Here is a 115,343-nt window from a genome sequence, read left to right as displayed (position 1 = left end):
TTCGATCAACGTGTTAACGCGCGCATCGTCAGCTTTCAGTTCATTCGTGTTGATCACTTCGCCCAATAGCAGGCCGACAACCACACGACGTTTAGCTTGTTCTTCGAACAGTTCACGAGGCAATTCCAGCGCTTGCTTTTCATTACCGCCAAAACGCTGTGCAGCCTGACGACGCAGTACATCGATTTCACCATCGATCAATGCAGCAGGCACGTCGATTTCATTCGCATTAACCAACCCATCCAGAACCTGAGTCTTAATGCGGTTACGAACAGCGCCTTTCAGTTCACGTTCCATATTTTTGCGAACTTCAGCACGCAAACCTTCCTGAGAACCATCCGCTACGCCAAAACGTTTAATAAACTCTTCAGTCAGTTCTGGTAATTCACGTTCTTCAACTTTCTTCAGAACAATTGCGAACGCTGCCGCCTTACCCTTCAGATTTTCAGCGTGGTAATCTTCGGGGAAGTTGACGTTAATCGTAAATTCTTCACCCGCTTTATGACCTACAACACCCTCTTCAAAACCAGGGATCATGCGGCTTTGCCCCATCGCCAGTATAAAGTCAGAAGCCTTACCGCCTTCGAACGCTTCACCATCAATAGAACCGGTAAAATCCAACGTTACGCGGTCTTCAGCAGCAACGGCACGATCCACTTCTTTCCAGGTCGCCTGTTGCTTACGCAGCGTTTCCAGCATGGTGTCAACATCAGCATCAGTCACTTCTACAATCGGTTTTTCAACTTCGATCGCATCCAGACCTTTCAATTCAACTTCAGGGTACACTTCAAACTCAACCGAGTAAGTGAAGTCTCCACCCACGGTATATTCGCCCGGAACATAGTTCGGTGCGCCAACCGGATTAATTTTTTCTTTGATGATGGCATCGACAAAATTACGCTGCATCAAATCACCCAGCACATCCTGACGCACAGAGGCACCATAACGCTGAGCAACAACATTCATCGGCACTTTACCTTTACGGAAGCCGTCGATACGTACTTTTTTGGCCACGTTGACCAGTTCGCTTTTAACTGCGCTCTCAATGCTGTCAGCAGCAACGGTAATCGTTACACGGCGCCCAAGGCCTTGAGTGGTTTCAACAGAAACTTGCATCTTGTTACCTCAAAAAATCACAGTGCTCGGTCAACCCCAAAACTATTCTCACAACAGCAAGCTTATCTCAATCACGATCGCATGATTGAAAAAATCCCACAGAACCGGGACGGTTATGCATGACCAGACCCCGTTCCCTGTAGTCAGAAGCGTCCCGAATACATTCCGGAAAAATAGACGCGGCATTATAGCGATATAGATAGGATGAGTCGAGGACGGCAGAAAGACTATTGCAACGAGCGATTCACACTTTTATGAATGACCCGCATCAAAAAGATTCAAAACGAGCCATATTTAACACTCAGGACAGTATGCCTGCCCCACCACATGGGGGAGATAAAGGTACAGCATTTTGCAAACTGTCCCATTCTTTTATCGTATAAGTATGCAACGCTAGCGCATGCACCGTACTCGCCAATTCCGTCGCCAACACGGCATAAATAGCGCGATGACGAGCCAACACTCGTTCCCCCACAAAGCGCTCGCTAACGATAACAACTTTGAAATGGCTCTCTGAACCTGCCGGAACGTTGTGACGATAACTTTCATCACTCACATCCAAGTGGACGGGACCAAACCCCACACGCAATTTTTCTTCTATCGTTTCACGCATCATACGGCAGCCCTTTCAAGTTTTAAAAAGTTTGGTACCAGCTCAACATTCCTGTCACTGTAAATCCTCGAATCACTTCAATCTTAGCCGTTTTTCAAGCTGTTATGATCAATAATAGAGAGGCTGGCAGTGAATAAATGTCATCGGCTGGCATATCATCAATGTCGTTGATGTGATAAAAACGATTTCCACTGGGTTATAGACATAAAAAAGAGGCATTTCAGGATAATTTACCTCAATTCAGCTCTTTTCCCCGTCGGCGGCGATGATATGATACCAAGAATTCTTATCAGCTAACCACCTTAATCATTTTTGAGAAAATACGAATGTTAAAAAAACTATTTTTCCCTCTTCTGGCTGCGCTGATGCTCGCAGGATGCGCTGCAAGCACAAACACACTGAACGTTACGCCGAAAATTACGCTGCCATCACAGGATCCAACCTTGATGGGCGTCACCATCAGCATTAACGGCGCAGACCAACGAGCTGATCAAGCGTTGGCGAAAGTGAATCGCGAGGGCCAATTAGTCACCCTGACACCTTCACGCGATTTACGTTTCCTGTTGCAAGAAGCACTGGAAAAACAAATGACAGCCCGCGGATACATGATGGGAACCGGTGGCCCGGTAGCTTTACAGATCGTCGTCAATCATCTGTACGCTGACGTATCCGAAGGTAACCTGCGTTACAACATTACGACTAAAGCTGATATTTCTATCCTGTCTCAGGCGGCAAACGGCAATAAACAAGTGAAAAATTACCGCTCCACTTATAACGTCCAGGGCGCTTTCACTGCCACCAATGAAAAAATCACCAACGCCGTCAATACGGTGCTAAGTGATGTTATTAATGACATGGCACAAGACACCAGCGTCAGCGAGTTTATCAAGACAAACGCGCGTTAATCATTTCAATCCGCTTCCGTTGCGCACGGACTCACACCGTGATGCAACGGAAAGGGCCATCCATGTTTAGTCGTATTATTACTCTCTTTAGCCAACGTAATTCGCGTTTTTTGTTGCTGCTTGGATTCGCATCAGGGCTACCGCTGGCGTTAACCTCCGGCACGTTACAAGCCTGGATGACCGTTGAAAATGTTGATTTGAAAACGATCGGCTTTTTCTCCCTTGTCGGGCAAGCCTATGTCTTCAAATTCCTTTGGTCACCACTGATGGACCGCTACACCCCACCTTTTCTGGGGCGTAGACGCGGTTGGTTACTGCTAAGCCAGCTATCCCTCATCGCCGCCATTATCTGCATGGGGTTCATGAATCCGGCCAGCGATCTTTGGTGGCTTGCCGCACTCGCTGTTCTTGTTGCCTTTTTCTCAGCATCACAAGACATCGTTTTCGACGCTTATAAAACCGATCTGCTCCCCCCTGAAGAACGTGGAACGGGTGCAGCAACCTCAGTACTAGGTTACCGACTGGCGATGCTGGTTTCAGGCGGATTAGCATTATGGATAGCCGACCGATTTTTAGGTTGGCAAGCAACATACTGGCTTATGGCCGGACTCATGCTGATCGGCGTCATCTCTACATGGCTGGCACCGGAACCACATAATACTCAGCCAGTACCGCGATCGATGGAACAAGCGATCGTTGCGCCATTACGAGACTTTTTTTCTCGTAATAATGCCTGGCTTATTTTGCTACTTATCGTTCTGTATAAATTAGGTGACGCGTTTGCTATCAGCCTGACAACAACGTTTCTCATCCGAGGGGTCGGTTTTAACGCGGGCGATGTCGGTTTGGTAAACAAAACATTAGGGCTGCTTGCTACGATCATCGGTGCCATTTATGGTGGTTTACTGATGCAGCGTTTAACGCTGTTTCGGGCTTTAATGATCTTCGGCATTCTTCAAGCCGTATCCAATGCCGGGTACTGGCTTTTATCTATCACCGATAAACACCTCTTCTCAATGGCCAGCGCAGTATTCCTTGAAAACCTGTGCGGAGGGATGGGAACAGCGGCATTCGTGGCACTATTAATGACGTTGTGCAACAAGTCATTTTCAGCCACCCAGTTTGCCTTGTTATCAGCCCTTTCGGCCGTGGGGCGTGTTTATGTCGGTCCGATTGCAGGCTGGTTTGTCGAACTCTACGGATGGGCGTGGTTTTACCTCTTTTCCATTATTGCAGCACTACCGGGACTTTTTCTCTTACTGGTATGTCGCAGTACTCTGGAGTTCACGCAAAAAACCGATGATTTTCAATTGCGCACCCGTTTCCCTACCTATTATAAGAACGCGCTGCGCATGCTCACCGTCGGCGCAAGTTTAATGGGATTGTGGCTAATATTGTTAATCATCGATGCTCTAGGATGGAACATTCCAGCCTTTATCGCTGAATACTTGCTGCTGGCTGGCAGCGGATTGGCGCTTTTAGGGGTTTTATTAGGTAGCCTGCTGGACTACCTCGCATTAAGGTCGCCTCACGCAAGAGCACAGTAAACGGAACGTTGTGGGTATGATGCGACTTATCCTGCGCATTTATCCCCTTATTAAATTATTTTTCTCTTTATAATCGTATGAGGAAAACATTTATTTCATCGCGCTTAATATTTTTTCACGCTAATTTCGTTTTATGATCTTTTTCCCCGGATAAAAAATGACACCTCGCTAGAAAATAAGATTCGCACTCAGTTGTAATTTTTTATTATCCATCCATACTTCCATCTGTATGACGTTTTAATTTGCTGTTTTTTAAATTATTTTTTATTTTTGCGTTATCTTTGTGACAATCAAGGCAAAAAACAGCAACAATAGGCTGACATACCATCAATCATGTTTACAGTACAGTAACCTTCCCGTAAAATGCCCGCTCGCGTGAAATGACAATAGAGCCCTTTTTATTGAGGTCGCTAGATGAGACTCAGGAAATACAATAAAATTTTTGGGATGTTGTCTTTATTTGCAGCCACGGCGCTACTTAGCGGCTGCGATATGGCATTGATGAATCCCAAAGGACAGGTCGGGTTAGAGCAACGGTCGTTAATACTGACAGCAATCGGGCTGATGTTGATCGTTGTCGTTCCCGTTATCATTATGACGATTGCCTTTGCCTGGAAGTTCCGTGCTTCCAACGAAAAGGCGAAATACACCCCGAATTGGTCACATTCCAACAAAATTGAAGCCGTTGTTTGGACAGTACCAATTATCATTATCGTTATTCTTGCTACGATTACCTGGAAAACGACTCACTCGCTTGATCCGTACAAACCGCTGGAATCCGACGTGAAGCCAATTAATGTCGAAGTGATTTCACTCGACTGGAAATGGCTCTTCATTTATCCGGATCTGGGTATCGCCAGCGTCAATGAACTGGCTTTCCCGGCAAATACCCCTGTTGCGTTTAAAGTCACCTCCGATTCAGTGATGAACTCCATCTTCATCCCTCGTCTTGGCGGGCAAATTTATGCTATGGCCGGTATGCAGACCAAGCTGCACCTGATCGCCAACGAACCTGGCAAATATGATGGTATTTCCGGTGGTTACAGCGGGAAAGGCTTCTCCGGCATGAAATTCACTGCCATTGCTACACCAAGCCAGCAAGAATTCGACCAGTGGGTTGCCAATGTCCGTGCGTCATCCAAGACGCTTAATAACATGGATGAATTCAACAAACTGGCCCAGCCTAGTGAATTCCATCCTGTAGAACACTACTCCAGCGTTCAACCGGATTTGTTCAATAATATTATTCGCAAATTCACAGGCGACAACATGAACATGCACCCTCATGGTGAAAGCATGAAGCACGACGAAAACATGCAACACAATGAGAGTATGAACATGGGCGGGCATGGCTCGCACCAAGGAGCCGAGGGATAATACGATGTTCGGAAAACTTACACTCGATGCGGTTCCGTATCATGAACCCATTATTATGGTCACCGTGGCGGCAATCATTGTCGGTGGCCTCGCACTGCTGGCAGCACTCACCTATTTCGGTAAGTGGAAATGGCTATGGGCTGAATGGTTCACCTCCGTAGACCATAAGAAAATCGGTATCATGTACATCATCGTCGGTCTCGTGATGATGATCCGTGGCTTTGCCGATGCCATCATGATGCGTGGTCAGCAGGCCCTCGCCTCTGCCGGGTATGAAGGCTTTCTCAACGCTCACCACTACGATCAAATCTTTACCGCCCACGGCGTGATCATGATTTTCTTCGTCGCTACGCCGTTTGTAGTGGGATTGATGAACCTCGTCGTGCCGCTACAAATTGGCGCACGTGATGTTGCCTTCCCCTTCTTGAACTCACTGAGTTTCTGGCTGTTCGTGGTAGGGGTTATCCTGATCAACATCTCTTTGGGCGTCGGTGAATTCGCTCAAACCGGATGGGTCGCTTATCCACCGCTCTCCGGTAAGGAGTACAGTCCCGGCGTCGGGGTAGATTACTGGATATGGAGTTTACAGATATCCGGTGTAGGGACCACGTTAACTGGTGTTAACTTCTTTGCGACTATCTTGAAAATGCGCGCACCGGGTATGACATTGATGAAAATGCCGGTATTTACCTGGACGGCATTGTGCACCAACGTCCTGATTATCGCTGCATTCCCGATTTTGACAGTAACCATTGCGCTATTGACGCTTGACCGTTACCTCGGCACCCATTTCTTTACCAATGACATGGGTGGCAACATGATGATGTACATCAACCTGATTTGGGCCTGGGGACATCCTGAGGTTTATATTCTGGTGTTGCCAGTGTTCGGTATCTACTCAGAAGTGGTCGCCACATTCTGTAAAAAGCGTCTGTTTGGCTATACCTCACTGGTATGGGCAACCATAGCGATTACCGTATTGTCATTTATCGTCTGGTTACACCACTTCTTCACCATGGGGTCCGGCGCGAACGTTAATGCCTTCTTTGGTATTGCCACCATGATCATTTCAATCCCTACCGGGGTTAAAATTTTCAACTGGCTGTTTACCATGTACCAGGGACGCATTCAGCCTCACTCCTCCATGCTATGGACGACCGGCTTTATTATCACCTTCTCCATCGGTGGGATGACCGGTGTTTTGCTAGCCGTTCCTGGTGCAAACTTCGTTCTGCATAACAGTCTGTTCCTCATTGCGCACTTCCATAACGTGATCATTGGCGGCGTAGTATTCGGATGTTTTGCCGGTATCACTTATTGGTTCCCGAAAGCCTTTGGTTTCACCCTGAATGAAACCTGGGGTAAACGTGCGTTCTGGTTCTGGATCATCGGCTTCTTCGTTGCCTTTATGCCGCTCTATATTTTGGGCTTTATGGGAATGACGCGTCGCCTGAGTCAGCAAATTAACCCTGAATTCCATTCATTGTTGATGGTTGCCTCTTTCGGTGCGCTGCTGATTGGTCTTGGCGTGCTGTGTCAGGTTATCCAGTTCTACGTCAGTATCCGTGATCGCAATCAGAACCGCGATCTGACTGGGGATCCATGGGATGGACGGACACTGGAATGGGCAACTTCATCGCCTGCTCCATTCTACAACTTTGCTACCGTACCTCACGTCCATGAACGTGACGCGTTCTGGGATGCCAAAGAGAAAGGTGAAGCCTATAAAAAACCTGCTGGTTATGAAGAGATCCACATGCCGAAAAATACCGGTGCAGGTGTAATGATCTCTGCATTCAGTCTGGTATTGGGTTTTGCCATGATCTGGCATATTTGGTGGATGGCAATTGTCGGTTTCGCCGGAATCATTGTGACCTGGATTGTGCACAGCTTTAATCAAGATGTGGATTACTACGTTCCGGTTAAGGAAATTGAGCAAATTGAGAATCAGAACTTTGATCAACTCAGCAAAGCAGGCCTGAAACATGTCAACTGAAACTCTGACTAACCATAACGCCGCCCATGCCGAGCATGGGCATCATGATACAGGTGCCACCAAGGTATTCGGCTTCTGGGTCTACCTGATGAGTGACCTGATTATTTTCGGGTCACTGTTTGCGACCTATGCTGTGCTGGTTAATGGCACAGCGGGTGGTCCAAGCGGAAAGGACATTTTCAATCTGTCCTTTGTTCTGGTAGAAACTTTCGCCCTGCTATTCAGTAGTATCACCTATGGCATGGCGATGATCGCAATGAACAAGGGGAATAAGTCTCAGGTCAATGTCTGGCTGGGGCTGACTTTCCTGTTCGGTTTAGCGTTTATCGCGATGGAAATCTACGAGTTCCATCATCTGATCGCGGAAGGGTATGGCCCAGATCGCAGTGCATTCCTGTCCGCTTTCTTTGCTCTGGTCGGTACGCATGGGATCCACGTTACCGGCGGCCTTATCTGGCTCGCCCTTATGATGGTTCAAGTCTCTAAGCGTGGCCTGACTGCGACTAACAAAACGCGCTTGATGTGCCTGAGTTTGTTCTGGCACTTCCTTGATGTCGTTTGGATTTGTGTCTTCACTGTTGTTTACCTGTTGGGGGCAATGTCATGAGTCATTCAACAACCGATCATGCCGGCGCCAGTCACGGTAGCGTGAAATCCTATCTGATAGGTTTTGTTCTGTCGGTAATTTTGACAGTCATTCCTTTCGGTATGGTGATGGCCGGTTCAGCGTCACATAACATCATTCTTCTGTCCGTACTGGGATGTGCAGTGATTCAGATCGTGGTGCACCTGGTGTACTTCCTGCATTTGAATACGTCGTCAGAACAACGGTGGAATGTGGTGGCCCTTGTGTTTACCGTCCTGATTATCGCGATTGTCGTCGTGGGCTCCATCTGGATTATGATGAGCGCGCACCACAACATGATGATCCAGTAACAGAGCCGTAAAAGATGATTAAGCAATACCTGCAAGTCACTAAACCAGGAATTATTTTTGGTAATCTAATTTCTGTTATCGGCGGATTTCTCCTTGCTGCTCAAGGCAGCATTGATTATCCACTGTTTCTCGCCACCCTCGTTGGGGTATCGCTGGTCGTTGCGTCTGGTTGTGTGTTTAACAACGTGATTGACCGCGATATCGATAAAAAAATGGAGAGAACCAAGAATCGCGTCCTGGTAAAGGGGCTGATTTCACTGAAGGTAACGCTGGTTTACGCTTCATTGCTGGGTATTGCAGGCTTCGCACTGCTCTATATCGCAGCCAACCCGCTGGCCATGTGGCTAGCGGTGATGGGGTTTGTGGTTTATGTCGGTGTTTATAGCCTGTATATGAAGCGCCATTCGGTTTATGGCACATTGATTGGTAGCCTGTCTGGCGCTGCGCCACCGGTTATCGGCTATTGTGCAGTCAGTAACCAGTTTGATGCAGGTGCGCTGATTCTACTGCTGATTTTCAGCCTGTGGCAGATGCCTCATTCCTATGCGATTGCCATTTTCCGTTTCAAAGATTATCAGGCTGCCAATATTCCTGTGTTGCCTGTTGTTAAAGGTATTTCCGTCGCGAAAAATCATATTACGCTTTATATTCTTGCGTTTATGATTGCCACGTTAATGCTGTCTTTAGGTGGCTACGCTGGCTATAAATACCTGGTCGTTGCCGCAGCGGTAAGCGTATGGTGGCTGGGAATGGCGTTATCAGGTTATAAAAACGCCAATGATGATCGCGTATGGGCCAGAAAACTGTTTGTGTTTTCCATCGTCGCCATCACCTCGCTGAGTGTGATGATGTCTGTTGACTCCATGGCACCAGCGCATGAAGCATTGCTAACCTACCTGCGTTAATTTGCATGTTTTCATGCCAGATATAGCTCAGCATCACATCTCTATGTAAAACAAGCGGATCTCCGCTTGTTTTTCTTTTATTCCCCCCTTCCCTACCGCTAAATAACGTAGCCAAACCCTCGTTTACTCTTGGGTAGATTTACGGGTATGGGGTAACACACTAGAATGGCGCAACAGCTTTCAGAGGTATGAATGAACGATAATAAAATGACACCCGGTGAGTTGCGCGCCACATGGGGATTAGGGGCAGTTTTCTCGCTACGCATGCTCGGCATGTTTATGGTATTGCCAGTACTGACCACTTACGGCATGGCACTGCAAGGAGCCAGTGAAACACTGATTGGTATTGCGATCGGTATTTATGGCCTGATGCAGGCCATTTTTCAGATTCCATTTGGGCTGCTATCAGATCGTGTTGGCAGGAAACCATTAATCGTTGGCGGATTACTGATTTTTGCGTTGGGGAGTGCAATTGCCGCCCTCAGTGATTCAATTTGGGGAATCATTCTTGGCCGAGCCTTACAGGGATCCGGTGCAATATCCGCAGCCGTCATGGCATTGCTTTCAGACCTGACACGCGAACAGAATCGCACCAAAGCGATGGCATTTATCGGCGTCAGTTTTGGCGTCACCTTTGCTATCGCCATGGTCGTTGGCCCGATCGTTACACACGCATTTGGTTTACAGGCGTTGTTTTGGGGGATCACTCTTTTATCCCTGATAGGCATATTTATCACTATTACCCTGATCCCGAATGCCCCAGCGCATATCCTTAATCGAGAATCCGCTATCGTTCAGGGTAGTTTCCATAAAGTTCTGACGAACAGCAGATTGTTAAAGCTGAATTTCGGCATCATGTGTTTACACATCCTGCTCATGTCCAGTTTCGTCGCGCTACCACGCGTGCTGGAAAGTGCAGGTGTATTACCGCAGGATCATTGGAAAGTGTATCTGGTAACCATGCTGATATCTTTCGCTGGCGTTGTTCCTTTTATCATTTATGCCGAGTTAAAACGACGAATGAAACAGGTATTCGTCGGCTGTATCGCTGTGCTTATCGCCGCAGAATGGGTGCTATGGCAGGCAGAAAACCATCTCTGGCAGATTATTCTCGGCATACAATTATTCTTCCTGGCATTTAACGTGATGGAAGCACTGCTGCCGTCGCTTATCAGCAAAGAATCACCTACCGGGTATAAAGGTACGGCAATGGGCATTTATTCAACAACACAATTTCTCGGTGTCGCGATAGGTGGCAGTCTGGGTGGCGGTTTGTTCGAACTGTACGGCGCATCTGTCGTGTTTATCGCCGGCACCAGCATTGCCGCTATCTGGTTGTTGGTCGGTTTTACCATGCAGGAACCGCCGTACCTAAGCAGCCTGAGAATTACACTTTCCGATTTGGCTTTGAACGATAGCGAGTTTGAGAAAAAAATACGCACACAGCCAGGCGTGGCTGACGTCGTTATCGTACCCGATGAATACAGTGCATACGTTAAAATCGACAATAAAAAGACCAGTAGAAAGCAATTAGAAGAATGGGTCAGCGCACTCTAAACATGAATTTTACTGGGCTCAGACTGGTGACAACATAGCGACTTGCAATAACGTAGTTATTTTCGACGATGCAGTTATTTGCAGCCTCGACGGAAAACTCATCATTCCTGCGCAGACAGAAACCTTTCTGGTATCAACGCATCATCTGAAAGAAAAATCCCCATCTGCGCAGGGATGGGGATGAAGAAGGAGGGTCGAGGTTTGTCTGCAACCTCTAATCCGTTTTTACGCGCCTGTAATCGTATTAATCGCGGAAATTATTGAACTGGAATGGCTGGCCTAAATCGGCACCGCGTACCAGCGCCATCGCACCTTGCAAATCATCACGCGATTTTCCGGTCACGCGAATCTGTTCACCCTGAATTTGTGCCTGTACTTTCAGTTTGCTGTCTTTAATCAGTTTCACGATTTTTTTCGCCAGCGAACTTTCGATACCTTGCTTCAATTTAGCTTCAACGCTATAGGTTTTACCGCTATGTTCCATTTCCTCAGGGATCTCCAGCGAGCCGCCTTCGATACCACGTTTTACCAGTTTTTCACGCAGGATATCGATCAATTGTTGAACCTGAAAATCTGATTCACTGATCGCCTTAATGCTTTGTGACTTTTCATTCAGTTCAAAGCTAGCTGGAACATTACGAAAATCCCAACGAGTACTCAGTTCTCGCGTCGCATTTTCCACCGCATTCCGGACTTCCTGCATATCAATTTCCGAAACAATATCGAAAGATGGCATAATTTGTTCTCCTGACAAGTTTGACCTGGCCAGCATGATAACCACTACGTTGTTATAAATAAAATGCGAGTCGCTATCAGACTTATTGCGTTCAGACTTTACTCTACTGACAACCTGGAAGATAACAAGTATCAATGGATATTGATGCAAATGATGGTCGCTAACGACCGATACCAGCACGACGAGGCTGGTATCACTCACAAAGGGAGAGTCAAATGAAAATTACCGTTCTTGGTTGCGGCGCGCTCGGCCAGTTGTGGCTCGCAGCCTTGCATCAACAAGGACATGACGTTCAAGGATGGCTACGCATCCCACAACCGTTCTGCCCTGTCAATGTCACAATGCTGAATGGGCAACACTGTAACCTGAACCTGACGGCGAACGATCCCGATCATTTGGCGCAAAGCGAATTATTACTGGTGACATTAAAAGCCTGGCAGGTTTCTGATGCCGTCACGGCGTTATTGCCACAGCTCAGCCCGCGTTGCACCCTTTTACTGTTACATAATGGCATGGGCACGACTGAAGAGCTGCCACCACACAAGCAACCCTTAATTATTGGCATTACCACTCATGCCGCACGCCGTGATGCAACCACGGTCGTGCATGTGGCATCCGGCACTACCCATATTGGTTCCATTAGTGATAGCGATCAGCAGAGCCATTTTGCAGAGGTTCTACATCAAGCGCTCCCAGATGTCGCCTGGCATAATAATATTGCCGCAACCTGCTGGCTAAAACTGGCCGCAAACTGTGTTATCAATCCGTTGACGGCGATCCATCGCTGTACAAATGGTGAGTTGCTGGCGTACCCAGAAAAAATCTCAACGCTTTGCCAGGAAGTTGCCGACGTCATGGTTCGTGAGGGGTTCCATACATCACATGACACACTACAGCACTATGTTGAACAAGTGATCCAGAATACAGCAGCCAATACCTCATCAATGTTGCAGGATATCATGGCGCAGCGCCATACCGAGATCGACTACATTACGGGCTATTTGTTACGTCGAGCCAGAACCCACGGTTTGGCATTACCCGAAAACAGTCAGCTTTTTGAATTAATAAAGCGCAAGGAAAATGAATATGAACGCATCGGTGCTGGTGTGTCTGGCTCCTGGTAGTGAAGAAACCGAAGCGGTGACAACCATCGATTTGCTGGTACGAGCAGGAATCGAGGTCACACTTGCCAGCGTCGCTAGTGACGGAAATCTGGAGATCGTTTGCTCTCGTGGCGTTCGCTTAATCGCAGATGCGCCCTTGACGGAAGTTGCAGACTCTCATTTCGACGCGCTGGTATTACCCGGTGGATTGAAAGGAGCCGAGTATTTTCGAAATAGCCCCGTATTAGTTGAATGCATTCGCCAGGCTAATCAGGACGGTAAAATCGTGGCCGCTATGTGTGCGACGCCAGCCATCGTGCTTGAATACCACCAGCTTTTTCCCGTAGGGAATATGACCGGATATCCTGATCTAAAAAATAACATTTCTCCCGAAAAGTGGATGGATAAACGCGTCGTTTACGATCCACGCGTCAACCTGCTCACAACGCAGGGGCCGGGAACCAGTATGGATTTCGCCCTTAAAATCATTGACCTGTTACTGGGTAAAGAAAAAGCAGCGGAAGTGGCTGCACAATTAATATTACCGCCAGGTATTTACAACTATCGGGATGAGTCTCGCGGATAAATAGCGAAGGGCTGCACGTCTGCAAATGCTTAATTTCTGGCAGCAAAAGGCGCTTTCGCGCCTTTTGCACAGGGTTATGGACGGTAAACTTTTACGTTAGTAAACCCTTGCTCACGCAGATAAAGCGCTTGTAAACGACTCATGACGCCTCGTTCACAATAAAGCAGGTAGGTCTTGCTCTGATCCAAATCACCGAACTGCGTACTGAGTTTATAGAACGGTAGCGCCTTAACGGAAATATCAGTCAGAGACAGTGGTTTATCTTCCTGTTCATCCGGCGCACGAATATCCAGTAATACATCCGTTGGCGAAAATGCCACTACTGTTTCAACTTCAACAACGTCCTGCCGGGTTTGTTCGGCAATATCACGAATATCAATATTGCGGGCTTCACTGACAACGCGATCTAAAATCGAGAAATCAAAGTGGCTTTCTTCCGCCTCAATTTTTGATTTCACCGCTTTTACCGTTGGGCTTTTTGAGATTACACCGCAATATTCCGGCATCGTTTTCGCAAAATCTTCCGTACCCAGCACACGCGCCTGCTTGATAATGTGTTCTTTATCATGCGAAATCAGCGGGCGTAAAATGAGCGTATCAGAGGCATTGTCAATCAAACGCAAGTTAGTCAACGTCTGGCTGGAAACCTGACCAAGCGCTTCCCCCGTAACCAGTGCCTGAACACCATAGCGTTCGGCCATCTGAGACGCTGCGCGAACCATCATTCTTTTCAGGACCACACCCATCTGACCATCATCGACTTTTTCCAGAATCTCACCGACGACCGGTTCGAAATCAATCGCGATAAAACGCACCCGATGTGAGCTACCATAACGCTGCCATAAATAATGAGCGACCTGCTTAACACCAATTTCATGCGCAGCACCGCCCAAGTTAAAAAAGCAGTAATGGACGCGACAACCTCGACGCATCAGCATATAGCTGGATACGCTGGAATCGAACCCGCCCGATATCAGCGATAACACGTCCTCTTGTGTACCGATTGGAAAGCCACCGATACCTTCATAACGGGCGTTAATCAGCAGCAAACGATCCTGATCGATTTCCAGATGAACAGTAACTTGTGGCGAAGTCAGATTCACACGTGCCGTCTCAATATGTTGATTCAGTCCGCCGCCGACATAACGTTCAACATCCTGAGAACTAAAATCGTGTTTACCCCGGCGTTTTACTCGTACACAAAACGATTTTCCGTCAAGTTGTTCACGATACAGCGCCAGCGTCTGTTCAAAAATATCGTGAACATCGGTATAGCTTCGGTCTTCAACATCGAGAATATGATGAATACCGGGAATACGTGTCAACGCATCGCGAATAACATCGCGCTGACTTTCTTCTTTTGCTCGAACCTCGATATGATCCCAGTGACGGACAACCGCCAACGTTTCATCATAGTGCTTTAATACGTTGCGGATGTTACCGGTTAATATTTTGATAAAGCGCAACCGCACAGATTGGCTCTTGATAGTGATTTCCGGGAACAATTTAATGATAAACTTCATGGTGGCTGTCGTTACTTGGTCAGAAAGATGTAAATAAATTTACCCTGAGCGCTAAAATCACGTTATTGGTAACCTCGGCATCTATAGACGATGTTACCAATAGCATCCAGGCGGCGGAGTATACCATCATGTATACCCAAAGTAATTGACGATGCGGTGTGACAGGGCGTGAAAAATCATCATGCGCCTGATTCGGTATTTGCGCCATTCTTGTAGCGTCAAACAAGAAGGATATGAAGATTTACGATACGCTTTGACCGTATACTTGTGTGCTCATCCGTGGATGACGAAACGCAACAGCGTACAACTCAGGATTTAATACCTATTCAGGATTTAATACCTATGCCTAAGAAAACAGAGCTGCCCATCAGCTTTGAAAATTCACTAAACGAATTGGAAAAAATCGTTACCCGACTGGAATCGGGCGAGCTGCCGTTAGAAGAAGCGCTGAATGCGTTCGAACACGGGATACAGTTGGCACGGCAGGGGCAACAGACGCTACAGCAGGCAGAGCAGCGGGTCCAAATTTTACTCAACGACGATCCTGACGCGACGTTGTCGCCATTTACCCCGGATAGTGAATAAATTATGGCCTATTTTTCAGAGCACTTGAGCGCCCACTATCAGCGCACAAACCGTACATTGAGCCACTATATTAGCGCCCTTCCCTTTCAGAGTAGTCCACTGGTGAATGCCATGGAGTATGGTTCATTGTTAGGAGGAAAGCGGTTACGGCCATTTTTGGTCTATACCACAGGTGAACTATTTGGCGTTTCTCTGGAAAACCTGGATGCCCCCGCGGCAGCGGTGGAATGTATTCACGCCTATTCATTAATTCATGATGACCTGCCAGCGATGGACGATGACGATCTCCGACGTGGTCAGCCAACCTGCCATATCAAGTTTGGCGAAGCCAGCGCTATTCTGGCCGGAGACGCACTGCAAACGCTGGCATTTTCTATTTTGGCTGATGCGCCAATGCCGCAGGTTTCCGATCGCGATCGACTATCGATGCTGTCTGAACTGGCAACGGCCAGCGGTGTTGCAGGCATGTGTGGCGGTCAGGCACTGGATTTAGAAGCCGAAGGTCATCAGGTCGATCTGGCGGCACTGGAACAAATACACCGTCATAAGACCGGCGCGCTAATCCGAGCATCGGTAAGACTGGGAGCACTGGCGGCCGGAGAGAAGGGGCGCATGGCATTGCCCTACCTTGACCGTTATGCCAACGCGATTGGTCTGGCCTTTCAGGTACAGGACGATATTTTAGATGTGATAGGCGATACCGCCACATTGGGTAAACATCAAGGCGCCGATCAACAGTTGGGAAAAAGCACCTATCCAGGTTTACTGGGGCTGGCATGTGCGCGTGAAAAAGCATGGGATCTTTATCAGGAATCTCTGGCGTCTTTAGACGATTTAGTCGCATCCAGCGCAACACCATTGGATATTGCGCCATTACGTGCGCTGGCAAGCTTCATCGTTGAGCGCAATAAATAGTCATAAATATTAACCTATATCCAATAAATTTCGACAGACGGCAGACGAACAGACTATTCTGAGCAGATAAATTATTGTCTTCAGATTAAAAATCGTAAACCGTGTCTAACTGAAAACAATGGGTATAAAACCTCTGAATGAGTCTCTAATGCGTTTTGATACAGCGAAATACCCCACACTGGCGATAGTGGAAACACCCGATGAACTTCGCCTGTTGCCAAAAGAAAGCCTGCCGAAGCTGTGTGACGAACTTCGTCAATACCTGCTGAACAGCGTTAGCCGTTCAAGCGGCCATTTTGCCTCAGGATTAGGTACCGTTGAGCTCACCGTTGCCCTGCATTACGTCTACAATACTCCCTTTGATCATCTGGTATGGGACGTGGGGCATCAGGCTTATCCGCATAAGATTCTGACCGGACGCCGCGATCGTATTTCAACCATTCGCCAAAAAGGCGGTCTGCACCCTTTCCCATGGCGGGATGAAAGTGAATACGACGTACTCAGCGTTGGTCACTCATCGACCTCCATCAGCGCTGGTCTAGGGCTTGCTGTTGCCGCTGAGCGTGAAGGAAAAGGTCGACGCACCGTATGTGTCATTGGCGACGGTGCGATCACGGCAGGTATGGCGTTCGAAGCGATGAATCACGCAGGCGATATTCGTTCCGATCTGTTAGTCGTACTCAACGACAACGAGATGTCGATTTCAGAAAATGTCGGTGCACTAAATAACCATCTGGCTCAATTGCTCTCTGGAAAACTCTACGCCAGCCTGCGAGAAGGTGGAAAAAAAGTCTTATCCGGTCTGCCTCCCATCAAAGAACTGGTGAAACGCACCGAAGAACACCTGAAAGGCATGGTCGTACCCGGTACGCTATTCGAGGAACTGGGGTTTAATTATATTGGCCCAGTGGATGGTCATGATGTACAAGCGCTGGCCCATACGCTGAAGAATATGCGTAGTCTGAAAGGCCCGCAATTACTGCATATCATGACGAAGAAGGGCAAAGGCTACGCGCCTGCTGAACAGGATCCTATCAGTTGGCATGCCGTACCAAAATTCGATCCCGCCAGCGGAACATTGCCGAAAAGTAAAGATGGCGCATTGCCCGGCTACCCGAAAATTTTCGGTCAGTGGCTACTGGAAACCGCAGCAAAAGACAGTAAATTGATGGCCATTACCCCCGCGATGCGTGAGGGAGCGGGTATGGTGCAATTCTCCAAAGACTACCCGCAACAGTATTTTGATGTTGCTATCGCTGAACAACACGCGGTGACGTTTGCCGCTGGCCTTGCTATCGGGGGCTATAACCCGGTTGTCGCAATATATTCCACCTTCTTACAACGTGCTTACGATCAGCTTATTCACGATGTCGCGATTCAGAACTTACCAGTCCTGTTTGCCATCGATCGCAGTGGCATCGTCGGTGCAGATGGGCAAACCCATCAGGGTGCATTCGATCTCTCGTTCTTACGCTGCATCCCAAATATGGTCATCATGACACCAAGCGATGAAAACGAGTGCCGTCAGATGCTTCATACCGGCTACCACTACAAAAAAGGTCCGACAGCGGTACGCTATCCTCGAGGAAACGGTACGGGCGCGACACTTACGCCGCTGACTGAACTGCCCATCGGTAAAGGTATCACCCGCCGACAGGGGGAAAATATCGCTATCCTTAACTTTGGCGTGCTACTGCCTGAAGCACAACAAGCGGCGGATAATCTCAATGCTACTCTCGTGGATATGCGCTTCGTCAAACCACTGGATGAAGAGCTGATTTTGGAACTGTCTGCCACGCACCATTCGTTTGTCACATTGGAGGAAAACGCCATCATGGGCGGTGCAGGCAGTGGCGTGAACGAATTTCTGATGGCGAAACGTCTTGCTATTCCAGTGCTTAACCTCGGTCTACCCGATCAGTTCATTTCTCAGGGAAGTCAGGAAGAAGTGCGGGCCGATCTTGGCTTAGATGCAGAAGGCATTGAGCACAGCATCACCCAATGGCTGGAATAGAGAAGAAACAACAACCGGGGCTTATGCCCCGGTGATCCAATAAACGCAGAATAACAAACAGGTCAGAACAGCGGCCAGTGGTGTCCAACCCAATAAATAATGCCTGCGGAAACAATCCCTGCGACGATGTCATCAATCATGATCCCCATACCACCGTGTACATTGCGATCAAACCAGCGGATAGGCCAGGGTTTCCAGATATCAAAGCAGCGAAATACCACAAACCCCGCAGCAACCCATTGCCACTCATTCACAGGTATCGCCATCAGCGTTATCCACATGCCGACAAATTCATCCCAGACAATACTGCCATGGTCATGAACGCCCATATCCTTAGCCGTCTGATGACACAAATAGACGCCGATACAGATACTCAACATAACCAGTAACGAATAAAGATCTGGCGGCAGAAAAGACAAGGGATACCACAACGGTATCGCCGCAAGCGAACCAACGGTACCTGGCATCCAGGGTGACAAACCACTACCGAATCCGGTCGCCAGCAAATGCCACGGATTACTCAGACGTATCCGGCTTTTGGCTATATCAGCCCCTTTAGTCTTGCCCGCTAAAATGGTCATAGCCCTTCCAGTTCAATTCAGATTCCTTCTCATTCAGAAAGAATCGTAATCCTTCGGAAGCAGGTCCGATCTGCCCGATGCACGTGTAATCAGCCCCTAAATGACCGAGGGCAATATCCAATGCGCCGCGATTTATCTCTGGTACGGTAAAGCATAATTCATAATCTTCACCACCGGTTAGCGCCCAACGCAACGCCTGCTCTTCATCGATTTGCTTCTCATTCACACAGTCACGTAACCATGTTGAATGAGGGATCGCATCCAGATTAATGCGAGCACCACATTCGCTGGCTTGCAAAATATGCTGGATATCCGAGATCAATCCATCAGAAATATCAATCGCAGAACTCGCCAGATCGCGTAGTGCCTGACCTTGCAGTATCCGTGGTTGTGGTCGCAGATGCCGTTGCAACAATGCCTGTCGCGTTTCGCCATGAGCGAGTTTCAGTCGATCTTGTAAAATCGCCAACCCTGCCGCACTGTCCCCCAACGATCCGGTAACATAAATCCAGTCACCAATCCGGGCACCTCGTCGTGTCAATGCCCGACCAGCAGGCACCAGACCGTGGATAGTCAGTGTCAGGCTTAATGGGCCACGAGTCGTATCCCCGCCGATAAGTTGCATACCGTAGTAATCGAGTAGCTCAAACAAACTATCGCTATAGGCCGCTAGCCAGTCACTTTTATTTTCGGGCAGAGTAATCGCCAAAGACAGCCAGGCAGGATCCGCGCCCATCGCGGCTAAATCGCTAAGGTTTACCGCCAACGATTTGTAACCCAAATCGGCAGGATGAATCTCGGGGAGAAAATGGATTCCAGACACCAGCGTATCGGTACTGACTGCCAGCCATTGCTTTTCCGCCACTGTCAGTAACGCACAATCGTCACCGATGCCCAATTCTACATCACGACGTGAACTTCCGACCCGATTGAAATAGCGGGCAATAAGGTCAAACTCACCTTCAACCATAACCTTTCCAGCCAGCATTTATCCAGACGAATTCAGGGCCGACATGTCGGCCCTGAATCATTTATTTTTTGTTTCTTCTCACTGTTGGTGCCGCTTTATCAAGAACGCCATTCACAAACTTATGGCTGTCCTCAGCACCAAAAATCTTAGCCAGTTCAATGGCCTCGTTAATCGCCACCTTATAAGGAACATCTTCACGTTTGCTGAGTTCAAACATCGCCAAACGCAAAATAGCTCTTTCCACCTGCCCCAATTCATCAAGCTGGCGTGACAGGAAAGGCACCATCAATTGATCAAGCTTCTCAGCCTGAGTTGCGACGCCTGCCAAAAGCTCACGAAAATAGGTGATGTCAACATCTTTGACATCCTGCTCGCTCAGGAATTGGTGTTCAATATCGGCAATATCGTTCTGAGATAACTGCCAGGAATAAAGCGCTTGAATCGCACATTCACGGGCGCGGCGACGAGCAGCAGGTTTCACGGAATTCCCCTTACTTAATAGCTTTCAATACATTAATCATTTCTAACGCGGTCAAAGCAGCTTCCGCACCTTTGTTACCCGCTTTCGTGCCAGCACGCTCAATAGCCTGCTCAATGCTTTCCGTCGTCAGCACCCCAAACGCAACGGGGACTTCACTATTCATCGCAACATGAGACAAACCAGAGCTACATTCACCGGCAACAAATTCAAAATGCGCAGTCCCACCACGGATAACCGTTCCTAGCGCAACAACCGCATCGTAGCCTTTAGTACTCTTGGTCAATGCGCGAACGGCTAACGGCAGTTCATAAGCACCAGGCACCCACACGACGGTAATATTCTCATCTTTGACCTGACCGATACGTTTTAACGCATCGATCGCGCCTTCTAACAGGCTGTCATTAATGAAATGATTAAAACGAGCAATCGCAATTGCCACGCGAGCGTCAGGAGTAGCGACAACACCTTCAATAACGTTCATAGCTTTCCTTTATCTGGTCTTTATACCCCGCAGGGGGGCGGATTCTATCATATTCTTCCGGTTACGTATCCGGTTTTGTCTGGCGTACCATTCAGGCCGTTAGTGTTTCGGCTTCAACCGCAGACGCAGGTCAGGCCCAACCTGGCGCACATCTATTATCGCAAACTCGGGGGCTAGCGACAGTTCATTCAGCCCCGGCAGGACACACAATGCGCGTGCTTGTTCTCCCAAGAGTTTCGGTGCAAGGTACACAATCAGCTCATCGACTACTCCTGCCCTCAATAATGCGCCAGCCAGGCTTGCTCCGGCCTCAACCCAAACGGTATTAATTTGCCGTTTACCCAACATCATCATCAACGCAACCAGATCCACCCCACCATGATGCGATGGCAATCTCAATTGCTCTACCCCATCGGGCCAAATTTGATCGTCTGGTTGAACACGGGCAAGCCAGGTCTGACCGGGTTGTGAGATAAGGCGATGTTGTGGCGTCACCCGTTGTTGGCTATCAACAATCACACGAACGGGCTGGCGGACCGTCTCTTCCGGGTAAGCCCGTTGGGTATCCGAATCCAGTTCCGACCATCGCACAGTGAGTGACGGATCGTCTGCTAATACGGTCGCACTGCTGCTCAGAATAGCGGAACTTTCTGCCCGAAAACGCTGCACGTCGCGTCTCGCCTGAACTGACGTGATCCATTGACTTTCACCCGAAGCCATCGCCGTTCTGCCATCCAGCGATGCCGCCATTTTCAGTCGCACATAGGGAAACCCTGTACGCATACGTTTCAAAAAGCCAAGGTTCACGTTCTCGGCTTCAGACATCATTAAACCATGGCTAACATCAATACCCGCCTGCTGAAGACGATACAAACCGCGCCCGGCGACTTCCGGGTTAGGATCCTGCATCGCGGCGACAACACGGGAAACGCCAGCGGCAATAAGCGCATCAGCACAAGGAGGCGTGCGGCCATGGTGACTACAAGGCTCCAGTGTCACATAAGCGATCGCACCTCGGGCTTTCTCTCCGGCCATACGAAGCGCGTGAACTTCTGCGTGAGGCTCCCCCGCGCGTAAGTGATAACCTTCGCCAACGATTTCACCTTCACGGACAATCACACAGCCAACGTTTGGATTAGGAGAAGTAGTAAAGCGCCCACGCCTCGCCAGCTCAAGCGCTCGAGCCATATACCGCTCATCATTAGACATCATCACTTCATTCTGTGGTGTCGTCATTCCCTGAACCTCTTATTGCTAGCGATAGATTTAATCCTGTAGACGGGCGATTTCCTCACCGAACTCACGAATATCCTCAAAACTGCGATAGACCGACGCAAATCGGATATAGGCAACCTTATCCAGTTTTTTCAGGGCATCCATGACCAGATTCCCCACCATCTTTGCCGGAACTTCTCGCTCGCCCGTCGCCCGCAAATGTGATTTGATGTGATTGATCGCCATCTCAACATCATCGGAACTCACAGGCCGTTTCTCCAGCGCTTTGAGCATACCGCTGCGTAACTTATCTTCATTGAAAGGTTCACGCACATCGTTACTTTTTACGATTCGTGGCATGACCAGTTCCGCAATTTCAAACGTGGTGAAACGTTCATTACACACCAGACACTGACGACGTCGGCGTACTTGTGAGCCTTCACCAACCAGGCGAGAATCAATGACTTTGGTATCAACAGCGGAACAAAATGGACAATGCATGATGTTTCCTGACCAGGAATCCTTAACGTGAAGACAGTTTACCCCGAATTAACAGACTAACCAAAACTCCTCTCACAATCACAGCTACACTGATTGTGACAAGAACCGAATATCGGAATGAATAAAACATCAAAGGAGAACAACAGAGATGAGAACCCGTTACCACCCGTTCGTTATTTTACTCGCGTTGCTCATTCTGTCTGGATGTGCACAACAACACGAAGCACCAAAGCTGCAAAATCAGTTAAATAAACTGAGCCAACAGTTGCAAACACTGACCGATCAAGCCACTGCGCTGGAACAGCAAAATACGCTGAACGCGCAGTCAACATCAGGCGTCTATCTCCTTCCCGCCGCGCAAAGTCATGCTGTTTTACAGAGCAACATTGGCAAACTTAGCGTGTCGCTCAGCCATATTGAAACTGAAGCCAATGGAACACGCGCATTGCTGCATATTCGTATCATCGACACCGCAAACAGACTTCCAGCATTCAGCGCACATCTGGATTGGGGGCAGCTCGATCCCGTTAGTGGTAAACCACTCACTAGCGACCAACAAACTCAGTCATTTATTATCACACCAACGCTTTTGCCAAAAACTGAAGCCGTTATTGAACTCCGCCTTAGCGGCCTATCACCGGAACAATTAGGATTTATTCGATTACATCAGTTGGAGAGCATTCAGACACCGCCTCCCGTTGCCGCGACGGAAGCGCCTTAATATGAGTCGATTGCGCTCTCCCCGGTAAAGGGGAGAGCAAAGGAGGGTTAATACTTAGAATCTAACGAGCTAGCCAGTTGATGATTAAGGAAGAATAGAAGGCTGATCCGCCCCTTCTTTCTCAACTTTCTGTACCAGCAAATGCTCACGCTTCATACCCAGTTTCAACGCTAATGCAGAAGCAACGTAGATAGAAGAAACCGTCCCAATTGACACCCCGATCAACATCGCCAGCGAGAAGCCTTCCAACATCGCGCCACCAAAAATATACAGCATCAAAACAACAACCAACGTGGTGGCCGACGTCATGATAGTACGACTCAGGGTCTGGGTCAGAGAGATATTCATGATTTCATAAGGCGTCCCACGACGGATCTTACGGAAATTTTCACGAATACGGTCCGATACCACAATACTATCGTTTAGCGAGTAACCAATAACTGACATCAGCGACGCGACAATGGTCAGATCAATCTCCATCTGGAACAGCGATAGAACACCTAACGTAATCACAACATCATGCGCCAACGCGATGACCGCCCCCAATGCCAAACGCCATTCGAAACGAAACGCAACGTAGATCAGGATACAGATCAACGCACTCAGCAACGCCATACCACCCGCCTGAGCCAAATCGCTCCCCACACTGGGGCCGACAAACTCAATGCGTTTCACCGTAGCATGCTGCTCCGTTCCTTCGTTAATCACGCTCAGAACTCGGCTACCCAATTCCTGGCCGGATGTACCTACGCTCGGCGGCATACGTACCATCACGTCACGGCTGCTACCGAAGTTCTGGATCAACGGATCGTGAAATCCGGCTTTTTCCAAAGAATCACGGATCAAATCCAGATCGGCAGGTTTTTCAAGATTGATCTCAATCACCGTACCACCGGTGAAATCCAATCCCCAGTTAAAACCACGAACTCCCATGACAATCAGCGAAAGAATCAATAACGAACCTGAAATCAGGAATGCGATATTATCCCAACGCATGAAGTCATAAACTCGGCGTCCGTAGTTTAGTTGTTCAACAGTATAATCCTGTGCCACAACGCACTCCTCAGATAGACAGCTTATTAATGCGTTTGCCGCCGTAAAGCAGGTTAACGATGGCACGAGTACCGACGATCGCCGTAAACATTGACGTCGCCACCCCAATAGCCGTGGTTATGGCAAAGCCTTTGATCGAACCAGTACCAACAGCATAAAGGATCACGGCAGTAATCAAGGTTGTCAGGTTAGCATCGATGATACTGGAGAATGCCCCCTTGTAGCCTTCATGAATCGCCTGTTGGACAGACCGTCCATTTTTCAGCTCTTCTTTGATACGCTCGTTTATCAGTACGTTCGCATCGACCGCAACCGCCAACGTCAATACGATACCGGCAATACCCGGCATGGTTAACGTCGCCCCTGGCAGCAGAGACATAACACCGACAATCATCACCAGGTTCGCCACCAGCGCCGTTGTCGCAATGACACCAAACTTGCGGTAGTAAACCACCATGAAGACGATAGAGGCGATCAACCCCCACAGACAGGCTTCCAACCCCTGAGTAATGTTCTGCATACCCAGCGTCGGCCCAATAGTACGTTCTTCCACAATCTGGATCGGCGCGATGAGTGCGCCTGCACGTAGCAACAGAGAGAGCTGGCGAGCTTCATTAGGGTTATCGATCCCCGTAATACGGAAGCTATTCCCCAAACGTGACTGAATAGTCGCAACGTTGATCACTTCTTCCTGTTTCACCAGGACCGCACGACCATTCGCGTCTTTCTTACCGCTATCCTTGTATTCCACGAATAACGTGGCCATCAGCTTGCCGATGCTGTCTTTGGTGAAGTTGGACATGGTGTTGCCACCCGCGCTGTCCAACGAAATATTCACCTGCGGCTGATTATATTCATCCGTACTCGACGTTGAATCCGTAATATGGTCGCCCGTCAGAATGACACGCTTGAATAGCACAACCGGCGCGCCATCACGCATATTTTTCACTTCGGAATCGCCGGGCACACGACCATTGGCCGCCGCAGTGGCATCCGCATCGCTATTCACCAGACGGAATTCCAGCGTCGCCGTCGCACCCAAAATTTCTTTTGCACGTGCGGTATCCTGAATCCCAGGTAATTCGACAACAATGCGGTCAGCACCTTGGCGCTGCACCAATGGTTCCGCGACACCCAGTTGGTTTACACGGTTACGCAGGATATTGATGTTCTGCTGAACGGCATACTCACGCGACTCACGCAGACGTTCATCTGTCATCACGGCCCGTAGCAGGTTGCTACCGCTGCCGCTGATCACCAAATCGCGGTGACGGGACGTTAAGTAGCTGATGCCCGAATCCCGCGCTTGACCATCACGAAAACGAATTTCGACACCATAATTGTCGGTTTTGCGTACGGCAGCATAAGGGATATTTTTCTCACGCAGATCGCTACGCAAAGAATCCATCGTCTGCTCTTGGAGTTTACCCAATGCCGTATCCATATCCACCTCCATCAGGAAGTGAACACCACCGCGCAGATCAAGCCCCAATTTCATAGGCTCAGCCCCCAGCACACGTAGCCAGGTTGGCGTAGCCGGTGCCAGATTAAGCGCGACGACGAATTTTTCGCCTAAATCATTAACCAGCGCTTCGCGTGCGCGAAGCTGTATATCCGGGTTAGAGAAGCGAGCCAGAATCGCACCATTTTCCAATGCAATCGACTTACTGGTGATATTTTGTTCTTTTAAGACATTTTGGACTTGGATCAGCGTCGTTTCGCTGGCGGCGGTTCCCCGCGCGCCAGTAACTTGTACCGCCGGATCCTCACCATATAGGTTAGGAAGCGCATAAAGCAGACCGATAATTAAAGCCACGATCAGCATCAGGTACTTCCACAAAGGATAACGGTTTAACACGGCAGTTCCCTTCGGGAAAATCAAAAATTACAGAGCCTTGATAGTGCCCTTCGGCAGTACCGCGGCGACGAAATCACGTTTGATAACCACTTCATTGGTTTCGTTCAACGCAATCGCGATATAGCCAGTCTCAGATACTTTGGTCACTCGGCCAACTAGCCCGCCGGTCGTTAATACTTCATCACCTTTGCTGATGGAATCCATCAACGCTTTGTGGTCCTTGGCGCGTTTTTGCTGAGGACGCAGGATCATGAAGTAAAAAATCAAACCAAAAACAGCCAGCATAATAACCAGAGTATACGGGCTTCCCTGAGCCGGAGCACCAGTTGCTGCTACAGCATCGGAGATAAAAAGACTCATTTAAGTTTCCTCTTTTTTGTCAAAAGATAAGTTAGCAAGACTACAAAAGTGAACAATATTAACACTGACATGAAAACTGGCCGTCAGTTAGTATGCGCAACGATACATATATACAAACACTACTGATGTACCACGTCTTTTTCAGCAAGCGGAGGAACAGGTTTCCCCATCCGCTGGTAAAAATCAGCCACAAAGTCTGCTAATTTACCTTCTTCAATGGCATGACGTAAACCCGCCATCAAACGCTGATAATACCGCAAATTATGAATGGTATTGAGTCGTGCACCGAGTATTTCGTTGCAACGGTCAAGATGATGCAAGTAAGCACGGCTATAATTGCGACACGTGTAACAATCACAGTGATCATCCAGTGGGCTGATATCATCCTTATGCTTTGCATTACGAATTTTCACCACACCGTCAGTCACAAATAAATGACCGTTACGCGCATTACGTGTTGGCATGACACAGTCAAACATGTCGATGCCGCGACGCACGCCTTCCACCAAGTCTTCTGGTTTACCGACGCCCATCAAATAACGCGGCTTGTCTTCCGGTATTTGCGGACAAACATGTTCCAGAATACGATGCATATCCTCTTTTGGCTCACCAACAGCCAAACCGCCCACAGCGTACCCATCAAACCCAATGTCTACCAGTCCTTTTACGGATACGTCACGTAAATCTTCGTAAACACTTCCCTGAATAATTCCGAACAGTGCGTTCTTATTATTCAGTTCATCAAAACGCTGACGACTACGCTTCGCCCAGCGTAATGACATTTCCATGGAGCGCTTCGCATAATCCCAATCCGCTGGATAAGGCGTACACTCATCAAAAATCATGACAATATCAGAACCGAGATCGTACTGGATCTCCATTGATTTTTCCGGGCTAAGGAAAATAGGATCGCCGTTGATCGGATTGCGGAAATGGACGCCTTCTTCCGTGATCTTACGGATATCCCCCAGGCTAAACACCTGAAAGCCACCAGAATCGGTAAGGATCGGGCCATGCCACTGCATGAAATCATGCAGATCGCCATGCAGCTTCATGATTTCCTGACCGGGACGCAGCCACAGGTGAAATGTATTGCCGAGCAAAATTTGAGCACCGGTCTCTTTGACTTCTTCCGGCGTCATACCTTTCACCGTGCCGTATGTGCCCACTGGCATAAACGCTGGCGTTTCCACTACGCCACGTTCAAAAATCAATCTGCCACGACGGGCACGACCATCTGTCTTTTGTAATTCGTACTTCACTTAACCTCCAGCACCAGAAAAACAGTCTGATGTTGCGATGAATAAAAAACCAACCGCCTGACAGAACCTGGTCTGCGACGGATAGGGTTAACGATAGCTACAGGCGAGCCCTATTGCTCAGCCAGATAGCGGAAATTATTCGACTTTCTCTTTTTCAGCCAAGGGATTATGCGTAATGAACATCGCGTCACCATAGCTGAAAAAACGATATTGCTCTTCGACCGCCTGCCGGTAGGCGGCCATCGTATGTTGGTATCCGGCAAAAGCAGACACCAACATAATTAAGGTGGATTCCGGCAAATGGAAATTCGTTACCAGCGCATCAATCACCTGATAATGATAACCAGGATAGATGAAGATACGGGTATCGCCGAAAAACGGTGCAATCAGCGCCGAAGCACTGGGCTGAGCGGCGCTTTCCAGTGAACGGACGGACGTGGTTCCTACGGCAATCACGCGGTTTCCTCGCGCCTTGCAGGCCAACACCGCGTCAACCACATCTTGTGGCACTTCAGCATACTCGGCATGCATGATGTGATCTTCAATGGTTTCAACACGCACAGGCTGGAACGTCCCCGCACCAACGTGCAGCGTAACGAATGCCATTTCCACGCCTTTTTCCCGTAACGCTGCCAGCATAGGTTCATCGAAATGCAACCCAGCCGTTGGCGCCGCCACCGCACCGGGGCGCTGACTATAAACGGTCTGATAAAGCTCCCGGTCCGCCGCATCATCGGGCCGATCAATATAAGGCGGCAACGGAATGTGTCCGATATCATTCAAAATGGTCAGCACATCACGAGCATCATCAAAATGCAGCTCAAATAGCGCATCGTGGCGAGCCACCATCGTCGCACTGACATTCTCATCATCACCCAGCAACAGTTCGGCACCAGGCTTGGGCGCTTTCGATGCACGGACATGTGCTAAAACACGATGTTCATCCAATACACGCTCAACCAACACCTCAAGCTTACCGCCACTGGCCTTGCGACCGAACAGTCGTGCCGGAATCACCCGCGTATTGTTAAAGACCAGTAAATCGCCAGCATCCAACTTATTCAACAGATCGGTAAAGATGCCGTGCGTCAGATTTCCTGTCGGCCCATCCAATGACAGCAAACGGCAACCGCTACGCTGAGCCTGTGGATAATGAGCGATGAGTGACTCGGGAAGTTCAAATGAAAAATCGGCAACGCGCATGGCAATTCACTTAGCTGTTTCATACATTAAAAATGGGCGGCCTAGTCTAGAGCCGCAAACGTCAGGCTGCAAGAAATAAGCACCTGAGCCACAGAATGCATTATACTCGTGCGATGAATTTTCTCGCACACCTCCATTTGGCCACGCTGGCTAACAGTTCGCTGTTAGGTAATTTGCTGGCGGATTTTGTTCGCGGCAATCCTCAGGATAGCTATGCTGACGATATTGTCGCGGGCATTCGCTTGCATCGTCGGGTTGATGTTCTGACGGATAGCCTGCCGGAAGTCAGGGCTGCTCGTCAGTATTTCAGTGATGATTACCGCCGTGTCTCCCCCATCACACTTGATGTGCTGTGGGATCATTTTCTGGCCCGACACTGGGAAAAGATTGAAACTGACGTTTCTCTGCCGGTTTTCATCGGTCAGGCAGAACAGCAAATTACCCCGTATCTGCCGCAGATGCCCGATCGTTTTCAGAATTTGAATCGGTATCTCTGGCCCGAGCGCTGGATGGAACGTTACGCGGAACTGCCATTTCTCGCCGATGTGTTGCACAAAATGTCGATCAGACGTCCTAAACTGGCAGCATTGTCTGGCTCTTTTCGCGATATTGAACAACACTATCACCAGTTTGAAACATTGTTCTGGCAGTTTTACCCGCAGATGATGACCCTGGCAAAAACACAGAAACTTTGATTTCTTAGCATGCGCAGTTGAGTGACAGGGAAGAGAGCATTGCGATTTGCCCTTTTTAAAAAAAGGGGTAATTTAAGGTATCAGGCCGAGGTAGTCTTTTCTTCAATAGACAAAAACTATCTCATTGATTGGTCTCTTTGGCTGTATTCAGCCTGACTGAATCCCTATACTGGTCTTCGTTTTCTACATCAATCCATCATTAACAACTATTTACAGGAGTAATTATGGTCCTGGTAACGCGTCAAGCCCCCGACTTTACCGCCGCAGCTGTTTTAGGTAGTGGCGAAATCGTTGAAAACTTCAACCTGAAAAAACACATCAACGGTAAACCAGCTGTGATCTTCTTCTGGCCGATGGATTTCACTTTCGTTTGTCCGTCAGAACTGATTGCCTTTGACCACCGTTATGCTGAATTCCAGAAACGTGGCGTTGAAGTGGTTGGTGTCTCTTTTGACTCTGAATTCGTTCACAACGCCTGGCGTAAAACCCCGGTAGACAAAGGCGGCATCGGCGAAGTGAAATATGCCATGGTCGCAGACGTTAAACGTGAAATCCAGAAAGCTTACGGTATCGAACACCCAGAAGCAGGCGTTGCCCTGCGTGGTTCTTTCCTGGTTGATAAAGACGGTATTGTTCGCCATCAGGTCGTTAACGATCTGCCGCTGGGCCGTAATATCGACGAAATGCTGCGTACCGTTGATGCGCTACAATTCCACGAAGAACACGGCGAAGTTTGCCCGGCGCAGTGGGAAAAAGGGAAATCAGGTATGGGCGCATCACCAGATGGCGTAGCAAAATATCTGTCTGAAAACGCAGACAAACTGTAATCCCCCACACTATCCTTGGTGTAACGAAAAAGCCGATTGGTTAAACCAATCGGCTTTTCTATTTATATTTTAACCATTGACTGAGTGAGACAACCCCTTAACCTAAAGACAGAACGCACTTTGCACGGGAAAAACTGACTGAAATAAAGGAGAACACAACACATGCAACAAAACCTTGCGCGGTGGCTAGGAAACGAAGGAATACAACACGCAGGCATAATTGCACTATTGGTTGTTTTGGGGCTGATACTCCTGATTTCAGCCGTCATTCATCTGGTTCTTCATCAGGTGGTATTAAAACGGATCGTATTACGCTCATTACAGAATACGAACAATGCCGACACCCCTGGCTGGAAACAAGCATTAACACAGCATAATCTGTTTAATCGTTTAGCGTTTCTGCTTCAGGGGATCATTCTCAATATTCAGGTTGTCCTGTGGCTACCTGCCCAAAGTGAAACCAGACAAGCGCTGGCAACCTGCACTCAAGTCTGGATAATGGTTTTCGCTCTGTTGGTGCTCTTTTCGCTTCTCGACATTCTGCGTACCGTTTCTTCACGTTCAAAAGTGGCAACCCAACTTCCTCTACGGGGAATTTTCCAGAGCCTGAAGCTGGCAGCAACGATTATCGTAGGCATCATGGTGGTATCGCTGTTAATTGGTCAATCACCATTGATTCTGATCAGCGGCTTAGGTGCAATGGCTGCCGTATTAATGTTGGTGTTTAAAGATCCGATCATGGGGTTGGTCGCAGGTATTCAGCTATCAGCCAATGATATGCTGGTGCTGGGAGATTGGCTGGAGATGCCAAAATACGGCGCGGACGGCGCAGTCATTGATATCGGTCTCACCACCGTTAAGGTCAAAAACTGGGATAACACTATCACGACGATCCCAACCTACGCGTTAATATCCGATTCGTTCAAAAACTGGCGTTCAATGTCAGAGTCAGGCGGAAGGCGGATCAAACGTAGCGTCAATATCGATACCACCAGCGTACACTTCATGACAGAAGAAGAACGCAATCGTCTGTTACGAGGCAAGCTCCTTTCCCCTTATATTGAAACCAAGCTTAGCGAGCTAAAACAGCACAACACCCAGCCAGACATAGATTTATCTTCCCCACTGAATGGCCGTCGCCTGACGAATCTGGGCACATTTCGCGCCTACCTGCATGCTTATCTGCGAGCGCATCCCGGCATACATAAAGGCATGACGCTAATGGTCCGGCAACTCGCCCCCACGCCAGAAGGTTTACCGCTGGAAATTTATGCGTTCAGCAATACGACGGTTTGGGTGGAATATGAAAGTATACAGGCAGATATCTTTGATCATATCTTCGCCGTTATGCCTGAATTTGATCTGCGTGTGCATCAGACACCGACAGGGCATGACATGCAAGCGATGACTCGTCAGCTCACATCACAACCCAAACGCTCAGACAGCGAAGTCTAAAGCGTAAAAATCTGAAACGTGAAAACAAGGCGGGGATGACATTCTCACCATCATCCCCGCGCAAACGACCATATTTATCGCGCCTGATATTACAACGTCTGGCGCTTCTTCTTAATCACATAGCCAACCAGCAATAACAAAATCCAGATCACGCCAACATACAGTGAAATACGCGTATCTGGGAAATAGCCGATCAAACCAATAATAAAGACGAGGAAAACAATACCGAAAGCCGACGTAATCACACCACCGCGCAACGGAAACTCCAGAGCCTTGACTTCATCACGGTTCAACCCACGGCGAAACGCAATCTGGGAGAACAGGATCATTATCCAGACCCACACCGTTGCAAATGTCGCCAGCGATGCAATCACCAGGAAGACCTTGCCTGGCATGATGTAGTTCAGATATACCGCAACCAGCAATGCCAGCATCATCACGATGACGGTCACCCAGGGAATACCACGCTTAGAAACGCGGGTAAAGATTTGCGGTGCATGCCCCTGCTCCGCCATACCATGCAACATTCGGCCTACCCCGAACACATCGCTGTTAATCGCCGATAATGATGCCGTGATAACAACGAAATTCAGAATGCCCGCTGCGGCGGTGATCCCCATGTTTTGGAACGTCAGCACAAAAGGACTACCGCCGGTACCGACCTGATTCCATGGGTAAATCGACATAATGACAAACAGCGTACCGACATAGAAAACCAGAATACGCCACGGTACCGAGTTAATGGCCCGTGGAATGGATTTCTTCGGATCCTGCGCTTCCCCTGCCGTTATACCGATAATTTCCACGCCGCCGTAAGCGAACATCACCAGTTGCAGGGACAGAATCATGCCCATCACACCGTTACTGAAAAAGCCCCCGTTCGTCCAGAGATTATGGATCCCGGTCGGCTCACCACCGTTACCAATCCCCCAGATAATAATGCCAATACCGGCGACGATCATGATGATAATGGTGGCGACTTTAAAGAAAGAGAGCCAAAACTCCAGTTCTCCAAACGCTTTGACATTCATCAGGTTAATCGCGCCAATGATTAACACCACACTCAGCACCCAAACCCAATGCGGCACTGCCGGGAACCAAACGCCCATGTAAATGCCAAATGCCGTCACATCCGCGATAGCGACGATCAACATTTCGAAGCAGTAAGTCCAGCCGGTGATGTAACCAGCCAACGGGCCAAGATAATCTTGCGCATAACGAGAAAACGAACTGGACTGCGGGTTATTAACCGACATTTCTCCAAGCGCGCGCATGATGATATAAGCGACGACCCCACCAATCAGGTAGGCTAGCAATACGCTAGGGCCCGCCATCTGGATAGCGCTGGCGGAGCCATAAAAAAGCCCGGTACCAATTGCCGAACCCAACGCGATAAAACGGATATGCCGCGTACTTAACCCACGCTTGAGCTTAGTGGATTGTTGTTCCATAGATAAGCAACCCTGTCTACAAAAGAAAAACCACAGGCGCAAGCCTGTGGTACATAAATCAAAAACGAACCGTAATCAAAAACGAACCGTGTTATTGATGTACCGTAACTTCCTGACGGCCAGAGAGGCGGTCATATACCACTGTCACCAAAAACACCAACGCAGACGGTGGTAACCATGCCAAGCCCTGTTCACTTAAGGGCAGCGACAGGCTCCATTCTGGCAGCAGCGTATTGAAAGCGGAAGATTTTATACCATCAATGATGCCAAATAACAGGCTGATTAACATGACCGGTGCCACAATACGTGAGCTGCTATTCCAAAAACGCAGAGTAAAACTGAGCAAAACCAAAATGATACAGGGAGGATAGATCGCCGTCAGTACAGGAATAGAAAGTTGAATCAGATGGCTTAAGCCCAAATTAGAGACCAACATGGAAAAGCCACCCAGCACAAACACCAGCGTACGGTATGAGAAAGGTAAATACTGAGCAAAAAACTCCGCACAGGCGCAAGTCAGCCCAACGGCCGTAACCAGGCAAGCAATAAAGATGAGCAACGCCAGGAAACTGCTTCCCATATTACCAAACGTGTGTTGTACATAGGCATGCAGAATTTCTGCGCCATTTTGCGCCTCTGGCACCAATACGCCGCTACCGGAGCCCAATTGGAACAGGCTGAGGTACACCAATGTCAATCCCAGCCCCGCAATCAACCCTGCCCAAATGGTATAACGTGTTAATAATGCAGGGCTATTCACACCGCGAGAACGCGCCGCATTAACAATAACGATCCCGAAGACCATGGCTCCCAGCGTATCCATCGTCAAGTAACCATTGACGAAACCACTGGAAAAAGGAATATGCTCATAGGACTCAATTGCCGGAATAGGAAGACCGACCGGCAGCATAACAGCAGCAATCCCCAGCACAGCCAGAGCAGCAATTTTCAGCGGAGCAAGGACATGCCCCACGGTATCCAGCAGTTTACCGGGATACAGCGAGATAAGAATGACGATAGCGAAATAGAACAGACTGTAAATCAATAACGGTGAAGCGCCGTTACCAACCAGCGGTGCAAGACCAATCTCAAATGACACGGTAGCGGTGCGAGGGGTAGCAAATAGCGGCCCGACCGCCAGATAACACACGGTCGCCAGCAGAACACCCGCCTTCTTGCCGATCGGCGAACTGAGCGCATCAACACCACCTCCGACACGCGCCAGAGCTATCACCGTTAATACCGGTAATCCGACCGCGGTGATCAGAAACCCGATAGCAGCAATCCAGACATGTTCTCCGGATTGTAGCCCAACCATCGGTGGGAAAATAATATTCCCCGCGCCGACAAACAAAGCAAAGGTCATAAATCCCAATGCCACGATATCTTTGGACGTTAAACGATGACTCATAGTGATGTTGTGTTGCCTGTATTAATCGATAAAAAGGAATACCAGTGCTGATGGCCGCGGCCCTTCCACATCCATCAGGGTAGTGAGTCGCACGGTCTGTGTGCAGATTTAGGCGTTCATTGCGCTTTGGCTTATAGCCGTATTGTGGGCTAAGTAAAACGTTTATAGCGAAAAAAGGCAATACTCAATCAACAAACCAGAACCTTAGACCAATTTAAAAACAAAAAACAGCATATAATTTCATTATTTCTTATTTGCCTAACACATGATTTGTGCATGAACACGCGCAGTGACGCAATAAAACTGGCATAAACAAAACAATAATGCATGATTAGATCATAAATAAAACTTATTGAACAAAAAAAAGCCATCTTTATGGCTAACCAAAGCAAAATATTTGCGTCGCAGGGGAGTATTTCGTGTAAAAAATAACCCCGGAACGGGGACATTCCGTTCCGGGGTTAGCAGAAATGGGTGCGCTATTCGACGGGTTAGCCGTGAATGACGATCACCATACGCGGTTGGCAATATTAACGACCAGCTTCAGTTTGTCCCACTGCTGCGCTTCCGTCAGAGCGTTCCCTTCTTCAGTTGAAGCAAACCCACACTGAGGACTGAGGCAAATCTGCTTGATATCAACAAATTTTGCGGCTTCAGCAATACGCGCTTCGACAGCTTCGATGCTTTCCAACTCACCCGTTTTACTGGTAATAAGCCCCAGCACAACCTGCTGATGCCCTGGCTTGATGAAACGCAGCGGTTCAAAACCACCCGCACGTTCCGTATCGTATTCCAGGAAGAAAGCATCGACATTCACTTCGCCAAACAGTATTTCTGCCACGGGTTCATAACCGCCTTCAGAAATCCAGGTAGAGCGGAAATTCCCGCGACACACGTGCAATCCAATCACTAGATCGCTGGGTTTGTCGGCCAGTGCTTTATTCAATACATCGGCATACGTACGGGCAAGCTGCTCCGGATCTTCCCCACGCTCACGGATCTGACGTTTTTGATCGTCGGAACACAAATAGGCCCAAACGGTATCGTCCAATTGCAGATAGCGGCAGCCAGCCTCATAGAACGCATGAATAGCATCGCGCCAAGTTTGAGACAGATCGTCGAAATAAGCGGCCAGATCGGGGTAAACCTGACTATCAATGGCTTTACGCCCACCGCGGAAATGCATCACGCTCGGGCTAGGGATCGTCATTTTAGCTACGGCATCACCGGCAATACTGTTCAGATAACGGAAATGATCCAGCATAGGATGTTGGCGATTAAAACTGACTTTATCAGTCACGCGGATCCCATGAGATTTGGTCTGAATACCGTTGAACTGAATGCCGTGTTCAGCTTCATAACGTTCCACACCATTTAATTCGGCAAAAAAATCAAAATGCCACCAGGCGCGGCGAAGTTCACCATCTGTGACCACCTGAAGACCGGCGTTACGCTGCTGTTCGACAACACGTAAGATCTCCCGATCTTCAACGGTACGCAGTTGTGACGCATCAATTTCACCCGCTTGATATTGGATACGTGCCTGTTTGATCGCTTCCGGGCGCAATAAACTACCGACGACATCGGCACGGAAAGGGGGAAGTGTTTTAGCCATATTACGTCACGCTCCTGACAATCCATCCATACACGATCGACGATAACAGATAGATAGTTTTATTATGAAATATTCACATAAGTAAATAATTACGCCAGAGACATTATAGCCATCTGGACGTCCAAGATTTGAAATGAATCCTGTCATGTCAGAAGCAATGGGGCAATAGAATATTTTTCACGTAACATGAAATAGATTCATGTTTAGGTTATCCACCCTTTATCGTGCTGTACTATCCGATCGTTGCGCCTCATCCAAGCCAAGCTGTAATCGCGTTAGCTGGCGAATATTTTCAGGAAGCGGCAAATAACCATCCTGACTCACCAATGATTGACCTGTTTTAGACAAAACACGATCAAGAAACGCGGCGGTCAGCGCTTCCAACGGCTGATCCGGAACCTTATTGATGTAAAGATAAAGATAACGCGTATAGGGATAACGCCCGCTGCGAATATTTTCGGTGGAAGGGAAAACATAGTCCGTCCCTTGTGCTGCTAACGGCACCATCCTTACGCCACTGGTGCGAAAACCGACGCTGGCGTACCCAATGGCATCCGTCGATGCAGCAACAGCTTGTACGACCGATGCCGACCCGGGAAGCTCATTCACCTGAGGAAGAAAATCACCGCTGCACAATGCACGTTGTTTAAAAAAACCGTATGTCCCTGACGCCGAATTCCGCCCGTAACGCAGTATGGTTCGAGTCTCCCAATCACCGTGCAATCCCAAATCCCGCCAACTTTTTATCGGCCGTTGGCTACCACAGCGCTGGGTCATCGAAAAAATTGCATCCAACTGCGATAAATTCAATCCGGGCAACGGATTATCCTGATTCACCAACACAACTAATGCATCCATCGCGACCGGAACCGCCAATGGCGGATAGCCATAGTGCTGAACAAAAGCATCAATTTCACTGGCTTTCATCGCCCGACTCATGGGACCCAATTGAGCCGCACCGGATGCCAGTGACGTTGGGGCAGAAGAAGAACCGGCGGCCTGAATCTGCAAGTTCACGCCGGGATAATGTTGACTAAAATCAGCGGCCCAGAAAGACATCAAATTCGCCAATGTATCTGAGCCTGCGCTGGAAAGGTTCCCGGCCAGCATTTGACGCGGCTGAGCAATGCTGAAAAAGCTCATCAGCAATAGCATCAGGGCAACGGGATAATTAAGCCATCTCATGAAACCACACTATTCAGGCATAAAAAAGCGGATGAAATACCTGTCGGAACACAACGACACGCGGTAAATCCTGCGGTTTCAGCGAGTGAACGTTTAGCATAAAAAATCATGAATAGCACTTTCCGTCAGACGGGAGGTTTCGCCGTATTTTCAGCTAAAGAAACGGGAACAATCAACCGATTCGGCAAAGTAAACACGAAACGGGACCCTAATCCCTCTTCACTCATGATTTCCAACCTGGAATCATGATGGCTAAGCGCATGCTTCACTATCGCCAGCCCCAACCCACTTCCCCCGGTTTGTCGCGAACGTGCCTTATCCACACGGTAGAAGCGTTCAGTCAAACGCGGCAGGTGCTCCGACGCAATGCCAGGCCCGTTATCGCTGACCTGGAACTGTGCACCCTGTGGCGTTTTCTGCCAGCAGACCTCAATGCGCGTCCCGGCTGGCGTATGGTTGATCGCGTTATATACCAGGTTTGACACCGCGCTACGCAACTGCTCTTCATTCCCGAACACCTGAAGATGCTCATTCACCCGAAAGACGATCTCATGGCGATCCTGGCTCAGGGTTTGCGCTTCACGCTGCAATACGCGCAACATTAACGGTATATCAACTTTCTCATTCAGGTCGATCGTCGCAGCCGCTTCAATCCGTGAAAGCGTCAGCAGTTGCTTCACCAAGCCATCCATACGACGCGTCTGCTCCTGCATCGTATTCAGTGCTTTGCTGCGTAACGAGCTATCCAGTGACTCATCCTGCATCATCTCCAGATAACCTTGTAATACCGTCAGCGGTGTACGCAACTCATGGCTGACATTGGCGAAAAAATTACGCCTTGCGCCTTCAAGTTGATGCATTTGGGTGATATCACGCACAACCATCAACAATTGACCTTCAGAGTAAGGCATCACGCGAAATTCGACATGATGGCCATTGTTCAATTGCTGCGTTAAAGGCTTGCTGAAATCCTGCTCTTTTAAATAATGAGTAAATTCGGGGTAACGCAGCAGGTTGAGGATATTCTGACCATTATCTTCCGGCCAACGAAAATTCAGTAAGTGCTGTGCCAGATGATTACACCAAAAGATCGTGCCCTCTTCAGTAGTGATGACAACCGCATCCGGCAGCGATTCTGCGCCACTACGAAACCGTTTGATCAAGAGCGCCAATTCGCGTCGACGTCGACGATTACGCAACTGCATCTGGTATAAACCGTAAAACAAAGGTTCCCAACTCCACCGGCCAGGTGGCGGCGTCATACTCCGGTCAACCCAAAGCCAATAGGAGAGCTTGAGCTGATTGTAAAAATTCCAGCCCAACACGGCCAAAACAGCCGTTAATAAAAACCAGGATAAATAACCGAAAATCAGCCCCAGTAAAAAAGCGGGCAGGCAAAAAAAAACCAGCTCCAATGCCAGCCTTTTCCATGATAGACGTTCTAGCACGTTAATGTTTCTCCGTTACGGCTACCTTTAGTAACGCGTTGAAAAACGGTATCCCGTTCCCCGAACGGTCTGTACCATTTTCTCATGACCACTAGTCTCTAGCGCTTTGCGCAACCGACGGATATGAACATCAACGGTACGATCTTCTACATAAACGTTAGTGCCCCAAACGTGATTCAGCAACTGTTCCCGGCTATAAACCCGCTCCGGATGTGTCATAAAGAAGTGCAACAACTTAAACTCGGTTGGCCCCATATCCAATGCGTGATCTTCCGTCGTTACGCGATGAGAAGTAGGATCAAGGCTCAACCCTCTCATTTCAATCACTTCCTCCACCGCCATCGGCGAAATACGGCGCATCACGGCTTTGATCCGAGCCACTAGCTCTTTAGGAGAAAAAGGCTTGGTAATGTAATCATCGGCCCCAACTTCAAGCCCTCGCACCCGGTCTTCCTCTTCACCGCGCGCGGTCAGCATCATCACGGGAATATCACGAGTCAGCGCTTCGCGCTTCATATGCTTGATAAATTGCAATCCGGAACCACCGGGCAACATCCAGTCCAGTAATACCAATTCAGGAAAAGGCTCTGAGAGCAACCTGATCGCACAGTCATAATCTTCAGCTTCAACTGGCTGATAGCCGTTCTGTTCCAAAACAAAGCAGACCATCTCACGAATCGGCGCTTCATCTTCTACGACCAAAATGCGTCTTGCCATGGTTAATCCTGTCGTTAGTCATCGTCGCTATTAGCATACGCCGAGCATTATGCGTCAGTTTTATGACACTTTTATGAAAAAATCGCCGGGAGCGATTTTCAGTGTTACGGAGTAACAACCCGCAGGACGAGCCCCATGGACGGAGCGATTTTCAATGTTACGGAGTAACAACCCGCAGGGCGAGCCCCACGGACGGGGCTATTTTCATCGTTACGGAGTAACAACAGGACTGAAATAGAATTCAAATTTCGAGCCGCTTTCCAAAAAAAAGTTTTCGCAACGACAGCCGTGACGATGACTGTTTATAATCGCCAATATGGCAATAGCAACCGTTCAGAGCGTTTCATGCGTATTATTCATACCGCCGACTGGCATTTAGGGCAGCATTTTTATACAAAAAGCCGTGCGGCCGAGCATCAGGCTTTCCTGAACTGGCTTATGACACAAGTCGAGCAGCATCAGGTGGATGCAGTAATAGTAGCAGGAGATATCTTTGATAACGGCACTCCCTCCAGCTATGCCAGAGAAATGTATTACCACTTTGTGGTTCAACTACAGCAAACAGACTGTCAGCTCGTTATTTTGGGGGGCAATCACGATTCGGTCGCGACCTTGAATGAATCGCGGGGTTTGTTAGCCTGTCTGAATACCCACGTGATCGCCAGTACAGACGGCGATCTCAATAAACAGCTTATTGTGCTCAAAAACCGTCAGCACCAACCCGGTGCCATACTCTGTGCGATTCCTTTTCTGCGCCCACGAGACCTGATGACCAGTCAGGCTGGGCAATCCGGCGAGGAAAAACAGCAAACATTACTTCACGCCATCGCCGATCATTACGAACAATGTTATCAACTGGCCTGCCAAAAACGTGACGAATTACAGTTATCACTTCCTATTATCGCCAGTGGTCACCTGACAACGGTGGGGGTCACCGCATCCGACGCTGTACGCGATATTTACATCGGTACGCTGGATGCCTTTCCAGCAAGCGCATTTCCACCCGCCGATTACATCGCTCTCGGTCACATTCACCGACCACAACGCGTGACGCAACGTGCCCATATTCGCTATAGCGGTTCTCCTATTCCGTTGAGCTTCGATGAATTAAGCAGCGAAAAATCCGTGTATCTGGTGTCATTCGATGAGCAAAACTCACCACAGGTTGAAACGCTGCCGGTGCCAGTCAGCCAACCGATGCAGTTGATCAAAGGCAGTCTGGACGACATTGAACAACAGCTCACCGCGTTCAGGCATTATCAGGGAGAAAAACCCGTCTGGCTGGATATCGAAATCACCACACAGTCTTACCTCAGCGATGTCCAGAAACACATTCAGGCGCTGACTGACGATTTACCCGTTGAAGTCCTGCTATTACGTCGCCATCGTGAGCAATATCAACAAGCTATCGCTCGGCAGGAAAAAGAAACATTAGAGGAACTGACTGTACATGACGTTTTCGAACGCCGTCTGGCAACGGCCACCGATTTGGAAATGTCCCGTCAACAACGGGTACGTTCGCTATTCGGGCAGGTCATTCACGAATTGGAACAGGACGAACAAGCCAGATGAAAATCCTCAGCCTACGCTTAAAAAATCTCAATGCGCTGAAAGGTGAATGGAAAATTGACTTCACTCAGGCCCCTTTCTCTCATAACGGACTATTCGCGATCACCGGTCCGACAGGCGCAGGGAAAACCACGCTACTGGATGCCATTTGTCTGGCGCTTTATCACGAAACGCCAAGGCTCAAGAATATTTCCGCCAGCCAAAATGAACTGATGACACGCGGTACGGCGGAATGTCTGGCAGAAGTTGAATTTGAAGTCAAAGGTATTGGCTACCGTGCATTCTGGAGTCAACGACGTGCCAGAAACGCAGCTGAAGGCAACCTGCAAACGCCAAAGGCCGAGTTAGCACTGATAGACAATGGCAAAATTCTGTGTGAGAAACTGACAGAGAAATTGGCAATGACGGCCGAAATCACCGGTTTGGATTTCGGCCGTTTTACCCGTTCCATGATGCTGTCACAGGGGCAATTTGCCGCATTCCTTAATGCTCACCCAAACGAGCGCGCAGAACTCCTGGAAGAGTTGACCGGCACCGATATCTACGGGCTGATTTCAGAGCGCGTCTTTGAAAAACATAAACAGGCCAGAATCGCGCTGGATACGCTACAGGCCAAAGCCTCAGGTATTGAACTTCTAAGTGAAGAACAGCGGCAACAATGGGAAACTGAACTTACCCAGCTATGCCAGCAAGAACTGACGATTAACGTGGAACGTGAGCAAGCACTGACTCACCAACGCTGGTTTGAGCAACTGACACAGCGTCAATCCGCACTTGTGACGGCAAAAACACAGCACATCGCAGCAGAAACCGCCATCAACAACGCCCAACCTGCATTCGAACGGCTGGCACAGAGCGAACCCGCAGAGAAACTACGCCCGCTGCAACAACAAAGAGATCGCGACCAAAAAGAGTCCATCACGCTTTCCCAACGCCTGTCCGGTTTGAACGAGCAGCAGCAAATTCAAGCCGCATCACTTACGGCGCTGCGTGAACAAGAAGAACGGGCTAATCAGGCGCTACGCCAGCATGCCGACTATCGCCAACAGCAAGAAAACCTAATCAATAATCAGGTGATACCGCTCGATCACCATATTCAAACGCTGCAACAACAGATAGAGAAGCAGAAAAAAGAAGATGAACTAACAGAAGAGCGTCAAAAATCAACGCGGCTAAAGCTGACTCAAACTATCGAGCAAAAACAAGCGACCCAGCAACAAATTGCACAGATCCTGCTTTACCAACAACAAAACACGCAACATCAACATTGGGGTGAACATCTCCCACTGTGGCGTACTCAATTCCAACGGCAGCAGCAGTGGCAAGATGAGATCTCAAACCTGCATCAAAAACAATCTCAATTTGCCACACAGGCAGAACAACTCCGTTCGCATGCTACCGCGTTGACCTCACGTCAGACGATGCTGCAAACCGAGACCGATAAGGCACAGTCGCTGTTCGCAGAACGCAATAACGTGTTGGAGGCGTTGGAGGCCGAACAACCTTTAGCGGCGTTACATCATCAACTGAGCCAGTCGATGACACACCATTCAGACCGTAACACACTCTCAACGTTGCTGGCGCTCTTTCACACCCTAAGCCTTCGTCAGCGTCAAACTGAGCAACAGCAAAAACAGTTACGGGAAGCGATCCAACAGCAGAACAGCGAGCAAAAGCAGCAAAAACAACGCTGGGAACAACAAAATGACCATCTAGTCGATTTGGAACAGCGATATCAGTTGGAAGTGCGCATTGTGAATCTGGAAGAGGAGCGGAATCGCTTACAACCAGAAGAGGCTTGCCCGTTATGCGGTTCGCTTCATCATCCCGCGATTGCTCGCTATCAAACGATCAAGCCATCGGAAACCGAAAGTCGGCTACGTCAACTGCGTCACGAAACCAGTCAGTTGGAAAGTGCCGTAGTGCAGCGTGATGAACGCCTGACGTTATTAAACCAACAGCTTCAGCAACAATTAGACGACGCTTCACGGCTTAATGATGAATATCAAACGCTGTTACAGCAGTGGCTGAATGTTGGTAAGCACTTACAAGTAGAGTTTACGCCAGAACAATCTATCGATGTGCAGAGTTGGCTGGATAACAGTGAAGCGGCCGAGCAACAGCTACGGCAGCAAATATCCATACGCGAGCAGACCCAAAGACAATGGCAAGAAAGTAAGGATTCACTGACTAACGCGACCATTGCACAACAAAACGTACGACAAGAACTCGTGCTCAATCATCAGCAACAGCAAACGCTAAAAAATGCGCAAACAGAGGTACAACAATCATTACAGCAAACGCAACAGCAACAATTACAGCACTTACAAGCATGGGTGAAAACGTTAGAAAACGTTAATCTCTCCCTGCCAGCTCAGGCAGACCAAGCGGCCTGGCTGACGCAGCGAGAGGAAGAATGGCAACGCTGGCGGAACAATGAACAGCAGTTGCAACAACATTCAAATCGCCTTATCACACTAGAAGCAGAAGAAAAGCATCTTAATGATTTATTTGAAGAAATAACAAAGCAACTCACGAATGCAACCCAGCAACAGGCCTTATTATCCAAAGAGCTAAAAACACATCAACAACAGCGACAACAGCTTTTTGGTCACCGACAAGTCGCAGAAGCCAATGAGCAGCTTCGTCAAATCAGTCAACAACATGAACAAACGACTCAACAAATACAACATCAGCGCCAGCAGGCAGAATCCTCACTGAGTCGATTAGCTGGAGAGTTGAGTAGCGTTCAGCAACAGCGGGAGCATGTTGCTCAAATGGCCAAAAACGCCGAATTGGCTTTTACTCAGGCATTAGAAAACAGCTGTTTTCCTGATGAAAAGGCCTTCATTCATGCACTGATTGATGAACAGGAACGCCATGAGTTGCAACAACAGAAAGAACAACTCTCTCAGACACGACAGCAGGCTGTCGCCCTGTACCAGCAAGCAGAACAGCAATTATCTGCCCACCACCAACAGCGGCCAGCGACGCTTGCCGAAGATATGACCCCGCAGTCAATTGAACAGGCACTATTCGAATTTCATGAAAAACTAAAAGTGAATCATCAACAACAGGGAGAGATCCGTCAGCGACTCAACGACGATCGCCGTCACCGTCAAAATCAACAGGCGTTACTCACTGAAATTGCGCAAAGCCAGCAGCAGCATGATGACTGGAGCTGCCTCAATGAATTGATTGGTTCCCAAAAAGGAGACAAATTCAGGCGTTTTGCACAGGGCCTAACGTTGGATCATTTAGTCTATTTAGCAAATCGACAACTGTCCCGATTACATGGTCGTTACCTGCTCCAGCGAAAAGCCAGCGAAGAACTGGAACTTCAGGTCGTGGATACCTGGCAGGCGGATGCTATCAGGGATACCCGCACCCTGTCTGGCGGCGAAAGCTTTTTGGTCAGCCTCTCATTGGCGCTGGCACTATCCGATCTGGTGAGCAACAAAACTAGTATCGACTCACTCTTTCTTGACGAGGGCTTTGGCACGCTGGACGCCGAAACCCTCGATACCGCATTGGATGCGTTAGATAATCTTAATGCATCAGGTAAAACCATTGGTGTTATCAGCCATGTGGACGCAATGAAAGAACGTATCCCGATACAAATCAACGTTGAGAAGGTTAACGGGTTGGGACTCAGCCGCTTAGCGTCTCAATTTGCCATGTAACCGACTGGGTACACATCATGGGTTAAGCGGCCAAAGCCAGGCGGCGCCACGCACGCCGCTGGAATCGCCATGTATTGCCTGACGCACTGGCGTGACACATTCACCGCCAAACGCCCACTTTTTCAGCAGCACGGGAACGGTTTGATACCAACGGGGGATATTGCTCATGCCGCCCCCTAAGACCACCACATCAGGGTCAAACAGATTAATGACGTGCGCCAGTGATTTCGCCAGACGATGCTCATAGCGCTGCAAAGCCTGCTCTGCCAATCTGTCGCCTTGTTCCGCTAACGCAACGATCGCTTCCCCTTGATAGGCATGACCGCTAAGCCGCTGATAATCCATCGAAAAACCAGTACCGGAAATAAACGTTTCAATGCAACCCGCTTTACCACAGTAACAGGGGACTTCTCGCTGATAGCGTAATTCATCATCATCCATCCACGGCAAAGGGTTATGCCCCCATTCACCGGCAATCCCATTGCCGCCAGCATGTACCTTGCCATCAATCGCGATCCCTGCTCCACAACCCGTTCCGATAATCACGGCAAAAACCGTTTTCTCACCCGCCGCCGCGCCGTCTGTTGCTTCTGATACCGCCAGACAGTTAGCATCATTAGCCACTCGGACCGGACGTCCCAGCAAGTTTGCCACATCACGATCCAACGGTTGACCGTTTAACCAGACAGAATTTGCATTTTTTACTTTGCCAGTAAACGGCGAGATCGTCCCAGGGATCCCCACACCCACCGAGCCTTCTCGCCCAGTGGCTTGTTCAGCACTTTTCACCAGCGACACAATGGTGTTGATTGTCGCCGCATAATCATTTTTCGGCGTAGCCACACGTTGACGGAAACACACCTGCCCCTCATCGTCCAACGCGATAACCTCCGTTTTTGTCCCACCTAAATCAATCCCAATTCGCACCCTTTCCCCCTTAACGTCCGATCCCAACCTGCACTGAATCATGTCATTTTATTCTACATTAGCTCGCCGAATTCGTTATCATGCGCGCTGCATCAATAAACCCGCGTGCAGACCTGCGCGCCCAGTCAGGGACAACACCATGCTGTGGTTTAAAAATTTAATGATTTATCGTTTAAGCCCGGATTCCGTTTTATCCAAAGACAACGCCTTATCTACGGATGAACTGGAGAAACAGCTAAACAGCTTTGCTTTTACGCCTTGCGGCAGTCAGGACATGATGAAAACCGGTTGGGTCTCACCCATGGGTTCTCACAGTGACGCATTAACGCACGTCGTTAATGGGCAGATTGTTATCTGCACCCGAAAAGAGGAGAAAATTCTGCCTTCTCCGGTCATCAAACAGACGCTACAGGCCAAAATTGAACGTCTGGAAGCAGAGCAGCATCGTAAACTGAAAAAAACTGAGAAAGACTCGCTGAAAGATGAAGTGCTGCACAGCCTGCTGCCACGCGCGTTCAGCCGATTCAGTCAGGTATGGCTGTGGATAGATACCGTCAACGGGCTGATTATGGTCGATGCGGCCAGCGCCAAAAAAGCAGAAGATACGCTGGCACTGTTGCGTAAAACGCTGGGTTCACTCCCTGTCGTCCCTTTAACGCTGGAAAACCCGATAGAACTAACGTTAACCGAATGGGTGCGTTCCGGCGAACCCGCCGCTGGCTTTGCGTTACAGGATGAGGCTGAACTAAAAGCCATTCTGGAAGAAGGTGGCGTTATTCGCTGTAAAAAACAGGATCTGGTCAGTGACGAAATCGCCGTACACATTGAAGCAGGTAAACTGGTCACCAAACTGGCGCTGGACTGGCAAGAACGTATTCAACTGGTTCTGTCAGACGATGGTTCACTGAAACGACTGAAGTTTTCAGATGAACTACGGGATCAGAATGATGACATCGATCGGGATGATTTCGCACAACGCTTTGATGCTGATTTTATTCTGATGACCAGCGAACTGGCAGCACTGATCGGTAATTTAATTGAAGCGCTTGGCGGTGAAGCCAAACGCTAACGTTCTCGTTTATCACACGACGGGCATAAACACGCCCCACCGACTCTCCGGTGGGGACGCTCTGTTCATTTGCAAAGAAAAGTTCAAACTACACTCGGAAGTGCCCTACAACAGCATTCAACTCTTCTGCCTGAGATTGTAAGGCGGCGGAAGCGGCAGCCGATTCCTGAACTAACGCGGCATTCTGCTGCACCATGGAATCCAGTTGTGCGACAGCTTTGTTAATCTCATTGATGCCACGCATTTGTTCGTCAGCGGCATGCGTGATCTCAGACATCACCGTCGTCACCGTCGAGACCCCACCCACGATTTCATTCATCGTATCGCTGGCCTGACGCACCTGTACAGAACCTGACGTCACGCTACCCACGGTCGATTCAATCAGCACTTTGATTTCTTTCGCCGCCTGCGCACTACGCTGGGCCAGACTGCGCACCTCAGAGGCCACAACCGCGAACCCGCGACCTTGTTCACCGGCACGAGCGGCTTCGACAGCAGCATTGAGTGCCAAAATGTTAGTCTGGAATGCGATGCCGTCAATCACGCCAATAATATCGCCAATTTTACCCGATGCCGCCACGATGTCCTCCATGGTCACAATCACATCGGATACCACCTTACCCCCATCGCACGCATCTTTCGCCAGCGTCAACGCCTTAGCATTCACCTGCTGTGCCGAGCCGGCAGATTGTGTCACTGCCGCAGAAATCTCTTCCAGCGAAGCCGCCGTCTGCTGAATACTGGATGCCGCAGATTCGGTTCGTGACGACAGATCGTTATTCCCCGCCGAGATCTCATCGGCAGCAACCTGCAACGACGCGCTAATATCACGGATCTGGATCATTACCAGGCTAAGTTTATCAATGAAAGTGTTAAACGACCGGGCTATCTGCGCCACCTCATCATGGCCTTCATCAGGCAAACGCTGTGTCAGATCGTTATTGCCATTACTGATGTCATCCATGGCATCACGAATCAAAAGCAAACGCTTCAGCGTCGCGTTGATGATAAAACCAATAACCAGCGCACCCAGCAGGGAGATAACCAGCAACGTACCCAAAGAAGAGAACAATAAAGCCCGCATCCCCTCCGTTGCTTCATGCTTATCCAACGCAACCAGCATAGACCAGTTCGTCCCACGGATCGGCTGAGCCAATATCAGTTTCGCCGCCCCGCTGACCATCACTTCCATCGGCGTCTTTGATGCCAGCAACTCGGACAGGCGGATATTAGGCGCAATTTCAATGATATTTTTCAGCGCTAATGCTTCATCAGGGTGCGCGATAATCAAACCGTTATTGTCAATCAGCACGCCAAAGCTGGAAGGTGTCGGATGAATGGATTTCACATTTTCGATCACGCTTTGCATCGTCACGTCGCTCCCCACCACACCTTTCACCGTGCCATCACTCAGAACCGGTGCAACAAAGGACACCACCAACTTTTTGGTTCCCGCGTCCACGTAAGGGGCCGTTATCAGCGCTTTTCCTTCATTCACCGCCTGCTGATACCACGGACGGATCGTCGGATCGTAATCGGCAGGGATACCATCTGGCGTAGAAAATTTCGCAGTTTTATCCGCATACCCCATGTAAACATTGGAAAACCCGCCGGAAGCGGCAATCTGCTTGAACAAAGGAATGGGATCGTCATGCAGTCGAGGATTATCATGCAACGCGGCAATTATCTGCGTTTTATAAAGTACCCAATCACCGATCGCCAGCCCATGACTGATTGTCACGGCGTTCAACGTATTTTTGATGGATTCTTCGTTAGAATTATTCGCAATGGTGTAGTTTAAAAACGTATTTATGGCTAAAGAGAGTACAACAATACAAGTACAAGCCGCCATAATACGGGATCGTGTTGTTTTAAGCATGGAGAGACTCTTAGCATAGAATAGTTATATAACTCATAACGGCACCATAAAATAAAACTTGATTCAGTTCACAATTAAACAGCCTTAATGACCAAGAAAAAAAGCCGCATAAATAGCGATATTCATCTACCTTTTATTTAAAAAAAAGCGGTTAACATTAACACCATAGAAAATCACCACGTAAAGGTGCAAAAAATATAAAACAAGCAGCATATAAAGCCATAATTAACCTATAAGAAAAGCATATATATCTGTCAGAAAATAAAAACGCCGCTATACATAATAATGAATAACGGCGCAGACAAATCGAATGTAAATATTACAAGTACTTACACAAATAAGACGACGGTTCGACAACCTTTAAATTGAATTCACTTTGTGCAGGAACAAAGAAGGAGTCACCCGGCATAAAAACCTGCCAATCTGGTGCCCCAGGCAATAATACTTTTAATGCGCCGGTAATGACCGTCATTTCTTCAGCGCTCCCGGTCCCAAACGTATACTCACCAATGTCCATCACGCCCACACTGGCACGGCCGATACTGCCGCTATCAAAACCAATAGATTTCACTTTCCCTGCAAAATACTCATTCACATTCAGCATAGCGCGGCACCTATAGTCGAAAAAACCAAGAAAATTCATCTTAAAAGGAGAACTGCGCCGCTGTCACTCTCTATTCCATGAAAGTGCGCCATCGGTAACACCAACTGATGATTATTTTACCAGTCGCGCTTTTTCCGGTTTATGCCACCGACAGGCGTAATGCACGCATGACTTCTGCCACAATGATCGTCGGCCCTTGTCCCGCATCAATAATATGGTGCGCCACACTGCGATAAAGCGTTTCACGCGCGGCCAGCACATCCGCCATTTCCTCGGCAATAGGCCGCCCCGTCAACGTCGGTCGTTGCTGGTCTTGGGGATTAACCTCAAGCCGCTGAGCCAGCAGGTCAGCACTCGCATGCAGATAAATAACCACGCCGCGATCGCGCATAAAACGTCGATTCGCCTCGGCAAGCACCATGCCGCCTCCCGTCGCAATCACGCTACGATTAGACGTGACCTGATGCAACGCCAGACTTTCCCGTTGCCGAAAACCGTGCCACCCCTCTTGAGCGACAACATCGGCAACCGTCATTTTACTGGTTTGTTCCATAAAAACGTCAGTATCGACAAAGTCGTATCCTAACGCACGTGATAGTTGCTCCCCGACCGTCGTTTTTCCACAGCCTCTGGCACCAACCATAAAGATGGGTTGTGTCATTTAATGACGTATCCTTATTTTCACCAAACCCGTTTCAGGCATCATCATATTACAGTTAGATCCGCGATACCCAATAGATTTCAAGTTGCCGGGTAATCGTTGACGTTTTAAACAAAACGTCACCAACACCGCTGCAAAGCGAAAGAGGACAAGTATACGCAGGTTGAAATTCTATCTGGCACAAAAAAGCCCTGTCATCAATAACAGGGCTTTACGTCGATCTCAAACCTTTTCTTCTTCAAGATACAATAATATCAGCGGCTTTTCTCATCCTGAAAACAGCATTAATAGGTATGGAAATACTCCTGAATCACCGCCGGATTCGTGGTTTTTGTCAACGCCAACATCAACAGAATACGTGATTTTGCAGGGTTCAGTGAATCAGATACCAGACCCGGTTGCCCAGCGTCCGGTGGAACGATACCACTACCAGTACGGCTGGAACGGACAACAATGACGCCCTTGCGTTCAGCGTTGCGAATACCGGCATCACTACGCTTAGAGACGCTACCTGCACCCATGCCAGCATAGACAATTCCTTTTACACCATGCGCAATAGCGGCATCGTACATATATTCAGGATCGTCCTGATAGCCATAAATGATGTCGACCGCCGGCAGTTTTTCCAACTGAGTGATATCAAATACGGAACGCGTGGTGTGAATCTTGTCCAGACGGTTCTGGTAATAGATTTTGTCACCAATAATCACGCCAAGGTACCCTTCTTCGGGCGCTTTGAACGTATCCAGCGTAGAGGCATTGGTTTTACTGATAAAACGCGCGGACCCGATACGATCGTTCAGTACCACCATGACACCGCGACCGCGTGCATTTTTATCCGCAGCCACTTTCACTGCGCCATAGAGGTTCATCGGACCATCTGCGCTAATTGACGTTGCAGGACGCATCGACGCGGCGAAGACAACGGGCTTATCACTTTTTACCGTCAGATTGAGGAAGTACGGTGATTCATCCAGCGTATCAGTACCGTGCGTAATCACGATGCCATCGACATCGTCACGCGCCAGCAGTTCATTGACCTTTTTACTTAGCTTCAGTAACACATCGCTGGTCATATTTTCACTGCCGATATTGGAAACCTGCTCGCCTTTAATATTCGCCAGCGTTTTCAACTCAGGCACTGCATTGATCAGCGTATCGACACCTAGCGCACCGGCTTTGTATCCTGTGGTTTGCGTATTCGCCGCAGCCGAACCGGCAATAGTGCCCCCCGTTGCCAGAATCATAATGTTAGGCAGTTTCTCCGCCGCACTGGATAACGCGGAAAAACAGACCAACACGACCACAAATAACGACTTAAACATCCGTTTCATACCTGTACCAACCTAATATGCGTGGACGTCATCATGAACCACAGAGGCGATTCAGAATAACGGTCCGTTAGTTGATGATTGATCCCTCTGCCAGCAGAGGGCTGGCATTGGTCAGCATGATGCCCCAGTGGTTTCTGGCTGTATAGCTTCCTCTATGAAATCAGCAATATAGAAATTAAAAAAATTTTGTGATCTCCCTCACCGACTGATCTGCGCAACCGCATCCTGACTGGCCTGTTCGCGAGCCTCACCGGTGAGTTCAGACAGTTGCCCCTGATGCATTTCGAGCAAACGGTCGGCATGTTCAAAGTAATGATCGTCATGGCTGATCGCGATAATGGTTTTACCCAAGGCCCGTAATTGCGGTAACAACTCAAGATAGAATACGCGACGAAATTGAGGGTCCTGATCGGCAGCCCACTCATCCAATAAGAGAATATCTCGCTGTTCGGCGACAGCCAGCAGAAGCGCAACACGCTTGCGCTGCCCCTGAGAAAGCTGCAAATTGGTCACATTGTGATTGTCAAACTCCAACTTATGACGCATGTTCAAGCGATCAAGCCAGGCGTCTACCAATGCTTCATCAGGTTCTCCTCCCTGCGGCCCAATCATTTGCCCAAAAAGATGGAAATCCGTGAAAACAGCGGAAAATAGCTTCTGGTAGTCGCTCAACGTCTTTGCCGTAACGGGAACACCATCCAACAGCAGCGAACCTGAAATTGGCGTATAGAGCCCGGTCAGCAGCATCGCCAGCGTCGATTTGCCGCTACCGTTACCGCCAATCAGAAAAACCAACTCCCCGCGCTGGACGGTGATATTGATGGGCCCCACTTCAAACGCTGTATTTTCATAGCGAAAAACAACATCACGTAATTGCAGTGTCTGCCAATTTGCCGGAGCGGTGGCTGAAGGGAATTCAGCCTGATACTCAGCCAGCTTGAGCGTTTTTAATTTATTAAACGCCACCTGCGCACTCAGCAATGTCGGCAGTGCGCCCACGGCCTGAAGCAATGGCGTTCGCAGGAATAACAGCGTGAGTGAATACGTTGCGGCCACATTGGTATCAGACCACCCCAGATTATTAGCCATAAAAAATACGGCACCAATCGCCCCCAGCATCATGATGTTGGACCAGTTCACCGCACTCAGATGAAAAGTATCAGCTTTAATCACATTTTGGCGATAATCCTGAGCATTAATCTGATAAACCTCATCATAGAGCTTCTGTGCCCGTTCACGGTTAAGCGCTAATTCCTTACGACCCTCAATCACCATCTGATAATCTTTTTGAAGTCGATCTTCCGCCTCACGAACGGTGCTTAGATGACGATATACGCGGGAAACTAAGACAAATCCCCCCCAGATGGTGACAGCGACCCAAATTGAAGTCACCGTCAACATTTTTGGAGACAGCCAGGCCAGATAAGCGGCGGAACCGATCGTTAAAATGATGCCCTGAACCAATTCAGGCAGGCGTACAAATGCGATCGTAATGTTGCGAATATCACTGGAAAGGCTGGCAAGCAATTGCGCATTCCCAATCTGCTCAATACGCGCAATATTGGTATCCAAAATTCGTTTAATGAACTGTCCGCGTAGGCGATAGACAAAATGGTGCCCCAGCGTCGTCAGAGCCAATTGAGAAGCCAGCGTCACCAGCATTAACAACGCTAACAGCCCCAAGAACTGGGGTAACACGGCCAAAGACTGACTTGCCGCTTCAATCAATTGCAGGTTGATAAAAGCAATTAACCCGATGCCCAGCGCCGCACTGATAAGGCTTAACGCGATAACAGCCAGGAAAGGCCAGCGATATTGTTGGAAAACGATGCGAAGCAGCTCCATAACTTTTTGTTCTCTGTAATAATAGAAATCGCACGCAGTGTAATATGGTCGGTATCGATATCAAGAACAATTCTCATATGCATTGCGTTAACGAAGATTCAGGGTTAACAAAAAGCGGTTCGCCATTGACTTAGCTAAACACGGATTGAGAGGGGGAAAGGGCGATGTTCAGCCATATGATTAGTGCGAAATCGATGGCGAGTACGAAACCGAGCGTTATTCACCAGAAAATGAAGCCCAACCGATAACAAGCAACTACTCGCGGCATGACGGGGAATGATCGTCTCCAGCCAATCCGAATAAAACAAACACAACCAATTGATATTAAAAATAAAATATCAAAATATCGATATTCAGTTCTGGAGGTTAAGCAGAAAATATAGTTAAATGGCGCTTTCCTTATTTCATCGGGCGATACAGAGAGAAAAATGACAGGTCTTCATAATCCTACGGAGCGGGTGTTACTTATCTTAGAATCTCTGGCGCGCGAGGAAAAAATGACCTTGTCCGGTTTGGCCCAAAAAACGGGAATACTGAAGGGAACGATTTTTCCAATCTTAAAATCGTTACACCATAGAAAATATGTTACTTATGACCCCACAGAATGCGTCTATTCTCTGGGTGTATCATGCATGGCCTTATCCAGCACCACGTTTGAAAAAGAATTTTGGCTTCAGGCTGTACGTGCAGAAATGAGAAATATCGTTTCAGAATGCAATGAAATTTGCCAAATGGGTATCCTTGAAGGTGCATCGGTATTGTATATCGATAAAATTCAGGGTGAACAGACGGTACAATTAAATTCAAAAATTGGAACCCGCTTGCCAGCCATTTATTCCGCCCTGGGAAAAGCGTTGCTCTATCGTCATCAGGATGCTCAGATCATGGCACTATATCCTGAAAAATTAGCGCCGCTTACTTCTCACAGTATTCAAAATTTTACTGAATTACGTAAACAGTTGGACGACGTCAATCGACTCGGTTTCGCGATGGATGACAGGGAAATTAACGAAGAAACCATTTGCTTCGCTGTACCTTTACAGCAGAAAGAAAATATCGTTGCCGCGGTAAGCGTCTCGCTTCCCTACTTCAGGGCAACAGAAGAAAAAAAGAGTAATGTTATCAATTCATTACTTCGTGCTAAAGAAAGAATTGAATTAACATTAGATAAACTACCTGACATTCATAATTAGCGATTCATTCGTTTCATACACTAAATTTATTGCTAAGTTAGTTTGCGTTTTTTTCAATTCCTCCATAAAAACCGGAGGAAGATCTTATTTATCCTTAACAACAAGATCATCTGCGAAAGTCGTGAACGCCGTGCCAACTGAAGTAAAGCCGTTCCCCATCGATTCCCCTTCACCAGATCGTTTTCGGTAAACAGTAATCGCCATCAGCATAACGCGATTACCCGCTTGGTCTATTACTGATAACGATTCTTATTTATACAACCACATGCGTATAAAAACGTCCCAACCGCTTGCACTATTCTCAACGCGCTATGTGATCACAAGCGCATTTCTCATATAAATATACACTAACCATAGGCTCAAAACAAAATAATCTATTGATAAAAAAAGAAAATATAGAAATTGAAATATTTGACTTGCCATTTCCGCCGAGTAAAATGCTTAACGTTCATAAATAAAAACATTGTTTGTATATACAAACGGAGGGCAAATGAAAAGCAGCTACATCACCCCTGTCGTCACCCTGTTTGACGAAAATGGCAATTTGGATGCAGATGAAAATCTTCGAGTCTACGATTTTATTAAGGATAAAGTGACGGGGTTTGTCGTAATGGGCAGCACCGGAGAATTCTTTTCACTTGATATGAAAACCTCAAAAGCGCTGATAAAACTTGCTTCTGACTTCAATCGTGGAGAAATGAAAGTGTATGCCGGAGCAAGCCGTATGGATATTAATGAATCCATAGAACTTGCAAATTATGCTTATGATTGTGGGCTAGACGGTGTCATGATCATCAGCCCCTACTATTTCCGTCTTACTGATGAAGCAATTTATTATTTTTACAGTAAAATAGCCTCACAGACTAATGCAAAAATATTTATCTACAACTTCCCTGATAGAACCGGCTATTCAGTTTCTCCCGAATTATGTCTCCGTCTGGCAAGAGAATATCCCAATATCGTCGGTATCAAAGATACAATCCCGGATACCAATCACACTACCGATATCATTAATACGGTTAAAATTGAAATTCCAGACTTTGAAGTCTATGCCGGATACGATAATAATTTCGCACATAATATTCTTTCTGGTGGAAACGGGTGTATTGGCGGTTTGTCCAATATCGTTCCCGAGTTTTTTAAATCATGGGTAAATGCCTTTACGCTTAATGATTTGGAAATGATTGCGAACCATCAAAATCAAGTTGATCAACTGATGGACATCTACAAAATTAATGATCCATTCATCGCAACCTTTAAAAAAGCATTAGAAATTAGAGGCATCATTCATTCAACTCGTTGCAAAGAACCTTTTGGAGAGCTAAATAACCTTCAAATACAAAAAATAAAATCCGTATTGTCGCACCATAACATAATGGTCGATTAATTGCTCGTTCAGCATTGATTAGCGACATTTAATCGCTTCAATGCTGAGACAACGACTTAATAAAAAGAATGAACATCATTAGGTAAATAAATCTCTTCAACCGTCAACCTTACTAAATACTAAAAAGAGAATAAAACCATGCCACTCATTATTGTTATTCTAGGGATAGCACTCCTATTAGTTTTGATTATGAAATTAAAACTAAACACATTTGTATCGTTAATCATTGTTTCATTTTTTGTCGCGCTAGCACTGGGAATGCCTCTTAGTAAAATAATTAAATCAATTGAGGCCGGTCTTGGCGGCACTCTAGGTCACATTGCTTTAATATTTGGTTTAGGTGCCATGCTTGGGAAGGTAATTTCCGATTCCGGTGGCGCACAAAAAATCGCGATAACGCTGATTGGGGTATTCGGAAAAGATAAAATTCAGTGGGCAGTCGTCATTGCAGCGTTTGTGGTAGGTATCGCTTTATTCTATGAAGTAGGTCTGGTTCTACTGATCCCTATCGTATTCACGATGGCACGGCAGATGAATATCTCTATTCTTTATTTAGGTGTTCCCATGTGCGCCGCACTGTCTACAGCACATGCTTTTTTACCGCCCCACCCTGGCCCAACGGTTATTGCAGGAGAATACGGCGCAGATATCGGTACCGTTCTGGTTTACGGTATACTCATCTCCATTCCGACCATTATCATCTTTGGGCCGATTTATAATAATTTTGCTAAACGCGTTGCACCTTCATTATATATGCGGACGGGTAATATTGAATCGCTTGGTGAACAGCGCCAATTTGAAGATCATGAAATGCCAGGATTTAAAATCAGCGTACTGACAGCAATGCTACCCGTGCTCATTATGTTTATGGCAACAATAATTTTAATGCTTCAGACAAGATTTTCCCTTTCAGACAGTGCATTCTTCAGGGTGATTAAACTATTAGGCGATGCTTCCGTCGCCATGGTAATTTCACTCCTGTTTGCATTATTCACGATGGGACTATACAGAAAAAAAACCATGACAGAATTGATGAAATCATGCTCTATATCAATTTCTAATATTGGCATGATGTTATTAATTATCGGTGGTGGGGGCGCGTTTAAACAAGTATTAATTGACGGTGGCGTAGGTCAATATATTTCCAGTCTATTTTCCGGCGTTGATGCCTCACCACTGATATTTGCATGGGGCGTCGCCGCCCTTTTGCGACTTTCCCTTGGCTCTTCAACCGTTGCCGCCATTTCAACTGCCGGGCTGGTTATTCCTATGCTTCAACAAAATCCGGATACCAATCTGGCCCTGGTTACATTAGCAACGGGTGCAGGCAGTCTATTTGCTTCTCATGTCAACGATGCCGGATTCTGGATGTTTAAAGAGTATTTTGGCTTAAGTATTAAAGAAAACTTTGGAATATGGACAACGTTATGTTGTGGGATATCAATCAGTGGATTAATTGGCGTACTGATTCTAAATACAATTATTTAACTTCATTATTAACGACACCTTAAATAACTCAAATTTCAGGACAAATACGTCGGGAACCCTATTTGTCAACACACAGATAACTTGAAGTATGACGGGTATAAAAATAATTTATGAGGAAATAACAATGAGTGACTTTCAACGCTGTAAACCAGAACGTAATGCCTAGGCTCAGATCGATGCTTTAAGAATGGGAATGCATTGGGATGAGGAAGATACCGATAAACCTCAAATATTGGTTGATGATGTTCAGGGCGACAGCCACCCCGGAAGTTATCATTTGGATACGTTAAGTAATGATGCGTGCAAAGGCATCATTGAATCCGGCGGCGTTGGCGCACAGTTCCATGCCACGGACATCTGCGATGGCTGGTCTGCTGGTACGGTTGGGATGAGGTATTGTTTACCCTCCAGAGAAATCATTGCCGATCTCGTCGAAATCCATGCGTCCGTACTACCGTGGGATGGAATGGTCTTATTATCCAGTTGTGATAAATCAGTTCCTGCGCATTTAAAAATCGCCGCACGCATGGATATTCCAACCATTTTAGTACCAGGCGGAACCATGCGGCCCGGCCCGGATTTAAGCACCGCAGGTAAAGCGGGCGTTGTCTCGGCAAGAATTAAAAAAGGGATCGATTCACCGGGAGAAGGACGCTCTTATAAACTGACTGGGTGTCCATCCTGTGGGGCCTGCCAATTTATGGGAACCGCCAGCACCATGCAGTGCATGGCTGAATCACTGGGACTCACATTGCCAGGTGCCGCGTTAATGCCAGCAACGATGAATGAAATTCGTCGTATGGCTCGCTCATGTGGCAAACAGATTATCAAGTTGGCCAAACTCAATATCACGCCATCGAAAATTCTGACAGAGTCCGCCTTTATCAATGCCATCAAAGTGCATGCGGCAATATCAGGTAGCACAAACGCCTTGATCCACCTCCCAGCTATCGCACATGAACTGGGCAAAACATTAGACCCAGAGTTATTTGACCGCATTGGTTCTCAGGTGAAACTGCTGGCAAATGTTTACCCTAGCGGAAGATATCCGGCTGAGCTCTTCTGGTTGGCTGGCGGGGTTCCTATGATCCAGTGGCTGCTTCGCGAACAGCTCGATCTTGATGTTCTCACCGTGAGCGGGCGAAGTCTTGGAGACAATCTGGAAACATTGCATTCGGAAGGATTTTTCAACCGGTGTCATGCGCATTTAAAAAGCTATAACGTCAATCCTGAACTCGTTATCAGAAAACCGGCAGATGTGCATGCATATGGCTCAATTGCTGTACTTAAAGGCAATATTGCTCCATTAGGGGCTGTCATTAAATATTCTGCCGTACCGGAAAAAATGAGAACACTCACAGGGCCAGCCGTCGTGTTCAATAGTGAACAGACGGCACTTAATGCCGTCACCGCAGGCGAAGTGGCACCAGGATCCATTATCGTTATTCGTTACGAAGGCCCGAAAGGTACGGGGATGCCTGAGATGCACGTCACTTCGGAAGCGATAATTGAGAACGAAGAATTAAATGGTTCCGTCGCCATTATTACAGACGGACGGTTCTCTGGCGCAACTCGTGGACCATGCGTCGGTCACATTTCGCCAGAAGCCGCTGACGGGGGGCCAATCGCGCTCATTCAAACCGGCGACACGATTATGATCGATATTCCCAACAGAAAACTTGATGTCACAGGCGTGCACAATATCCCCCACGCCGATGCGGCACAAATTGAAAGCGAATACGTACGACGTCGTCTGGAATGGAAATCTGAAGCTCAGGAGTTGAAAGGCGTACTTAAACGCTATGCCAGCCGCGCCGTTTCTGCAATGCAAGGGGCATATACGGAATAAACCAGATTAAGTACAACAACCTTATTTCTATTATGATGAGGCCATGCAAAAGCATGGCCTGTTATTTGCGCATCATCCCTGTTTCAATTCAGGAAACAACGTGCGTTTCAGCGCCAATTCGACACCGCGAATTTCTGCCAACCCTTTCAGACGACCGATAGCCGAATAACCTGGATTGGTTTTTTTCTTCAAATCATCCAACATCTGATGACCGTGATCAGGACGTACCGGAATAGGGCGTAAATCCCCCGCGTGCTGGCGACGCAACTCTTCAGTCAGAATCGCTTTGATCACCGCAACCATATCCACATCCCCTTGCAGATGCGCACCCTCATGGAAAGTTTTCGGATTTTGTTCCCGACAGGTCGCACGCAAGTGGGTGAAATGAATACGATCGCCAAACGTTTCAATCATCCGAACCAGATCATTATCTGCTCGCACGCCATACGATCCCGTACACATGGTAAAACCATTATTGATGCTATCTACTGTCTGCTTAAGCCAGTGCATATCATCAATGGTAGACACCACACGCGGCAGGCCAAGGATCGGACGCGGTGGATCGTCTGGGTGGATCGCCAATCGAATGCCGACTTCTTCGGCAACCGGAACGATTTGCTGTAGAAAATATCCCAAATGCTCACGCAATTTTGCATGATCAATACCATCATATTCCGCCAGACGCTCATGGAATTGTTCCAGCGTATAACCCTCTTCCGAACCTGGCAGACCGGCAATAATGTTCGCCGTCAGGCGGGCAATATCATCAGCGCTCATGGCGTTGAAATAGGCAGCCGCCTGCGTTTGCTCTTCTGCCGTATAATCCCGATCGGCACCAACGCGTTTCAGGATATGCAACTCAAAAGCAGCAAAGGCAATCTGATCGAAGCGCAACGCTTTGGAACCATCCGGCAGCACATACTCCAGATCGGTTCTCGTCCAGTCCAGCACAGGCATAAAGTTATAACAGACGGTATCAATACCACACTGAGCCAGATTACGTAGCGACTGCTGGTAATGGGCGATATGGGTCTTATAGTCGCCCGTCTGCGTCTTGATCTCTTCGTGTACCGGTACACTTTCCACAACTGACCACACCAGTCCCTTGGCTTTTAATTCCGCTTTTCGTTTTTCAATTTCTTCAATGGACCACACAACACCATTAGGAATATGGTGGAGCGCCGTCACCACTCCAGTCGCCCCAGCCTGCCGAATATCATCAAGTGACACCGGATCTTTTGGGCCGTACCAACGCCAGGTTTGTTCCATACCAAGTACCTTCTCACTCGCTTAGTCTTAAAAAGATAAACCAAGCCTACATCATCAGTTAATCGTGTCAAACGAAATGCAAAATTGGTTGATCAATTTCACAAAAACAATGAATTTTGGACAAACAAATTTTATTTTTTCCGTATAAGCCTTACATTAAATCCCATTATCTGTCCTGAACCAGACCTTATCTGTCTGTTTTTTGTCAAAAGCACACCTTTGGTCTGATAACTTAACCTTGACATTTCCAGATTGAACAACGCTTGTTCGAGCAGGGAAAGATACTCAGAGGATCCGTATGAAAACCGCTATTACCGAAAAGATGCCACTTTCCACTCTACGCAGCGCTGAAGCCCAGTCAAACGAGGCGCCTAATATTGCCAACCATGCATTACCAGCCACCATACCGCAGCCGCATTATGACCGGAAAGTGTTGAAAAGCCGCATCGTGCATATCGGTTTTGGTGCCTTCCATCGCGCACATCAGGCTCTGTTTACCGATCGCGTACTCAATCAACAAGGTGGCGACTGGGGCATCTGTGAATTGAGCTTGTTCGGTAATGAAAATCTGTTTAGCAGCCTGCGCCAACAGGCACACCGCTATACCGTGCTGGAAAAGGGAGCAAATAACCATCAGGCAATCATTATTGGGTCGATCAATGAATCTCTGCATGCTCGACTGGAAGGTATTACCGCTGTCATAGAAAAATTGGCCGAGCCACAGGTGGCAATCGTCTCGCTGACCGTGACGGAAAAAGGTTACTGCATCGACCGCAGCACCGGAAAACTGGATCGGGAAAATCCACTGATCAAAATGGATCTGGAAATGCCGGAAGCACCATCATCCGCACCGGGTGTGCTGGTAGAAGCATTACGAGTTCGTCGCGAACGCGGCCTGCCGCCGTTCACACTGCTTTCCTGCGATAATATGCCGGAAAATGGGCACGTACTGAAAAATGCCGTACTTGAACTGGCTCAATGGCGTTCACCCGATCTGGCTGATTGGATTGCGACACAGGCAACATTCCCGAATACCATGGTCGACCGCATTGTGCCTGCCGCAACATCTGAAACATTGCAGGAAATATCCAACGCGCTCGGCGTGAATGATCCTTGCGGCATTGCCTGCGAACCCTTTATTCAATGGGTCGTAGAAGACAATTTCGTCGCAGGTCGCCCAGACTGGGAACACGTTGGGGCACAACTCGTTAGCGATGTTCTTCCTTTTGAAGAAATGAAACTGCGTATGCTGAACGGTAGTCATTCTTTCCTTGCCTACCTCGGCTATCTGGCGGGCTATCAGCATATTAACGATTGTATGACAGACGATAATTACCGCCGGGCCGCGCATCAGTTGATGTTAAAAGAGCAGGCACCAACGCTACGCGTGACCGGTGTTGATCTGGCCGACTATGCCAACCAGTTGATTACCCGTTATGAAAACCCATCGCTGAAACATCGTACCTGGCAAATTGCCATGGATGGCACGCAGAAATTGCCACAGCGTATGTTGGATTCCATTCGTTGGCATATCGCCAACGGCAGTCATTACCCGCATTTGTTGTTAGGGGTTGCGGGGTGGATGCGCTATATCGGCGGCACGGATGACGCCGGTCAACCGATTGACGTGCGTGACCCAATGGTGGAACAACTTCAGGCGATTGTCAGTGCGACGGAAGATGGCGAGCCCCGCGTCCGTGGGCTATTGGCGCTAACCGCCGTATTCGGGGAAGATTTGCCACACAATGATGCGTTTGTGGCGCAATTAATCAAGGCTTACCAAACGCTTCAAACACGTGGTGCCAAAGCTGCGGTAGCAGAACTGTTTTAACGCTAGTTTTTCTCTGCGAGATCTCCCCATTATCAGGTACTTAATGCCCGATAATGGGGACGACGAATGGATTACGTAGGATTCAGAGCCACTCATGACTCCATACGCGGTATCGACTCAAATAAATAACCATCGAATGCAGGATCATCCACGTTTGAGATTTCCAGCAGCTTATCCTTCACGTTTTCCAGATGCTGCCACATCGCCTGACGCGCCATCTTAGCGTCGCGTCGCGAAACCGCCCGCAGGATCATTTCATGATCGTCAAGCCACTGGCGTTGATAGCTAAAATCATGGGTATGTGAGTGAATCCCCTGCCACATCGGACTGAGTTTACGCGCCTGCCACACCTCATACACCATATTGGCCAGTACGCTATTTTGTGTGGATTGCGCCAACAGACAATGAAACTGTTCGTCCGCGCTTTCATCTACACTGCCGTTTTCCAGAGAAATTTTTTCTTGTTCAATGGCCTGACGCATTTTGATGATATCGCCTTTTGTCGCCTGCATGGCGGCAAAAGCGGCAACCTCACTTTCCAGCAATTGGCGGGCCTGCATCAATTCGAACGGACCGTATCCACTATCTGCGGCACTGCTTTTTTCTGCGGCTTCAGGGATCTGCATGACATAAACGCCGGAGCCTTTACGCACTTCCACCAGTTTTTCCAGTTCCAGCATAATTAATGCTTCACGAACCACGCTACGACTGACATTGAAGGCCTCGGCAATATCCCGCTCAGGAGGCAGACGATCGCCAATCTGATATTTCTTTTCCAGTATTTCGGCCCGGATATTGCCGCCAATTTGCTGATATAACCGCATACCATCCTGTCCTTATCATCAGGCCGTTATCACAATGTAAAATTGGCCTGACCAAAAAGCCAATTAGTCTCCAAATTGGTATTGAGTATAACACGAAGCCAGGAACCATCGTCCATGGAAAGCATTCAGTGAATAGCAAATTCCGCTACTGGCAACACATTCAGATAACGGACTGTACAGAAAGCATGAATGGTTTTTATACTGCAAATCGCCCAATCCCGTTAGCTTTAGCGAAAAGGATAACAACGACGGATGTTACAACGTTCATCAATGGCAGCATCGTTTTTTCCACCGACGATCCCAAGCAAGGTAGCCAACCTTATTCTCCATCTCATCGTCGCGCTTTGTCTGCTATTGATCGCCGCGTGCAGTGGGAAAGAACGGAATATCACCCCGCTCGGACAATCCTCATTTGCGAGTTACCAGCAGGAAACCACCCGCTGGGTCACACAGCATCGAACCTTCCAGACAAATGATAAAAAGATGGAATTAGTCTGGAATACACCACAGGAAATGCGTCCAACCGGCTCGCCAACCAAAGGGATCTTGTTGGTTCATGGGCTGGGGGATTCTCCTGGTTCCTTCTCCGATATTATGCCCAGACTGGCCGCCCAAGGTTTTCTGGTCAGAACGGTCCTGTTGCCTGGTCACGGCACTCGACCGGCTGACATGTTGCACATCACCGTTGATGATTGGCGTAGTGTCGTCGCGGAGCAGTCTGCGATTCTCAGTAAAGAAGTGAATGATGTTTATCTGGGAGGGTTCTCAACCGGTGGTAATCTGGTGCTGGAGTACGCATTGCGGCATCCAGAAATCAAAGGACTGGTGCTCTTTTCCCCCGCATTCAAATCCAACGAAAAATACGATTTTCTGACGCCGCTGCTGTCAGTTTTCACCGATTGGCTATTAAAACCTCGCCCCGGCTACCCCGAACAATTAGCCACGCGCTATATGGTGGTTCCGACCAATGGGTTCGCACAGTTCTATTATTCCAGCCGTGCGGTTCGGACACAGTTAGCGGATAAAACCTACGATAAACCGGTATTGATGGTGTTAACCGAACATGACTCAGTGCTGGACAGCGCTTATCTCTTCGAACTATTCGACAAAAAATTCACGCACTCACGCAGTCGGCTCATTTGGTATGGCAATCCGCCGATCCCGGCTTACTCCTCACGCGTCCTCGTTCGCCGCGATCGCCTGCCCGAATGGCGTATCAGTCAGTTTTCGCACATGTCGATCCTGTTTTCGCCGGAAAATAAAGCCTATGGACCAGCCGGTGCAGTGGTCATTTGCGCCAATGGGCAGGCCAATGCCACCCCACAGCAGTGTCAGGACAGGAATGCGCTGTGGTATTCAGATTGGGGCTATCAGGAGAAAGATAAAACCCACATACGCCTGACGTTCAACCCCTATTTCGACTGGCAAACCCAGGTCATGAACAATGTGTTAGCCGATAACTAACCCATTACTGCATGCCGTGTCATCATTCGGTCATTAACATCGTCTATGTTATCGCCAGAATAATCTGCCATTCAAGAGACCCACGACAGTCATGGCTGCTTCATGCGTTCAACCAAGCATCTGGGCTCGGCCCACGGCGCAGGATCTTTGTGTTTCGACACCAGACGTATCGCCAGATACCGATAATGCCACCGTATTACAACTTTTCGGCAAAAACAAAGAATTAGTCAGCCTGCCCGTTGTAGAAAATGGTCGCCCTTTCGGACTGATTAATCGTCACATTTTCATGTCGCAAATGTCTCGTCCCTTTTATCGTGAACTCTACGATAAAAAAAGCTGCATCGCGTTTATGGATAAAAATCCATTGATCATTGATGCCGCTGCATCGCTGAACAACGTGGCAGACCAAACGGTCATGACTGGAGATAAGTCACTGACGGATGGCTTTATCATCACTCAGAATGGCCGCTATATCGGCATCGGTTTAGGGATTGATCTAATCAAAGCGGTGTCTGCCATGCATGAGCAGCAACACCAGCAAATTATGCAAAGCATTGAATATGCCCGCGTCATCCAGGAAGCGATGCTGACGACCTCACGACAGGCAATGTCTCAATCGCTCGCAGACTGGTGTCTGACATGGGAACCTCGCGATTGTGTTGGCGGCGATTGTTACTATTTCAAAACCTATCAGCATGGCTGGCTCGCGGTTATCGCGGACTGTACCGGGCACGGCGTTCCCGGTGCCTTTATGACGTTGATTTTATCCTCTGCGTTAGAACAGGCATTAACCCAGCACGGCCCTGAAACCCCGGCACGACTCCTACAGGCAATCAATCAGCACATCAAAGATACGCTGGGACAGCGGGATGAAGCCCATCTGACCTCGTCATCCAACGATGGGTGCGATGCGATCGTGCTATTTTGCGATGTCACCCAAAATACGCTCACCTGGGCCAATGCTCATATGGTGGCTTTTGTCATCGCACCGCATACCGGGCAACTTAGCGTACTCGATACAGACCGGATGGGAGTCGGCTATACCGATACGCCATACCAGTATGAGTGGCAAAATCACCAGATCAAACTCAACGATGGAGATCTCGTCTTTACCGCTACCGACGGGCTGACGGATCAAATCGGCGGTGAACGACGCATCATGTTCGGTAAGCGCCGTTTACAGGAATGCATACAGCGCCATCGCTCGCTCCCCATGCAAACACTTGCCAATCAGTTGTTACAAGAACATCAGAGATACCAAGGCCATCAGGTAAGAAGAGACGATCTGACCTTTTGGGGGTTCCGCTATTCGTCGACATTCGCATAATCAGGTAAAGCGAAATCATGCAAGAGACTAAATACGCCGAGTTATTCGACGCGACATGTCGACAAGATATAACCCTATATTATGTAGGGTATTTTTCACAAAGCATTATCAGCTCATTAGCGGAGACAGTGCGATTACAGCTTGAGAGAAAGCAGGTTCCCGCAGGTATTCGTCGGAAACTCTTCTCAGCCTTTATTGAAATGGGGCAGAACATTACCCGCTATTCTGCTACTAATTTAACCGTTGTTGATCAAGCGACCGTTATTGGTCAAGCAAATGAAGTACGCCACGGTTCTGTCTGTATCGGTTACGAGAATGGAAAATATTTCTTACTCTCCGCTAATCAGGTCCACCCTGACGATATTGAAAAACTACGTGTACGGCTCGAACCCCTGCGTTGTATGACAATTGATGAGATCAGGCTCGCCTATAAAGCTTCCCTACGCGACGAAACGCCGTCCTGGAGCAAAGGCGCCGATATCGGGTTATTGACTGTCGCACGCGATGCCAGTGAGCCACTTCAGTTCACCTTTCGAGCGGATTCATCAACGGGACTGTCTACGTTTTATCTGAAGGCGATTATTTGAAATGACAAATATAACCACCATGGATAATCTCCATATCGCAGGCACCCCCTGCACCCCGGTCGTAGATTTCAACTTTGATATCCACTGCCTTTCTTTATCGGGGGAATCTTATCCCGAAAATGCGGCTGCATTTTATCGTCCCCTGATTGCACACACCGAAACTTATCTCAGTCTGTTGCTCACAGAAAAACACACCGCTAACCATTCTCATCCGATAAACATTGAGATACATGTCTCGTTGGTTTATTTCAATAGCTCCAGCACCAAAATGTTATTCAGCCTGTTCAACGTCTTGAATCAAGCGGCTGAGCAGGGACTTTCCGTAACCCTGTATTGGTATTACGACATGGATGACGATATCGCCGCAGAATTCGGTGAAGAACTACACATTGACTTTCCGGCACTCACCTTCCACAACCAAATTCTGGAGTAAAAACCATGAGCACCTTTGAGCTATTTACACCGGAATATGACATCTTGCTTGCCGCACGCAACGTGGCTAATCAACAGAATATGCCCGCAGACGTTTATCGGGATTCGCTGTTGGCGCTCACCGAACATTACCAACGGCTCGTCAGAGAATCCCACCGCTTAATTTCCCGCAGCGACCGCGCCGAAAAAGAATTAAATCAGCTGAATAACCAATTACACAAACTGGCTACCGAGTTGGAATACAAAGCGACACACGACCCGCTGACCAACGTCTATAATCGCGGTGCCATTATCGAACGCATCAATCAGACATTGGCACATCGTCAGGCAGCATTAATCGTGCTGGATATTGATAATTTCAAACGCATTAATGACGCCTATGGTCATCCTAAGGGTGACCGCGTCATCTGCGAACTGATGTTGCGGGTACAAAACGTGTTAAAAGATACGGGTAGCATCGGCAGAGTCGGTGGGGAAGAATTTACTATCCTGCTGGATGACGTCACGTTGCAGCAGGCGGTGATCACCGCCAACAACATTCATCGTGATCTCAATAAAACACCGCTGGCCGTTTTATCTCAACAACAGGTTACCGCAAGCTTTGGTGTGAGTTGGGCTCCGGCGAATACCGACTTCGATACACTCTACGGCGCAGCGGATATCGCGTTATATCGAGCAAAGAGCCAAGGTCGAAACCGGGTTGAATATCATTAGCGCTCATGCCATAACGTGATCCATCATAATAGGATTCACCACACGACGGCGAGCTCACGACCATGCGATTTGATCCCACCGATCTGCGTTTATTTTTAAATGTCCAGAAAGCTGGCAGTATCACAGGCGGTGCCTCTGCCTCCCACCTGACACTGCAATCGGCCAGTGAGCGTATCCGTGGCATGGAAGACGAACTCGGCGTCCCGTTATTATTGCGTGCAAAAAACGGCGTAACGCTAACGGAAGCCGGATTTTCGTTGGCTCATCATGCCCATGTGATCCTGCATCAAATCGAGCTGATGCGTAGCGAATTACATCAATATGGCAAAGGACTACGCGGCCACATTCCACTACTCTGTAACGCGTCTGCCCTGAGTGAATACCTGCCAGCACTAGTAGGAACATACCTGAACGCACACCCGATGATATCGATCGACGTTAATGAAAAACCCAGCCGCGATATTGTTACCGCCATTAAAAACCAAATGGCCGATATAGGTATCGTCGCGGATTCTATCGCGTTAAACGGTCTGGAAACCAGACCGTTTCGTCAGGATGAGTTAGTGGTCGTCGTGCCACTCGGAAGCCACTGGGGAAATCATGACATCGTGGCGTTTGAAACGCTCACTGAGGCTGAATTTATTGGATTGAATAGCCATTCAGCATTACAGGAACACATTGATGAACACGCCAGACAGTTGGGAAAACGCCTGAACTACCGTGTTCGATTAGCCAGTTTCGATGCAATGATTCAAGTCATCCACAGCGGGATCGGGATAGGTATCTTGCCAAAACATGCCGCCTTACGCCTGATGACGTCGCTCAACGTCCGTTGCCTCAGCCTGTCCGACACATGGGCTAAAAGAAATCTGGTTATTTGTGCTCGTGAATTTTCGACCCTTCCCGGCTATTGTCAGGCATTCGTCGAGTTTATTACCTCGTCATCCGAGCCCGGTGATTAAACGCTCGCCCCGATAAACATATATCCGCCCAGTGCAATCAAGCCGATAAAAAATCCACGCCGAAAAGCCATCTCGCTAATGAGATGCCGTACACGTTGACCAATCACCATCCCCAGAATGGCAGGAATCAATGCGAAAAAGGATAACCCAAGATCGATACCCGCCAGCCCGATACCTTGCGCCAGCTGTACGGCCAGCCCAACCGTAGAAACGGTAAACGCCAATCCCAACGACTGCACTAAATCATTTTTACTTAACCCCAGACATTGCAGATAAGGGACCGCAGGGATGACAAACACACCGGTCGCCGCAGTAATCGCACCGGTTATGTAGCCAACGAGTGGCGATAGCCACATTTCATGCCCACCTGGCTGGGGTAATCGTTTTGCCAAAAGCCCCCAGATGCCATAAATCGCTAAAATCAATCCCAATGCCATACCTGTCCAGGACGACGAAGACGTCAGCGACGGCAGTCCTCCCCAGAGCGTGCCAACAATAATGCCCACAAATAGCGTCCAGAAACGCTTCACCAGCATAAAAAAGGCAGGGCCGCAGATAAGTTGCCAAATGTTGGTAATTAACGAAGGAATGATTAAGACGCTGGCCGCCGCTGAGGCAGGCATGGTTAGCGTCAATAAGCCCATCGCAATGGTCGGTAGCCCAAGACCAATGATTCCTTTAACCATACCCGCCAGCAAAAAAACAATAATGATGGTCGTCACGTCGTTATCCTGAATGTCATGCATAACAATATGATGATATTCAAGTTATTATCATGGCGTGTCGATCTGGATTTCCCTGAGTCAGGCTAAGGCAGAGCCGTTGTGTTCACCGGAGAGAAAGACTGCCGCTGGACGCGGCAGTCTGGTAGCAAGAGGTTTTCTATTCCTGTTATCTTGAACAGAAACGCATTTCTTTCATCAATACCCTATCGGGCTCGTCCCACCGCTTCCCCCAACTGCCACACGGCCATCGCATAGTGTGTACTGTGGTTATAGCGAGTGATGACATAAAAGTTAGGCAATCCATACCAGTATTGGTATCCGCTGCCTACATCAAGGCGTAACAAACTGGCTTCTTCATACCCACCTAGCGTACTTTGGGGAGTTAACCCCGCAGCCTGTAACGTGGAAATGGAATAGCGTGTTTTGAAACCGTTCTCCAGCCCAGGCGCTTGCCCACTGGCAGGAACCGCGACCAATCCCCCTTTGGTCCAGCCGTGCATCTTGAAATAATGCGCAACGCTGCCAATAGCATCAACCGGATCCCACAGGTTTACATGACCATTTCCGTCAAAATCCACGGCGTAGTCTTTGAACGAAGACGGCATGAACTGACCGTACCCCATCGCCCCCGCATACGAACCGCGTAGGCTCAGCGGATCGTTACCTTCGGCGCGAGCCATCAACAAAAAGGTTTCCAATTCACCCGTAAAATATTCAGCACGGCGCGGATAGCTAAAAGATAACGTCGCCAGCGCATCAATGATGCGGGTTTTCCCCATCACTCTGCCCCAGCGGGTTTCTACACCAATGATGCCGACAATAATTTCGGGAGGTACACCATAGGTTTCCCAGGCTCGTTGCAACGCATCCTGGTATTGGTTCCAGAAAACCACACCATTTTGGACATTATCAGGGGTAATAAATTGATTACGGTAGCGCGTCCAGGCGCCATTAGGCAGGGATGGCGGACGAGGCAACGTTGTCGCTGGCGCAGGAGCTTGTTTATCCATCAAGCGAATAACCCAGTCAAGACGCTTGGCCTGAGCCAGCACATCATGTAATTGCTGACGGTCAAAACCGTGCGTTTTCACCATTTTATCAACAAAGCGTGCCGTCTCTGGATTAAAAGCAAAATCGCCCTCTTGCAAGTGGCCCGCATGTGCGGGTTCAAGCAAAAAACCACCGCTAGTGACAGCAGGATTCTGTGATACTTCAGGCGGGGGCGTCGGCTTACTGCCACAAGCGGAAAGCAAGACAAGCAGTGGAAAAAAAGTCGCCAAATGACGCATCAGATATCCGTATAACCAAGTAAGAAAAGAATAACGGCAATGGTAAAACATTGCCTAACGTGAAAAAACCGGAATATGCGTTTATTGATGCGCCATGTTCAAATTGACGTCAGAAACGCCTTTATCAGCTTTTCTTCACAAATTCAGATTTCAGCTTCATCGCGCCAAAACCATCAATTTTGCAGTCAATGTTATGGTCGCCTTCAACCAAACGAATACCTTTCACTCGGGTTCCTATTTTCAGTGAGGAGGAACTGCCCTTTACTTTCAGATCCTTAATCACCGTAACGGTATCGCCATCAGCCAACAAATTACCGTTAGCATCTTTGACTATCAGCCCTTCTTCCTGAGCCGTTTCATCGCCGCCGATAGCCCATTCGTGACCACATTCAGGGCAGTTAAGCAATTCGCCTTCCTGCCAGGTGTATTCGGAACTGCATTTGGGACAATTCGGTAATGCCTGCATCAGTAAACTCCTGAAAAAATCATGATAAAAACAATAAAAATCATAATGTAATAACCATATAGTCACTATTTTACCTTTTTATCATCCTTTTTAATAGTGATGTGGGTTTTATGACATTTTTAATCCGGTTCACCGGTAGCCAAACACCTATACCCAAGCCGGAGAAAATCACTGTTACCATTAAAATTTGTAGTGCTCTTTACTCAGGCCATACTTCTTCATTCTGAGGTAGAGTTTTTTACGCGGGATTTGCAAGTACTCGGCCACTTCATTGATACGCCCTTGATGGATATTGAGCGCTTCCGTAATAATTTGCCGTTCCACCTCGTCTACCCGCTGATCGAGCGGGGTTGATTCACCGACATACATCTGCGGATTCGCCGTTTCCGCTAGCGGCAACACACCAACGGCAAAAAGCTCCGCCGCATTCGCCAGTTCACGGACATTATTCGGCCACACCCGACGCATTATCCCCTTCAGCACATCATTCTTAACTTCCGGAACCGGATGGTTCAACCGCTGACAGGCTTTATGCAAATAGTGATGGAACAGCGGCTCGATATCATCAGGCCGCTGAGACAAAGGCTGACAGGCGATTTGGGTCATGGCGAAGCAGTAATAAAGCTCTGCCACTATCTGATTGGTGGCTGCCAATTCCACTAGCGAAGCGTTGCCAATGCCAATTAAACGAAATGGGCGTCGATCCAGACTCTGCAACTGAACCAGGTGATGGTGCTGTTCGCGGGTTAGCTTTTCGAGATGGCTTAATACTAACGTCCCGCCCTGCGCCAGGGTGATAAATTCATTCAGTTTTTGAGCGTTATCGAGCGTCAGCTCGCGGTAAATAAAAGGACCGTCCGCGTTACGCCCGAACTGGTGCAAATAACGCGCGCCCATCATGCGCCCGGTGCCGGGTTCACCATAAAACCAGACGGCGATATCCGTTTCAGCCAGTTGCTGTAGGCGCTGACGATACTGATGAGTCCATTCGCTGTGCCCGATCAGTTCAATCTGCAATGTCTGCTGGCAATATTGGCGACGCGCAATCACCGATTGTCTCTGGCGCAGCGCCATCTCAACCAGAGAGAGTAATTTTCCAGGGTCTACGGGCTTTTGTAAGAAATCCCAGGCACCTTTCTTCACTGCCTCCACCGCCATTGGCACGTCGCCATGTCCGGTAATGAGTAAAATCGGCAGTTGGTCGTCATCCTGATGAAACAGCGTCATCAGATCGATACCGGAACAACCCGGCATGCAAACATCGCTCAGCACGATACCGGGCCAGTCCTTCTTTACCCACTCTCTGGCATCAAAGGGGTTATTGCACACACAGACGCGGTATCCCGCTTGCTCAAGCAACTGTGTATAGGCATCAAGCACATCTGCATCGTCATCAATCAGCAGAATCGAACATTCATTACTCAACATCTTTCACATCCACTAAATTGAATTGCAGCACCACGCAAGCATTTCGCGTCAACGTTGATGCCAGGCGTAATTCCCCGCCAATTTGCGTCATCAGCGAAACGCAAATTGAAAGACCAATGCCAAGTCCGACATCTTTACTGGTCGTAAATGGCTTCAACAGTGATGGGAGCAAAGCCACCGGCCATCCGGGGCCGTTGTCAGCGATCAATACGCACAATATGCCGCCCTGAATTTGCCAGCTCACCCCTATTTTTGCCGCATGAGGTTTGGCATCAAGTGCGTTCGCCAGCACGTTAACCAGCACCTGCTGGATCCGCACTTCATCACCGCTGACCCAAATGGTTTCGTCAGGCAGCAATAGTGTGCTCTGCTGGGGTTTATGGCGCATAGCCAGCAACTCCCACGCAGCCATCAATGTCTGGCGCAAATCAACCGGATGCAGCGGCGTTTCCAATTCGGCACGACGAGTAAACTGACGCAGCGAGCGGATAATGGCATCAATACGGTTAATCAGCCCTTCCGCTTTGGTTAAGGTCGTTCTCGCCTGTTCAGGCTGGCCCTGTTTGATGGCTCGTCCTGCGGTAAACAGATACATCGACAGCGCATTCAGCGGCTGATTGATCTCATGTGCCAGCGTCGTCATCGTCTGCCCCACTACCGCCAGCTTTGCCGTCTGAATCAACTCATCCTGCATGGCCCGCAGATCGGCCTCAACCGCTTTACGTTCGGCGATCTCCTGTTCAAGCTGTTGCTTTTGCTCATTAATCTGCTCCAAAGTATGGCGAAGCAGATCGGCTATCCGCCCCAGTTCATCCTGTCCATAAACCGGGATATTGGCATCCATTCGGCCTAAACCAATCTGTACCACGGCCTGATTCAGCACGGTAAAGCGCTTCACCAACCGTGAGCGGATAAAATAATGGTTTAACCCCCACGCCAGCAACAAAGCCAACAACGTCGCCACCAGAATTAACCCACCGCTGACGCGAACAATCTGTTCCATACGCTGATTAAACATCTGCATTTGTTGGTGGCTGCTGCCAAGTTGCGCCTCAAGCAACGTTCTGAACCGCCCCAGCGTCACTTCCTTGGTGCGGTTGGCATCCACTAATGCTTGTTGCGCGGCGACATAATCACGCATGGTGTCCGGCATCTTATTGTTCATCATCCCCATATCCAACAGCTCATCAATGGTTTGTCGCAGGGTGATCGTGCTCGGCCAGTTATCCAGCTCACGGATATTTTCATCCGCCGTTTTCTTCAGATTTTCAAGGTAACGGATATGCGTCTCAAGCAACATGCCGTCATCATTACCAGACTTCAATTCATTCAGTCTGTCGCGAAAATCGTCAACGATTTGATTCTCAATGCGAGCGAGCGTGTAAACCTGCTGCTGCTCGCTCTGTACTTCACGGGAACGTTTCAGATATTGCGCCGTATCACCTTGCCGGGATTCAATCTGATCCAACAGTGCCCCTTGCTGCCAGGTAAAATCCTGTACCAGAGAATTGAGCTCGGTAGTGAAATCATCATGCAGCCAGTCAATACGAGCCGACAACTCACTCACATTTTCGCGCACCAGAAAGAGGTTATAGAGCACACGATCCAGTTCCGACAACAGCGCACGACTGTCCTGGAGAATCACCATCGATTGCTGGCGTTCTAATGGCGATAATCCCTGACTGAGACGTTCGATCTTATCCAGATGCTGGATAATTTGCTTGCGAAGCTGTAGCCGCACTGTCGTGTTTGGTGCCAGCGAAAACTCATTCAGTTGATCCACCACCAGATTGAGATTCCCTTCAATCAAAAAAGCAGAATGGATGCGGGGGAAATATTCATCCAGCGAATAGCGTATCTGTGAGCTTTGTTCATACCACGAGTAGAGACTCACGCTGCTGACAATCAGCGTCAGCAGCGCTCCCATTAAAAAGGCCCCTCGCAGACTGCTGCTAATGCTAATTTGCCGCAGACGCTGCAACATTGACCCGCCCTTCATTTCAACTCTTCCAGTTTATTGATCGCCTGACGTTGATTGTTGAGGAACCAGAGTTGCCACTCCATCATCTGCTGTTCCGCAAAGCTTTTATTATCAAACTGCGCCAGCCAGGCTTCATCTTCACTGCTTGCCGGAGCAACCGGTACGCGAGTTAAGAGCGCGCGAATCTCGGGTAAAGGACGTTTCAGTCGAGCCTCTGCGCTATGCAACGCACGCCAGGCATCCTTCAACTGGGCAAGACGAAAGCTGATCGCGGTATCGAACATCCGCTGCACCAGACGTTGCCTCTTCAGGATCAGACGATAATTTAACGGCGATTGATTCATCAGAACCGCCTGTTGTGCCGCTCGCGGATGATCGACCGCCAGCGGCGTCACTGGATATTTCCCCGTATTGGCGTCGGCGAGGATCCGTTGCCCCTCCTGACTCAGCAGATAACGAATAAAACGACGCGCCTCGCTGGCACGCGGGCTGTTTTTCAGTATCGCCACATAGGTGGGTGATACAGCTGACTGTGGGAAATAGGTAAAGACCAGATGAGGATCGTTCAGTAACAAATTGGCATAGTTATCAATCACCGGACCTGCCACGCCCAGTCCGCTTTTAATCTTATCCGCCACGCCAAAACTGCGTGATGAAATTGTCACGAGGTTTCCCGCACTCGCCAATAGCGTTTCCCATCCTTGCTTCCAGCCTTTTTGCTGTAGCAGCGACTCCACCATTAAATGGTTGGTATCTGAGCGTGATGGGCTGCTCATCAATAGCGCCCCCTGATATCTGGGCTGAGTCAGATCATCCCAATCCGTTGGTTGTGGAAGATGTCTTGCTGCCAGCGCAGAGCGGTTGATCAGCAAGCCAAAACCGGATATCGCCACGGCGACAGAGGTTGAACGGATGGATTCTGGCACCAGACGTTGGCTCACCGACGGCGCGCCGTCAAAAGGCGCCAGTTTCTGATGTTCCTGAAGATGTTGAAGTAACATCGGGGACGAAGTGAGTATCAGATCGACGTTTTCCGCATTCGCCGTCTCAAGCAACTGTTCCAGTGAGGCGCTGGTACGGTTGAGCGTACGAATCATCACCGACCCTGGCTCTGTCTGCCAGCGCTGGATAATCCATGCCGTGGCACTGGGTGAAAACGTCGTGGCCATCACTAGTTCATTGCTTTGTGCTGCACAAGGCCGGAACGATGCAGCCAACAGCAGTAAAGAGAACGTTTTACTAAGAATTCCGCCCCGGCGAAGAAACATGTTTGTGATCCTACTCATAAATATTCATTTGTCGCAAAAATAGCGTTGAGACAAAACTTACCCATTTATCCCCGTCACACTTCAAATTGCTTGTGCGTTGGCAATACTCAGTTCATGTCTGCGCCTCGCCCTAAAGGGACACCCCAGAGCGTTGGTCAAAACGCTCACGGTTTGTCACGCTACTCGAATGATTTTAATTAACTGACAGAAAGAGACTGTTACAGAAATATCTGCCCGCACATCCGAAAATAGCAATAAAGATTACCAAATAATGAAGATAGAATTTGTTAATATCCGCACAAGCCAAGGATAAAATCAGGAAAAATTAATTACCTCACGCATCACTCATTCAAAATGGGTCAAAAACATCAATCCAATTCATTATATTGTGTCAAAAGTAACACATTTCAGCCGTTTGATTTTCAACTCGGCTTATTTCACTCTTCGTGCCGAATACTTCTGATGTTCATACCAATATAAAATACAGGTGATGGCATGTTATCAATATTAAAAACAGGGAAATCGGTAAATAAAGTTCCTGCACAACAAATTCAGGCAACTTATGGTCGATATCGCATACAGGCGCTGCTTAGTGTCTTTCTCGGTTATCTGGCGTACTACATCGTGCGTAATAACTTCACATTATCCACCCCTTATCTGAAAGAGCAGTTAGATCTCAGCGCTACGCAGATCGGGTTGCTCAGTAGCTGTATGCTCATTGCCTACGGGATCAGTAAAGGCGTCATGAGCAGTCTGGCGGATAAAGCCAGTCCTAAAGTCTTTATGGCCTGTGGTCTGGTGCTGTGTGCCATCGTCAACATTGGGCTGGGGTTCAGCACCGCATTCTGGATTTTTGTCACGCTGGTCATCCTCAATGGTCTATTTCAGGGGATGGGTGTAGGTCCGTCTTTTATTACTATCGCCAATTGGTTCCCTCGCCGGGAGCGCGGACGTGTCGGCGCGTTCTGGAATATTTCCCATAACGTTGGCGGTGGTGTTGTTGCCCCGATAGTAGGGGCCGCGTTTGCTATCCTCGGTAGCGAGCACTGGCAAAGCGCCAGCTACATTGTCCCGGCCTGCGTGGCGGTGATTTTTGCATTAATCGTGCTGGCGCTCGGTAAAGGTTCTCCACGAGAAGAAGGCCTACCGTCACTCGACGAGATGATGCCGGAAGAAAAAGTGGTATTGAAAGCCAAACACGCCGCTGAAGCGCCGGAAAATATGAGCGCGTTTCAGATCTTCTGTACCTATGTGCTACGTAACAAAAATGCCTGGTATGTTTCACTGGTCGATGTGTTCGTCTATATGGTGCGCTTCGGTATGATTAGCTGGTTGCCTATCTATCTGTTAACCGTTAAGCACTTTTCCAAGGAACAGATGAGCGTCGCTTTCCTCTTTTTCGAATGGGCGGCAATCCCCTCCACCCTGCTAGCGGGCTGGCTTTCTGACAAACTGTTCAAAGGACGCCGGATGCCACTCGCCATGATTTGCATGGCGCTGGTCTTTGTCTGCCTGATCGGTTACTGGAAAAGCGAATCCCTGCTGATGGTCACCATTTTCGCGGCAATCGTTGGTTGCCTGATTTATGTTCCGCAGTTTCTGGCTTCCGTACAAACGATGGAAATTGTGCCCAGTTTCGCCGTAGGTTCAGCCGTTGGTTTACGCGGCTTTATGAGTTACATCTTTGGCGCGTCGCTGGGCACGAGTCTGTTTGGCGTGATGGTGGATAAGATGGGCTGGCATGGCGGTTTTTATCTGCTGATGGGTGGGATTGTCTGCTGCATTCTGTTCTGCTATCTCTCTCATCGCGGAGCGCTAGAACTGGAACAGCAGCGTAAGAAAAGCCAGCAAGAAGAAAACGCTCTGACACTGGCAGACGCACAATAATAATTCAGCATCAACACGTTAGAAAAAGGAAATGCCAGCATGCTGGCATTTTCAATATCTGGCTCGGTAAAATAATAGAAACACTTTTAAATGATATTTAATCTTTAGTTATATATTATCGATAATAACCACCGAAACTATATCTTTTAAAAAAATAAACCTTCCCTAAACAAGATTACACCCTTTATCGATTTGAATAAACATTACCTAAACAACATAACAACAGTAATTTTCAATTTCATTCCCATCAATATAATTCCAATCTCAATATAAAAAGAAACAGATTGGAGGTAATGAAAATGATAAATAGAAAAGTGTTATCACTTTACTGTGAGCTATTAACCGGTAATTTTTTATCCCAAAAAATTTGGGTAAAATATAAAATAAGAGCAAAATTTCTTTTTCGATCATTATTTTCGCCGATGACGACCCTGAACTATATTCGTATGCTGTTAGACATTCCGTCCCTACGAAAATCGGTCAAACATCAGCCCGTCTTGCCAACCAAAATTCATCGGCCTTACCTGTTCGCTTCTTTACACACCGCTGAACGTGCCGCCGCTATCTGTGCGCATTATCGTTTTGTTGATGGACTCAATAAACCGCTTTTACAACAAGCTCTTCTCCGTCAGGAACATGGCGAGTTGGCGCAATGGTTCGGAAAAAGCGATGAGCATATTTCATTGGTTAGCGGGATATCACGTTATGACAAGGAAGGCGAGACAACATTGTTTTTTTACTATAATGGCACCGCACTCGCTACGCTCACTTTTTCCATCATTCATTATGAAGGATCGCCAACTATCGTTATTGGCGGTTTACAGGGCAAAGGTAACGATAAGACACGAGAAATGATCAAACATGCATCCAAAGCCTGTTTTGGGTTATTTCCCAAACGCCTCTTATTGGAGTGTCTACTGACGCTGGCCGACCTGATGAAGATCGATAACATTCTCGCAGTCGGCGATGAAAGTCATGTCTATCAGCATGTGCGTTATAGAAAGCGAAAATGTAAAGTGCGATTCTCCAGCTATAGCGAATTTTGGCTGTCACTCAACGCGACTCCACATGGGCCGGGCCTGTACAAGATTCCCGCAGTAATTTTACGCAAAGATCTGGAAGATTTACCCAGCCGTAAACGTGCGCAGTACCAACGCCGTAATCAATTGCTCGATAATCTGTCTTATCAAATAAAGCATACTCTGGAAACGGTAAAAACCCCTGTCGTGGTCATCGCTGAAAATGAGGCTAGTTTTGACATGCCTCAGACTGACCTGGCCCCAAGATTACATACCACACTCGGTTAGTAGCGTCAGATTTGTCATTGTTTCTTTCACCGCGTCTCCAAGTGGTTGCCCCCAGCGTACAGGGATGATACGCCCTTTTGTATCGAACACAGCCGTCATATCAATAGATAACTTATTGATTATAAAAGACTGATTGAGTGTCATTTTCATCGATGCAGTCCTACTGTATATCAGCCAGACAGGGTGTATACCGCATCTGATCTGGTATACAGATTTATGTATTTAGGTGGGGTTTATTAAATACATCATAGTGACACCAAGGGTAACTGTGCAGATAAAAAACTAAACTAATTTATCCACTCGGCAAGAATCCCCTCAAGCTTCGCTAGCGCCTGAATATGCTTATCTTCTGGTATGCACCCAATATTTTGCAACTTCCACCTAACCGCTGGTAGATGCTGAATCTGATCTTCAGGAGCGAGACTCCAGTCTGGTTCACCACGCTTGAAAGACATCAGAAAATCATAATCCTGCTGTGTGAATTGTGCTTTGAGAGCAGAAATCATTAATTCAGGCACAGCATTAAGTTCTTCCAGAGAGACCGCATTGAATGTCATCCCGTTAAATTCATTTTCGTATGGTTGAGAAATATCTTTCCAGCGGGGATTGAGTACCTTTGATAATGGGCGCGGGTGTCCCAGCAGATAGGTGATGAAACCATTAAAAATGTGGCGATCAATGCCTTGCGTTTCGAGTAACATTTTGACGTCATAAAAATCACGGGGATGTTGCCTATCCAATGCAGCGCAAAGCTTTCCGCCATAGAGATCGGCAAGCGATACAACCTGAATAGTAGCAAAGCCGAACTCGTCCTCTACCGCTTCAACAACATCACGTTCTTCTGGGGGATAAAGCGTCCCTCGAGCAACAGGCGAAACTTCTATCTTTATCTGCGCCCCCTGAGAAGAAACAACAATGCGCATTTCATCAGGATTATTCGTTTGTAGTACCGCCGAAATACCAGCCCGTTGTTGCAGTATTTCAGCAATACGCGTCAAAGCAGCCCGAACATTTGGCAACGCCACATCTCTGCTCTCCAGCGGAACGTAAGCCAAATCGATATCTACCGATAAACGCGGAAAATCACGAACAAACAAGTTTATGGCCGTTCCACCTTTTATACCCTAAATAATTCAAGTTTCAGGAAGGCGGCAAGCGAAGGAATCCCGATGAGCTTACTTGAGTAAGTGATTCGGGTGACTGAACGTAGCCAACGCACAGGCAACTTGAAGTATGACGGGTATAGTGCAAAGCATCGCTCTGATGCCACGACAGGTAATGCGCTGAGCAGCATCGCAACCTGCCGATAATAAGGTGATTGCTTATCCATGTGAGATCCCTTTGCTAACAAAACGATCTGGAACAGTGATCTGATATTTTTGATCCAGCTTGCCACCAGATACGATCTGCCGTTTTCCAGCCCCTAACTCAACGTTAGCGTTATCTATTCGCTTGAGCCATGCATGTTCATAGTAATCGGCCAGAAACAAATAAAGGCGGTTAGTTTGCACTGCTCGACTGGATTGCAATAACACGTCAACTTTACGCGGACTCAGGCTTACCAGTCCCTGAAACAACTCAGCAGCGTGCTCAAATGAAAGCGATCTTGGGACAACATCAGCAATCTCGTAAGCCGCTAGTTCCGGCACACTCGCTTTCAACCGCTCCCCTTTAATTTCGATCTCTGTCAGATACTTTTCGTCATTCATATTGAGCTTCTGATTAGAAAGTAAAAGCCACTCGACATTGGGAAATTCTTTGAACCACTTTGGCAGGGAAGCTTTATCTTCTACACAGAGCCAAATTATCTGGTGCTTTAAGTGAAGATAATGAGATCGCCCCTGATAAGTCAGGCTAGTAAGCCCTGCCAGATGAACAGAAATCCCAAGCTGATTTTGCAAGCATAGGACGGCATCACTCCACTGAGCTTCACGCCCACTCCGCACGTAGACCCCAGCACGTAGCTTTTGCAACCAGTCACTGTGCATATACTTGTTGGCTAAAGAAGGGCTAATACCATTTTTTGTCAGCCAAGACTGTAATACCAAGGAGCCCGGTGCAGTGTTCTGCAAAAGCCAGTTTAGTTTTGATGACATATATTCACCCTTGGTTTAACAAAAAAATAAATAATAAACTATCGAGTGAGTGATATGTCAATAGTGAGCGAAATCAGTCCAACTACAGTACAGGATATGACTTGACCATATATGGTGGGTAGGATCAAAGTTGCGAGCCGTTTCGCGTGCCTGATCGATATTGGCAAAATCAGATACATTTCCCATCGTGGCTCTGATAACGTCCAGTGGTGCTTTCCCGCTCGTTGTCCAAAATCCACTTGTCGTTGGATGATGCCGTTTTTTCGCAGCGCTGGTTTTTACACCGAAGCCTACGGGTGAATCACGGTGGTTATCGATGATAAGATAACGTTTTTCGACCTGAGCCAGGAACAGGGATGATACGCCCTTTTGCATCGAGTACCGCCGTCATATCAATAGATAGTTGATTGATTTAAAAAGGATAATTGAGTGTCCTGTTCATCGATGCAGTCCTACTGTATATCCGCCAGACAGGGTGTATACCGCATCTGTTCTGGTATACAAATTTATGGGTTTAGGTGGGGTTTTGACGGTTTTATCAGCGGCCACCTGAACTAACAGATAGAGTAAAAACCGAGTAAAATCAATATGAATGAGTCTATCGACAAGGACCTTTCCAGCCATACTCCCATGATGCAGCAGTATTTCAAACTGAAGTCACAGCATCCTGAAATTCTACTGTTTTACCGTATGGGGGACTTCTACGAATTATTTTATGATGATGCGAAGCGAGCTTCCCAACTGCTGGATATCTCGCTGACCAAACGCGGGGCCTCTGCCGGTGAGCCCATTCCTATGGCTGGAGTACCGCATCATGCCGTCGAGAACTATCTGGCCAAACTGGTGCAACTCGGCGAATCCGTCGCAATTTGCGAACAAATCGGCGATCCGGCAACCAGCAAAGGTCCCGTAGAACGTAAAGTCGTCCGCATCGTGACACCCGGCACGATTAGTGATGAAGCATTGTTGCAAGAAAAACAGGACAATTTACTCGCCGCGATTTGGCAAGATGGGCGCGGATTTGGTTATGCCACGTTAGATATCAGCTCGGGCCGTTTTCGGGTGACAGAACCCACTGACCAGGAAACCATGGTTGCTGAACTACAACGCACTAATCCAGCCGAACTCCTCTACCCCGAAACGTTTGAATCCATGACGCTGATCGAACATCGTCATGGTCTGCGCCGCCGACCACTGTGGGAATTTGAACTGGACACGGCTCGCCAGCAACTCAACCTGCAATTTGGTACTCGCGATCTCACGGGGTTTGGCGTTGAGCAGGCTAAGCTTGCCCTGCGTGCGGCAGGTTGTCTGCTGCAATATGCCAAAGATACGCAACGCACCTCTCTGCCACATATCCGTGGTATTACGATGGAACGTCAGCAGGATGGCATCATTATGGATGCCGCCACGCGGCGTAATCTGGAACTGACGCAGAATTTGTCTGGAGGTGCGGAAAACACACTGGCAGCGGTACTCGACTGTACGGTAACCCCGATGGGTAGCCGGATGTTGAAACGTTGGATCCATATGCCCAGCCGGGACATTGCCGCGCTCACTCAGCGTCAGTTGGCTATCACCGCACTACAGCCTATCGCTCCCGACTTGCAGCCAACCTTACGTCAGGTCGGCGATCTGGAACGTATTCTGGCACGTCTGGCGCTGCGTACCGCTCGCCCCCGCGATCTGGCGCGTATGCGCCATGCTTTCCAGCAGTTCCCCGATATTCGCGCCCAGCTAGCACCACTGGAAGCTGACGCTATCCATCAATTAACGAACCAAATTGGGCAATTCGATGCGTTACAAGATCTCCTCGAACGCGCCGTCGTTGAAACACCACCGGTATTGGTTCGTGACGGCGGTGTCATTGCGCCAGGCTATAACGCCGAACTGGATGAATGGCGGGCCTTGGCTGACGGGGCCAGTGATTATCTGGATAAGCTTGAAATCCGCGAACGCGAAAAATTGGGGTTAGACACGCTCAAAGTCGGGTTTAATGGCGTACACGGTTATTATATTCAGGTCAGCCGCGGGCAAAGCCATCTGGTGCCAATACATTATGTCCGCCGTCAGACATTAAAAAATGCCGAACGCTACATCATTCCAGAATTAAAAGAATATGAAGACAAGGTGCTGACGTCTAAAGGTAAAGCGCTGGCATTAGAAAAAGCACTTTACGATGAGCTGTTCGATCTATTGCTCCCCCATTTGGCAGAACTTCAGCAAAGTGCCGCCGCACTCGCCGAATTAGATGTCTTATCAAATCTGGCAGAACGGGCTGATACGCTGAACTACGTATGCCCAACCCTTAGCGACAAACCCGGCATCAAAATTGTCGGGGGGCGTCACCCGGTGGTAGAACAGGTTCTCAGCGAACCCTTTATTTCAAATCCGCTTTCGCTTTCCCCACAGCGCCGCATGCTCATTGTGACGGGCCCGAACATGGGCGGAAAGAGCACCTATATGCGTCAGGCGGCGTTAATCGTGTTAATGGCCCACATTGGCTGCTTCGTTCCCGCCGATCAAGCGGTCATTGGCCCCGTAGATCGTATCTTTACCCGCGTGGGCGCGGCTGACGATCTGGCATCTGGCCGTTCAACATTTATGGTTGAAATGACGGAAACCGCCAATATTCTGCATAACGCGACGGAAAATAGCCTAGTATTGATGGACGAAATTGGTCGAGGCACATCGACCTATGACGGCTTATCTTTGGCCTGGGCCTGTGCCGAAAATCTAGCCAATCGTATCAAAGCGATGACGCTCTTCGCGACACACTATTTCGAGCTCACCAACCTGCCAGAGAAAATGGAAGGGGTCGTCAATGTGCATCTGGACGCGCGCGAACACGGCGATACGATCGCATTTATGCATAGCGTTCAGGATGGTGCCGCCAGTAAAAGCTATGGTTTAGCCGTCGCCGCATTAGCCGGCGTGCCAAAGGATGTCATTAAACGAGCTCGACAAAAGCTCAAAGAACTGGAGACGCTCTCCAACAATGCCTCAGCCAGCCACATTGATGGCGCGCAACTTGCCTTATTAGGGAATGATGAACCATCCCCAGCGTTAGAAACGTTGGAATCCATTGACCCTGATACGTTAACACCGCGTCAGGCTCTGGACTGGCTGTATCAGTTGAAGAAAATGCTGTGATTTTTTAGCGAGTTATACGTTGAGGTGCGCCGTTATCCCCAAGATGACGGCTTTTTCTCATATTCATTTATACCCGTCATACTTCAAGTTGCCTGTGCGTTGGCTGCGTTCGTTACTCGGCTCATCCATGAGCCTCGCCCCGTTGGGGCCGCTGCAAGCAGCGTTCAAATCTGCTCCCAGCAGATTTGTCACCCGAATCACTTACTCAAGTAAGCTCATCGGGATTAAATGAGAGACATCCTGTCTCTCACCGGAGGCCAGCCGTTGGCTGGTCAAATTCGTTCCCGACGAATTTGTCCCTCACTTGCCGCGTTATTCGGCCTTATGGCCTCACCCCTTTGGGGTCAGCGCAAGCGCTGTTCAAAAACGCCTTGTCGTTTTTGTCCTGAAACTTGAATTATTTTGGGTATATACTGCGGGCCAACCGCGTTAAAATGACCGTTTCCTCTACACGACAGATTCTACGCTAATGGCATATATCCCCAAAAATTACGCAAAACTGGAAAGTGGCTATCGTGAAAAAGCCCTCAAACTCTTTCCGTGGGTCTGCGGTCGCTGCTCGCGCGAATTCGTTTATTCCAATCTGCGTGAACTTACCGTGCACCATATCGATCATGACCACAGCAATAACCCGGAAGACGGTAGCAACTGGGAAATGTTGTGCCTGTATTGCCACGACCACGAACACTCAAAATATACGGATGCCGATATCTACGGTTCTACCGTGATCGCTGGCGACGATGCGCAGAAAGATGTCGGTCTTGCTACGCACAACCCTTTTGCCGATCTCAAAGCCATGCTGGAGAAAGGGAAGAAATAACGCGTCAAATCGCTTCTTTTCTCCCCAGATATCCGCCAATACCTGCCAGCTCGGGTATTTGGCGGAGTTTGTTGCGCAAACCGAGGCACTCTTCCCTCCCCATCATCCAAACCTTATTATTCAGAATGTTAGAATGCGTTAAAGGTGCATTTAATAGCAGCCTGGCACACAACTTTTAGACGTTTAAACATCCAGGCATCTTGATTGCCAAATATTGGCACCCTGCTATATTGTCAGATACGACATGATCAGGTACTTCATTACCAAGTACTACAGGTATGCAGGAGCTTTACTCCGCCATGAATGCCACCCCCATTCCAGAAAGTAAACTACCGTCCTTAGGCACCACCATTTTCACGCAGATGAGTGCGCTGGCTCAGCAACATCAGGCCATTAATTTGTCTCAGGGTTTCCCTGACTTTAATGGGCCCGATTATTTGCAACAGCGACTGGCCTATCACGTCAGTCGGGGAGCAAATCAATATGCCCCTATGACTGGCGTAGCACCGCTACGAGCCATTATTGCGGAGAAAACCGCTGAGCAATATGGCTGGAAACCTGATGCAGAGACTGACGTAACGATAACCGCCGGGGCAACAGAAGCACTGTTCGCCGCGATTACAGCACTGGTACGTCCCGGCGATGAAGTTATCTGTTTTGATCCCAGCTATGACAGCTATGCTCCTGCCGTGATATTGGCTGGCGGCAAGCTGAAGCGACTGGCATTGCAGCCACCAGCGTTTCGCGTAGATTGGTCTGAATTCAATGCGTTAGTTAGCGAAAAAACCCGATTGGTCATCCTGAACACACCGCACAATCCATCGGCAACCGTCTGGCAACAAGCGGATTTCCAACAGCTTTGGCAGGCCATTGCCAAACATGATATTTACGTATTAAGCGATGAAGTCTACGAACATATCTGCTTCGCCCCTGAAGGCCACGCCAGCGTTTTGGCCCATCCCGATTTACGTCAGCGAGCCATTGCGGTGTCATCATTTGGTAAAACGTTTCATATGACAGGCTGGAAAGTTGGCTACTGTATCGCACCAGCGGCACTCAGTGCGGAGATCCGAAAAGTTCATCAATACCTGACATTTTCTGTCAATACGCCAGCACAGTTTGCCATTGCCGATATGCTACGCGAACAGCCGCAGCATTGGCGTGAACTACCAGACTTTTACCGTACCCGTCGCGATCGTTTCGTTAATGCGTTATCAGGTAGTCGTTTTAACATTCTGCCCTGCGAGGGCACTTATTTCCTGCTAGCCGATTACCGTGCGATCGCCGATATGGATGACATCAGCTTTTGCCATTGGTTGACCGAACATGTGGGCGTCGCCGCTATTCCGCTCTCCGTATTCTGCGCCGATCCATTTCCACATAAATTAATTCGGCTATGCTTTGCCAAACAGGAAGCTACATTAGATTCAGCGGCGGAGCGTTTATGTCGACTTTAAAGATTTCAGTACTGCAACAACCCTTAGTTTGGCTGGATGGCCCAGCTAATCTGGAACATTTTGATACGCTATTGGCAAACCTCATGGGGCGTGACCTGATCGTGTTGCCCGAGATGTTTACCACCGGTTTCGCGATGGATGCTGCAAAGAGCAGTCTGGAGCAAGGGGTGGTAGAGAAGTGGCTACATCAATGGGCGCAGAAAACCAATGCGCTGATTGGCGGCAGCGTTGCGGTTCAGACACCGAAAGGCGCGGTAAACCGTTTCCTGCTCGTTAACCCTCTGGGAGAGGTTTATCAGTATGATAAGCGACATCTGTTCCGTATGGCGGATGAGCATCAGCATTATCACGCAGGAACCGAACGTCTGATCCTTGAATGGCGCGGCTGGCGTATTTGTCCACTGATCTGCTATGACCTGCGCTTTCCGGTATGGTCACGTAACCGCCAGGATTATGACCTGGCTCTGTACGTGGCTAACTGGCCAGCACCACGTTCAGCACATTGGCAAACGCTGCTGGCAGCCCGCGCGATTGAAAACCAGGCCTACATTGCTGGTTGTAACCGCATCGGCTCCGACGGTAACGGCCATAGCTACCGTGGCGACAGTCTGATCATTAATGCGCAAGGCGACATCCTTGCTTCTGCCCCGCCCAATCAACCGACCTGTCTGGACGCTGAGCTATCATTAGAGGCGCTGCAAAGCTACCGGGAGTCCTTCCCCGCATGGCGTGATGCGGACCGTTTTTCATTGTAAAAACGGTAGCGATAAAAGATGTGCGATGGTTGAGCTACGCAAATAATTGGACAATGCAAATAAATTGGACGATGCAAATGGTTCAACTACGCAACACTGACATCCTCACGGACGAGACGCATATTGCGCCTCGTCCGGTTCGCCTGACGCGATAAGAAGCCAGAGAACACTAACCAACAATCAACGGCGTGTAATGATGAGGTAAGCGCATAGCGACCAGATCTTTTCTGCGTACCACGTTCGTGGGATAAGGACTATTGGCAATCGGCCGCGTATCAATCTGCTGAGTGATCACCGCTTGTTCCTGCCACAACACCTGTTCATTTCTTGGGAAATGGAACGTTTCCGGGCCAAAAATACCGCTGAATCCCCCTTTGTCGTCGTTTACGCCATTGGCAAAGGCCAGATAAACATTGTTTTCGCCAGCACGTGTACGTGCGAAATGCCAATGCAACGGATCGGCCCCCATCGGTATCGGGTAATGTTGCTTCACCACACTGCCCTGATGCGAACCGGTGAATCCTGTTAATAAAGCAGCAGAACAGGCAAGAATATCACAGCCTTCCAAAGCCAGAATACGTCCCGCTTCCGGCAGCAATAAATCATTACCCAACAGTAAACCGACTCGGCCTAATGACGTATCGAAAGTCGCCCATTCATCACCCGCCGTGGCCCATAGCCGATCGGCTTCAGATAAGTGCATCTGGCGGTAGCACCCAATAACCCCCTGTGGCCCAAACAGCATCTGCGAATTATAAAATATGTCGCCATCCTGTTCGGCCATACCGACCACCAGATGAACCCGAAGCATCATGGCTAAACGCGTCAAACGCTGTATCGCAGCGCTATCTGTCGTTTGTGCATTATCTCTGGGCGTTGCACTACCGGTTAATGCCCGTTCAGGGAAGACCAATAGCTCGCTGCCCTGTTCGTTCACCGCCTTTTCCGTCAAGGCAATAATCTGCGCCAGATTATCGTCAACCCGCTCGGCGGACGTGTATTGCACCACGCTGATATGACTTTGACGGCCTTCCGGCAGTGGGCGATGCCCGTAAAGCCCGAAGAAATCCTGTGGATTCCACAAAAAGCTATCGCTGAGCAGGGTTTGATAGTCATGAGGACGACGCTGACTGAAAACCGGCTGCCCGAGAACCTGACGTTCTCGACTACGGCTGATATCCACCTGTGCCAAAGCGACGCCATCACCATCATCAACCACGGCAGCAATATCACCGTTAGGTTCAATAATACAGCTACCGCCGCTAAACTGAACGCCGCGCTCCAGACCCCAACGATTGCTTTCAATCACATAGCAACTGTTTTCCATCGCACGGCTAATCCAGTAAGGTGCGGGCGTTCTCTCCGCCAGCCAGTTGCTAATGTGACAAATAATATCTGCGCCGCCCAACGCCAATAGTCGCGCGGTTTCCGGATAATGAATATCCATACAGACCAGCATCCCAATCCGACCGATCGGGGTATCAAATACCTGATGGCCGAGATCGCCAGCGGCGGCCCATTTTGGTTCAGAGATATAAGGATGACTTTTGCGATGGCAGCCAATCACCCCTTCCGGCCCAATCAGCACCGCGCTGTTGTAATAGAGCGAGGTGGTGGTATCCACCTCCGGCATACCGAGGACGATGTAGCATTGATAGCGTTGCGCTAACTCAGTGAAACGTTCAGTGGTTTCACCCGGTACGGTTTCCACCATGGGTGCAATTTCCCGACGGTCATACCAACAGTAACCTGTTGTCGCCATTTCCGGCGTGGTAATCAGCCTAGCCCCTTGTTGGGCAGCCTGTTCCACCATCGCCAACAGTTGACGAACGTTATTTTCCTTGGCGGCTAGCGTGGGTTCAAATTGAATGGCAGCAGCTAAAAATGGGGCAATAGGCATCATTATCCTCACAAACAGTTAGTTGTTCTGGTGTTGGTTCCAGCCTGTATGATCCCGGAACAAACCGGGCTGGTTGCAGGCGGGGGAGACGTTACAGACACGCTCATCCACTTTTTCGATGAGTGGTACTTCCCGGCGTGGTCCATGAAAAAATATCGTTGGCCTGAATTAATGCGCAGGCCATTTCCTCAACGGTAATTCGCTTATCCATCGCCTGATGACGCAGGATCTCGTAAGCCTGTTCCTCACCGATGTTGTGCATGCGCATTAAAATCGCTTTGGCTTCACTCACCTGACGCAGACCAAGCATTTTCTTTTCCAAACGCTCAATACGCTCGGTCATGTGTCGACGCTGCTGGGCATGATGTAAGGCAAACACCATCGTGGACAGCAACCCAGAGGCCCTGACCGGTGTCGTGATGGTGGCGCTCGCCCCCATGCTCAACGTCTGATCGATAAACGTGGGGTTTTCATAGCTGCTGATGGTAATCAACGCATGCTTGTTAAGATCGAGCCAAGGAACGTCCGGTTCAGGCCGATCGGATTGCAATGCCAAGAAGATCAAATCGGTATCGGCGGGAAGCGTTTCAGGCGCTGGCCAATATGCCCGTACCTTAAACCCCATGCGCCGTAGATGATTCGTCAACGTTTCGCCATCCGCATCGTCAGGATGGAGGACGACACAACGCATTCCTCTGCTAAGGAGTAAGGCGGTTGCACTGGTTCGAGGGTCGCTATGTCGCATGGGGGGACTCCACTTTTGTCAGTTTAGTGACCCAGTCTCCCTGAATCTGATTGGTCATATAGGGATCCGGTGCGACGATACGGCGTGATTCACGCACGACGGTGAATTGTCCTGACGCGTTCGCCTGACCAATGCGCGGGTAGAGCCCGGTATGTTGATTCAGCGGATCGATGCGAATCCGTCCCTGTGGAGCATCAAACTCGCTACCGCGCAAAGCGGGCAATAAATCGCGCATACGATCGCTACCGCATTCCTGCATCGCTTTGGCAAAGAGGTGTACCTGGCTGTAAGTCGCCTCCCAATTCATATCCGTATTCATATCCGCACCGAACTGCCGATGGAATTGTTCAAGGGCGATGTGATTGGCCTTACTGTTGATACTTTGGAAATAAGGCGTCGAGGTGTAATGGCCGACAGCCAGCTCAGCCCCCATCATGGCAATCTCGGTTTCCGACGTATTTAAGCTACCGATTGGCATACGGGAAGGATCGAGCCCGGCCTCATGGTATGCGCGGTACAGAAACGGGACGGTCTGACCGACAACCGTGCTAAAAATAAAGTCCGGCTGCTTTTTCTTGATGTCCTCCACGACTGGCAGAAATGCTTCGTAGGACGCATTCAACGCCAGATAACGTTCACCAATCACGGCACCATCAGGATATTGCAGGATCAATTCCTGCATATTGCGGTTGCTTTCATAAGGGTAAACGTAGCGTGAACCAATCATATAAACCCGCGCCCCAAAATGGCTGGCGAGATAATCAGCCAACTGAACACAGTTTTGGTTAGGCGCAGCACCGCCATAGAGAATATTTTCTGAAAATTCAAAGCCTTCATACAGTTGGGAGTAAAACAGCAAGCGCTGATATTTTTCCACCACGGGTGACATCGCTTTACGACTGCTGGAGGTATAACCACCGAAAATCACATTCACGTTGTCTGAGACAATCAAGCGCTCCGCCAAAGTGCGAAACAGGGCATCTTCAGACTGAGGGTCGTAATGGATGGCGTTGAGTAATCGACCATTAATCCCACCATTTTGGTTAATTTCAGCGATAGCCTGGGTTGCGCCGCGCCATTGCGACAACTCCAGCGCCGCCGTCACGCCGCTGGAAGAATAAAGCAAACCGATGTTGACTGGTGTGGCTGAGCCCATATAACCCCTTTATCTTTCGAGTGGCAGGTACGCGGGGGATAAACCCTCTTGTTTATTGTCAAATACAATAACGATGCGTCCGGCATCCGCAGATGTCCGGACGAGCCATCATTGCGCCAGCAATGTTTTGTTGAGCATGGCGCCGACGGTATATTTAGGATCGACCATATTGCCGAGGCGAACTTTGCCGCATTGACTGAGTAACATGTAGGCATCCCACTGTTCGAAGCCGAAGTCATCCACCAGCCAGTAAATCAAATCGCGGTAAGCGATACGTGTGGCGTCTTCCAGAGGACGAGCGCTGCCAATACTCATGATGGATTCTGCATTTTCCATCCGGGGCCATGACAGCGACCAATGCTTAATCAGATCCACTTTGATCGTGGTGATTGAACTGAACTCTACCGCCGTCCCACAGATCTCACCGTCCCCCTGACAAGCGTGGGCATCACCGATAAACAAACGCCCACCCGGCGAACGCACAGGCAAATAGGTGATGCTGCCGGGGCCAATGTCCGGCACATCCATGTTTCCGCCATGATTATCTGGCGTCAGTGAATTGATAGAATCGATTTCCGGCGAGACGCTCAGCGTACCGATATGCGGTTTGTAAGGCAGCGTGTGACGCTGGCTCCAATACACTTTCTCACTGTCGAGTTTGATCATCCTGACCTTCTCCGGCAGCGGATCGTTGAGCATGGCCGTTAGATCGGTGCCAGTTAGCCCACCAAAGTGTGGCAACATGGCGCAAATACCATAGGGGTTAGCCCCTCGAGGCAGCATGGATTCGATATACACCGCCAATACATCGCCTTTTTCAGCGCCATTGACCATGATTGGGCCATTCTGCGGATTCAGAAACGGCATTTTCAGCAGCTCACTGGGAACATCCTGTTCTGATTTAATCGCACCTTCAAACGCATCACGCGTATCGACGATCACGCGATCGCCTGGCTCAATGGTGAGCACCGGCGAGGAATAAGGGCCGATGGTGTAGTGAAATTCTTTTTGCATTTCTTCGGTCAGGTGATGGGTCACGGGTTTACGTTCCGCACCCACGCCGCGCTTACGCATGATCGAATCTTCAAGCCATTTCATAATGTGTTCTCCACTGAAAAAAGAGTCAGCCAAGCGGCTGGTATAACGGATTACAACGCCAGATGACGGCGCATCAAATGGTCATCAGAAAGCTGGGGTTGCGTCAGCGTTTCAATCACCTGGCCTTTATCCATCACGCAACAGCGCTGGGCCGCTCGCTGAATCATGGCGATATCCTGCTCGACCAAAATAACGGCGACACGCAACTCACGGGCAATACGCACCAGCGTGTCGGCGATAATATGGACGATGGAGGGCTGTACGCCTTCTGATGGCTCGTCAAGCAGCAAGACCTTCGGCGATCCGACCAACGCACGGGCAATCGCCAACTGTTGCTGCTCGCCGCCGCTCATCGTGCCGGCCTTCTGTTTCAGGCGCTGGCGCAAAATAGGGAAATATTCCAGTACCCGCTCCAGAAGATCCTGTGCGAATTCACGGTGTTCACGAACAAACTGCATACCAACCTGTAGGTTCTCTGCCACGGTTAGCCCACTAAACACCTCTCGCCCCTGCGGAACATAGCCGATCCCCAATCGGGCACGACGTTGTGATGTCGCCTGCGTAATATCAATTTCACCCAACATAATGCTGCCGCTCCTGACGGGAACTGCGCCAATAAGCGTACGCATCAGCGTGGTTTTGCCGACGCCATTGCGGCCAATTAATCCCAGCACTTCGGCGGCATGCAATTGCAACGTGGCACCGTTCAACACCTGTCCACCGCCGTAACCGCCGGTCACCCCTTCCACCTGCAATAACACGTCGTTCATCCGGTTTTCCCCAAGTAAATATCCGCAACATCATCCTGAGCCAGTACCTTCGCGGCCTCACCATCGGCAAACACTCTGCCGCCGTGGAGCACGGTCACCCGCGAGGCAATTTGACGAACAAACGTCATATCGTGTTCAACAACCATCAGCGTCAGACCGTCCTGCTGCATGTCTTTGATCAATTCACCCGTGAGGTACGTTTCTTCTACCGATAGCCCTGCGACAGGTTCGTCAAGCATCAACAGCGCAGGGCGTAGAGAGATGGCCATCGCAATCTCCAGCCACTGCTTTTTGCCATGCGATAAATTTCCGGCCAGTTGCCGTCTTTCATCACCTAATTTGAAGCGTTGCAGCAATTCATCCATGCTGGCGGCCTCCTGCCGAACCTGTGGACGCAGGTGGCTTAGTGACAATTGCAAATGTTGTTCCACAGTGAGATCGGGGAAAATACCTGGGATCTGAAACTTGATGCTCATCCCCATCTGGATACGCTGGAAGGGGGCAAGCGCATTCAATCGATGCTCAAAGAAACGGATCTCCCCCCCACTCGGCGCGTGTTCCCCCGTAAGCAATTTAAAAAAGGTGCTTTTCCCCGCGCCGTTTGGGCCAATAACGCAACGCACCTCGCCACGGCGAATCTGCATATCCACCTGATTAATCACCTGAGCACCACCAAAGCGTTTACTCAGTCCCTTGGTTTCAAGGATCAATTCCTGATGTGTTTGGATCATTGTTGTGCCCCTTTATGTTGCACCCCCTTCTGAAGCGCATCGCGTTCGGCATGATATTTGGCGCTCAAGAGACCGGCTTTTTCCGCCATCCACGGCAACAGACCATTAGGTGCAGCCAGAACAACAAACAGCAGAATGAATCCCAGCAAAATCATGGCGTACTCACTGCCGTACACCGCCAGCCACTGTGACAACCACACCATCAGCGCGGTCATCACCACGGTACCGAAAATATTTTTTCGCCCCGCCGTCGCGACCCAGATAACGGGCATGGCCGCGGCGGTTAAGCCCATGGAAGACGGCGTAATATAAGAGCCCCAGATGGTATAAAGCGCACCGGATAACCCCGACAACACGCCTCCCAACACAAACACCAACAGCTGATAGCGGCGAATGTCTATCCCAAGCATTTCAGCCCGACGGGGGTTCTCACGAATTGAGGCTAGCGTTAAGCCGAAATTAGAACGCAACAGGCGGCGTACGCCCCAGTAAACGGCGGCCAGCAGAATGACAATCAGGTAGTAAAAAGCATTACCTTCCAGGAGGAATAATTCGCCATCCAGACCAGGGAGAGAAAGCGGCGGCATGCCGGACATACCATTGAAACCATTGAGGCGTGCGCTACCGATAGCCCATTGTGGCCCGGCGGTCTGAGACATGAACGTTTCAAGCACCAGCGTGAAAGAGAGCGTCACGATACCGATGAAGATGCCCGTCACACCGCCATAAAACATCAGGTAACCCAGCGCAGCAGCAACCGCAGCGGCCATTAACAGAGCGAACAGTAAGCCAGACCACGTGGATAACACGCCATCGCCAAAATTGAGCGTCATGACACCATAGGTGTAACCTGCCAGCCCGAAGAAGGCCGTTTGCCCAAAGGAAAGAATACCGCCATGCCCCCACATCGCCGCCAACCCAATGGCACAAAAGGTCCACAGCAGGAAATAGGCAAAATCCCCCACCAACGCACTATCAAGCACCAGAGGCAATAACAGGGCAACGACCATGATGATACAGGCCAGCCGCGTGGTGTTATTCAGGCCACGCTTTTGTGCGCCACGGGTGGAAACAGGAACAGAAGTTATCGTCATTTTTGGCTCCTAGCGGTTGCGGGTAAACAGGCTACCGACGCCATTGGGTAACAGACGGATCACCAAGACAGCGGTCAACAACAGGCCTATCTGTCCAGCCAGTTGCCCATACCAGGCGTTCAGCCCTGTCTGGATCGCCCCCAACGCCATCGCCGCAGGGATCGTTCCCACCAATACATTCGCCCCACCGACCACCACAGAAACAAAGGCTTGTACAATGAAACTGCTCCCCATCGTAGGAACGGCCGTCAGCGTTGGCGCATAAATAGCGCCAGCCAGCCCGGCAAGCCCGGCACCGAGTGCGAAGGTAAGCGTATAGATCCGGTCTGTTTCCAGACCCAGGCAGGACGCCATTTTCGCGTTCTGAATCGTCGCTCTGGCGCACACACCGTAGTTAGTGTGAAAAAACAGCCAGTACAACATCATCAAAACGGCAATAGCGAGCAAAGGCAGAATGGCGCGATAGGTCGCGAAAGAGTAATCGCCTAGCGTAAACGAGCCGAACGGCGTAGAGAGTCCTTCCAACGATGGGCCAGCGATAAGCAACATGCTTTGCTGCACGATCAGGCTGATTGCCCAGGTGGCAACCACGGAATCATACAGACGGCCATAGAGGTGACGTACCACCAGGCGTTCTACGACGCCACCGGCGAACGCCGCAGCCAACGTGCCGCTCAGCATGGCAAGCGGAAGCGGTAAACCGGCTTTATTCATCAAAATGGTGACATAGGCACCACACATAATGAATTCACCGTGGGCGAGGTTGATCACGCCCATCATGCCGAAAATAACGGCCAAACCAAGGGCGGCCAGCACCAGATAGGCAAAATTATCGCCAAACTGGTAAAGCACGGAGTAAAGAAAGGATAGCATTAGCATTGACGGGCAATCCTTGGTGTCCTGACTGACACGGCAAATGAAGAAATGGCGTCAGAGTAGAGAAAAACGCTCGCTGCTCTGACGCAGGACATACATCAGGCCTTCGGTGGGCTGGAAGGCGTGTACTGGTTGGTATCCGGTTTAACCGGCAGGTTGCAACCCGCTTCCCCCAGCCAGTAAGGCTTAATGTCATGCCATACTTTTGGGATCTCGATAGAGTGATCGTCTTTCACATGCGCCAGATAAATGGTGTGGCTTAGGTGGTGGCTTTTCGGATCGATACAAACCTTGCCTGAAGGGCCGTCAGTACAGATTTCACCAGTTTCCAACGCACGGCGTACCGCATCCATTTCCGTGCTACCTGCTTTTTCTACCGCCAGTTTGTACAAATAAACGGCATCATAAGCATTGGCCGCTTCCTGATTGATATAAGGTTCGTTAGGGAACTTGGCGCGGAAGCGTTGTTTGAAATCGTTGCTGGCGGGCGTATCCACCTCTTCGATGTAGTTAGCCGTGATGTACATGTCTTTCAACGCAGGCGCTTTAAAACGTTTATGTTCATAGGCCTGGCCGACATTCACCGAGCTACCCATCGGCAAACCGAGTTTGGCGGCGGCGGCTTGTTCGTAGTAGGAAGATTGGTTAGCGCCAACCAGTAACGTCATCACAAAGTCAGGTTTAGCTTTCTGAATGTTCTGAATGGTTTGGCCGAACTGCGACACGCTGAGTGGAATAAACTCTTCACCGACCATCGTACCGCCATTTTCCGTGACGATTTTACGTACCCATTCGGCGGAGATCTGACCAAAGTTATAGTCAGCAGCGATGGTGTACACATTTTTACCGTACTTCTCCATCATCCACGGGATCAGGGTTGAAAATTGCTGTTCCGGGACAGCACCAGTGACGAAAACGTTCGTATCGCAAACGCCGCCTTCGTACTGGTTGTTGTACCAATACATCTGTTTTTCACGATCCATGATCGGGCGAATGGCTTCACGTGAGGCGCTGGAAAACGCGCCGAAAATGACATCCACTTTGTCGTTTTTAATCAAACGGCGCGCCATCTGCTGAAAACGGGTGTTATCCGATTGCGTATCGTATTTCACCAATTCAATCGGGCGGCCAAGAATGCCGCCTTTGGCATTGATCTCTTCAACAGCAAGCTCGGTCGCATGAATCTTGGGTATGACGGGTAAGGCAAAGTTACCTGATGCATCTTCCAGCAAACCTATTTTTACCGGTTTCTCTGCCGCGCCGACGATACCTGAATAGGTCACGGCAAGTGCTGTTGCCAGTGCAAGCGGTAAGGCGGCGTAGTGACATTTCATTCTGGACATAAATACCCCTGGCTTTAATGTGAGGAATGGATGTAAAAAACGGGTCTGAAAAAAAAGCAAAAAAAAAGCCCGGCAAAGTCAGATGACGTTGCTAGGGCTCTATTGCCATAACCACAAGCCGACGGCGTTGGCGTTCTTGCGGATAAGTCACTGTCACTATAAGAAGGGATTCAAAGCCTTGTCAATGATAAATTTTCCATTAAAAATCAAATGGTAAACAAAGATATCGATGCACTTTGATGGGGCATTTGTTGCACAAAAAGCGAACAGAAATATTTTATCGGTTTCATAACGGCTAACTTACGGAACATCATCACAAAGCAGGCCAATTCAGGATCGCATTATTGCCCTCTCAACGAGATAGCATGCTCATAATGTTAAGTATAAGTTAAAAAACGGCACCATTTTAGTGAGCGAATTTTTGTTCAACACCAACCGTTTATACCTTGGATGATTGGGAGTAAATACCTTCATATATGGTGAAATTATTGTGGATAGCCAACACAGATTCCCAATATATCGGGTCCATTGGATCACAGAATATGAACGTTTCAATATCACGCTATTTGAGTACAAATTTCCCGTTATCCATACCATGCTGGCGTATCATATATCACGGCTATACTGAATCGGTATAGTGACACTCGATGAGTCATTCATGCACATAAATCACACCATTTTTGTGTCTATAAGACAATATTCAAAAAATTCTTATCCTTTATATTATTGCGATAAATACAAGAATAATCTCCATTCACTATCAAAGAAAAAAAACTTATTTAACAGCAAAAGACAAAAACACATAACACATTGTTTATAATTATTATTTTATATAAAAACCATGACACTGAATTAGCATTATCAGTAACAAAACCATGTGTAAAAATGATATCAAGATCACATCAATCAATTCCTTTCTCCCATTGTCATTCAGAGCAAAGGGGGTTGTCTCAGAATCTCATTATGATAGGGTAAATATGTTCAACCATTATCAGGACGACGTTATAGAATTATAAACGACCACAGGAAGACAATCATTTCATGGCAATAAAACTTGAAGTAAAGAACCTTTACAAGGTATTTGGCGAGCACACGGATCGCGCATTCAAGCTGATTGATAAGGGCTTGAGTAAAGATAAGATATTTGAGAAAACCGGCCTAACAATCGGTGTGAAAGATGCCAGTCTGGCCATTGAAGAAGGCGAGATATTTGTCATCATGGGATTATCCGGTTCGGGTAAATCCACCATGGTACGCCTTCTCAATCGTCTGATAGAACCGACTCGAGGTCAGGTTCTGATTGATGGTGAAGATATCGCTCAGATATCCGATACGGCGCTACGTGATGTCCGCCGCAAAAAAATCAGTATGGTGTTCCAGTCTTTTGCGCTAATGCCGCATCTGAATATTCTCAGTAATACCGCCTTCGGTATGGAACTCGCGGGTCTGCCTAAAGCGGAACGTGAACAAAAAGCACTGAATGCCCTTCAGCAGGTCGGGCTCGAAGCCTATGCCCATTCCTACCCGGATGAACTCTCGGGTGGGATGCGTCAGCGAGTCGGTCTGGCGCGAGCACTGGCAAACAACCCAGATATCCTGCTAATGGACGAAGCATTTTCGGCGTTGGATCCACTGATTCGCACGGAAATGCAGGACGAACTAATCAAACTTCAGTCCCGTAATCAGCGCACCATCGTCTTCATTTCACACGATCTGGACGAGGCCATGCGTATCGGTGACCGTATCGCCATCATGCATGGCGGTGAAGTGATTCAGGTCGGTACGCCAGACGAGATCCTGAACAATCCCGCTAACGAGTATGTTCGTACCTTCTTCCGTGGTGTGGATATCAGCCATGTTTTCAGTGCTAAAGATATTGCTCGCCGTCGTCCGGTCACGCTGATCCGTAAAACGCCTGGCGTCGGCCCCCGTTCGGCACTGAAGATTCTACAGGATGAAGACCGTGATTATGGCTACGTGCTGGAACGCGGACAAAAATTTATTGGCATCGTCTCCATTGATTCACTGAAACAGGCATTGAAAACGCAACAGCCGCTTGAACAGGCGTTGCTTTCCGATCCGGCCCCCGTGCCCGCCGATATGTCACTCAATGAACTGATCTCCCAGGTCGCACAAGCCCCTTGTGCCGTCCCGGTTATCGGAGAAAACAACGAGTACATAGGCATCATTTCCAAAGGAATGTTGCTACAGGCGCTGGATAAGGAAGGAGTGACCAATGAGTAAATCAACATCAAACCCGTGGGAAAGTACTCACGACGTCCATGAACAAGGCACCGATCAGGCTGCAAACCAGAGCCAGAATGGTGCCGCGGAACAAAGCGATCCCTGGTCAACCACACAAGCGGCTCCGGCGGATCAACCATCAGCACAAGATGCCGCGACCGGTTCCGATGCCTGGGGCGGAGGAACGGCAAATAGCGCCGACGCTACCCAGCAAAGTAGTGATTGGTTGAATAGCGCCACACCGGCTACGCCAGAACATTTCAATATTCTCGATCCGTTCAAAGATACGTTGATCCCGCTAGATAGCTGGGTTACACACGGTATCGACTGGGTTGTTTTACATTTCAGACCCGTTTTCCAGGGTGTTCGCGTACCTGTAGACTTCATACTGAGCGGCTTTCAACAATTGCTACTTGGTATGCCGGCACCGATCGCCATTCTGGTGTTCTCATTGCTCGCCTGGCAGATGTCGAGCCTTGGCATGGGGATTGCCACGTTGATCTCCCTGATTGCGATCGGTGCGATCGGCGCATGGTCACAAGCGATGATCACGCTAGCGTTGGTGTTAACGGCCTTGTTCTTCTGCATACTGATTGGTCTGCCCATGGGAATTTGGCTGGCCCGTAGCGAGCGAGCGGCCAAAGTTATCCGCCCCTTGCTGGATGCGATGCAGACGACACCGGCATTTGTTTATCTGGTGCCGATTGTCATGCTGTTCGGTATCGGTAACGTACCGGGCGTAGTCGTCACCATCATTTTTGCCTTACCCCCCATCATCCGTCTGACCATTCTGGGGATTCGTCAGGTGCCGGAAGATTTAATTGAAGCCGCTGAATCCTTCGGAGCCAGCCCTCGGCAAATGCTGTTTAAGGTTCAGCTACCGCTGGCCATGCCGACCATCATGGCTGGGGTAAATCAAACGCTGATGCTGGCGCTGTCAATGGTCGTCATTGCTTCCATGATCGCCGTCGGCGGCTTAGGCCAAATGGTGTTGCGTGGTATTGGTCGATTGGACATGGGTCTGGCGGCGGTCGGTGGTGTCGGCATCGTTATCCTGGCCATTATTCTTGACCGTCTTACCCAGTCTCTGGGCCGTGATAAACGGAGTAAAGGGAATAAAAGCTGGTATACCGTCGGCCCGATTGGCCTGGTAACCCGTCCCTTTATCAAACAATAACGCGGCAGCCTTACCCACATAAATAAAGAGGGAACCATCATGCATAAAACAAAAATCTGGGCAGCGGTCCTGACCACGGCACTATTGAGTACATCGCTTTACGCCGCCGAAAACGAGCAACCCGGCAAAGGCGTCACGGTTATCCCCGTGCAAAGCACGATTTCAGAGGAAACCTTCCAAACGCTGCTGGTTAGTCGGGCTCTTGAGAAATTGGGTTATGACGTACAGCCGATTCGTGAAGTGGATTACAACGTTGCTTACACATCGATCGCTTCCGGTGATGCAACGTTTATCGCAGTAAGTTGGGATCCGTTGCATGCTGACCAATATAAGGCTGCCGGCGGTGATGCGAAATTCTATCGTGAAGGCGTCTACGTATCGGGCGCTGCGCAGGGTTATCTGATCGATAAGAAAACCGCAGAACAATACAAGATCACGAATATTGAACAGTTAAAAGATCCGAAGATAGCCAAGCTGTTTGATACTAACGGCGATGGCAAAGCGGACTTAACGGGTTGTACGCCAGGCTGGGGATGTGAAGCCGCGATCAATAATCATCTTCCCGCCTATGGCTTAACCAATACCGTTGAGCATAATCAAGGGAACTATGCTGCGATGATTGCCGATACCATTACCCGTTACAAAGAAGGTAAACCCATTCTTTACTATACCTGGACCCCATACTGGGTCAGTGATGTATTAGTACCGGGACGAGATGTGGTCTGGTTACAGGTGCCTTTCTCTTCTCAACCGGGAGAAATGAAAGGAACCAGTACCAAACTGCCTAACGGCGCTGATTACGGCTTCCCAGTCAACGTGATGAAAATTGCTGCAAACAAAGAATGGGCAGAGAAAAACCCAGCGGCCGCCAAGCTGTTTTCTATTATGAAACTGCCCATTGCCGATGTGAATGCGCAGAACCTGCGTATGCATGAAGGGCAAGGCTCTCAACAGGATATTGAACGCCATGTCGATGGTTGGATCCAAGCCCACCAGCAGCAGTTTGATGGCTGGGTGAAAACAGCGGCCGACGCAGCGAAATAATCGATTTAACTTAACGACCAAGGCGGCATTGCCGCCTTTATTTCTTTACGCCGTGACAATATTTTCTAGCATCTCGTTATCACCTGCCTGATACTACTCGCCATACTCATCGTATTAACATCACATTAACTACCGTAAACTATGCCATCTCAGTCAAAACAACAGGGGCTCAGCCTGTCGCTGACCCTCATTATGTCTATTGCTACAGGTCTTGCTGTTGCGAGTAATTATTACGCTCAACCATTGCTAGAAACGATCGCCAGAGCATTCGAACTCTCCGTCAATCAGGCAGGATTTATCGTGACGGCAGCCCAACTCGGCTATGCCGTCGGTTTGTTGTTTCTGGTTCCACTGGGCGATATGTTTGAGCGACGGGCGCTCATTGTCAGCATGACGCTGCTTGCCGCTGGCGGGATGTTGATTACGGCATCTTCCACCACATTATGGTTGATGATTACCGGCACAGCATTAACCGGGTTGTTTTCTGTTGTTGCGCAAATATTGGTGCCACTTGCCGCAACATTGGCAACGCCTGAAACTCGCGGCAAAGTGGTCGGCACGATTATGAGTGGCTTGCTACTGGGCATTCTGCTGGCGCGAACGGTAGCGGGCGCACTAGCATCGCTGGGAGACTGGCGTACCGTTTACTGGGTTGCCAGTTCGTTGATGATCGTCATGGCGCTGATTCTCTGGCGTGCGCTACCGCGTATTCATCAGGAAAATACGTTGAATTATCCGCAGTTGCTCGCCTCAATTTTCAGGTTATTCGCAACAACGCCGCTGTTGCGCACCCGAGCCTTGCTGGGCTGCTTCTCTTTTGCCAATTTCAGCATTCTGTGGACATCCATGGCTTTCCTGCTGGCCGCACCGCCCTATCATTACTCCGAAGGCGTGATCGGCCTGTTTGGTCTCGTCGGGGCTGCTGGCGCGCTGGCCGCGTCGCGGGCAGGACGGTTGGTCGATCAAGGAAAGGCCAGCCAAACAACCATCGCGGGTCTACTGATTTTGCTGCTGTCCTGGCTGTTTGTCGCATGGGGTGTTCAATCGGTTATCGCGCTGATTATCGGTATCATTGCGCTCGATCTCGCCGTTCAGGGTGTACACGTCACGAATCAGAGCGTCATCTACCGGATGATGCCCGAAGCGCGTAATCGCCTGACCGCCGGGTATATGACCAGCTATTTCATCGGTGGCGCGCTGGGCTCGCTGATTTCCGCCGCCGCTTATCAGCACTGGGGTTGGCTGGGCGTCTGTGCCGCAGGCAGCAGTATCAGCGCATTAAATCTGCTGGTGTGGTGGCAAGGTCGCCATTATGAGCGCCAGATCGCCTGACGTTCTCAGAACAATCACGCTGCATTGAATGAAAGATCGATGAGCGTCCACAAAACGTGAAATCCCGATAACGCTTTGATATGGTTATCGGCCTGTCAGATTAAGCGTTTTCCTTCAAGCCTCGTGGATACAGTGAATACATCAGACCAACAGAAACTTGCCACCACTGGCGCCTCCTTCAAAGAAGGCATATTCGATAGTCTGCCTATTATGATCGGCTATGTTCCCGTCGCTTTCGCTTTCGGTATGAACGCCGTCAAACTGGGATTTACGCCATTCGAAGGGATTTTTCTGTCCTGCATTATCTATGCGGGTGCCAGCCAATTCGTGATTACTGCGCTGCTAAGCGCCGGGATGTCGATTTGGGTCGCGGCACTCACCGTGATGGCGATGGATATTCGACACGTGCTGTATGGCCCGGCATTACGCCACCGTATTTTGCAACGGCTACCGACGGGTAAAACAGCGCTGTGGGCATTCGGTCTGACCGATGAAGTTTTTGCTGCGGCCACTGCTCGATTGGCTCGAAATAACCGGCGCTGGTCAGAAAACTGGATGCTCGGCGTCGCGCTATGCGCCTGGCTCTCATGGGTGTTAGGAACCGTTGTCGGCGCATTCTTCGGCAATGGCCCACTGAATGATTACCCAGCGGTGGAAGCCGCGCTCTCCTTTATGCTTCCCGCCCTGTTTTTGAGTTTTCTGTTGGCCTCATTTAAACGTCGCCAGAGCCTGATTGTCGCCTGCTCGTTAGGCGGGGCGCTGCTCGGACTGCTGATATCTTCAATTCCGGCAGCGATCCTCATCGGTATCGGCAGCGGCTGTCTGGCTGCGCTTTGCCAACCCACCACACCATCGCAGGCAACACCATGAGTACACAAGTCATTCTGATTGGTCTGATTGTTGGTCTGGTCAATTATCTGTTTCGCTATCTACCTTTGAGGTTGGGTTCCTCGCGTGCATCAGGATCGTTACAGCGCGGTAAAACGGCCTTGCTATTGGATAGCATTGGCATTGCTTCCATTTGTGCTTTACTAATTGTTTCCAGCGTGCCGGATATCCTCACCCATCACGAAAGGTTGATACCGACGCTGGTCGGTTTTACGACTTTGACGGGAAGCTTTTACAAAACGCGTAGTATTGTTTTTGCTACGCTATTAGGTGCCTTATGCTATGGCATCGCATTTAAATTGTTTTGATACGCCTGCAACCCGAAGTATGGCGGGTATAACATCCCATCAATTTGTTACTCACATGTATTTTACTTACGTTCTGACACAGAATTAACCCGCTTTCGCATTTACCCAGTTAGTAACATTCGTTACTATACAGGCCGTGATTAATGAGGTTCATATAAAAATGGATAGTTCATTTACCCCTGTCGAACAAATGCTAACGTTGCGCGCTTCACGCAAACCTGACTTCCCCTATCAGGAAGTGTTGCTGATGCGTTTATGTATGCACATGCAGAGCAAAATCCTGGAGCACAGGAATAGAATTCTTAAGGAACAAGGGATTAATGAAACCCTGTTTATGGCATTAATTACGCTGGAATCGCAGGAATCTTATAGTATCCAACCATCGGAACTCAGCGCAGCGCTAGGGTCATCGCGCACCAATGCGACACGCATTGCCGACGAGTTAGAAAGAAGAGGATGGATTGAAAGACGCGAAAGCAATAGCGATCGCCGCTGTCTGCATTTACATATGACAGAGGCAGGAAAAGCGTTTCTCGATCAGTTACTTCCTCCGCAGCACAAAAGTCTCCATTTTCTCTGGTCAGTTCTTGAAGGTGATGAGCAAAGACAGTTGGAAGTGCTTATGCGGAAGCTACTGACCAGACTGGATGAAATGGACGACATAAAAGATCTGTAACTAACCAGTAGTTAAAACAAAAACGTTACTACCCTCAATACCCCTGATTCCACCCAATGATTATGTCATCGGGTAGATGGTGTTTTCCGCTGAAAAGACCCATTGCGTTTCCCAGCGCGAATAACAGCGAGGAAACACCATAACAGACTCTGCTGCCTGCACAATAAACATGTCGGCATATTACCGCGATGCGGTACATTTTTTCCTGACGGGCTATCACTAACGGCAATAAAAGCCGCGATATCCGGTAAAAAACAAAGAGAGACACCCATGAGTGAAAACGTGGAAAAACAGGTATCCCCGCAGCCTTTGCAGAAAAACAAGAAAAGACAGCGTAAACAGATCCTCACGCTAATGACGTTTGTTTTTCTTGTACTCGGCGCCGCCTGGCTAATTTACTGGTTTCTGATCCTTAGACACCATCAAAGCACAGATGATGCTTACATCGCAGGTAATCAGATTCAGGTAATGGCACAAGTGACGGGAAGCGTCACTCGAGTCAATGTCGACAATACCGATTTTGTTAAACAAGGCGATGTGCTGGTTGAACTGGACCAGATCGATGCGCAACAAACTTTTGAGCGGGCAAAAACCGCGCTTGCCAGCAGCGTGCGCCAAACGCATCAACTCATCATTAACGGCAAACAGTATCAAGCCAACATCGAGCTACGTCAGACCGAGTTGAGTAAAGCGCAAAGCGATCTAAACCGCCGTGAAGCATTGGGTAACGTTAATGCGATTGGTCGTGAAGAAGTTCAGCATGCGCGTGATGCCGTGGCGAGCGCCAGAGCCTCATTGGAAGTGGCTAAGCAGCAATATCTCGCTAATCAGGCCATCGTCATGGATACCCCATTGGATCAACAGCCCGCGGTACAACAGGCCGCAGCAGCAATGCGAGATGCCTGGCTGGCTTTACAGCGTACCAGGATTGTGAGTCCGGTCGATGGCTACGTTTCGCGCCGTAGCGTGCAGGTGGGTGCCAGGATCACAACAGCATCCGCGCTAATGGCCATTGTTCCAGCCAATCACCTATGGGTTGATGCCAATTTTAAAGAAACACAGCTAGCGAACATGCGTATTGGTCAGCCCGCAACAGTTATCGCTGATATCTATGGCGATGATGTGGTTTATCAGGGCAAAGTTGTCGGCCTGGATATGGGGACCGGCAGCGCATTTTCCTTGCTGCCAGCGCAAAATGCCACCGGTAACTGGATCAAGGTTGTCCAACGTCTGCCTGTTCGTATCGAACTGGATGCCAAACAGGTGGAAGAACATCCTCTGCGTATCGGTTTATCCGCATTGGTTAACGTTGATACCGCAAACGTAGCAGGTAAAGCGTTATCTGAAACGCCTCGGGATACACCGGCTTATGCCAGCGATGCTTTATCGTTGGATCTCACCCCTGTCAATCAAATGATTAGCAACATCATTCGGGCTAACGCTGGTTAATTTGTCAGGAGAAGAACGTGCCAAGAGAACCACTTAAAGGGGCCAGCCTCGCCTGGATGACCGTCGCCCTGTCGTTGGCAACGTTCATGCAGGTACTGGACTCCACCATTGCCAACGTTGCCATTCCGACTATCGCGGGTAATCTGGGCGCATCCAACTCACAAGGCACATGGGTGATCACGTCGTTTGGGGTCGCCAATGCCATTTCTATTCCCATTACCGGTTGGCTGGCCAAACGCTTCGGCGAAGTTCGCCTGTTTTTGTGGTCTACCGCCTTATTTGCCCTGACATCCTGGCTATGTGGCGTATCCAACAGTCTGGAAATGCTGATTTTTGCACGTATCCTACAGGGCATTGTGGCCGGACCGCTGATTCCATTGTCGCAAAGCTTACTGCTTAGCAATTATCCGCCAGCCAAACGGAGTATCGCGCTGGCACTTTGGTCGATGACCGTTGTCGTCGCGCCAATCTGTGGCCCGATACTCGGCGGCTGGATTAGTGATAATTACCACTGGGGCTGGATTTTCTTCATCAACGTGCCCCTCGGCGTCGCCGTGGTTTTGATCGCATTGCAAACATTGCGCGGACGGGAAACCAAAACCGAAATCAAGCCGATCGATACCATTGGGCTGGCATTACTGATCGTCGGGATTGGTAGCCTTCAGATGATGCTCGACAGAGGGAAAGAGCTGGATTGGTTCAATTCCAACGAGATCATTATTCTGACCGTCATCGCCGTCATCACAATAGCGTTCCTGATTGTATGGGAGTTAACGGACGATCACCCTGTTGTCGATTTATCACTCTTTAAATCGCGTAACTTTACGATTGGCTGTTTGTGTATCAGCCTCGCCTACATGTTTTATTTCGGTGCTATCGTCCTGTTACCGCAACTATTACAAGAAGTGTACGGCTACACCGCAACCTGGGCTGGGCTGGCCTCTGCGCCAGTAGGATTAATGCCGGTCGTGCTATCGCCCATTATTGGCCGTTTCGCACCACGTCTGGACATGCGCAAACTGGTTACCTTCAGTTTCATCATGTACGCCGTCTGTTTCTATTGGCGGGCCTACACGTTTGAACCGGGAATGGATTTCGGGGCATCAGCCTGGCCACAGTTTGTGCAGGGATTCGCCGTCGCCTGTTTCTTCATGCCGCTGACCACTATCACGTTATCTGGGCTACCGCCAGAACGTCTGGCCGCCGCATCCAGTTTGTCAAATTTTGCCAGAACGTTGGCTGGGTCAATCGGGACATCCATTACCACAACCTTATGGACACAGCGTGAAGCACTGCATCACGCTCACCTGACAGAATCCGTGACACCCTATAATCCGATAGCTCAGGAAACCTATCAGCAGCTACAGGACATGGGAATGAGCCAGTCTCAGGCATCAGCCTATATTGCCCAAGAGATTACCGCACAAGGGCTGATTATTTCTGCTAATGAGATATTCTGGGCAGCTGCGGGGATATTCCTGGTGCTGATGATTCTGGTTTGGTTCGCTCGCCCACCCTTTACCTCTGGCGGTGGAGGTGGTGGCGCACATTGATCACGCAATCACGATGATTACGTAATAACGACGATTAAGTCATGACGATGGCTGCTCAAAAGAGCAGATCAAAAAGAGGCATCCTAGCGATGCCTCTTCTCATTTAATGTGCCGCCGACCCCGACGGCTTATCGCTGTTTTATCACGCCTGATTGTGTCGCCACCATTCAGAAAGCAAAATACCTGTCGTAACAGAAATGTTCAGACTTTCAACTTTGCCTGTACCATCAATGGATACTTTGACATCGCCTTGTTGCCACGCGCTATCAGACAGACCATCACCTTCCTGCCCCAACACCATCACGGTTTTGGCCGGGAATACCGTACCAGACAGCGCGGCCCCTTTACGGTTCGAAATGGTCACAATCGTATAACCCGCACGACGGAACTCACCCAATACAGACAGAAAATCATCCGCATTAATGGCCTTAACATGCTCGGCGCCACCTTCGGCAGTACGCACTGCCGCCCCCGACTCTAGCTGTGCCACATCCTGAATCAACACGCCTTTCACACCAAAATGTGCACAGGTACGCATGATTCCGCCAAGACTATGCGGATTGTCCACATCTTCCAATGCCAGCACGCAGTCACGTTCACCCGCCGTTTTCAGATACTCACGGACATCCAGCCCCTGACGTTTCTTAATCAGGAAACACACGCCACCATGGTGTTCTGTGCCTGAGGCTTTCGTAAGCTCATCATCCTCGACAACATGGTAGGCTTTGCGATTAGCGGCCATCCAACGTAGTGCGTCACGAAAGCGCGGCGTGACTTCCTGTAGGAACCAGGCTCGCACAATTGCTTCAGGACGGCTCTTAAACAGAGCATGGCAGGCATTCTCACCATAAACGCGCGTTTCTTCCTGACGCTGGCGACGAATTTGTTCAGGATCTATCTGGCTTTTGCCGCTGATACCACCATGGTCCAGCTCTGCCTCATCACCCGGAGCACGAGAAACCGTCTTCCACGGAGAATCACTAACTGCCACACTTTCATCACGCGGACGACGGGAACGGTCACCACTTCGTTCATTACGTTCCTTACCTTTTCCCCAAGGACTTTTTTCGCGCGATTCTCCTCCACGCAACGGATTTTCTCGCGCATAACGGGGATTCGTATCGCGAGGATGCTGAGGTTTCTCACGTTTATCCCGCGATCCTGCTCGACCGCCACGACCCTCGTTCCCTTCTGGGCGTTTCTTTTTATTCTCTTTCTCGCCCTCATCATCACTACGGACGTACATCACACGGACCTTGCCGCTCTTACTCTCAAATGAATCGCTCATCGTTATCTCCACCTACGCGCTGGCGCGAAGATTACCTTATGTACACCCGCTTAGCTACCAGCTTGTCGTAAAAGCGAAAAACTCTCGCGCCAAAAGTCTTCAGCTATTGTAGCCATTGAGCAAACCACGTTGTTGACACCCACATCGCCAACCATAATAAACCTATTGAGTTTAGCCCTTTTTGATGAGGCCCATTATGAATACGGTATGCGGCTCCTGCCAAACCGCCAATCGTCTGCCCGAAGAGCGTATCAACGATCACGCAAAATGCGGACGCTGCGGTGAGCCACTTTTTACTGGCGATGTGGTGAATGCGACAGAAGCGACGCTAGATAAATTATTACAGGATGACCTCCCTGTGGTGGTTGATTTCTGGGCACCTTGGTGTGGGCCCTGCATCAACTTTGCACCCGTGTTTGAAAACGTCGCAGAGGAACGCAGTAAGCAAATGCGCTTCATTAAGGTCAATACCGAAGCAGAGCCTCAACTTAGCGCCCGGTTTCGCATTCGCAGTATTCCAACCCTGATGCTATTTAAACAAGGGAAAATGGTCGACATGCTTAACGGCGCGTTACCTCAAGCACCATTTGAGGCTTGGTTAGATGAATCATCTGTAAACCATTAAAGATGCCACACAATGCCGTTACACATTAAGCTGACGGACACCGATAAAAAACGGCTATGGTGAATGCCATTGCCGTACCTTTTTCGGAACAGGCTCGCTGTGGGCTCTCATCACCACGATATTCATTAGCGCTTTTGGTCTGACAGTTCGTCGATTAGAATAGCGGGTTTCAGGACTAGCTTGTGCAGCAATGTGTTCCACCACGTTGTAAAGCGCTTGGCAAACGTCTACTACTCCATTCCATGGTCAACACCTTTCATGAGCAACAACGCTGTCCTCCAATTGCGCCAGCAACGCCTTAAGCAATCCACTAAACCATTTCGCGCCCGTGGTTGTCGCGTCGTGCGCTGTCAACATTGTCTGCTGCCAATCACGACCTGTTTGTGCCATACCATTCAAACACAGGATTCACGTAGTCGTTTTTGTTTGGTGATGTTTGACACTGAACCACTAAAACCCAGTAACACGGGGCGTTTAATCGCGGATATTTTACCGAATACGCAAGCTTTTCTCTGGTCGCGAACTCACCCAGATCCGAAATTACTGGCGATGTTACAAGACCGCGCTTATCAACCCTATCTGGTGTTTCTGGCTGATGAAACAGAAAACGGGCGTCAGGTGCTGCGTCAGTTACCTCCCCAGGGAAAACCACCACTGTTTGTACTACTGGATGGCACATGGCCGGAAGCCCGCAAAATGTTCCGCAAAAGTCCGTACCTGGATAGTCTCCCCATTTTATCGCTTAATGTGGATGCGTTATCCCGCTATCAATTGCGTGAAGCTAACCATGAAAAACAACATTGTACGGCCGAAATCGCCATCGCATTATTGGCTCAGGCTGGCGATAACAAAGCGGCTGATGGCTTGTCTGCACATTTCGATCGTTTTCGTCAGCACTATCTGGCAGGGAAGTCACACCATAGCGTGCGGGAAATTTCATCCACCGTCACAGCATCATTGACTGAAAGCATTTAGAATCAAAGAGTCTTATCTGACGGGAGTGACGAATGAGCCAGCGTGGATTGGAAGCACTATTACGTCCAAAGTCGATAGCCGTACTCGGTGCATCGGAAAAAACAGGACGAGCAGGCTTTCTTATGATGAGAAATCTGCTGGATGGCAATTTCAGTGGCCCAGTACTTCCCGTCACCCCCAAATATCGTGCCGTTTGCGGTGTGCTGGCTTATCCAAGCGTCGCCAACCTACCCATGACACCGGACCTGGCCGTTATCTGCACCAACGCCAGCCGTAACCTGACACTATTGGAAGAACTGGGGCAATGTGGCTGTAAAACCGTCATCATTCTTTCAGCACCGCCGTCACAATTCAGTGAATTAAAAACGTGTGCCGGGCGTTACAATATGCGATTGCTAGGCCCGAATAGCCTTGGTCTGTTGGCTCCCTGGCAAGGATTAAACGCCAGTTTCTCTCCGGTTCCAATAATGAAAGGCAAGCTAGCCTTTATTTCTCAATCTGCGGCAGTATCCAATACTGTTCTGGATTGGGCCCAACAGCGCGGCATTGGTTTTTCCTACTTTATCGCTCTGGGCGATAGCCTGGATATTGATGTCGATGACCTGCTCGATTTTCTGGCAAGAGATGGCAAGACCAGTGCGATCTTGCTACACCTTGAACACATCAGCGATGCTCGCCGCTTTCTGTCTGCCGCGCGCAGTGCGTCAAGAAACAAACCGATTCTGGTGATAAAAAGCGGACGTAGCCAACAAGCACAACAATTGCTGAGTCGCCAACGTCATGGATTAGATGCCGCGTACGATGCCGCAATTCAGCGAGCCGGTCTGTTACGGGTGCGCGATACCCATGAGCTCTTTTCAGCCGTGGAAACGCTAAGCCACCTGCGGCCACTTCGCGGCGAGCGTCTCTTTATTATCAGTAATGGCGCGTCGCCAGCCGCACAGGCGCTGGACCAGTTGCTTAATAGACAGGGCAAACTTGCAACGCTCAGCGAGTCAACGCAAAACCAGTTGCGAGCAAAATTACCGGAATATGTGGCTATCGGTAATCCACTAAACTTACTTGATGACGCAACGACAGCCCGTTACCTTGAGGCGATAACAATATTACTGGATAGTGATGATATCGATGCGTTACTCATTATCCATGCCCCCAGCGCTGCCGCGCCTGGAACAGAAAGTGCCGAACAGTTAATCAATCGGTTACAGCAACACCCACGCGGTAAGCGTATTACACTGCTGACAAATTGGTGCGGGGAACATTCCTCACAAGAAGCCAGACGATTATTTAATGGGGCAGGCATACCAACCTACCGCACCCCTGAAGGCGCAGTCATTGCGTTTATGCACATCGTTGAGTATCGACGTAACCAAAAGCAACTGATGGAAACACCAGCCTTACCGCTGGATCTGACCATTAATGCGAGCCAGGCACATACGTTGATCCATCAGGCATTGGCTGATGGCGTCACGCAGTTAGACACACATGAGGTTCAACCGATCCTACAGTCTTACGGCTTGAATACGCTGCCAACCTGGATTGCCAGTGACAGTGCTGAAGCGGTACATATTGCAGAACAAATCGGTTATCCCGTCGCGATTAAATTACGTTCTCCTGATATTCCGCACAAATCAGAAGTCCAAGGCGTTATGCTTTATCTGCAGACAGCCAGAGAAGTGCAACAGGCTGCCGATGCCATACTCGATCGCGTAAAACGAACCTATCCGCAGGCAAGAATCCATGGTTTGCTCGTTCAGGGAATGGCAAACCGTGCGGGTGCTCAGGAAATCCGTATTGCCGTCGAACAGGATCCGGTCTTCGGGCCGCTCATTATGTTAGGAGAAGGTGGCGTTGAATGGCGAGGAGAACAGGCCGCTGTCGCCCTCCCGCCGCTCAATATGACGCTGGCGCGCTATCTGGTCATCCAGGCTATCAAAAGCGGCAAAATTCGTAGTCGCAGCGCACTAAAACCGCTGGACATCCCCGCACTCAGCCGTCTGCTCGTACAAGTTTCCAACCTGGTGCTGGATTGTCCAGAAATCTCCCGGTTGGATATTCACCCATTGCTGGCTTCAGGTGACGAGTTCACGCTACTGGATGTCACATTACATTTGGAGCCTTTTTGTGGCGACCCTCAGTCGAGGTTATCTATTCGTCCCTATCCTCATGAATTGGAAGAAACCGTCACACTCAAGAATAATACCACCAGCCTTTTTCGTCCGATCCTGCCCGAAGACGAACCTTTGCTCAGTAAATTCATTGCAAAAGTGACGAAGGAAGATCTTTATTATCGCTATTTCAGTGAAATTAATGAGTTTAATCATGAAGATTTAGCCAATATGACCCAGATTGACTACGATCGTGAAATGGCATTTGTCGCTATCCGCCAGACGGGAGATGATTTGGAAATTATTGGGGTAACGCGGGCAATTTCGGATCCTGATAACACTAATGCTGAATTCGCTGTTTTGGTTCGCTCAGATTTAAAAGGGTTAGGTTTGGGGCGGTTACTGCTAAACAAGCTTATCCAATATGCACAAATTCATGGGCTAGGTCGCCTAACGGGTATTACCATGCCGCATAATCAAGGCATGATTACACTGGCAAAGAAACTGGGGTTTAAGATTGATGTCCAGTTGGAAGAAGGCATTGTGGCGCTGGAATTACCGCTAAAAGGCTAACGGTACTTCGTGACGTAACTCCCGCGTCAGGCAACGATCTGACTCTCAATAGTAAAACTTGCTCACAACAGCAGGAAAGTAATGGTATTATCGCCCGATTCGGCTATTCCTAAACGTTTGATAATGACCCCAAGGTCATACACTGATGAGAGAAGAAACGCACTGTGATGTTGTCAAAATTTAAACGCAATAAATACCAACAACACCTTGCACAACTGCCAAAAATCCCTCAGACAGCTGGCGATGTTCAGACGCTTCACACCCCTGAACTTTTTCGTACCACGCTGGTAAACGCGATTCTACATGCCAGAAAACGCATTTATCTGGTGGCTCTGTATCTTGAGCATGACGATGGCGGTATAGGTATTTTATCTGCGCTATACGAGGCTAAACGGCTGTGCCCTGAGCTCGATATCCGCATTCTGGTTGATTGGCATCGCGCCCAACGTGGGCGGATAGGTGCCGCAGCGGAAAACACCAATGCAGATTGGTATTGCGAGATGGCACATAAATACGCGGAGACTCAGTGCCCTATCTATGGTGTCCCCGTTAACACTCGAGAAGCGTTGGGCGTACTACATCTAAAAGGCTTCATCATTGATGACACTGTGATATACAGCGGTGCCAGCTTGAATGATGTCTACCTGCACCAACACGACAAATACCGCTACGATCGCTATCAGGTGATTCGAAATCAGATCCTGGCGGATACCATGGTTCAATATATTCAGACGCTCCTGGCGGCACCAGCAATTCAACGACTTGATCACGTTGATCGCCCCAAAAACCTGGAGATCAAGAATGAAACCAAACAGCTCCGTCTGTCATTACGTACAGCAGACTATACAACCCCTAGTTGCAATGTCACTGATGATGAATTAACCGTTACACCATTGGTTGGTTTAGGCAAACAAAGCCCGCTCAACAAAACGATTCATCATTTAATGTATTGTGCAGACAGCCATTTGGTAATGTGTACACCATATTTCAATCTTCCTGCGCTGCTAGTCCGAAATATTGTCCGTTTGCTGCGCGAAGGAAAGAAAGTTGAAATTATTATCGGCGACAAAACCGCTAATGATTTTTATATTCCGGAAGATCAACCCTTCAAAATCATTGGTGCATTGCCTTACCTCTATGAAATCAACTTACGTCGTTTCCTAAGCAGACTACAACGCTATATTGATGCTCAGCAGCTTGTCGTCAGACTATGGAAAGATGGCGATAATAGTTTTCATCTGAAAGGCATGTGGGTCGATGATAAATGGCAATTGCTAACGGGTAATAATCTCAACCCCCGAGCCTGGCGTCTGGACTTGGAAAACGCGCTCCTTATTCATGATCCCAAGCAGGAATTGCTGGTACAACGTCAGCAAGAGCTTGAGCATATCAGAGTCCATACGCAAGCAGTCACAAGCTATACGGAGTTAGAGAGTATTGCGCAATATCCGGTAAAGGTTCGCAAACTCATTCGACGTTTACGACGCATCAGAATAGATAAGCTGATTAGCCGCATTCTTTAATGCCAATTCCGCCATGCAATAAAAAGCGCCGTTCATCGGCGCTTTTTATTGTCAGCTTTAGGCGGCTATCATCTCGGTTTTGCTTTGCCAAATACTGTCTAACTTGTTACCTGCAAACCAATGTCTAGGTAGCTAAATTCATTAAACCACTACAGCTCACCTGGTAGTCAAGAACACGCTGAGGTTAAATATTTCTGAACTAATGGCTGTTGGTGTAAAGTCAAATAGTGATACTGCTACTTAATAAAGGAAAAATTGCGAGGAAATCATTTTTTGACAACGAGGATATTTTATAAGCCCAGAAAAACGAATGAAGAAATTACTCGTTCGACTGGAAAGGTATTCCAACGCCATATTCCGCACTAACCTGACTAAAATCCCCAAACGCAAAAAAGCCCCATGCTTTCACATGAGGCTTCTTCACTTATTTAAT

Annotated in this window: 98 protein-coding genes and 1 pseudogene (1 of these 99 running past the window's edge); 50 read left to right on the top strand and 49 right to left on the bottom strand. The window is 48.9% G+C overall.

Annotated features, from left to right (window positions below):
• On the bottom strand, window positions 1-1,116 hold the 5' portion of the coding sequence (gene tig, locus ACKPVM_RS14855; protein WP_409310169.1) for a trigger factor. The gene continues 189 nt to the left of window position 1, outside the view; only the first 1,116 of its 1,305 coding nucleotides appear in the window; it begins with the start codon at window positions 1,114-1,116; its stop codon lies beyond the left edge, outside the window.
• Between the two features lie 301 nt (window positions 1,117-1,417).
• Window positions 1,418-1,732 (bottom strand): transcriptional regulator BolA, encoded by a 315-nt coding sequence (gene bolA, locus ACKPVM_RS14850; protein ID WP_409310168.1) that lies wholly within the window; start codon window positions 1,730-1,732, stop codon window positions 1,418-1,420.
• A 323-nt stretch (window positions 1,733-2,055) separates the two neighbouring features.
• On the opposite strand from bolA, the gene ACKPVM_RS14845 reads away from it, so the two are divergent.
• From ACKPVM_RS14845 to ACKPVM_RS14810, 8 genes are all read left to right on the top strand, one after another.
• Entirely contained in the window at window positions 2,056-2,634 is a 579-nt protein-coding gene (locus ACKPVM_RS14845) for a lipoprotein (RefSeq protein ID WP_409310166.1), read from the top strand.
• Window positions 2,635-2,696: 62 nt separating this feature from the next.
• Window positions 2,697-4,181, top strand: coding sequence for a muropeptide MFS transporter AmpG (gene ampG, locus ACKPVM_RS14840; RefSeq protein ID WP_409310165.1), 1,485 nt, complete (start codon window positions 2,697-2,699; stop codon window positions 4,179-4,181).
• Between the two features lie 414 nt (window positions 4,182-4,595).
• Window positions 4,596-5,558 carry a cytochrome o ubiquinol oxidase subunit II gene (cyoA, locus tag ACKPVM_RS14835; RefSeq protein ID WP_409310163.1) on the top strand — a complete coding sequence of 321 codons (963 nt, stop codon included), beginning with the start codon at window positions 4,596-4,598 and terminating at the stop codon, window positions 5,556-5,558.
• A 4-nt stretch (window positions 5,559-5,562) separates the two neighbouring features.
• A complete protein-coding gene (gene cyoB / locus ACKPVM_RS14830) occupies window positions 5,563-7,554 on the top strand; it encodes a cytochrome o ubiquinol oxidase subunit I (protein ID WP_409310161.1) in 1,992 nt (663 codons plus the stop codon).
• Entirely contained in the window at window positions 7,544-8,161 is a 618-nt protein-coding gene (locus ACKPVM_RS14825) for a cytochrome o ubiquinol oxidase subunit III (protein ID WP_409310159.1), read from the top strand. Before cyoB ends, ACKPVM_RS14825 begins: the two co-directional genes overlap by 11 nt.
• Complete coding sequence (locus tag ACKPVM_RS14820; protein ID WP_409310157.1) at window positions 8,158-8,490, top strand: cytochrome o ubiquinol oxidase subunit IV; 333 nt, start codon at window positions 8,158-8,160, stop codon at window positions 8,488-8,490. The genes ACKPVM_RS14825 and ACKPVM_RS14820 overlap by 4 nt, the downstream gene beginning before the upstream one ends.
• Before the next feature lie 14 nt (window positions 8,491-8,504).
• Window positions 8,505-9,395, top strand: a complete 891-nt coding sequence (gene cyoE / locus ACKPVM_RS14815; protein ID WP_409310156.1) for a heme o synthase — start codon at window positions 8,505-8,507, stop codon at window positions 9,393-9,395.
• Window positions 9,396-9,587: 192 nt separating this feature from the next.
• Window positions 9,588-10,952, top strand: coding sequence for an MFS transporter (locus ACKPVM_RS14810; RefSeq protein ID WP_409310155.1), 1,365 nt, complete (start codon window positions 9,588-9,590; stop codon window positions 10,950-10,952).
• A gap of 244 nt (window positions 10,953-11,196) precedes the next feature.
• Here ACKPVM_RS14810 and ACKPVM_RS14805 read toward each other — a convergent pair whose 3' ends face one another.
• Window positions 11,197-11,688, bottom strand: coding sequence for a YajQ family cyclic di-GMP-binding protein (locus tag ACKPVM_RS14805; protein WP_409310153.1), 492 nt, complete (start codon window positions 11,686-11,688; stop codon window positions 11,197-11,199).
• 215 nt (window positions 11,689-11,903) lie between these two features.
• Here ACKPVM_RS14805 and panE point away from each other — a divergent pair, with 215 nt between their 5' ends.
• A complete protein-coding gene (gene panE, locus ACKPVM_RS14800) occupies window positions 11,904-12,812 on the top strand; it encodes a 2-dehydropantoate 2-reductase (RefSeq protein WP_409310151.1) in 909 nt (302 codons plus the stop codon).
• Window positions 12,775-13,377: a protein deglycase YajL gene (gene yajL / locus ACKPVM_RS14795; RefSeq protein WP_409310149.1), complete on the top strand. Its 603-nt coding sequence runs from the start codon at window positions 12,775-12,777 to the stop codon at window positions 13,375-13,377. Before panE ends, yajL begins: the two co-directional genes overlap by 38 nt.
• Window positions 13,378-13,451: 74 nt before the next feature.
• On the opposite strand, the gene thiI is transcribed toward yajL, so the two are convergent.
• Window positions 13,452-14,900: a tRNA uracil 4-sulfurtransferase ThiI gene (thiI, locus tag ACKPVM_RS14790; RefSeq protein ID WP_409310147.1), complete on the bottom strand. Its 1,449-nt coding sequence runs from the start codon at window positions 14,898-14,900 to the stop codon at window positions 13,452-13,454.
• Between the two features lie 342 nt (window positions 14,901-15,242).
• On the opposite strand from thiI, the gene xseB reads away from it, so the two are divergent.
• From xseB to dxs, 3 genes are all read left to right on the top strand, one after another.
• A complete protein-coding gene (gene xseB / locus ACKPVM_RS14785) occupies window positions 15,243-15,485 on the top strand; it encodes an exodeoxyribonuclease VII small subunit (protein WP_409310145.1) in 243 nt (80 codons plus the stop codon).
• A gap of 3 nt (window positions 15,486-15,488) precedes the next feature.
• Window positions 15,489-16,400, top strand: a complete 912-nt coding sequence (ispA, locus tag ACKPVM_RS14780) for a (2E,6E)-farnesyl diphosphate synthase (protein ID WP_409310144.1) — start codon at window positions 15,489-15,491, stop codon at window positions 16,398-16,400.
• A 148-nt stretch (window positions 16,401-16,548) separates the two neighbouring features.
• Complete coding sequence (dxs, locus tag ACKPVM_RS14775) at window positions 16,549-18,414, top strand: 1-deoxy-D-xylulose-5-phosphate synthase (protein WP_409310142.1); 1,866 nt, start codon at window positions 16,549-16,551, stop codon at window positions 18,412-18,414.
• 62 nt (window positions 18,415-18,476) lie between these two features.
• Here dxs and pgpA read toward each other — a convergent pair whose 3' ends face one another.
• The 6 genes from pgpA to nrdR form a co-directional block, all read right to left on the bottom strand.
• Complete coding sequence (pgpA, locus tag ACKPVM_RS14770; protein ID WP_409310141.1) at window positions 18,477-18,995, bottom strand: phosphatidylglycerophosphatase A; 519 nt, start codon at window positions 18,993-18,995, stop codon at window positions 18,477-18,479.
• Window positions 18,970-19,965: a thiamine-phosphate kinase gene (thiL, locus tag ACKPVM_RS14765; protein ID WP_409310139.1), complete on the bottom strand. Its 996-nt coding sequence runs from the start codon at window positions 19,963-19,965 to the stop codon at window positions 18,970-18,972. The genes pgpA and thiL overlap by 26 nt, the downstream gene beginning before the upstream one ends.
• A 61-nt stretch (window positions 19,966-20,026) precedes the next feature.
• Window positions 20,027-20,446 carry a transcription antitermination factor NusB gene (gene nusB, locus ACKPVM_RS14760; RefSeq protein WP_409310137.1) on the bottom strand — a complete coding sequence of 140 codons (420 nt, stop codon included), beginning with the start codon at window positions 20,444-20,446 and terminating at the stop codon, window positions 20,027-20,029.
• A 10-nt stretch (window positions 20,447-20,456) separates the two neighbouring features.
• The gene (ribH, locus tag ACKPVM_RS14755) at window positions 20,457-20,927 is read right to left on the bottom strand and encodes a 6,7-dimethyl-8-ribityllumazine synthase (protein ID WP_409310135.1); all 471 of its coding nucleotides are present in this window, start codon (window positions 20,925-20,927) and stop codon (window positions 20,457-20,459) included.
• Window positions 20,928-21,026: 99 nt separating this feature from the next.
• A complete protein-coding gene (gene ribD, locus ACKPVM_RS14750; RefSeq protein ID WP_409310206.1) occupies window positions 21,027-22,136 on the bottom strand; it encodes a bifunctional diaminohydroxyphosphoribosylaminopyrimidine deaminase/5-amino-6-(5-phosphoribosylamino)uracil reductase RibD in 1,110 nt (369 codons plus the stop codon).
• 57 nt (window positions 22,137-22,193) lie between these two features.
• Window positions 22,194-22,643, bottom strand: a complete 450-nt coding sequence (gene nrdR, locus ACKPVM_RS14745) for a transcriptional regulator NrdR (RefSeq protein WP_409310133.1) — start codon at window positions 22,641-22,643, stop codon at window positions 22,194-22,196.
• 148 nt (window positions 22,644-22,791) lie between these two features.
• Here nrdR and ACKPVM_RS14740 point away from each other — a divergent pair, with 148 nt between their 5' ends.
• Entirely contained in the window at window positions 22,792-23,364 is a 573-nt protein-coding gene (locus ACKPVM_RS14740) for a SadB/YajI family lipoprotein (protein ID WP_409310131.1), read from the top strand.
• 84 nt (window positions 23,365-23,448) lie between these two features.
• Here ACKPVM_RS14740 and secF read toward each other — a convergent pair whose 3' ends face one another.
• The 5 genes from secF to queA all read right to left on the bottom strand — a co-directional run bounded on the left by secF (window position 23,449) and on the right by queA (window position 29,100).
• Window positions 23,449-24,417: a protein translocase subunit SecF gene (gene secF, locus ACKPVM_RS14735; RefSeq protein WP_409310129.1), complete on the bottom strand. Its 969-nt coding sequence runs from the start codon at window positions 24,415-24,417 to the stop codon at window positions 23,449-23,451.
• Between the two features lie 10 nt (window positions 24,418-24,427).
• Complete coding sequence (gene secD / locus ACKPVM_RS14730) at window positions 24,428-26,275, bottom strand: protein translocase subunit SecD (RefSeq protein WP_409310128.1); 1,848 nt, start codon at window positions 26,273-26,275, stop codon at window positions 24,428-24,430.
• A 27-nt stretch (window positions 26,276-26,302) separates the two neighbouring features.
• A complete protein-coding gene (gene yajC, locus ACKPVM_RS14725; protein ID WP_409310126.1) occupies window positions 26,303-26,635 on the bottom strand; it encodes a preprotein translocase subunit YajC in 333 nt (110 codons plus the stop codon).
• A 119-nt stretch (window positions 26,636-26,754) separates the two neighbouring features.
• The gene (tgt, locus tag ACKPVM_RS14720; RefSeq protein WP_409310125.1) at window positions 26,755-27,897 is read right to left on the bottom strand and encodes a tRNA guanosine(34) transglycosylase Tgt; all 1,143 of its coding nucleotides are present in this window, start codon (window positions 27,895-27,897) and stop codon (window positions 26,755-26,757) included.
• Window positions 27,898-28,032: 135 nt separating this feature from the next.
• Entirely contained in the window at window positions 28,033-29,100 is a 1,068-nt protein-coding gene (gene queA, locus ACKPVM_RS14715; protein WP_409310123.1) for a tRNA preQ1(34) S-adenosylmethionine ribosyltransferase-isomerase QueA, read from the bottom strand.
• A gap of 113 nt (window positions 29,101-29,213) precedes the next feature.
• Here queA and ACKPVM_RS14710 point away from each other — a divergent pair, with 113 nt between their 5' ends.
• From ACKPVM_RS14710 to ACKPVM_RS14700, 3 genes are all read left to right on the top strand, one after another.
• Window positions 29,214-29,795 (top strand): acyl carrier protein phosphodiesterase, encoded by a 582-nt coding sequence (locus tag ACKPVM_RS14710; RefSeq protein WP_409310205.1) that lies wholly within the window; start codon window positions 29,214-29,216, stop codon window positions 29,793-29,795.
• 224 nt (window positions 29,796-30,019) lie between these two features.
• Window positions 30,020-30,622: a peroxiredoxin C gene (locus ACKPVM_RS14705; protein WP_409310121.1), complete on the top strand. Its 603-nt coding sequence runs from the start codon at window positions 30,020-30,022 to the stop codon at window positions 30,620-30,622.
• 162 nt (window positions 30,623-30,784) lie between these two features.
• The gene (locus ACKPVM_RS14700) at window positions 30,785-32,077 is read left to right on the top strand and encodes a mechanosensitive ion channel family protein (protein WP_409310119.1); all 1,293 of its coding nucleotides are present in this window, start codon (window positions 30,785-30,787) and stop codon (window positions 32,075-32,077) included.
• Window positions 32,078-32,166: 89 nt separating this feature from the next.
• On the opposite strand, the gene proY is transcribed toward ACKPVM_RS14700, so the two are convergent.
• The 6 genes from proY to phoB all read right to left on the bottom strand — a co-directional run bounded on the left by proY (window position 32,167) and on the right by phoB (window position 39,904).
• Entirely contained in the window at window positions 32,167-33,528 is a 1,362-nt protein-coding gene (gene proY, locus ACKPVM_RS14695; protein WP_409310117.1) for a proline-specific permease ProY, read from the bottom strand.
• A 91-nt stretch (window positions 33,529-33,619) separates the two neighbouring features.
• Window positions 33,620-34,939: a branched-chain amino acid transport system II carrier protein gene (gene brnQ, locus ACKPVM_RS14690; protein ID WP_409310116.1), complete on the bottom strand. Its 1,320-nt coding sequence runs from the start codon at window positions 34,937-34,939 to the stop codon at window positions 33,620-33,622.
• A 508-nt stretch (window positions 34,940-35,447) separates the two neighbouring features.
• Complete coding sequence (locus ACKPVM_RS14685; RefSeq protein WP_409310114.1) at window positions 35,448-36,554, bottom strand: cobalamin-independent methionine synthase II family protein; 1,107 nt, start codon at window positions 36,552-36,554, stop codon at window positions 35,448-35,450.
• 219 nt (window positions 36,555-36,773) lie between these two features.
• Window positions 36,774-37,739 (bottom strand): PstS family phosphate ABC transporter substrate-binding protein, encoded by a 966-nt coding sequence (locus ACKPVM_RS14680; RefSeq protein WP_409310112.1) that lies wholly within the window; start codon window positions 37,737-37,739, stop codon window positions 36,774-36,776.
• A gap of 125 nt (window positions 37,740-37,864) precedes the next feature.
• The gene (gene phoR, locus ACKPVM_RS14675; RefSeq protein WP_409310110.1) at window positions 37,865-39,187 is read right to left on the bottom strand and encodes a phosphate regulon sensor histidine kinase PhoR; all 1,323 of its coding nucleotides are present in this window, start codon (window positions 39,185-39,187) and stop codon (window positions 37,865-37,867) included.
• Window positions 39,188-39,214: 27 nt separating this feature from the next.
• Window positions 39,215-39,904: a phosphate response regulator transcription factor PhoB gene (gene phoB / locus ACKPVM_RS14670; RefSeq protein WP_409310108.1), complete on the bottom strand. Its 690-nt coding sequence runs from the start codon at window positions 39,902-39,904 to the stop codon at window positions 39,215-39,217.
• A 345-nt stretch (window positions 39,905-40,249) separates the two neighbouring features.
• On the opposite strand from phoB, the gene sbcD reads away from it, so the two are divergent.
• Together sbcD and ACKPVM_RS14660 are read left to right on the top strand one after the other, a co-directional pair.
• The gene (gene sbcD, locus ACKPVM_RS14665) at window positions 40,250-41,476 is read left to right on the top strand and encodes an exonuclease subunit SbcD (RefSeq protein ID WP_409310203.1); all 1,227 of its coding nucleotides are present in this window, start codon (window positions 40,250-40,252) and stop codon (window positions 41,474-41,476) included.
• Entirely contained in the window at window positions 41,473-45,156 is a 3,684-nt protein-coding gene (locus tag ACKPVM_RS14660) for an AAA family ATPase (RefSeq protein WP_409310106.1), read from the top strand. Before sbcD ends, ACKPVM_RS14660 begins: the two co-directional genes overlap by 4 nt.
• A 15-nt stretch (window positions 45,157-45,171) precedes the next feature.
• Here ACKPVM_RS14660 and mak read toward each other — a convergent pair whose 3' ends face one another.
• On the bottom strand, window positions 45,172-46,083 hold the full coding sequence (gene mak, locus ACKPVM_RS14655; protein ID WP_409310105.1) for a fructokinase: 912 nt from the start codon (window positions 46,081-46,083) through the stop codon (window positions 45,172-45,174).
• Between the two features lie 139 nt (window positions 46,084-46,222).
• Between mak and rdgC the strand changes: the two genes are divergently transcribed.
• On the top strand, window positions 46,223-47,152 hold the full coding sequence (gene rdgC / locus ACKPVM_RS14650; RefSeq protein ID WP_409310103.1) for a recombination-associated protein RdgC: 930 nt from the start codon (window positions 46,223-46,225) through the stop codon (window positions 47,150-47,152).
• A gap of 88 nt (window positions 47,153-47,240) precedes the next feature.
• Here the strand turns inward: rdgC and ACKPVM_RS14645 are convergent, their stop codons facing one another.
• From ACKPVM_RS14645 to ACKPVM_RS14625, 5 genes are all read right to left on the bottom strand, one after another.
• Window positions 47,241-49,031 (bottom strand): methyl-accepting chemotaxis protein, encoded by a 1,791-nt coding sequence (locus tag ACKPVM_RS14645; RefSeq protein WP_409310101.1) that lies wholly within the window; start codon window positions 49,029-49,031, stop codon window positions 47,241-47,243.
• Between the two features lie 319 nt (window positions 49,032-49,350).
• Window positions 49,351-49,635 carry a pyrimidine/purine nucleoside phosphorylase gene (ppnP, locus tag ACKPVM_RS14640; protein WP_409310099.1) on the bottom strand — a complete coding sequence of 95 codons (285 nt, stop codon included), beginning with the start codon at window positions 49,633-49,635 and terminating at the stop codon, window positions 49,351-49,353.
• A 139-nt stretch (window positions 49,636-49,774) separates the two neighbouring features.
• Entirely contained in the window at window positions 49,775-50,296 is a 522-nt protein-coding gene (aroL, locus tag ACKPVM_RS14635) for a shikimate kinase AroL (protein WP_409310097.1), read from the bottom strand.
• Window positions 50,297-50,580: 284 nt separating this feature from the next.
• Window positions 50,581-51,630, bottom strand: a complete 1,050-nt coding sequence (locus ACKPVM_RS14630; protein WP_409310096.1) for a type II asparaginase — start codon at window positions 51,628-51,630, stop codon at window positions 50,581-50,583.
• Window positions 51,631-51,828: 198 nt separating this feature from the next.
• Entirely contained in the window at window positions 51,829-53,475 is a 1,647-nt protein-coding gene (locus ACKPVM_RS14625; protein ID WP_409310094.1) for a multidrug ABC transporter permease/ATP-binding protein, read from the bottom strand.
• 428 nt (window positions 53,476-53,903) lie between these two features.
• On the opposite strand from ACKPVM_RS14625, the gene ACKPVM_RS14620 reads away from it, so the two are divergent.
• From ACKPVM_RS14620 to ilvD, 4 genes are all read left to right on the top strand, one after another.
• Window positions 53,904-54,668 carry an IclR family transcriptional regulator gene (locus ACKPVM_RS14620; protein WP_409310092.1) on the top strand — a complete coding sequence of 255 codons (765 nt, stop codon included), beginning with the start codon at window positions 53,904-53,906 and terminating at the stop codon, window positions 54,666-54,668.
• 490 nt (window positions 54,669-55,158) lie between these two features.
• Window positions 55,159-56,055 (top strand): dihydrodipicolinate synthase family protein, encoded by an 897-nt coding sequence (locus ACKPVM_RS14615; RefSeq protein WP_409310090.1) that lies wholly within the window; start codon window positions 55,159-55,161, stop codon window positions 56,053-56,055.
• 138 nt (window positions 56,056-56,193) lie between these two features.
• Window positions 56,194-57,543 (top strand): gluconate:H+ symporter, encoded by a 1,350-nt coding sequence (locus ACKPVM_RS14610; protein WP_409310088.1) that lies wholly within the window; start codon window positions 56,194-56,196, stop codon window positions 57,541-57,543.
• 193 nt (window positions 57,544-57,736) lie between these two features.
• Window positions 57,737-59,392 carry a dihydroxy-acid dehydratase gene (ilvD, locus tag ACKPVM_RS14605; RefSeq protein WP_409310086.1) on the top strand — a complete coding sequence of 552 codons (1,656 nt, stop codon included), beginning with the start codon at window positions 57,737-57,739 and terminating at the stop codon, window positions 59,390-59,392.
• Between the two features lie 72 nt (window positions 59,393-59,464).
• On the opposite strand, the gene uxuA is transcribed toward ilvD, so the two are convergent.
• Window positions 59,465-60,661 (bottom strand): mannonate dehydratase, encoded by a 1,197-nt coding sequence (gene uxuA / locus ACKPVM_RS14600; RefSeq protein ID WP_409310084.1) that lies wholly within the window; start codon window positions 60,659-60,661, stop codon window positions 59,465-59,467.
• A gap of 322 nt (window positions 60,662-60,983) precedes the next feature.
• Here uxuA and ACKPVM_RS14595 point away from each other — a divergent pair, with 322 nt between their 5' ends.
• Complete coding sequence (locus ACKPVM_RS14595; RefSeq protein ID WP_409310201.1) at window positions 60,984-62,492, top strand: mannitol dehydrogenase family protein; 1,509 nt, start codon at window positions 60,984-60,986, stop codon at window positions 62,490-62,492.
• A gap of 92 nt (window positions 62,493-62,584) precedes the next feature.
• Here ACKPVM_RS14595 and ACKPVM_RS14590 read toward each other — a convergent pair whose 3' ends face one another.
• Window positions 62,585-63,316 carry an FCD domain-containing protein gene (locus ACKPVM_RS14590; protein WP_409310083.1) on the bottom strand — a complete coding sequence of 244 codons (732 nt, stop codon included), beginning with the start codon at window positions 63,314-63,316 and terminating at the stop codon, window positions 62,585-62,587.
• A 252-nt stretch (window positions 63,317-63,568) separates the two neighbouring features.
• On the opposite strand from ACKPVM_RS14590, the gene ACKPVM_RS14585 reads away from it, so the two are divergent.
• From ACKPVM_RS14585 to ACKPVM_RS14560, 6 genes are all read left to right on the top strand, one after another.
• Window positions 63,569-64,780, top strand: a complete 1,212-nt coding sequence (locus ACKPVM_RS14585) for an alpha/beta fold hydrolase (protein WP_409310081.1) — start codon at window positions 63,569-63,571, stop codon at window positions 64,778-64,780.
• Window positions 64,781-64,871: 91 nt separating this feature from the next.
• Window positions 64,872-66,107, top strand: coding sequence for a SpoIIE family protein phosphatase (locus tag ACKPVM_RS14580; protein ID WP_409310079.1), 1,236 nt, complete (start codon window positions 64,872-64,874; stop codon window positions 66,105-66,107).
• 17 nt (window positions 66,108-66,124) lie between these two features.
• Entirely contained in the window at window positions 66,125-66,694 is a 570-nt protein-coding gene (locus ACKPVM_RS14575; protein WP_409310077.1) for a SiaB family protein kinase, read from the top strand.
• 1 nt (window position 66,695) lies between these two features.
• Window positions 66,696-67,127, top strand: a complete 432-nt coding sequence (locus tag ACKPVM_RS14570) for a DUF1987 domain-containing protein (protein WP_409310075.1) — start codon at window positions 66,696-66,698, stop codon at window positions 67,125-67,127.
• 5 nt (window positions 67,128-67,132) lie between these two features.
• Window positions 67,133-67,840, top strand: a complete 708-nt coding sequence (locus tag ACKPVM_RS14565; protein WP_409310073.1) for a GGDEF domain-containing protein — start codon at window positions 67,133-67,135, stop codon at window positions 67,838-67,840.
• A gap of 62 nt (window positions 67,841-67,902) precedes the next feature.
• The gene (locus ACKPVM_RS14560) at window positions 67,903-68,802 is read left to right on the top strand and encodes a LysR family transcriptional regulator (RefSeq protein WP_409310071.1); all 900 of its coding nucleotides are present in this window, start codon (window positions 67,903-67,905) and stop codon (window positions 68,800-68,802) included.
• Here the strand turns inward: ACKPVM_RS14560 and ACKPVM_RS14555 are convergent.
• From ACKPVM_RS14555 to pgtC, 6 genes are all read right to left on the bottom strand, one after another.
• Window positions 68,799-69,524, bottom strand: a complete 726-nt coding sequence (locus ACKPVM_RS14555) for a sulfite exporter TauE/SafE family protein (RefSeq protein WP_409310069.1) — start codon at window positions 69,522-69,524, stop codon at window positions 68,799-68,801. The genes ACKPVM_RS14560 and ACKPVM_RS14555 overlap by 4 nt on opposite strands.
• A 206-nt stretch (window positions 69,525-69,730) precedes the next feature.
• On the bottom strand, window positions 69,731-70,816 hold the full coding sequence (gene mltB, locus ACKPVM_RS14550; protein WP_409310067.1) for a lytic murein transglycosylase B: 1,086 nt from the start codon (window positions 70,814-70,816) through the stop codon (window positions 69,731-69,733).
• A 124-nt stretch (window positions 70,817-70,940) separates the two neighbouring features.
• Window positions 70,941-71,282, bottom strand: coding sequence for a zinc ribbon domain-containing protein YjdM (locus ACKPVM_RS14545; protein ID WP_409310066.1), 342 nt, complete (start codon window positions 71,280-71,282; stop codon window positions 70,941-70,943).
• Window positions 71,283-71,462: 180 nt separating this feature from the next.
• Window positions 71,463-72,710, bottom strand: a complete 1,248-nt coding sequence (gene pgtA / locus ACKPVM_RS14540) for a two-component system response regulator PgtA (RefSeq protein WP_409310065.1) — start codon at window positions 72,708-72,710, stop codon at window positions 71,463-71,465.
• Window positions 72,700-74,694, bottom strand: a complete 1,995-nt coding sequence (gene pgtB, locus ACKPVM_RS14535) for a two-component system sensor histidine kinase PgtB (RefSeq protein ID WP_409310063.1) — start codon at window positions 74,692-74,694, stop codon at window positions 72,700-72,702. The genes pgtA and pgtB overlap by 11 nt, the downstream gene beginning before the upstream one ends.
• Before the next feature lie 11 nt (window positions 74,695-74,705).
• Window positions 74,706-75,959: a phosphoglycerate transport regulator PgtC gene (pgtC, locus tag ACKPVM_RS14530; protein ID WP_409310061.1), complete on the bottom strand. Its 1,254-nt coding sequence runs from the start codon at window positions 75,957-75,959 to the stop codon at window positions 74,706-74,708.
• Window positions 75,960-76,454: 495 nt separating this feature from the next.
• Here pgtC and pgtP point away from each other — a divergent pair, with 495 nt between their 5' ends.
• Window positions 76,455-77,846, top strand: a complete 1,392-nt coding sequence (gene pgtP / locus ACKPVM_RS14525; protein WP_409310059.1) for a phosphoglycerate transporter PgtP — start codon at window positions 76,455-76,457, stop codon at window positions 77,844-77,846.
• Window positions 77,847-78,139: 293 nt separating this feature from the next.
• Window positions 78,140-79,153 carry a VirK/YbjX family protein gene (locus ACKPVM_RS14520; protein WP_409310057.1) on the top strand — a complete coding sequence of 338 codons (1,014 nt, stop codon included), beginning with the start codon at window positions 78,140-78,142 and terminating at the stop codon, window positions 79,151-79,153.
• A 287-nt stretch (window positions 79,154-79,440) separates the two neighbouring features.
• Here the strand turns inward: ACKPVM_RS14520 and ACKPVM_RS14515 are convergent, their stop codons facing one another.
• From ACKPVM_RS14515 to ACKPVM_RS14500, 4 genes and pseudogenes are all read right to left on the bottom strand, one after another.
• The gene (locus tag ACKPVM_RS14515; RefSeq protein WP_409310199.1) at window positions 79,441-80,274 is read right to left on the bottom strand and encodes a nucleotidyl transferase AbiEii/AbiGii toxin family protein; all 834 of its coding nucleotides are present in this window, start codon (window positions 80,272-80,274) and stop codon (window positions 79,441-79,443) included.
• A 122-nt stretch (window positions 80,275-80,396) separates the two neighbouring features.
• A pseudogene (locus ACKPVM_RS14510) lies at window positions 80,397-80,483 on the bottom strand (nucleotidyl transferase AbiEii/AbiGii toxin family protein); the annotation flags it as partial.
• Entirely contained in the window at window positions 80,476-81,249 is a 774-nt protein-coding gene (locus ACKPVM_RS14505) for a type IV toxin-antitoxin system AbiEi family antitoxin domain-containing protein (RefSeq protein ID WP_409310056.1), read from the bottom strand. The pseudogene ACKPVM_RS14510 and the gene ACKPVM_RS14505, both read right to left, overlap by 8 nt.
• Before the next feature lie 57 nt (window positions 81,250-81,306).
• The gene (locus tag ACKPVM_RS14500) at window positions 81,307-81,624 is read right to left on the bottom strand and encodes a hypothetical protein (protein WP_409310054.1); all 318 of its coding nucleotides are present in this window, start codon (window positions 81,622-81,624) and stop codon (window positions 81,307-81,309) included.
• A 213-nt stretch (window positions 81,625-81,837) separates the two neighbouring features.
• On the opposite strand from ACKPVM_RS14500, the gene mutS reads away from it, so the two are divergent.
• The 4 genes from mutS to ACKPVM_RS14480 all read left to right on the top strand — a co-directional run bounded on the left by mutS (window position 81,838) and on the right by ACKPVM_RS14480 (window position 87,434).
• The gene (gene mutS, locus ACKPVM_RS14495) at window positions 81,838-84,402 is read left to right on the top strand and encodes a DNA mismatch repair protein MutS (RefSeq protein ID WP_409310052.1); all 2,565 of its coding nucleotides are present in this window, start codon (window positions 81,838-81,840) and stop codon (window positions 84,400-84,402) included.
• Between the two features lie 469 nt (window positions 84,403-84,871).
• Window positions 84,872-85,222, top strand: coding sequence for an HNH nuclease YajD (gene yajD / locus ACKPVM_RS14490; protein WP_409310050.1), 351 nt, complete (start codon window positions 84,872-84,874; stop codon window positions 85,220-85,222).
• 299 nt (window positions 85,223-85,521) lie between these two features.
• Window positions 85,522-86,679, top strand: coding sequence for a pyridoxal phosphate-dependent aminotransferase (locus tag ACKPVM_RS14485; RefSeq protein ID WP_409310048.1), 1,158 nt, complete (start codon window positions 85,522-85,524; stop codon window positions 86,677-86,679).
• Window positions 86,667-87,434, top strand: coding sequence for an amidohydrolase (locus ACKPVM_RS14480; protein WP_409310046.1), 768 nt, complete (start codon window positions 86,667-86,669; stop codon window positions 87,432-87,434). Before ACKPVM_RS14485 ends, ACKPVM_RS14480 begins: the two co-directional genes overlap by 13 nt.
• 169 nt (window positions 87,435-87,603) lie before the next feature.
• Here the strand turns inward: ACKPVM_RS14480 and ACKPVM_RS14475 are convergent, their stop codons facing one another.
• From ACKPVM_RS14475 to ACKPVM_RS14435, 9 genes are all read right to left on the bottom strand, one after another.
• Window positions 87,604-89,334, bottom strand: a complete 1,731-nt coding sequence (locus ACKPVM_RS14475; protein ID WP_409310197.1) for a nitrilase-related carbon-nitrogen hydrolase — start codon at window positions 89,332-89,334, stop codon at window positions 87,604-87,606.
• Between the two features lie 103 nt (window positions 89,335-89,437).
• Window positions 89,438-90,079 (bottom strand): ANTAR domain-containing response regulator, encoded by a 642-nt coding sequence (locus ACKPVM_RS14470; RefSeq protein WP_409310044.1) that lies wholly within the window; start codon window positions 90,077-90,079, stop codon window positions 89,438-89,440.
• On the bottom strand, window positions 90,069-91,235 hold the full coding sequence (locus ACKPVM_RS14465; RefSeq protein ID WP_409310042.1) for a transporter substrate-binding domain-containing protein: 1,167 nt from the start codon (window positions 91,233-91,235) through the stop codon (window positions 90,069-90,071). Before ACKPVM_RS14465 ends, ACKPVM_RS14470 begins: the two co-directional genes overlap by 11 nt.
• 108 nt (window positions 91,236-91,343) lie before the next feature.
• Window positions 91,344-92,333 carry an acetamidase/formamidase family protein gene (locus ACKPVM_RS14460; RefSeq protein ID WP_409310041.1) on the bottom strand — a complete coding sequence of 330 codons (990 nt, stop codon included), beginning with the start codon at window positions 92,331-92,333 and terminating at the stop codon, window positions 91,344-91,346.
• A gap of 50 nt (window positions 92,334-92,383) precedes the next feature.
• A complete protein-coding gene (locus tag ACKPVM_RS14455; RefSeq protein WP_409310040.1) occupies window positions 92,384-93,103 on the bottom strand; it encodes an ABC transporter ATP-binding protein in 720 nt (239 codons plus the stop codon).
• Entirely contained in the window at window positions 93,100-93,834 is a 735-nt protein-coding gene (locus tag ACKPVM_RS14450) for an ABC transporter ATP-binding protein (RefSeq protein WP_409310038.1), read from the bottom strand. The genes ACKPVM_RS14455 and ACKPVM_RS14450 overlap by 4 nt, the downstream gene beginning before the upstream one ends.
• Window positions 93,831-94,928 carry an ABC transporter permease subunit gene (locus ACKPVM_RS14445; RefSeq protein ID WP_409310036.1) on the bottom strand — a complete coding sequence of 366 codons (1,098 nt, stop codon included), beginning with the start codon at window positions 94,926-94,928 and terminating at the stop codon, window positions 93,831-93,833. Before ACKPVM_RS14445 ends, ACKPVM_RS14450 begins: the two co-directional genes overlap by 4 nt.
• Before the next feature lie 9 nt (window positions 94,929-94,937).
• Window positions 94,938-95,807 carry an ABC transporter permease subunit gene (locus ACKPVM_RS14440; RefSeq protein ID WP_409310035.1) on the bottom strand — a complete coding sequence of 290 codons (870 nt, stop codon included), beginning with the start codon at window positions 95,805-95,807 and terminating at the stop codon, window positions 94,938-94,940.
• Window positions 95,808-95,902: 95 nt separating this feature from the next.
• Window positions 95,903-97,147 carry an urea ABC transporter substrate-binding protein gene (locus ACKPVM_RS14435; protein ID WP_409310033.1) on the bottom strand — a complete coding sequence of 415 codons (1,245 nt, stop codon included), beginning with the start codon at window positions 97,145-97,147 and terminating at the stop codon, window positions 95,903-95,905.
• Between the two features lie 1,041 nt (window positions 97,148-98,188).
• On the opposite strand from ACKPVM_RS14435, the gene proV reads away from it, so the two are divergent.
• The 9 genes from proV to emrB all read left to right on the top strand — a co-directional run bounded on the left by proV (window position 98,189) and on the right by emrB (window position 107,818).
• Window positions 98,189-99,391, top strand: coding sequence for a glycine betaine/L-proline ABC transporter ATP-binding protein ProV (proV, locus tag ACKPVM_RS14430; RefSeq protein ID WP_409310032.1), 1,203 nt, complete (start codon window positions 98,189-98,191; stop codon window positions 99,389-99,391).
• Window positions 99,384-100,568 carry a glycine betaine/L-proline ABC transporter permease ProW gene (proW, locus tag ACKPVM_RS14425; RefSeq protein WP_409310030.1) on the top strand — a complete coding sequence of 395 codons (1,185 nt, stop codon included), beginning with the start codon at window positions 99,384-99,386 and terminating at the stop codon, window positions 100,566-100,568. Before proV ends, proW begins: the two co-directional genes overlap by 8 nt.
• Before the next feature lie 39 nt (window positions 100,569-100,607).
• The gene (proX, locus tag ACKPVM_RS14420) at window positions 100,608-101,612 is read left to right on the top strand and encodes a glycine betaine/L-proline ABC transporter substrate-binding protein ProX (RefSeq protein WP_409310028.1); all 1,005 of its coding nucleotides are present in this window, start codon (window positions 100,608-100,610) and stop codon (window positions 101,610-101,612) included.
• Between the two features lie 141 nt (window positions 101,613-101,753).
• Window positions 101,754-102,944 (top strand): MFS transporter, encoded by a 1,191-nt coding sequence (locus tag ACKPVM_RS14415; protein WP_409310026.1) that lies wholly within the window; start codon window positions 101,754-101,756, stop codon window positions 102,942-102,944.
• Between the two features lie 210 nt (window positions 102,945-103,154).
• A complete protein-coding gene (locus tag ACKPVM_RS14410) occupies window positions 103,155-103,814 on the top strand; it encodes an AzlC family ABC transporter permease (protein ID WP_409310195.1) in 660 nt (219 codons plus the stop codon).
• Window positions 103,811-104,140 carry an L-valine transporter subunit YgaH gene (gene ygaH, locus ACKPVM_RS14405; protein ID WP_409310024.1) on the top strand — a complete coding sequence of 110 codons (330 nt, stop codon included), beginning with the start codon at window positions 103,811-103,813 and terminating at the stop codon, window positions 104,138-104,140. The genes ACKPVM_RS14410 and ygaH overlap by 4 nt, the downstream gene beginning before the upstream one ends.
• Window positions 104,141-104,300: 160 nt before the next feature.
• Complete coding sequence (mprA, locus tag ACKPVM_RS14400; protein ID WP_409310022.1) at window positions 104,301-104,816, top strand: transcriptional repressor MprA; 516 nt, start codon at window positions 104,301-104,303, stop codon at window positions 104,814-104,816.
• A 270-nt stretch (window positions 104,817-105,086) separates the two neighbouring features.
• Window positions 105,087-106,265 (top strand): multidrug efflux MFS transporter periplasmic adaptor subunit EmrA, encoded by a 1,179-nt coding sequence (gene emrA / locus ACKPVM_RS14395; protein WP_409310020.1) that lies wholly within the window; start codon window positions 105,087-105,089, stop codon window positions 106,263-106,265.
• A 17-nt stretch (window positions 106,266-106,282) separates the two neighbouring features.
• Window positions 106,283-107,818, top strand: a complete 1,536-nt coding sequence (gene emrB / locus ACKPVM_RS14390) for a multidrug efflux MFS transporter permease subunit EmrB (RefSeq protein ID WP_409310018.1) — start codon at window positions 106,283-106,285, stop codon at window positions 107,816-107,818.
• A gap of 142 nt (window positions 107,819-107,960) precedes the next feature.
• Here emrB and ACKPVM_RS14385 read toward each other — a convergent pair whose 3' ends face one another.
• Entirely contained in the window at window positions 107,961-109,106 is a 1,146-nt protein-coding gene (locus ACKPVM_RS14385) for a tRNA/rRNA methyltransferase (protein ID WP_409310017.1), read from the bottom strand.
• Window positions 109,107-109,302: 196 nt separating this feature from the next.
• Between ACKPVM_RS14385 and trxC the strand changes: the two genes are divergently transcribed.
• The 4 genes from trxC (at window position 109,303) to pssA (ending at window position 114,910) form a co-directional block, all read left to right on the top strand.
• Window positions 109,303-109,731 carry a thioredoxin TrxC gene (trxC, locus tag ACKPVM_RS14380; protein WP_409310015.1) on the top strand — a complete coding sequence of 143 codons (429 nt, stop codon included), beginning with the start codon at window positions 109,303-109,305 and terminating at the stop codon, window positions 109,729-109,731.
• Window positions 109,732-109,989: 258 nt separating this feature from the next.
• Window positions 109,990-110,706 carry a tRNA-uridine aminocarboxypropyltransferase gene (locus ACKPVM_RS14375; protein WP_409310013.1) on the top strand — a complete coding sequence of 239 codons (717 nt, stop codon included), beginning with the start codon at window positions 109,990-109,992 and terminating at the stop codon, window positions 110,704-110,706.
• Between the two features lie 32 nt (window positions 110,707-110,738).
• Window positions 110,739-113,387 (top strand): bifunctional acetate--CoA ligase family protein/GNAT family N-acetyltransferase, encoded by a 2,649-nt coding sequence (locus ACKPVM_RS14370; protein ID WP_409310011.1) that lies wholly within the window; start codon window positions 110,739-110,741, stop codon window positions 113,385-113,387.
• 167 nt (window positions 113,388-113,554) lie between these two features.
• The gene (pssA, locus tag ACKPVM_RS14365) at window positions 113,555-114,910 is read left to right on the top strand and encodes a CDP-diacylglycerol--serine O-phosphatidyltransferase (RefSeq protein WP_409310193.1); all 1,356 of its coding nucleotides are present in this window, start codon (window positions 113,555-113,557) and stop codon (window positions 114,908-114,910) included.
• The last annotated feature ends 433 nt before the right edge of the window (window positions 114,911-115,343 follow it).

The organism is Pectobacterium hainanensis, assembly GCF_046237015.1.
GTDB lineage: Bacteria > Pseudomonadota > Gammaproteobacteria > Enterobacterales > Enterobacteriaceae > JBJYIN01.
The sequence above is the reverse complement of the archived record's forward strand: the minus strand, read 5'-3'. Positions and strand labels throughout refer to the sequence as shown.

Coding starts and splice junctions, on each gene's coding strand:
- bolA (WP_409310168.1), bottom strand. CDS start 1,732: ATGATGCGTGAAACGATAGAAGAAAAATTGCGTGTGGGGTTTGGTCCC.
- ACKPVM_RS14845 (WP_409310166.1), top strand. CDS start 2,056: ATGTTAAAAAAACTATTTTTCCCTCTTCTGGCTGCGCTGATGCTCGCA.
- ampG (WP_409310165.1), top strand. CDS start 2,697: ATGTTTAGTCGTATTATTACTCTCTTTAGCCAACGTAATTCGCGTTTT.
- cyoA (WP_409310163.1), top strand. CDS start 4,596: ATGAGACTCAGGAAATACAATAAAATTTTTGGGATGTTGTCTTTATTT.
- cyoB (WP_409310161.1), top strand. CDS start 5,563: ATGTTCGGAAAACTTACACTCGATGCGGTTCCGTATCATGAACCCATT.
- ACKPVM_RS14825 (WP_409310159.1), top strand. CDS start 7,544: ATGTCAACTGAAACTCTGACTAACCATAACGCCGCCCATGCCGAGCAT.
- ACKPVM_RS14820 (WP_409310157.1), top strand. CDS start 8,158: ATGAGTCATTCAACAACCGATCATGCCGGCGCCAGTCACGGTAGCGTG.
- cyoE (WP_409310156.1), top strand. CDS start 8,505: ATGATTAAGCAATACCTGCAAGTCACTAAACCAGGAATTATTTTTGGT.
- ACKPVM_RS14810 (WP_409310155.1), top strand. CDS start 9,588: ATGAACGATAATAAAATGACACCCGGTGAGTTGCGCGCCACATGGGGA.
- ACKPVM_RS14805 (WP_409310153.1), bottom strand. CDS start 11,688: ATGCCATCTTTCGATATTGTTTCGGAAATTGATATGCAGGAAGTCCGG.
- panE (WP_409310151.1), top strand. CDS start 11,904: ATGAAAATTACCGTTCTTGGTTGCGGCGCGCTCGGCCAGTTGTGGCTC.
- yajL (WP_409310149.1), top strand. CDS start 12,775: ATGAACGCATCGGTGCTGGTGTGTCTGGCTCCTGGTAGTGAAGAAACC.
- thiI (WP_409310147.1), bottom strand. CDS start 14,900: ATGAAGTTTATCATTAAATTGTTCCCGGAAATCACTATCAAGAGCCAA.
- xseB (WP_409310145.1), top strand. CDS start 15,243: ATGCCTAAGAAAACAGAGCTGCCCATCAGCTTTGAAAATTCACTAAAC.
- ispA (WP_409310144.1), top strand. CDS start 15,489: ATGGCCTATTTTTCAGAGCACTTGAGCGCCCACTATCAGCGCACAAAC.
- dxs (WP_409310142.1), top strand. CDS start 16,549: ATGCGTTTTGATACAGCGAAATACCCCACACTGGCGATAGTGGAAACA.
- pgpA (WP_409310141.1), bottom strand. CDS start 18,995: ATGACCATTTTAGCGGGCAAGACTAAAGGGGCTGATATAGCCAAAAGC.
- thiL (WP_409310139.1), bottom strand. CDS start 19,965: ATGGTTGAAGGTGAGTTTGACCTTATTGCCCGCTATTTCAATCGGGTC.
- ribH (WP_409310135.1), bottom strand. CDS start 20,927: ATGAACGTTATTGAAGGTGTTGTCGCTACTCCTGACGCTCGCGTGGCA.
- ribD (WP_409310206.1), bottom strand. CDS start 22,136: ATGTCTAATGATGAGCGGTATATGGCTCGAGCGCTTGAGCTGGCGAGG.
- nrdR (WP_409310133.1), bottom strand. CDS start 22,643: ATGCATTGTCCATTTTGTTCCGCTGTTGATACCAAAGTCATTGATTCT.
- ACKPVM_RS14740 (WP_409310131.1), top strand. CDS start 22,792: ATGAGAACCCGTTACCACCCGTTCGTTATTTTACTCGCGTTGCTCATT.
- yajC (WP_409310126.1), bottom strand. CDS start 26,635: ATGAGTCTTTTTATCTCCGATGCTGTAGCAGCAACTGGTGCTCCGGCT.
- queA (WP_409310123.1), bottom strand. CDS start 29,100: ATGCGCGTTGCCGATTTTTCATTTGAACTTCCCGAGTCACTCATCGCT.
- ACKPVM_RS14710 (WP_409310205.1), top strand. CDS start 29,214: ATGAATTTTCTCGCACACCTCCATTTGGCCACGCTGGCTAACAGTTCG.
- ACKPVM_RS14705 (WP_409310121.1), top strand. CDS start 30,020: ATGGTCCTGGTAACGCGTCAAGCCCCCGACTTTACCGCCGCAGCTGTT.
- ACKPVM_RS14700 (WP_409310119.1), top strand. CDS start 30,785: ATGCAACAAAACCTTGCGCGGTGGCTAGGAAACGAAGGAATACAACAC.
- proY (WP_409310117.1), bottom strand. CDS start 33,528: ATGGAACAACAATCCACTAAGCTCAAGCGTGGGTTAAGTACGCGGCAT.
- brnQ (WP_409310116.1), bottom strand. CDS start 34,939: ATGAGTCATCGTTTAACGTCCAAAGATATCGTGGCATTGGGATTTATG.
- ACKPVM_RS14685 (WP_409310114.1), bottom strand. CDS start 36,554: ATGGCTAAAACACTTCCCCCTTTCCGTGCCGATGTCGTCGGTAGTTTA.
- ACKPVM_RS14680 (WP_409310112.1), bottom strand. CDS start 37,739: ATGAGATGGCTTAATTATCCCGTTGCCCTGATGCTATTGCTGATGAGC.
- phoB (WP_409310108.1), bottom strand. CDS start 39,904: ATGGCAAGACGCATTTTGGTCGTAGAAGATGAAGCGCCGATTCGTGAG.
- sbcD (WP_409310203.1), top strand. CDS start 40,250: ATGCGTATTATTCATACCGCCGACTGGCATTTAGGGCAGCATTTTTAT.
- ACKPVM_RS14660 (WP_409310106.1), top strand. CDS start 41,473: ATGAAAATCCTCAGCCTACGCTTAAAAAATCTCAATGCGCTGAAAGGT.
- rdgC (WP_409310103.1), top strand. CDS start 46,223: ATGCTGTGGTTTAAAAATTTAATGATTTATCGTTTAAGCCCGGATTCC.
- ACKPVM_RS14645 (WP_409310101.1), bottom strand. CDS start 49,031: ATGCTTAAAACAACACGATCCCGTATTATGGCGGCTTGTACTTGTATT.
- ppnP (WP_409310099.1), bottom strand. CDS start 49,635: ATGCTGAATGTGAATGAGTATTTTGCAGGGAAAGTGAAATCTATTGGT.
- aroL (WP_409310097.1), bottom strand. CDS start 50,296: ATGACACAACCCATCTTTATGGTTGGTGCCAGAGGCTGTGGAAAAACG.
- ACKPVM_RS14630 (WP_409310096.1), bottom strand. CDS start 51,630: ATGAAACGGATGTTTAAGTCGTTATTTGTGGTCGTGTTGGTCTGTTTT.
- ACKPVM_RS14625 (WP_409310094.1), bottom strand. CDS start 53,475: ATGGAGCTGCTTCGCATCGTTTTCCAACAATATCGCTGGCCTTTCCTG.
- ACKPVM_RS14620 (WP_409310092.1), top strand. CDS start 53,904: ATGACAGGTCTTCATAATCCTACGGAGCGGGTGTTACTTATCTTAGAA.
- ACKPVM_RS14615 (WP_409310090.1), top strand. CDS start 55,159: ATGAAAAGCAGCTACATCACCCCTGTCGTCACCCTGTTTGACGAAAAT.
- ACKPVM_RS14610 (WP_409310088.1), top strand. CDS start 56,194: ATGCCACTCATTATTGTTATTCTAGGGATAGCACTCCTATTAGTTTTG.
- ilvD (WP_409310086.1), top strand. CDS start 57,737: ATGCATTGGGATGAGGAAGATACCGATAAACCTCAAATATTGGTTGAT.
- uxuA (WP_409310084.1), bottom strand. CDS start 60,661: ATGGAACAAACCTGGCGTTGGTACGGCCCAAAAGATCCGGTGTCACTT.
- ACKPVM_RS14595 (WP_409310201.1), top strand. CDS start 60,984: ATGCCACTTTCCACTCTACGCAGCGCTGAAGCCCAGTCAAACGAGGCG.
- ACKPVM_RS14590 (WP_409310083.1), bottom strand. CDS start 63,316: ATGCGGTTATATCAGCAAATTGGCGGCAATATCCGGGCCGAAATACTG.
- ACKPVM_RS14585 (WP_409310081.1), top strand. CDS start 63,569: ATGTTACAACGTTCATCAATGGCAGCATCGTTTTTTCCACCGACGATC.
- ACKPVM_RS14580 (WP_409310079.1), top strand. CDS start 64,872: ATGGCTGCTTCATGCGTTCAACCAAGCATCTGGGCTCGGCCCACGGCG.
- ACKPVM_RS14575 (WP_409310077.1), top strand. CDS start 66,125: ATGCAAGAGACTAAATACGCCGAGTTATTCGACGCGACATGTCGACAA.
- ACKPVM_RS14570 (WP_409310075.1), top strand. CDS start 66,696: ATGACAAATATAACCACCATGGATAATCTCCATATCGCAGGCACCCCC.
- ACKPVM_RS14565 (WP_409310073.1), top strand. CDS start 67,133: ATGAGCACCTTTGAGCTATTTACACCGGAATATGACATCTTGCTTGCC.
- ACKPVM_RS14560 (WP_409310071.1), top strand. CDS start 67,903: ATGCGATTTGATCCCACCGATCTGCGTTTATTTTTAAATGTCCAGAAA.
- mltB (WP_409310067.1), bottom strand. CDS start 70,816: ATGCGTCATTTGGCGACTTTTTTTCCACTGCTTGTCTTGCTTTCCGCT.
- ACKPVM_RS14545 (WP_409310066.1), bottom strand. CDS start 71,282: ATGCAGGCATTACCGAATTGTCCCAAATGCAGTTCCGAATACACCTGG.
- pgtA (WP_409310065.1), bottom strand. CDS start 72,710: ATGTTGAGTAATGAATGTTCGATTCTGCTGATTGATGACGATGCAGAT.
- pgtB (WP_409310063.1), bottom strand. CDS start 74,694: ATGTTGCAGCGTCTGCGGCAAATTAGCATTAGCAGCAGTCTGCGAGGG.
- pgtC (WP_409310061.1), bottom strand. CDS start 75,959: ATGTTTCTTCGCCGGGGCGGAATTCTTAGTAAAACGTTCTCTTTACTG.
- pgtP (WP_409310059.1), top strand. CDS start 76,455: ATGTTATCAATATTAAAAACAGGGAAATCGGTAAATAAAGTTCCTGCA.
- ACKPVM_RS14520 (WP_409310057.1), top strand. CDS start 78,140: ATGAAAATGATAAATAGAAAAGTGTTATCACTTTACTGTGAGCTATTA.
- ACKPVM_RS14505 (WP_409310056.1), bottom strand. CDS start 81,249: ATGTCATCAAAACTAAACTGGCTTTTGCAGAACACTGCACCGGGCTCC.
- ACKPVM_RS14500 (WP_409310054.1), bottom strand. CDS start 81,624: ATGCAAAAGGGCGTATCATCCCTGTTCCTGGCTCAGGTCGAAAAACGT.
- mutS (WP_409310052.1), top strand. CDS start 81,838: ATGAATGAGTCTATCGACAAGGACCTTTCCAGCCATACTCCCATGATG.
- yajD (WP_409310050.1), top strand. CDS start 84,872: ATGGCATATATCCCCAAAAATTACGCAAAACTGGAAAGTGGCTATCGT.
- ACKPVM_RS14485 (WP_409310048.1), top strand. CDS start 85,522: ATGAATGCCACCCCCATTCCAGAAAGTAAACTACCGTCCTTAGGCACC.
- ACKPVM_RS14480 (WP_409310046.1), top strand. CDS start 86,667: ATGTCGACTTTAAAGATTTCAGTACTGCAACAACCCTTAGTTTGGCTG.
- ACKPVM_RS14475 (WP_409310197.1), bottom strand. CDS start 89,334: ATGCCTATTGCCCCATTTTTAGCTGCTGCCATTCAATTTGAACCCACG.
- ACKPVM_RS14470 (WP_409310044.1), bottom strand. CDS start 90,079: ATGCGACATAGCGACCCTCGAACCAGTGCAACCGCCTTACTCCTTAGC.
- ACKPVM_RS14465 (WP_409310042.1), bottom strand. CDS start 91,235: ATGGGCTCAGCCACACCAGTCAACATCGGTTTGCTTTATTCTTCCAGC.
- ACKPVM_RS14460 (WP_409310041.1), bottom strand. CDS start 92,333: ATGAAATGGCTTGAAGATTCGATCATGCGTAAGCGCGGCGTGGGTGCG.
- ACKPVM_RS14455 (WP_409310040.1), bottom strand. CDS start 93,103: ATGAACGACGTGTTATTGCAGGTGGAAGGGGTGACCGGCGGTTACGGC.
- ACKPVM_RS14450 (WP_409310038.1), bottom strand. CDS start 93,834: ATGATCCAAACACATCAGGAATTGATCCTTGAAACCAAGGGACTGAGT.
- ACKPVM_RS14445 (WP_409310036.1), bottom strand. CDS start 94,928: ATGACGATAACTTCTGTTCCTGTTTCCACCCGTGGCGCACAAAAGCGT.
- ACKPVM_RS14440 (WP_409310035.1), bottom strand. CDS start 95,807: ATGCTAATGCTATCCTTTCTTTACTCCGTGCTTTACCAGTTTGGCGAT.
- ACKPVM_RS14435 (WP_409310033.1), bottom strand. CDS start 97,147: ATGTCCAGAATGAAATGTCACTACGCCGCCTTACCGCTTGCACTGGCA.
- proV (WP_409310032.1), top strand. CDS start 98,189: ATGGCAATAAAACTTGAAGTAAAGAACCTTTACAAGGTATTTGGCGAG.
- proW (WP_409310030.1), top strand. CDS start 99,384: ATGAGTAAATCAACATCAAACCCGTGGGAAAGTACTCACGACGTCCAT.
- proX (WP_409310028.1), top strand. CDS start 100,608: ATGCATAAAACAAAAATCTGGGCAGCGGTCCTGACCACGGCACTATTG.
- ACKPVM_RS14415 (WP_409310026.1), top strand. CDS start 101,754: ATGCCATCTCAGTCAAAACAACAGGGGCTCAGCCTGTCGCTGACCCTC.
- ACKPVM_RS14410 (WP_409310195.1), top strand. CDS start 103,155: ATGATCGGCTATGTTCCCGTCGCTTTCGCTTTCGGTATGAACGCCGTC.
- ygaH (WP_409310024.1), top strand. CDS start 103,811: ATGAGTACACAAGTCATTCTGATTGGTCTGATTGTTGGTCTGGTCAAT.
- mprA (WP_409310022.1), top strand. CDS start 104,301: ATGGATAGTTCATTTACCCCTGTCGAACAAATGCTAACGTTGCGCGCT.
- emrA (WP_409310020.1), top strand. CDS start 105,087: ATGAGTGAAAACGTGGAAAAACAGGTATCCCCGCAGCCTTTGCAGAAA.
- ACKPVM_RS14385 (WP_409310017.1), bottom strand. CDS start 109,106: ATGAGCGATTCATTTGAGAGTAAGAGCGGCAAGGTCCGTGTGATGTAC.
- trxC (WP_409310015.1), top strand. CDS start 109,303: ATGAATACGGTATGCGGCTCCTGCCAAACCGCCAATCGTCTGCCCGAA.
- ACKPVM_RS14375 (WP_409310013.1), top strand. CDS start 109,990: ATGAGCAACAACGCTGTCCTCCAATTGCGCCAGCAACGCCTTAAGCAA.
- ACKPVM_RS14370 (WP_409310011.1), top strand. CDS start 110,739: ATGAGCCAGCGTGGATTGGAAGCACTATTACGTCCAAAGTCGATAGCC.
- pssA (WP_409310193.1), top strand. CDS start 113,555: ATGTTGTCAAAATTTAAACGCAATAAATACCAACAACACCTTGCACAA.